This window comes from Rhizobium sp. P2_G2 (assembly GCF_056403555.1).
The window spans coordinates 1-94,226 of the sequence record NZ_JBFUFF010000023.1 but is presented as its reverse complement, the minus strand read 5'-3'; the positions used below and the strand labels follow the sequence as shown (position 1 = coordinate 94,226).

Sequence of the window (94,226 nt, the reverse complement as noted above, 5' to 3'; positions counted from 1 at the left end):
GCTATAACGTCATGACGACGCGCAACATCAACAACACGAACACCGGGCTGAAAGCTTTCCGCTACAATCCGAGCCTTAACGTCATCCGGCCAACGCCGATTTCCCCGGCGCGGCTCGACAACTTCGTAGCGACCCACAAATCCATCTTCTGCCATGCAAATCTCCAGTTAGTCCTGGAAACCTTCTCGCACACGCAGCAAGCCTCAAAATATAGCCAATCCAATGGGGCGGAGACGGCGCTTACTAATAACCTCTGTTTCCAATAGATAATCTCAAAGTCTTCCTATTGTACAGCCGCTAAAGTTGTGAGGCCGCCGTGTTGGCGTGTCCGTTTAATGTTTGCACTCCATTTCAGCGTGAGATTGTCAAGCCATCACGCTTAACGCGCAAGAGTTGTCGTCTAAATGCTTCCCAAATGCGCGGAGGTCCGCAGGTTCGACGTCGCCATCCATTCGCCCGGCGAGTTCCAATAGCCCCGCCGAAAACACGGTCGCGCCTCGCCATCATCGGGCGGATGGCTTTGGGCTGAAAGTCATGGGGCGAAGCCTTAATAGAAGTAGCGTGTCTGCGGGAACGGACCTTGTTCTACCCCCATATAGCCGATTGCTTTTGCGAACCGAATTTCCCTCAGCGATAAGGTTCGGCGATCGCCTGCATCGAGGCGCCCATCAGCGCTGCCTGTTCCTGCATCGAGCCGCCATGCATTTCCAGTTCGCCGATCTTCAGTGAATTGTTGACCACGAGCGAAGCGCGCGGAATGCGTCGGCGGTTGAAATTGGCAAGCGCCTCGTCGACGGATTCTGCCGCACTGAGCTCATCGGCAAGCACGATCGCATCTTCCACAGCAGCACCTGCACCCGAAGCCAGATGTGGTGTCGTCGCATGGGCCGCGTCGCCGAGCAGCACGACCCGGCCGCGGCTCCACGTGTCCGTCAACAAGACGCTTTCGAGCGGCCGGTAGACGATCGGCGTGTCGGCCTTGATCGTTTCCCTCAGCCTTGCAGCCTCGCCGCCGAAATTGGCCATCAAACCCCGCAGTAGTCCAGGCAGCTCGTCCTTCTCCCGCCAGGGATTGTCCGGCACGTGTTCCAGCAGATAGAGATACATCTTGTCCGGCGAGCAGAGCGTGAAGCCGAGCTTGATCTTCTCACTGAGGAACATGCGGCCGCAGGTCCAGCCCTCGGGGATGTCGAACAGCGCCCTCCAGCAGGCCTGCCCGGTGAAATGCGGCTTCGGAGCGTCCGGCAAGATTGCATCGCGCACTTTGGAGAACAGGCCGTCGGCGCCGATAACGAGATCGTAGCGACCGCTCGTACCATCGGTAAAAGCGGCGTCCACACCGTCAGCGTCCTGCGACAGGTTCGAGATCGTCACGCCCGTACGGACATTGGCGCCGGCCGCCAGGACCCGGCGTTTCATGATCGCGTGCAGGGCAGGCCGGAGAATGCCGCCTTCCGCCGGCACGTCGGGGGAATAGAGCCGTGGCGACTCAATCTGCCGCAGGATGTCGCCATCCTGGCCGCAGAGCGTGAAGCCGTCATAGCAATTGCCTTCGGCCATCACCTCGGCGGCGAGCCCGAGGTCGCAAAGCGCCCTGAGCGTCAGCACGGATAGGGTGATGCCCGTGCCGTAGACGCCCCAGTTGGGGTCGATATCGACCAGATCGACCTCGGTTCCCGCCTCGCGCAGCCGGATCGCGGCGGCCATGCCGCCGACGCCGCCACCGACGACCAGGACTTTCCGCACCAGCGGCTGATTGTTCATGCGACACACTCCCCCTCGCTGCCCCGGCCGCTCCCCGGCCCGGACATGTCCGTTCCGATCGTTCGTTGCGCTCTATTCAGACCAGCCGGCGCTGCCCTTGCTGTCGTTCTGCGGCACGAATTTCGGATGCAGGCGGAATTCCCATTTCTGCGCTTCGCCGAGAAAGGCCGGGATCTTGTGCATCCAGGAATAAGTGCCGAATACCCGGTTCCATTCCCGCGGAATCCAATTGTCGTCGAGATAGTCGCTGTCGGCGCCATATTCGGCCTCTCCGCCGGCGGGGCATTCCAGATAGGAGAACAGTGCCGAGGCGATGCGGTGCCGGCCGCTGCCGAGCGGTCCGGTATTCCAGCCCCTGCGCGTCATGTAATTGGTGCCGATCATCAGTTCGTCGATGTCTTCGACACCGAAATTGGTGTGATGATAGATCGGATGTCCTGGCAGAGCCGGGAACTTCATGTCGATCAGAAACAGGTTGTGGTGCTCGTTGGCGCCGTCGCAGCGGAGATAGAAACCCATGCCGATCTGTTCCTCCGACATGCGGAAATTCAGGTTGTCGCGATACCACTCATATTCCTCGCGCGGATTGGGCACGGCAAAGACTGTATGGGTGATGGTCTTGGGCCGGGCGCGCGTCTTCCACTTGCGCTGGGTGTTCAGGCGATTGATATGGCCGGGTGCGTTGATCGGGTCCGGCGCGTAGGTCACCTTCTTGCGGGTAAAGACCTTCAGCGCCGAGGGCAGGCCGGCGCCGGCGATGAAATGCACGGTGCCGTCATTGTCGCGACGGATTTCCTGGTTTTTCGCCAGCTTCTCCGCCAGTTCGTCCAGGCTCTCCTGGCTGTCGACACCCCAGGTCACCTTCTTGACGCCCTTGCCCTGATAGATCGACGTCGGCACGCTCGGATCGTCGATAGAGCGCAGGATGACGTTGGAGCCTTCGTCGAGCCGGTAATGGGTCTGGTGTTCGTCGGCGCCCTTCTGCACGAGGCCGAAATCGTCGAAGAACCGGGTGCTCTTCTCCAAGTCCTCGACGCCGAAAAGCAGCGTTTCAATGCCCGTGATAGCCATGTGGCCTCCCTGTCTGTGCTGGTGCGCCCGCGAAATCGTCGACATCCGCGAACGCTTTGCCGCCGATTTCCTCCATTTCGTTTACTTATACAGCCGACCAAACAATCTGAAAAATGGATTGCCGAGATAGGATTTATCGATGCCGCCGATGCATCTCACCAGCTTGTGGCGCCGCCATCGATGGAAAGATCGGCGCCGGTGACATAGCGGGATTCGTTGGAAGCAAGGTAGACGGCCAGCCAGCCGGTATCCTCGGGCGTGCCGAGCTGGGCCAGCATCATCTTGCTCCAGACCGCCTTCATCATCCCCTCGTTGCCGAGATGGCGCTCCGTTTCCTCCGTCAGGATGAAGCCGGGAGCGATTGAATTGGCGCGAATATTGAGCTTGCCGCCTTCCATCGCCATCTGCCGGGTCATGGCCAGCACGCCGCCCTTGCCGGCGCAATGGGCGAGGGCAGGCGAGGTGTCGAGCGCCACATGGGCATTGGCGGAGGAGAAATTGATGATCGAGCCGCCCTTTGCCTTCATCATCGGCCAGATGGCGCGCGTGACGAGGAAGACGGTGTCGAGTTCGCCCGAAATCGTCTTGCGCCAGTCGGCGAAACTCATGTCCTCGATCCAGGCGAAGACGACGATGGCCGCCGCATTGACGAGCACCTGTACGTCGCCGAGATGTTGGCTTGCGGCGCCGCTCAGCTGAGCGGCGCCGTCTTCGGAGGTCAGGTCCGAGGCCGTGGTGAAAATCTCCGGCAGGCCAGCCGCTTTGGCCTCCGACTTGAGCTGTTCGAGTGCCTGTGCATTGATGTCGCAGGCGAGCACGCGCGCACCCTGGGCGGCAAGCATCAGCGCAATGCCCTTGCCAATGCCGCGGCCCGCACCGGTGACGACGGCATTCTTGCCGACGACACGCGTTCCCGACCAGGCGGCGATGACATTGGGTGTGTAATCCATATTCGTCTCCTCGATCAGCCTTTGACTGCGTCGCTGGTGCGCATGGCATTGAGCGTCTGCTGGCCAAGTCCGTTCACGGCAGTTTCGATGATGTCGCCATCGCCGAGGGCGGGCAGGTCGTTCAGGAGTGGCCCGCTGTCGACGCCGCAGCAGAGGATGTCGCCCGGAAACAGCTGGAAATCCTGGCTCAGCCGCGCGAGGCTCGCTTCGATTGTCTCAGCCCGGTCGCCGAACCGCGCCGGAAAGGACTTCTCGCCGTTGACGGCGATGTTGATGTCCGCCGCCGCGATATCGCCGGCAAAGGCGCGCGGCACGAAATAGGGACCGGTCGGCAGGAAGGAGGGCTGCGACTTGCCCTCCAGCCAGGCCTCCTGCCGTGCGTCAAGCATGGTCACATCGGTCACGGTGACGTAACCGGCGATCGCCGCGGCAGCCTCGTCGGCGTCACAAAGATAGGCAGGCTGGCCGATGACAGCGCCGATCCTGGCTTCGGCGACCACCTTGCCGGGGCGCTTGGGCAGATGGATCTTGGCTTTGGGGCCAACCACGGTGGAGGCGAGTTTTGTCGTGAATCTCGGCTCCTTCGACATGCCGATGCCGGTGAGCTCGCAAAGAATCTGGCGTGGTGCCTCGATCGGCGCGCAAGGCGTCAGGAACTCCACCGCCGTCAGTGCACTACGGAAATATTTGCCGGCTGCGGCATCGTCGAGCGCGATCACGGTTGCCGAAAGGGCGACGAAATTGTGTTCCCAATTCTGCAGCAGGCCATAAATCGACTCGCGACCGGTCAAGGCCATGCCGAGCCGCGCGGCGAGCGGCGCGACCGCCTCGATCGAAATCGCCGCCTCGTCGTCCAACACCAGAGCCGGAAAGGCCGGGCTGCCGCTGACGGTGAACATCCCCAATATGAACGGGATCTGCGCTACCTGGCTCATCGGCTTCCTCCCTGACCGATACCGTCTTAGCCGCAGCCATCCCTTCGGAAAAATGGATTTCCGAGATAGAATCTATCGGTCCCGCGGATGGATCGTTCCGGGCGCGGCCGGCCTGCCCGAATTGGCCGAGAGCAGCTCGATCAACTGGCCGCGCAGCCAGATCAGGCATTCGTCGCTGTCGTTATAGACGTGCCATTGCAGCGTCTCATGAATATGCGGGATTTCCACCGGCGGCCTGAGCAGCTTGAGCGGCATCATCCCGGCAAAGGTTTCAGCCAACCGCCGTTGCATCAGCGCGACACGCTGGGTGCCGACGATCAGGAAGGGCACGGTCGAGAAGGAGGAGGTGGACACTTCCACCAGCCGGTCGGTGCCGAAGCGCTCGATGAACCAATCCTCGAAGGTCGGCATCGCCTGGGTGAAGCTGACGGTGACATGCCTCATCTTGAGGAAATCCGCCAGCGCAATGCTGTCGCCCTGGACCTGCTCGTTGCCCGACCAGACGACGGCGCGGTAGTCATCCGAGAACAGATGCGCGGTCGGATGATCCGGCGAGAGGTAAATATCCGGCATGGCCAGGAATTCGACTTCACCACGCTCTAGCATGCCGCGCGGGTCTTCGCCCGGCGAGATCAGTACGAAGCTCAGGTCGGGCGCTTTGCGCTCTATGGCGCGGAGCGCTTCCGAAAGTGCGGCGATGATCATGAAATCGGAGGCAATGATGCGGATTTCGCGCTTGGTGGTTCGCGGATCGAAGTCCGGCCGCTGGATGATCGTGCCTTCGACCTGCAGCAAGACGTTGCGCACGGCCGGCAGCAGTTCGGCAGCACGCGGTGTCATCACCATGCTGCGGCCAAGCTGCACGAGGAGCTCATCGTTGAAATATTCCCTCAGCCGCGTCAGCGCGCCCGATGTCGCCGATTGGCTTAGACACAATTTATCGGCCGCGCGCGAAACATTGCGCTCGGTGAGCAGGCAATCGAGCGTCACCAGAAGATTGAGATCAAGTCCCTTGAACCGCACGGCATCCTCCCAACGGTTTGACGGATCGCCGGCTCCTCATCCATCGATCGGCATCAGCACATACCCAGTCTTTAAATCCTTGTTTTCTTTAGCGCTACCGAATGCCGAACAATCGTTCCCGCACCTTGATCAGATGCGTGCGCATCTCCTTCTCCGCCCGGTCCGGATCTCCCGACTTGATTGCCGCAACAATAGCCGAATGCTGCTTGTCAGTCTCGGATGGTGCGCTTTGGCTGGCGAATACTTCGTTCAGCCGGGCATCGAGGCTGGCGCGGCCCTGCGTCCTGAGCGTGTCATAGAGCAGGAGCAGCAGGCTGTTGCGCGTCGCCTCGGCAATCAGCCGGTGGAGGCGTTCATCCAACCGTTTCCATTGCGGATAGGATGATGCCTCCGTCATTTCCGCGAGGCAGCGCTCGAGCGCCTGTATGTCAGCTGGGCGCGCGGCGATTGCCGCCTGTGCGGCAAGCTGGGGTTCGAGCGCCTTGCGCGCATCCATGATGTCGCCGAGGCTGATATCGTCGAGCCATTCCGGCGATGCCACGTCCAGGGCGCGCTGGCCGACGAATGTGCCCTTGCCGACATGCCGCCAGATCGCCCCTTCCTCCTCCAGCCGTTTCAGCAGCGTCCGGACGCGGCCCCGCGTGACGGCCAGTTCCTCGGCGAGCTTGGGCTCCGGCGGCAATTGCAGATCGCCGCGCGCAATCCTCTCATCGATATAGGCGCGCAAGCGGGAAAGGTCGTCATTCGGCTCGGGCATTGTCCACTCCGGATCATCCAATGCTTTTGTAATGGGCGCTAGGAGAGAATTCAACATCAATCAACATTAGTATTGACATGCATCAATATAAAAATTAAATAGACAGTAATCGAGAAATTGATTGATATAAGGAGTGTGCCTTGCCGGCCGTTGCAGACCTCACCAGCCCGACATTGTTCCTGGGCAGCGAAGACGTGGAGCGTGTCTTCTCCTGGAAAGACGCGATTGCGGCATTGAAGGCCGCCTATGGAGAGACGATCGGCGACGCCATGTTTCCGCCGCRAACGATGGCCAGGGGCGACGGCCTCTGGCTTCGCACGCTTTCCGGCGTTGCGCCCGACGGCAGCGTCATGGGCGCGAAACTGATTGCCGCGAACCACCGTCAAGGTCGAGCCAGCTACGTGATTCCGCTGTTCGACCAGTCGACGGTCGAGCTCGTGGCGTTGATCGACGGCAATCTGATCACTGGCTATCGGACGGCCGCGACCACCGCACTCGCCGTCGATGCATTGACCCGACCGGGCAGGATCGATGTCGGCGTGCTCGGCACCGGATTTGAGGCGCGCAACCATCTGCAGGCGCTCGCCGCCACCCGTGACATAGGAACGGTAAAGGTTTTCAGCCCCCGCGCCGAGAGCCGTAGCAGCTTCGTGCGCGACATGTCGGCGTCAGGCTTTGATATTGCCGATTTCTATTCCGCCCAGGCGGTTGTGGAAGCGGCGCCCGATGTCCTGCTCTGTGCCGCGCGTTCGCGTGGTGAAGTACCGCTTTTCCAGGGCGAGTGGCTGTCGCACGGAATGACCATCGCCTCGATCGGCTCGACGCTTCCGGAGCAGAGGGAGGTCGATCCTCTGACGATTTCCCGCGCCAGCCTCATCGTCGCCGACATGCCGGCTGAAGTCGGCGAAGATACCGGCGACATGCGGGCGGCCAAGCAGGCCGGCGTCGAATTTCACGGCAAGCTGATCGCGCTTGCCGATCTGATCGGCGGACGCAGACCGGGCCGGCAGGCGGATGACGAGATCCTACTCTATAAATCGGTCGGTGCAGCATTGCAGGATATTTCGGTTGCAGCCATGTGCCTGGCGCGCGCCAAGGCGCTCGGCATCGGAACGCCTCTTTCCCAAACGATCAGGCCGGTGCTGAAATGACGATGTCCGATCTTATTCCTACACCCTCTGTTCTCTCAGATCCCAGCCTGTGGAAGACCGCGGCCTATGTGAACGGGCAATGGCTGAATGCAGGCGACGGCGGAGGCTATGCGCTCTTCAACCCCTCGACCGGTGCCAAGCTGACAGACCTGCCGCGATTGAGCCGGGACCAGGTTTCCGCTGCGATCGACACCGCCCACGTCGCCTATGGCAAATGGCGAAAATTGACAGGCAAACAGCGCGCCATCCTGCTGCGCAAGTGGTACGAGCTGATCACCGCCCATTCCGAGGACCTGGCACGGATCATCGTGCTGGAGGAAGGCAAGCCGCTTCGTGAAGCCATAGGGGAGGTGGCCTATGCGGCCTCCTTCGTCGAATGGTTTTCCGAAGAAGCCAAGCGCGTTCGCGGCGATGTCATGGCGGCACCCGAGCCCGGGCGCCGGATTGTCGTGCTCAAGGAGCCTGTCGGTGTGTGCGCCGCGATCACGCCGTGGAATTTTCCGGCGGCAATGATCACCCGCAAGGCAGCGCCGGCGCTCGCCGCCGGCTGCACCATGGTGGTCAAGCCGGCCGAGCAGACGCCTTTGACGGCTCTGGCACTTGCCGAACTGGCCGAGCGTGCGGGCATTCCGGCCGGCGTCTTCAACGTCGTCCTCGGCAAGGCCCGCGACATCGGCCCGGAACTCACCGGCAATCCGCTCGTGCGCAAGATCACCTTCACCGGCTCGACCGAAGTCGGCCGCTTGCTGCTCGAACAATCGGCCGCGACGATCAAGAAGGCATCGATGGAGCTGGGCGGCAATGCGCCGCTATTGGTCTTCGACGATGCCGACCTGGACCAGGCCGTCGATGGCATGATCGCCACCAAATACCGCAATACCGGCCAGGCCTGCATCAGCGCCAACCGCGCCTATGTCCAGGCCGGCGTTTACGACCGTTTCGTCGAGATGCTGGCCGAGCGCGTAGCGAAGCTGAAAGTCGGTGATGGTTTCGAGCCAGATGTGCAGCAGGGGCCGCTGATCGACGAAAATGCCTTGACCAAGGTCGAGGCGCATATCGCGGATGCCGTGGCCAAGGGTGCGCGTGTCGTGGGCGGCGGCAGGCGGCATGCCCGCGGCGGACTGTTCTTCGAGCCGACCGTGCTTGCCGACGTGACCTCCGGCATGCTGGTCACGATTGAGGAAACCTTCGGGCCGGTGGCGCCGATCGTCCGCTTCGAGACGGAGGAAGAGGCCATAGCCCTTGCCAACGACACCGAGTTCGGTCTCGCCGCCTATCTCTTCTCCCGGGATGCAGCGCGGATCTGGCGCGTTGCTGCGGCGATCGAAGCGGGCATGGTCGGCATCAATACCGGCCTGATCTCCAATGAAGTGGCGCCCTTCGGCGGCGTGAAACAGTCCGGTATCGGCCGCGAAGGCTCGATCTACGGCATCGAGGAATTTCTGGAACTCAAATACCTCGCCTGGGAAGGCGCAGGTGAAGCGGCTTGAAGGGGAAACGATATGGCTGGTTATAAGCGGCATGAGGCGCGCCAATGGGCGCGCGAAAAGCTGGTCGGTGTCATCAACTGCACGATCCCGTCCTTTTCCAACGATCTCACCCGCCTGAACGAAAAGGCGATCCGGCACGACACCCGTCTGGCCATTGAACACGGCTTCATGGGGTCGTTGGGGGTTTCCGAGGTCGCAATCACCTTGCCGGAATATCTCGAATTCCTGCGCATCATGAAGGACGAAGCCGGCGACAGGCTGGTTATCGTGCATCACGCCAGCTGGAACACGCTGGAGCAGAATATCGAGGCGCTCAAGGGCGCGGAGGCCGCCGGCGCCGAATTCGTGCTTCTTTCCTATCCTCCGGCCTTCTATCCCGAGAGTGAAGACGATATCTATCATTATACCAAGGCTCTGTGTGACGCGACCAATCTCGCGGTCATGCTTTTCCCGATGTTCCTCTGGGGATTTGCGACCCGCATCCACCCCTCCGACATCCCCGTATCGGTGATCCGCCGGCTGATCGATGATTGCCCCAATATTGCGGCGATCAAGGCCGAAGGCGGTTTTCCTGGCATCCAGAGCGTGATCGAATGCGACCGCCTGTTCGGCAAGGAAGTGGTGATCTCGATGCCGATCGAGGGCGAGCTCATCCCGCTCGCACAGCTCATGCCGATCCAGCTTTCCGCGACCAGCGACCACGAATATTACGGTCCGATGATCCCCAGGGTCTTCAATCACCTGCGGGCCGGCGAATTCGATGAGGCGACCCGCATCTATTGGCAGCTTCACCCGGCGCGCAAGGTCAAGACGCAAGTGGCGCAGCAGATGCACGGCGGCCACTTCATCAACCGTTATGTCTGGAAATTCCAGGGATGGCTGCAGGGCTATAACGGCGGACCACTCAGGATGCCGACGCAGCGCATTCATGACCAGCAAATGCTGGCCCTGCGCAAGGGGCTGATCGATGCGCAGCTGCAGCCGAGCATGGAGCCGTTCCGGGAGTTCTTTGTCGGGCGCAATCCGATGTAACCCGCCGCGAAACTATCGGTCCTGCGGATCGGTTGCCGCAGTGCCGATCGGGCTGCCGAGATGGGCCGCGATCAGTTCGATGAACTGGCCGCGCAGCCAGATCAGGCACTCGTCGCTGTCGTTATAGACATGCCATTGCAATGTCTCATGGATTTGCGGGATTTCGACCGGCGGCTTGAGCAGCTTGAGCGGCATCATCTGCGAAAACACTTCTGCGAGCCGCCGGTGCATGAGCGCGATGCGCTCGGTGCCGACGATCAGGAAGGGCACGGTTGAATAGGATGAGGTGGAAACCTCCACCAGCCGGTCGTTGCCGAAGCGCTCGATGAACCAGCCTTCGAAGCTCGGCCCGGTCAGCGTGTAGCTCACCGTCACATGCCGCATTCTGAGGAAGTCCGCGAGCGAGATGCCGTCGCCCTGGATATGCGCATTGCTTGACCAGACGACTGCCCGATAGTCATCGGAAAACAGATGCGCGCTCGGATGATCCGGCGAGAGGTAGACATCCGGCATGGCCAGGAATTCGACTTCGCCGCGCTCCAGCATGCCGCGTGGGTCTTCGCCCGGCGAGATCAGCACAAAGCTCAGGTCGGGCGCCCTCTGCTTGATCGTCCGCAGGATATCGGCGAGCGCGGCGATCACCATGTAATCGGAAGCGACGATACGGATCTCGCGCTTGGCGGTCAGCGGATCGAATTCCGGGCGCTTGATGATCGTGCCTTCGACCTGCAGCAGCACATTGCGTACGGCCGGCAGCAGTTCGGCTGCGCGCGGCGTCATCACCATGCTGCGGCCGAGCTGCACGAGGAGCTCATCGTTGAAATATTCTCTCAGCCGCGTCAGCGCGCCCGACGTCGCCGATTGGCTCAGACACAATTTATCGGCCGCGCGCGAAACATTGCGCTCGGTGAGCAGGCAATCGAGCGTCACCAGCAGATTGAGATCGAGTCCCTTGAACCGCATCGCGTCCTCCCAGCGCTTCGCGGATCGATGGCCCCTCGTTCATCGATCCCTTCGATAGGCATATGGCGTACCGAGATGAGGATCGACATTGACCGGCGCGATTTCCGCAATTATTTAATTGGTCAACCAACTAATTTATGTCAAGAGGATCATCATGCAAGCGCCACTTCTGGACACTATCGTTCCGCATCACTTCTGCATCAGCGTCGGCGACCGCGATGCGGCGATCGAATGGTGGCGCGCGATGTTTGGTTTCGAACCGGAATTCAGCTTCGAGATCGCCCATATCAAGGCGCGCGGCGCGTTCGTCCGCAAAGGCGCGATGCGGATCGAGATTTTCGAGATTGCCGGTTCCGAGCCGACACCTGCCGGCCGCCTACGGCCCAATACCGACCTGCAGGTCCAGGGCATGAAGCATTTCTGCTTTGCCGTCGATGACGTGCAGGCGGCGCTGGAAAAGCTCCATGGGGCAGGCGCACGGATCGCCGGCGTGGCGCGCGGTGTGGGCACGCCCATGCGCGAGGAAGCCGACCCGAACTTGCGTGACGGCATGACGCCGGCCACTGCCTTCTTCATCACCGATCCCTGGGGAAGCCTGATAGAGATCCTCGGCCGGCGGGATTTCCCCGAATAGGGCTTTTCGTTACGGATGCGGGTGAACGCGGGCACGCTTTTCTTTCCCGCGGCATGGCTTATTGTTGGCGCGGATCGACCGTCAATCCGGCATCGATCCGCCGCACCGATTGCCAGCCTCGCCCGGAGCCCCATGTCGGCAGACCCGCTGAAAGACCTTGTCGCGCATTTGAAGAAGACGGATCCCGCCTTCGATGCCGCCGCACTCACTGCACTTGCTGATGATATCGCCGCGGCCGCGCATGAGCGCAACGATCCGGTGCGCGAAATCATGGCCCGGCTCGGCGACCGCTGGAGTGCACTGCTCTTGGCCGTGCTCGCCACCGGCAGCTACCGGCACGCAGCTTTGCGCCGGATCATCGCGGTGGTTTCGGCCGAGAAGGCGATATCGCAGCGCATGCTGACGCTCAGGCTCAGGGCGCTGGAAAGAGATGGACTGGTGGGACGCTCGGTCTTCCCCAGCGTGCCGCCAGCGGTCACCTATTCCCTGACGCCGTTGGGCCGGCAGTTGGCCGACAGGCTGGAGGACATGATCCGCTGGATCAAGGAAAACGAGCCGGTGATTGCCAAAGCAAGGGCCGAGTTCGTCGCCTGATGCTTGTCAATCCCGCAACGCATTCAGCCCCGCCAGACAGAATTTCAGCAGCAGCCGATAGGATGTGTCGAGATCGGAACTCGAATACCGTCCGTCTGACAGCGCATCGACGCGGCGGTTCTTGGAAACGGTCTGCAACATCAGCACCAGGATGAAGGAAAAGCCGCGCATCAATTCCTCTTCGCCCATGTCCGGAAGGAGCGCGCGCATGCGGGTGACGAAGAGATTGGCGGTCTCGTCGAAATTCTCCCTGATATGGCCCAGCCAGCGTTCATGGGCGCCGAGCTTGGCGAGCAGCAGCAGATAGGCCTGCCAGCCTTCGTCGTCGCTCTGCATCTGCTCGAAAAGGGGATGCATGAAGGCGTCGAGCAGGCTTTCGAGCGACACATTGCCGCTCGTATCGAGCGCGGTAAGCCGGTCGCGGCGCGTCTGGTTGAGAATTTCCGCCCGCCGCGCCACAATCGCCGAGAACAGATTTTCCTTGGTCTTGAAGTGATAGCTGGCGAGCGCCAGCGTCACGCCCGCGGCATCAGTGATGTCACGCAGCGAGACCGTGTCGAACGATTGATTGCCGAACAGGATTTCGGCGGCATTGATGATCTTTTCGCGGGTCTGGTCCCCGTTGGCGCGTGTGTTCGGGCTTGGGCCGCTCCGTTTCCCGGCGCTTCTCCTCATGTCCTTCATCGGCAGGTCTCCGCTTCGTTCGGCGGCATATCCGGACATGGAGCGCTTCGGCGATCGATCTCCTCGATGTATCGATGAAACCGATGGAGCGATCCGGATTTACCGTCTTTACCGTAATTGGTTGAGTGTATAAACAAGTACCGATCGAACGCAAGACCGAATGCTTAAGGGGGAGGGCCTGAAGCGTTCCGTGAGATCTTGCGGCAGCGGACATCGTCACGATTACCTTGGGAGGTTCTTATGAACGACGATCTTCTTACATCCATGGTGGGCGCCAAACTCAAGCGGCGCGACATGCTGCGCGGCGCCGGCAAGCTCGCAGCGGCCACGACCGCGCTTTCCATGCCGGCTTTGCGCCCGGCGCTCGCTGCCGATGATACGCTGCGCATCGGCTTTGTCGTGCCGCTTTCCGGTATTCGTGCTTCTTTCGGCGCTTCGACCACTCACACGATCGAGGCGGTGAAAACGGCGCTCAAGGATGGGGTGAAAATCAACGGCAAGACCTATGCCGTCGAGATCATCGTCAAGGACAACCAGTCCAGTCCGACGCGCTCGCTGCAGGTGGGCAATGAGCTGATCCTCAACGATCAGCCCGATATCATCCTGGTTTCCGATGCCGAGGGCGGCACGGCGATCGCCAATCTGGCCGATGCGCGCGGCGTGCCGCAGATATCCTCCCAGGGTCCCTGGCAGGGCTGGGCCTTCCAGCGCAAATACAATGCGGAAAAGGGTTTTCCGTTCACCTTCCACTTCTTCTGGGGCGCTGACGAGCTTGGCGTCGCCTATGCCAAGATGTGGGATACGCTGCCGACCAACAAGAAGGTCGGCACGCTCTATGCCGACAATGACGGCGGCCGGGCAATGCATGATCCCACGCACGGCTTCCCGCCCGCTTTCAAGGCGGCTGGCTATGACGTGATCGACAGCGGCCTGTTCCGCATGGATACGGACGATTTCTCCACCCAGATCGCCGCCTTCAAAGAGGCCGGGGTCGAGATTGTCGCCGGTCATGCTTTCGAAAACCATCTTGCCACCTTCTGGAACCAGGCAATCCAGGTCGGCTTCAAGCCGAAGATCTGCACGATTGCCGCCGGTCTGCTCTTCCCGTCTTCGGTCGGCAATCTCGGCGACCGCGGCAATGGCATGTCGACGGAAGTCTGGTGGACGCCATCCTTCCCCTACAAGTCGTCGCTGACCGGTCAGAGTGCCCGTGAAATCGGCGATGCCTATACGGCTGCGACCGGTAACCAGTGGACCCAGCCGCTCGGCTACGACCACGCGCTGCTGGAAGTGGGACTGGCCGCGCTCAAGTCTGCGTCCGACCCGAAGGACAAGAAGGCGGTTCGCGATGCGATTGCGGCGCTGACCGTCGACACCGTCGTCGGCAAGGTGGACTTCAAAGGCTCGCCGCTCAAGAATATCGGCCTGACGCATATTGCCGCCGGTCAGTGGCAGAAGACGAATGGCGGCAAGTTCCCGTTCGATCTCAAAGTGGTCGATAATTCCACCAATCCGGCGCTTGCCGTCGAAAGCAAGCTGCAGCCGCTGGCGTTCTGATCCATGATAGATGGCCGGGCGCGAAAATTCGCCCGGCTTTCCCGGCTGAACCGATGCGTGTCGACATTTGTCGATGCGGCGGGGTCCGATGAAAACGATAAGGTGCGGTTTTGGCGCTTCTGGAAGTCAGGGATCTCAACAAGAGTTTTGGCGCGATCGTGGTTGCCGATCACGTCGATCTCAAGATCGATGTCGGCGAATGCACCGGCGTGATCGGCCCCAATGGTGCCGGCAAGAGTTCGCTGTTTTCGCTGATTTCGGGAAGCCTTGAGCCGGACAGCGGCTCGGTTTTCCTCGATGGGCAGGATATTACCCGCCTCCCGGCGCATAAGCGGGTGCATCGGGGTATCGGCCGCGCCTTCCAGATCCCGCAGCCGTTCAACGGGCTCTCGGTTTATGAGAATGTCTATTCGGCCGCCAGTTTCGGCGCGCGGCTTTCGGCCAAACGGGCGCGCGACGTGGCACGCGATGTGCTCGACCGGACCGGCCTCGCCGAGATGGGCAACAAGCAGGCGGGTTCACTGACATTGCTCAACCGCAAGCGCCTGGAACTCGCCAAAGCGCTCGCCGTCGGCGCCAAATTGCTGATGCTGGATGAAATCGGCGCCGGGCTGACCGAGCGCGAAGTAGACAGGCTGGTGCAGACCATAGCCGAACTGAAGAAGGACCATGCGATCATCTGGATCGAGCACATTGCCCATGCGCTCAAATCCGTGGCGGACCGGATCGCTGTCCTTCATTTCGGCCGCAAGCTGCTCGAGGGCCAGCCTGAGGATGTGATGTCGAGCGCAATCGTCAAGGAAATCTATATGGGGCTCGCGGTCGATGGCTCTCATTGAAGTGGAAGACCTCCAAGCCTTCTATGGCGACATGCAGGCCTTGTTCGGCGTATCGCTGGTTTTGGCCGAAAAGGAATGCCTAGCTTTGGTCGGCGCCAATGGCGCGGGAAAATCGACCATCCTGCGCTGCCTGACGGGGCTCAACCGCAATATCCGCGGCCGGATTCGCTATGAGGGGACCGATATTGCCGGCAATCCCGCCGAGCGCATTGCCCGGGCCGGCATCGCCATGGTGCCGGAAGGGCGCATGCTGTTCGCCTCGCTGACCGTCGAGGAAAACCTGACCATGGGTGCGCTCACCAGGCGTTCCGGCGCCTGGACGTTGCCCCGTGTCTACGAACTCTTTCCGATCCTTGCCGAGCGGCGCGCGCAGATGGCGGTGACGCTGTCCGGCGGCCAGCAGCAGATGGTCGCCATCGGCCGGGCGCTATTGTCCAATCCGCGGGTGATGCTGTGCGACGAGATTTCGCTCGGCCTGGCGCCGGTCGTGGTCGGGCAGATCTACGAATCCTTCAAGACCATCCGCGCCGAAGGCATGTCGCTGATCGTGGTGGAACAGGACATCAACCGCGCCCTTGCCGTTAGCGATCGGCTTCTGTGCCTGCTCAAAGGCCAGGTCACGCTCCAGCAACAGTCGGGCTCGGTGGATATCGAGCGGCTGACGTCGGCCTATTTCGGGGATTGACGGCATGATCTATCTCGAAACGCTCATCAACGGCATCCTGCTTGGCGGCCTCTACGGTATCCTCGGCCTCGGCCTCGCGCTCGTTTTCGGCGTGATGCGGGTGATCAATGTCGCGCATGGCGAATTCATCGTCGGCGCAGCCCTGCTCGCCTCCTCGATCCTCTCCGCCTTTCCTGGTCTCAATGCGCTCGTGGCAATCATTCCGGTGGCGATCATTGCCTTCGTCGTCGGCTATCTGTTCCAGCTTCTTTTGCTCAACAAGGTGGTCAAGAGCGGTGATATGCTCGCGCCGATGCTGGTGACGTTCGGCGTGTCGATCATCATCCGCAACCTGATGCTGGCGGAGTTCGGGTCAAACCCGATGGCGATCAATGCCGGTCCGATCGCCCAGGCTTCCTTCGCCATCGGCAGCGTGCATATCGGTCTTCTGCCGCTGATCACGCTTGCCATCTCGGTCGCCCTGTTCGGCCTGCTGCAATATCTCATCAAACACACCACCTTCGGAAAGACCATCCGGGCGACGGCGGATAATCCGGACATCGTGCGGCTGATGGGGGTCAACCCGACCCGCGTCTATGCACTCGTCATGGGCATCGCCTTCGTCATGGCTGCCGTAGCCGGTGTGCTGCTTGCCCTGCGCACCTCGTTTTCCGCGACGTCGGGCGTCGACCGCATCCTGATCGCCTTCGAAGTCGTGGTGCTCGGCGGGCTCGGCTCGTTCTGGGGCGCGCTGATTGCCGGCGTGCTTCTGGGTGTCGTGCAATTGATGAGCTTCCAGTTCGATGCGAATTCGGGTCTGCTCTATGCCCATCTGCTGTTCTTCTTCTTCCTCATTCTGCGCCCGAACGGGCTTTTCGGAGCTAAAGCATGAATGCGCTGACCTTGCGCGCCATTCCGTTCGCGCTCTTCCTCGTCTTCATGGCTCTCGGTCCGATGCTGATGAGCGATGGTAATCTGCATCTCATGACCGAGATGTTCGTGGTCATCATCATTGCCTCGATGTGGAACCTGCTGGCCGGCTATGCCGGGCTGATGTCGCTGGGCCACCAGATGTATTTCGGCGCCGGCGGTTATGTGCTCTACCTCTTCGCCAATGCCACCGGCCTGCATCCCTATCTGGGGCTGATTGCCGCCTTCCTGTTCGGCGGTGCGGCGGCGGCCTTGATTGCACCGATGTTGTTCCGGCTGCGTGACGCTTATTTCGCCATTGCCAGCTGGGTGCTGGCGGAAATGGTGTCGATCGCCGTGCAGAAGACGGACGCGCTCGGCGGCATTACCGGTGTTTCGCTCACCGATATGTCGGTGATCGATTTTGCTCTGTTCGAGTCGCAGATGTTCGTGATCGGAGCGATCATGGTGCTGGCGGCGGTGCTGGGCAGCCTGTGGCTGCTGCGCTCCAAACCGGGTCTCGCCTTCATGTGCCTGCGCGACAATGAGCGCGCTGCCGCTGCGATCGGCATCGACGTCTGGCCCAACCGGCTGCTTGCCTATGTGCTGTCCGCCGCCGGCTGTGCGGCGGCAGGGGGGCTCAGCCTGCTCAGCGGCCTCGTCGTCCAGCCCGGCAATGCGCTGTCGCCGGAATGGACCGTGATCATGACCTTTGTCGTGGTTGTCGGCGGGATCGGTACATTGGAAGGCCCGATTCTCGGGACATTCATCTATTTCGGCCTGCGGCAATTGCTGACCGTCGTCCTGCCGCTCAGCGGCACCTGGTATCTGGTGGCGATGGGCGTGGTGGCGGTGGCGACCATGCTCTATGCGCCGCGCGGCCTCTGGCCGATCCTGCGTGACCGGCTCGGCATGGACTGGCTGTCGGTGCGGCGCGTGATGTGATTTGCGGAGGGCCTTGCGGCACACTGCGAGGGAGAAACAAATGACGAAGTCTCTTGAAGGGCGCGTGGCGATCGTTACCGGCGGTGCGGGCGGCATCGGTTCGGCGACCTGCGGGGTCATGGCCGAGCGTGGTGCGCGCGTGGTCGTCGCTGACATCGACCGGGAACGGGCAGAAGCCATGGCGGCGGCGCTGCCGGATGCACTGGCCGTCAAAGTCGATTTGGCCAGCGAGGATGAAATCGCAGCGCTCTTCGCCGCGACCGTGGAACGCTATGGCCGGCTTGACATACTCGACAACAATGCCGCGCTGCTTGGCCCCGACATTATCCGGCAGGACCATGACATCGCTTCGATGTCCACCGAGCTCTGGGATCGCACGTTTGCCGTCAATGTGCGCGGCACCATGCTCTGCTGCCGCCATGCTCTCAAGATCATGGAAGGCCAGCAGTCCGGGTCGATCATCAACACCGCCTCCAACCTGGCGCTGCAGGGCAATGTCATCCAGGCGGCCTACAGCGCCTCGAAGGCGGCGATCCTGCAGATGACGCGCTCGATCGCGACCTCGCATGGCAAGCGCGGCATCCGCTGCAACTCGGTCCTGCCGGGCCTCACCGGCTCCAGGGCGGCGCTCGAAGACCTGCCGCCGCGGCTCAGGCAAATCGTCGAGGAGGAGACGCTGACGCCCTATCTCGGCGATCCCATGGACATCGCCCATGCGGTCGCCTTCCTCGCTTCCGACGAGGCGCGCTACATTACCGGGCAGATGATCGTCGTCGATGGCGGCACGTCGATCCACATACCGGGCTTCGCGCGGCTTGGCGAAATGATCGCCGGCAATTGATCCGGACGATGGGAAACGACAAATGCAGAGCGCGCGCTTCGAGGACTATATCCGCCGGTTCAACGCAGAGGACCCGACGGCGTTTGACGAATATCTCGCAGCCGACATGAAAATGCTGAACGGCGCGCTGGAATTCAGCGGTATCGAGGGCATGCGGCATCACTACGAAAAGCTGATCTGGCCGCATTTCTCCGAAAGGCTGAACGTGCAGGGTTTTGTCAGCGACGAGAGGTCGCTGGCGGTGAAGATGTGGACGCGGTTCACCGCGCGGACGGATGCCGATACCCTGTTCGGGCCGGTAAAGCAGGGCGAGCTCTTCGATTATCGCGGCGTGATTTTCTATGAGATCCGGGAGGGTCGGTTCTCGAGCATTACCGTGGCCTATAACAGCTTCACCAACACGAAGGTGGACGGTGCCGTGATCGACATGGGCATGCCGCATTAGGTCTTGTCCGGAACGGGCTTCAAGGAACAGCACGGGCATCGATCTTACCCAGAAGACGATATCACTTTTCGACCGCGCTTCCTCAGAGAGGGCGGTCATGCCGCCTTGCTGAACGTCCGTCCCGTCTCTCCGATATAGGCGTCGAAGGTGGAGGCGACGGCGCGGACGAGGAACCGTTGTTTGGCGTCAAGCCTGACCACGCCATTCTCGATCTCCACGATCCCGTCAGCGACCATGGCGCTGAGGCGTGCATTGCTTTCCAGAAGGAATTCGGGCGGAAAACCATGCACCAGGGAGATCGTGGAGACGTCGGCCGCGAAGTCGCACATCAGGCGCTCGATGACATCGGCGCGCAATCTGTCTTCCGCCGTCAGCCGATAGCCTTTGGCTGTCGCCAACGAGCCCGATGAAATCTGGCTTGAATAGAGGCCAGGCGGCACCTGGTTCTGGACATAACCGCCATTGATGCGGCCGATGGCCGACGCGCCGAATCCCAGGAGATTGTCGCATTGATCCGTGGTGTAGCCTTGGAAATTCCGGCGCAGTTTGCCGCTATCGGCGGCCTGCGTCAGGTCATCGCCGGGGAGCGCGAAATGATCCAGGCCGATCTGCCGGTAGCCGGCTGAAACGAGCGCCTTGGCGATGGCTTCCGCTTGTTCATTCCGGGCTGCCGCGCCAGGCAGTGCCTCCTCGTCGATCAGTCGCTGATGCTTTTTGAACGAGGGGATATGGGCATATCCGAAAACGGAAAAGCGGTCGGGCCGCATCGCCAGCGACATCTGCACGGTTTCGATGCAGCTCTCGACCGTCTGGTGCGGGAGCCCGTAGATGAGATCGAAATTGATCCGATCGATGCCGTTGTGCCGGAGACGATCGACGGCCCGTTCCGTCGTCTCCTCCGACTGGACGCGGTTGATCGCCTTCTGCACGACCGGATCGAAGCTTTGAACGCCGAGGCTGGCGCGCGTCACTCCCGACATTCCCAAAGCGTTGGCCATGTCATCCGCAAGCGTTCTCGGGTCGATTTCCACCGACACATTCGCGTTCTGCCTGACGTCGAACGAAGCCCGAAGCTGCTGCATGAGCGCGACAAATTCCTCCGGCTTGATGATCGTCGGCGTCCCGCCACCGAAATGAATTTCACGCACGTCGAGCGGCGAAGCGGCTGCGCGCGAGACGAGCTCGATCTCGCTGTCGAGGACATTCAGATAGTCGAGGATGGGCCGGTCGCGTTCGGTAATGATCGTGTGGCATCCGCAATACCAGCACATCGACCGACAGAAGGGGATGTGCAGATAGAGCGACGTGGTTTGCCGGCCGATCGAACCGATCCATTCCCGATAGTCCGAGGCGCCCACGTCTGCGGAGAATTTCGGCGCGGTTGGATAGCTCGTATAGCGCGGCAGGCGCGCGTCGCCATAGGTGGCGACCAGTCTCTCGGACATCATGATCTCCTTTGCTTCCCCACGGAAAATAGCGGGCTCTGAAAGGCAGACTTTGCTCTGGGACAATCCGGCGGCGGAAATTCCGGGCTATCTTTGCTCCCCGACAAAGTAGAGGCCGCCTGTCGCAGCTACGTTCAGGAGGCCAGGCGCACTTGCTGGGCAGACCGAACCTATAGGAGCCAACATGCTGCATTCCCAGGACATTCCCGAGATCGACGTTCGACAGATTCCACCGGGCCAGCGTCATCCTGCCATCTTTGGCATCTTGACGGCGCTCGCGCCGGGCGCTGTGATGCGCGTGACCAGCGACCATGATCCCCGGCCACTCCGATATCAGATCGAAGCCAGATATGCCGACGAATTCGGCTGGCTCTATCTGGAGCAGGGGCCTGACACCTGGCAGGTGCAGATCAGCCGTGCCGAGAGCACTGGCTGCGACTGCTGCTGCGGGAACTGACGGAGGCGGCGATGCCGGGAGCGTCGATCTCACGCTGGACGATGGCCTATTTCGCAACGTCCCTCGTCTGCCTTGCGAGCGCGCTCCTGCTGCTGGGCTCCGGCTTCGGCATTCCATTGGCGACGGCTGAGGCGCCGGACACGCTTGTCATCGTTCATCTGGTGACGGTGGGATGGCTCGGACTTCTGTTCAGCGGGGCGCTGCTGCAGTTCGTTCCGGTTCTGGCCGCGACCCGGCTGCGGATGGCGTGCCTTGCGCTGCCGGCGCTGCTTGCCATTTCGTGCGGCCTCGCCATGCTCGAAACCGGCTTTCTCAGCCTCGGGGGACATCTCGACGTCGACATCGTCGTCATGCCGATCGGTGCGCTGCTGCTTACATTCGGTTTCGGATGCGTGATCCTGATGGCGGCGGCGGCGATCGTCTCGGAGAAGGCCTTCGATGTTTCCGGCATTCTCGTCCTCTTTGGGCTGGTCGCCCTGGCGATGACGATCATCCTGGGTGCGGCTTTCTCAGGCCTGCTCTCCGGCATGGTGGAGTGGCCATTTTGGGTCGAACGCCTGTCCACTATAGTGCCCTTTCATGCGACCTCCGGACTGCTCGGCTGGATGACGCTCACCGCCATTGGCGTGAGCTACCGTCTGTTTGCCATGTTCATGCTCTCCCCGGAGGGCAAGGGGTCCGGAAAGACCATCACGCTGCTGGCGGTCGGCGCCTTGATCGCGCTTTGTTCGGCGCTGGCACTGGCTGTCGTCGACCTGAATGTGTCGAACGCCGCCACGGTTTCGGCACTCGGTCTGAGCCTCGTCGTGGCGGCATTCTATTGTCGCGACGTCTGGCAGATGATCAAGGCGCGACGGCGCAAGGTGCTCGAACTGAATTCCATTGCCGGCCTCGTGTCGTTGGTCTTTCTGCCGTCGGGCCTGGTGCTGCTTTCCTATGGTCTCATTGTCGACGGCAACCCGCGGCTGGCCGTGGCGGCCTTCTACGTGCTCGGCCTTGGATGGCTTTCCGGCCTCGGATTGGCGCAGCTCTACAAGATCATCCCTTTCCTGACCTGGCTCGAAACCTATGGCGCAATCATGGGGAAGCACCAGGTTCCCAGGGTCCAGGACCTTGTCGATGAGCACGCCGCGAAGGCCTGGTTCGTGATCTTCTATTCCGCCGTCGTCATCGGCGCCGGCGCAATTCTTCTGAACGCAGAGGCGATTTTCCGGCTGGCGAGTTGGGCTCAATGCGCGGCTGTCGCCGCACTTGTGCTCGAATATGTCCGTGCACGGCGTCTTGCCTACGCACCCGATCCATTGAGGCTGCCACCTGGCGCAAAGCGGCCGCATCTCATCCACGCGCCATCCAATTCCAGGGAGTGAATCATGGAGCCCAAATTCAGGGAACTCGACGTAAGGCCGATCCTCGCCAATGGCGGCGAGCCTTTCCAGGCGATCATGACGGCGGTCGAAAGCCTTTCGCCCGGCCAGGGTCTGACGCTGCTGGCACCGTTCCGGCCGCAGCCCTTGTTCTCGGTCATGGAACGCAAGGGCTTTGCGCATGAAGTGTCGGAACTGGACGGCGGAGACTTCGAGGTGAAGTTCAGCCCGCGGGCGAGCGCGGTGCTGGCCTCGGAAAATGTCGACGACAGCGACAATTGGCCGGAGCCCGCCCGCGCGTTCGATTTCTCCGATCTCGATCCGCCGCAGCCCATGGTCCGCATCCTGTCCGAACTGGAGGCCTTGGCTCCCGGCGAGGTATTGTTTGCGGTTTTGAGCAGGGAGCCGCTCTTCCTGTTCCCCGAACTGACGAAGCGCGGCCACAAATGGGCCGGAAACTACGACCAGACGCGAACCCTGTTCCGGATCATGATCCGGCGGGGCGCGTCCGAGTGATGGGCGCCGCTCTGGACTTGTCGAGCAAGGAGGCGGAAATCCGCTTCGCACTCCGCGGCGTCATTGATCCCGAAATCGGATTGAGTGTCGTCGATGTCGGCTTGATCTACGACATCCGCATCGACGACGGGACGGCCGTCATCACCATGACGACCACGACCCGCGGCTGTCCCGCCACGCAGTTTCTGCTCGACGCCGTCCGCGAACGGGCGATGGATACTGCGGTGGCAGGCGAAGTCGCGGTAAGACTGACCTACGATCCGCCGTGGTCGCCGGATATGATGGCGGCGTGAATTGGATAGAGGCCGGCATCAAGAAATGTTCGATGCCGGTCACCGGATGTCTGTAAGCGAAAGGCAGTTGCCAACTGCTATCGGGCAATTGGCGCGCGCCTCCGTGCCGCGAGCATGGGACCGTATTCGGCCAGGAAGATCGCGAATGCTCCGATCCACAGGGTTCCCGCCACGGCATAGATCATGCCGAGACGGTCCGGCAGTATCGCACTCATCGGGCGGACAAGCGCGCAGGCGAAAAGCATGCCATAGGCGATGCAGGTCCATCTGGACGCCGTCAGCTCCCGTCCGGTATGGCCGCGCGTGGCGCGGGTCATCACGGCAAGCATCATGGAGGCGACGGTCCCCACCGTCAGCACGTGGAGTGCGGCCGTGTAGTCGATTTGCCCCGCCGCCGCCGCCGCGATCGCCAGAAATCCTGCCGAGACGAATGCGTAAGCCAGATGCAGAACCAGGACCAGCGGTTCGCGGACCGTGGTCCAGCCGCGCCATCTCCAGAGACGTGCTGCATGTGCCGCTGCGGCGACAAGAGCCGCTGCCGCTGTGTAAGCGGAAAAGGGCAGGGCGATCCAAAGTGCGAGTGCGGCGGCAGCGACGAGGATCGTTGCGAGGTCGAACTTGTTGTAGGGAACGGGGAAATCCGTCCTGCCCGATTTGTTGAGCCAGTTCCGGGTAAAGCTCGGCAGCATCCTTCCACCGACAATCATGATCATCATCGTCAAGGCAGCGAGCGCCAGTCTCTCGGAATGGTCGGCACCTCCACCATAAATGGTCTCGTAATGGAAGCAGATATTGGCCAAAGCCAGCGTGCCAAGTCCGCCGATTACCTTGAGGTCGGCCCACTTTCGGCCTGCGACGATCTCCCTGACGCAAACGGCGAGCATTGTCGGCAGGAAAGCGCTGTCGATCGCGATCGACGGGACAGTGCCCAGCATGTCCGGAAACAACAGCGCCGCTCGCCCTGCTGCCCAGAGCAGGAACAACAGCACAAGCGGTGGGCCGGAGACGGGAAGCCGACCCGTCCAGTTGGGCACTGCGGTCAGCAGGAAGCCCGCGACGACGGCCGATCCGAAGCCGAAAAGCATCTCGTGGGCATGCCATGCCCGCGCGCCATAGTTGCCGCCGACATCGACGACACCTTCGATCGCCATGATCCAGAGCACCATCGCCAGGCATGCCCACACCGCGCCTCCCAGGAAGAACGGCCGGAAGCCGTAGGAGAAGAGCACCGGGCCGGTGAGGGAAAGCCCGCGGGGAATGCTGCCGGTGCGGCGGCGTGGTTCTGTGACATCTGCCATAGCATGCTCCTTGTCGATGGAGCGAAGCCTAGAGCAATGCCGATCGACACTCTTTGCGTAAAGGCAAGTCCGGCGGAATTCGGAAACATGGTACGGGCTGGTGAAAGACGAGCGTTGGTATGCCGGACTGCTGCGCAGGCTGCGTGAGCGCAGGATAATCTCCTGACGCCTTGTCCCACGTCAAATCGCGAAGCTGCGTGACTGCTATCCTGTCGGTGTTGGCGATCAGGAGGCATCATTGAAAATAGACAAGAGCGTCGTGAAGTCCTTCTCGATGTTCGAGCGCATGCCCGACAGCGACATCGAGGCATTGCTGGCGCAGGCGGTTTCGAAACGCATCGGTCCCGGCGAAGCCTTCTTTGAACAGGGCGCTCCGGCCACGCATTTTTTCCTCTTGATCAACGGACGCCTGAAAGTGACGCAGGTCACCGCCGATGGGCAGCAGATCATCGTGCGGGTCGTCCATCCCGGTGATCTCTTCGGTTTCGCCAGAGCGTTGAGACGGTCGGACTATCCGGGAACCGCGATCGGCGTCATCGAGAGCCTGGCAATATGCTGGCCCACCGACCTGTGGCCGCAATTCATCGACCGCAGCCCCTATGTTGCGGTCAGCGCCTTGACGACGATCGGCCAGCGGCTGGAGGAAGCGCATACCCGCATCCGGGAAATGTCTACCGAAGAAGTCGAACGTCGCGTCGCCCATACCGTCATCCGGCTCAGCAAGCAGGCAGGTCGTGCCGAGAACGGCGGCGTGCGGATCGACTTTCCGATTTCCCGGCAGGATATCGCTGAGATGACGGGAACGACGCTTCACACCGTCTCGCGCATCCTGAGTGCCTGGGAAGCAAACGGCCTGGTCGAGGGCGGACGGCAGAAGCTGCTGGTCAAGGACCTGACAAGGCTGCAGGCCCTGGCCGACAGCGTCGATTCCTGACCGTCGATCTGCTGCTTGCGGGCAGCTTGCACGGCCTATTCGTGGGCCGACTGGCTTATTTTCCTTGTCATTCAGGAGGAATCGCGTCACTGTCACGATAATTTCAGTCGAATTTCAAAATTATCGTGAATTGGGGCAGTTCCGAAAATGAACGTGAAAATGTCGACTTCCGAGAAAGTGTCGAGTTTCGCCGACACGATCCTCGATCAAGGCAACGATATCTCGTCCAAGCTCGACCTGCTGAGACAGGAAAAATTTCCGCCGAATGCGCAGAAGACGCTCCGCCGGTTCTCATTGGCCGAAGTCGCCGATTTCGTCGGCGTATCGCAAAGCTATCTGAAGAAGCTGCATCTGCAGGGCAAGGGTGTCGAACCCAGCACCACATCGACCGGCCGCCGCTATTACACGGCTGAGCAGATGAACGATCTCAGGGCACTTCTCGACCGCGTCCCCCAGAGGCAAGCCGGCGAGCGGATGCAAGTCATCGCCGTCGTGAACTTCAAAGGCGGTTCGGGAAAAACCACGACGGCCGCTCATCTGGCGCAGTATATGGCGCTGAGGGGCTATCGCGTCCTGGCCGTGGATCTCGACCCGCAGGCGTCGCTCACCGCGCTCTATGGCATTCAGCCGGAACTCGACGAGAAGGCTTCGTTCTACGAGGCGCTTCGCTACGACGACAATCGCAAATCGATCCTCGACATCATCCAGCCGACGAACTTCCCGAACCTCGATGTGGTTCCGGCAAATCTCGAGCTGCAGGAATATGAATATGAGACGCCGATCGCCATGCAGCGGAAAGACTCTGCCGCGGGCAAGCTGTTCTACACGCGCATCGGCGAGGCGCTGGGGGAGGTGGATGATCGCTATGATGTCATCGTCATCGATTGCCCGCCGCAGCTTGGCTATCTCACTCTGACCGCTCTGACTGCTGCGACGTCCGTCCTGATCACCGTCCATCCCCAGATGCTCGATATTATGTCGATGTCGCAGTTCCTGCTGATGCTCGGCGACATCCTGAAGAGCGTCGAACGTGTCGGCGTGAATGTGTCGCTCGACTGGTTCCGCTATCTGGTGACGCGCTACGAGCCGACCGACATTCCGCAGCAGCAGATGGTCGGATTCATGCAGTCGATGTTCGCCCAGCAGATGATGAAAAACCATATGGTGAAATCCACGGCGATCTCGGATGCCGGATTGACCAAGCAGAGCCTGTACGAGGTCGAGAGAGCACAATTTACCGCCTCGACCTATGACCGGGCGCGGGAATGCATGGATGCGGTCAATGCCGAGGTGATCGGCCTGCTGCACAAAGCCTGGGGACGCCGCAGTGGGTAGAGCGTGCCGCACCTATTTGGAGCCATTCTGCCGGGACGGATTTTCGTCAGGACCAAGGCGATGGCCGAACGGCGGTACACAGACGTACCGTCGAGGCCATCGCCTTAGGGACTGGCGGAAAGACGCCCGGCCCACCGGGCGCGCCGCTTCGCCTAAGCGAAGCGGGAAAAGCGCCCGGCGATTCAAGAGTCTTGCAGATTTGCCTTGCAAATCTGCGGGGAGGTTGGCTGAAGCGGGCCGYCTGTTGGGCCGGCCGGCTTGGCCGTACGTCTGGTACGACACGCGCCTGCCGGCCCAACATGCGACTCCGCTTGAGCCAACAGAATGGCTCCAAATAGGTGCGGCACGCTCTAGACAATTGTCAGCCGTACAAAGCGAATTTTCTTGCAATGACTTCAACACCTTGATGGAACTTTGACATGGCTCGCAAAGATGTGTTCGCAAACATAACCGCACCGCAAAATGCAGGTTCCGAGCGCCGTGCGACGCCGGGATATGCCACGCGCGGGGCGTCGCGATCCATGGTGAACTCGCTGAACGAGCTCGCCGAAAAGGCCGCTCTGGCGGATCAGGGGCTTTCCGGAGAGTCGATTGTCGAGCTGGACGTCGCCGATCTCGACAATTCCTTCGTCTCCGATCGCATGGGCGATGACGACACTGCCTATTCCGAACTGGTCGAGGCCATCAGGGAGCGGGGCCAGGACACCCCGATCCTGGTGCGTCCACATCCGGAAGCAGCCAGCCGGTATCAGATCGTCTTCGGCCACCGTCGCGCGCGGGCGGCGAGGGATCTTGGCAGGAAGGTCCGCGCCATCGTCAAAAACATCTCCGATGCCGACCATGTGGTTGCCCAGGGACAGGAAAACTCCGCCCGCGAAAATCTGTCCTTTATCGAGCGGGCGATGTTCGCGCAGAAACTGCTCGAGCTCGGGCATGCCAAGCCGACCATCCAGGCGTCGCTGGCTGTCGACGCGCCCATGCTGACGCGGATGCTGTCGGTGTCCAGCCGCGTGCCGGGGGATATCGTCGCCGCAATCGGTGCCTCGAAGTCGATCGGGCGTGATCGCTGGATAGACCTTGCCCAGCAGATCGAAAAGCCATCGACGCTGGCTCTGGCAAAGCAACTGATCTCGCGTGAGGCATTTGCGGCTTTGGCATCAGACGCGCGCTTCGAGTTTGTCGCCGCCGAGATCAAGAAAGCCGGCCGGCCGGCGAAACGGCTGAAGATTGGTGGTGAGTGGCAAGCAGCCGACGCAAGCGTCCGAGCCGAGTTCAAAAGCAGCGGCAAGAATTACTCGATCGCCCTGAAATCCGCCGATGCTACCAAATTTGGTCGCTTCATCTCCGAAAACCTGGAGCGGCTGCACCAGGAATTCGTCCAGTCGACGAAGGCGGACAAGAAGTAACGCAGAAGCAAAGCTCCGCCTGCGCCGATCATCATTCGCGCACGTTGACCGACACGAGCTCGCCGGCAGGAATGCCGTGCTGACGAGCAAGGGCAAGATCGACGGCACCGGAAACAAGATGAAGAACGCCCTGACCGGCAATCAGGGGCACCAACACGCTGGCCGGCAAGGATGGCGCCGACACGCTGTCCGGCGGTGGCCTTGACACCTTCGCCTTCATCAATCTCTCCGATAGCACGGCAAAGGCGTCGGACCGCGACACGATCCTCGACTTCGCCTCCGGCGACCTATCGACCTCTCGGCTATTGATGCCAACAGCATGCAGTCTTTCTCCGTCATCAGCACGCACGATTTCGACGGCAAGGCCGGCGAATTGCGCTACGAGAAGCAGGGTCCGCACATCCTCATTTATGCCGACGTCGATGGGGACAGGCATGCCGATTTCGCCCTGCAGGTCGACGATGTCACGAAGCTCACGCAGCATGACTTCGTGCTTTAGGCCGATCGAGGATATGCTGGCTCGCATAAGAGCAAATCACTCAACACGATTTCCGTGCGTTACGATCGGGCGAGTTTGTCCCTCGACACGCAGCTGCGGCCGCTCCCCCCGACACCGCATCGATGCCGCGACGAGACAGGAAATTCACGTTGTGGTCGTCAGGAGGCGATGTCGCGTTGAAATGGCCGGCGGACGAAAGCCGCATATGTCAGTCATACGCGGCCCGACCGAAAGATTGCGCCTCGTCATCCGGCAGGATTGCAAGCTTCGCCACCAGCGCCACCAGCTCGCTTTGACGTGAGACATCGAGTTTTGAGAATATCCGTTTGATGTGATTGCGGACGGTGCCGATGGATATGCACAGTTTCCGGGCTGCGGTTTCCGGGCTTTCACCGGTGCCGAGCGTGGCCGCCACGCGGGATTCTGTTTCGGTCAGGCCGAGCAGCCGGAACAGGGAAGATACGTTTGGCGCACCGCCGCTGTCCAGGTCGACAATGATGATCATGAGGCTGGCCGACGCCAGGCACGCCGGAAACAGATCCCGCGACTGGGCGCGCACCGGTACCGCATTGACGAGCAGCGGCCTCTTGCCTGTCCGGCGTTTGAGCGCCACCGAACCAACCGGCCGCTGGCCGGCGGACGTTGTGAGCGCCGCACCAAGCAAACGGTCGAGTTCCGCCCGCTGGCCGGGCAAGCTTGCAATCATCTTTCCGTCCACGATCCTGAAGCCGTCGTCGCCCATCCGGTGGGCGACGTCATTGGCTGCAACCACCGTTCCGGACCTATTCAGCAGTACAATGCCGCAATCGCCTCGATCCATCAGCGACCAAGCGCCCTCAAGCGCTTCGCCGACAGCATTCACGCGCAGGGACATGGCCAACGCCTTTTCCGCATGGGCGGTCAGTGTCTCGAAGACACGCCGCTGATGCGGATCAGGCACGCCTTGAGCCACATGCGACGGCGCCATCATCACATAGCGCCCGGAGGCGGCGATCTGACCGGTGCCGCGCATCATGCAATGGGCCATGTCGAACGGCCTTGCATATTCCTGATAGAATTGCAGCCGCTTCATATCCTCCAATGCATAGACGTCGCCATCCCATATGCATCGCCCCATGACGGGCGAGCGCCGTTCATAGACCATGAAGGGGGAGGAGGAATACCAGTCCCTGGAGAAGCTGGCACAGGCCTCCTCCAGCGGATTGCTGGCATAAACGAAGGGCGTGGCCTCATTCTGTCGGATCGGGCCTACCATCAGTCCCATCGCGCCGGACAGGGCCGCGACATCATCCAGCGCCCGCGGCCAGAGGTCAGGGGCAAGCACGGCGTCGTAGAGAAGGCCGATCGCGCTGTTGATGTTGTCGAAACCGGTGCGCGTATCATTAAACATTCAATATCCCTGGTAAATCGGCAAAAGAAAAAATCGTCCAGCAAACACAAGACGTTCGGCAACGGTGAATTCTTCGGAAGGCATTCTACGCCGTCAGTGGAGGCTGCCGTCATTGATAATCGAAAGCTTCCCGGCCAGCGCCACAAGTTCGCCTTGCCGGGAGATGTCGAGTTTGGAGAAGATTCGCTTGAGGTGGTTTCGGACGGTGCCGACCGACATTCCAGCGATTTCGGCAGCATATTCCGGGCTGATTCCGGAACCGATGATCGAGGCGAGGCGAGACTCGGTCGGGGTCAGGCCGCTGAGGGCAAACAGGTTCTGACTTCTTTTCGCGTCGCTGGCATCCGGATCGATCGCCACGACCAGAGCGCCATTGCCGGCATGCAGCAATCCTGAAAAGGCGGTTTCCGGGCGGCGGCGCAGGGGAATGGCATTGATGAGTATCGGCTTTTTGCCATTGGGCCGGCGAAGCGCGACTGGCGCATTGGCGATATTGCGGAAATCCGGGTTGAGCGCCCGAGCCAGCAGCTGGTCCATTGCGGGTTGATCGCCGGGAACGCAGGCACGCAACTGCCTCTGGCCGAGGCGGAAGCCATCGCCGCACATGGCCATCGCCCTGCTGTTCGCCTCTACGACGCCGCCCGTCGTGTCGATGAGGAAAACACCGCAATTCTGGTTGGCCAGCAATTCGGCGAGGCCACAGAACGTATTATCCTGCCCCGCGAGTTGAGCATGCATAACAATCGCCCTCGCCGCATGACCGGACAAGATCTCGAAGACCTTCAGCTTGCTGGCCGATGGCAATTCGTCGGTTCTCGAAAATGCCGAGATCATTGCGAAGCCGGCATGTGTGGCACTCGGCCGGGTGGCGCGCATCACGCCATGCATAAACTGATAATATCGGCCAAATTCGTTGTAGAACGGATCTCGTCTGAATATCGTCTCGTCCAGCACATCGACGTCGAAGACCGGCCTGTCAAAGGTCGGATTTCTTTCGAAATAAATATTGATTGGGCAGCGCTCGATCCATTCTTCGTAGTAGACCTGCCCGGCTTCCTGAACGTCGGCGCTGACATAGAAGGGCGAAACCGGCTGTCTGGCGAGCCCCTTGTCGACGATCGGAAAAACGGTGATGCCGCAAGCACCGCAGAGATTTACCACATTGTCCAGCGCTTCGGGCCAGAGTTCGGGATTGACGGTGGCATCATAGAGACGGGCGATCGCGGCGTTTAGCGCCTCGAGACCGGGTAGCAGTTCATCGCCCATACGTCATCCTTAAGAGAAGCCCCGAAAAATATGTTTGCATAGCAATCGACGCGCGGCCACCGGCATTTGTTCGCGATCGAGAAAATAATGCCCCATGCATCCCATTTGGGACACTCGCAAGCACTTTCAAACGCGTAAAGCACGCTTTCGACACGGCCATGTGCCGGTTACCTCCTTGCTCGGCGAGACCAGCAAAGAAGCTGTGCCGCCTGGTGAGGGGACGGGAAAACACGATCAAAATTGCGCCAATTCTTGAAGGAAATTCGCTTATGGCACTGCAGATCTACAATTCAAATTCCATCGGTTCAGGAATTCAGTCCAATCTCAGCACCACTGATAGCGTCTATATCGGCGCCAGCGGCTTTCTCGGTAGCACCGATACCTTTGGCGTTTACGGAACGGGCGCCTTCCATTCCGTGACCGTCGAAGGCAGCGTTGTCGCACTTGATAATGCGATCTATCTCGGCGACAGCGCAACGTCGGATTCCGGCCAGCAGGTGATCATCGGCGAAAATGCCGCCGTTGTCAGCACCAGCCACTTCGCGATCGTGGTGGACGGTTTTGCCAGCACCGTCGAAAATGATGGCGCCATCGATGGCGATATCGGCGTCTACCTCGCTGGCAATGCTGCAAGCGGCGCATCGGAATTGGTCAACAACAACAAGATCGACGCGACAAACGCGTCTGTGCAGAGGGCCGGCTCCGAAGATTTCCAGTTTACCAACAACGGTGTCACCGATAGCGAAACGAGCTTTGCCTATAATGGCTCTCTCGCAACCGGCGATCAGACGATCGTCAACAATGGCAAGATGACCGGCGCGATATTTTTTGGCACCGGCAACGACGTCTATAGCGGCGCGACCGGGATGATTGTCAGCGGAACGGTTCACGGTTTCAACGGCGACGATACGTTCACTGGCGGAAAATATGCCGAATATTTTCAAGGGGGTGACGGCCGCGATCTGATGAAGGGCGGCGGTGGCGCCGATCATTTCATCTTTGTCGATGCAGCCGAAAGCACCATCGCCAAAGCCGGGCGTGACCTGATCTCCGATTTCAGCCACGCACAGCATGACAGGATCGATCTTTCAGACATTGACGCCGAGGCTTCAAGCTCCGGAACGGACGAGAAATTCTCCTTCATCGGCACGGACGGTTTTTCCGGTGCCGAAGGCGAGCTGCAATACAAATTCGTGGGCAACAGCACCTTTGTCCAGGGCGATACTGACGGCGACAAGCACGCCGATTTCTCGATCGAGTTGAAGGGCCATATCGCGCTCCACGCGAGCGATTTCATTCTTTGAGGCAACAATTCCGGGCGATCGCCGGTCATCCGGCGTCGCATCTCTCGTTTGAAAGAAAAAGCATGGCACTTCAAATCTACAATTCGAATATTATTGGTGCAGGTACGCAGATCAATATCGGCGCGACTGACGACCTCTATATCGGCCCGGACGGGTTTATCAGCTGCACGGACAACAATTATGACATTCGCGGAGCAGGCTCGAACCAATCCGTGACCATTGAAGGCAGGGTTCTCGCGCAGGATTGGGCGATTATGCTCGGCAACGTCCTCTCAACCCAATCCAATCAACGACTTGTCATCGGACAACATGCGTCTGTCCACAGCCTGGAATCTTACGCCATCGGGATAAGCGCCTACAACAGCTACGCGGAGAACAACGGCGTTATCCTGGGAGCCGAAGGCATTACCATGGACGCTTTCGTTCCGGGTTGGACGGGAACCGGCACGTCCGTGCTGGTGAACAACGGCATCGTCCATGCGACAAAGTTCGACGCCGTCGAGAGAAACGGCCCCGAAGATTTCCACTTCATAAACAATGGCACGGTCCGAACCGACGGTGCATCATCAGCATATTACGGCGTCACCTGCACAGGCGCTCAGATATTGACCAATAACGGCAAAATGACCGGAACCATCTACCTTGGCAGTGGCGACGACATTTACAACGGCGCGCACGGCAGGATCACCGGTGGATACACATATTGCCGTGCCGGCGACGACACTTTCACCGGCGGAGTATTCGCCGAATATGTCGAAGGCGATGCCGGCCGCGATATCCTGAAGGGCGGTGCTGGCGCCGATCATTTCATCTTCACAGCCGCCGCCGACAGCACGGTTGCCAAGGCCGGCCGCGATCTGATCCAGGATTTCGGCCACATCCAGCACGACAAGATAGACCTGCTGCTTATCGACGCCGCAGTCTCCAGCAGCGGTACCAACGAGGCATTCTCGTTTATCGGAACCCAGGCTTTTTCCGGCGACGAAGGCGAACTGCGCTACAGTTTCGAGGGCAGAAGCACATTCATCTATGGCGACACGGACGGCGACAAGCACGCCGATTTCGCAATCGAACTCAAAGGCCACATCGCACTGCATGCGGGTGACTTCATCCTGTGACGCCAGCATGTGCGTTTGCCTGTCACCGGCAATCGCATCTCTCCTTTGAAAGTGAATGTCCATGGCACTGCAAATCTATAACACGACGATCTCAAGTTCCGGTATTCCGGTCGCTCTCGGCCAAACGGATGACGTCTATGTCGGGGTAAACGGCTTTATCAGCAGCACCGGCACTCTCGGCGCCGGCGTCTACGGGACAGGCTCAAACCATTCGGTCACCGTGGAGGGCAGCGTTGTTGCTTCGTATCTTGCGATTTCCGTTGGCGATGATTCGGCTCTGGATTCCGGCCAGCAAGTGACCATTGGCGAAAATGCCACCATTGCTAGCACGAGCTACCATGGGGTCATGGTGTTCGGCTTTGCCAGCACGGTCGAAAACGATGGCATTATTGACGCCGAGTACGGCATCTACCTTACCGGCAGTGCCGCAAGCGGCGCGTCGGAGCTGGTCAATAACGGCGAAATCGACTCTACAGAAGCGTCAGTGAAAAGAGCCGGCTCCGAAGACTTCCAGTTTATCAATAACGGTGTCACCGATAGCGAAAACAATTCCGCCTACGATGGCTCTTTCGCAACCGGTGACCAAGCGATTGCCAATAACGGCAAGATGACTGGCACGATCTTTTTCGGCAGTGGCGATGACACGTATAGTGGCGCGAACGGGATGATCGTCAGCGGAACAGTTGAGGGCTACAACGGCAACGACACGTTGACCGGGGGTAAATACGCCGAATATTTTCAAGGCGATGCCGGGCGCGATATCCTGAAGGGCGATGGTGGTGCCGATCATTTCCTCTTCGCCACCATCACCGACAGCACCATCGCTAAAGCCGGGCGAGACCTGATCCAGGATTTCAGCCACGCCCAGCATGACAGACTTGACCTGTCGGGTATGAACGAGAAATTCTCCTTCATCGGCACATTGGGTTTTTCCGGCGCCGCAGGCGAGCTGCGCTACAGTTTCAAGGGTGGCAGCACCTTCGTCCAGGGTGATGCCGATGGCGACACGCACGCCGATTTCTCCATCGAGCTGAAGGGCCATATCGCACTGCATGCGGGTGACTTCATCCTGTGACGCCAGCATGTGTTTCGATGGGGCGTTGACCGAGCATTTTGAATGGCTAGCCTGGCGGCACGCCAAATCGCGCAAATAAGCCAATGAGAAACCGTGCCTCGACCTGGATCGGTGTGCGGCACAAAACGGTCAGATTTTAAAGCCTGTTTACAATCGCTTTGCCGACAGTACCATCCCTCATGTTTCGTCCAGAGGTTCTCGTCATGAAACAATGCCTTGCCGTCATGATATCCAGTCTGCTGTCCCTGGCGGCAGGACAGGCGCTCATGGCAAGCGAACGCGATTGTAACACGGACAGCTTCCAGGCCGACGAAGTTTTGGCCCTCGGCGCCGTCCGATCGAACATCACCCGACTGCATTTCCTGAAAAATACGGACGATGGCCTTTGTCCGGCGGCCGTCAAGCGTTGCCGGGAACCCGACTATCTCGTCGGCGGCAATACCGTTGTCATCGCTGCGCGGGCCGGTGGCTTTCGCTGCGCAATCTATTTCGACAGCAACGACCGCGGTCACGTCGGTTGGCTGCCGGAAACAGGGCTTGACATCAAGCCTCCATCCGACGCCGTCGACTGGACGGGAGAATGGAGTTTCGGAGAGGAGCACAACATCTCTGTGAAGCGCGATGCAGCAAGCGGAGGGTTGGAGATTGAAGGCGATGCGACCTTTGGCGGCAGCGATCCGGGGCGGGTCAAGCGCGGCGCAGTCAATACCGGATCGTTCTCGGCCAGGATCAAACCTGACGCCACCGTCGGTCGCGCATTTTTCGCGTTCACCGCTACTGGTGGGGAAACTTTACCGTTCGATCAAGGCCCGGAGACCGCATGCCGATTGCGCATGCGGCTTGCCGGGCCTTATTTGCGTACCGACGACAATGGTGAGTGTGGGGGCATGGGCGTCACGTTCTCCGGTTTTTATCACCGGGTGCAATGACCGGAAGCAGCGAACAGCGTTTGCAACAATGTCCGTTTGCCTTCATATCCCGGCGATCCGAGTCTTTTGTTGAACGACACCTGCATGAGCGAATCTTGATGCGCCTGGCCCTACAACCCTTCCCTCAACGGAATAATCAGTCGTGACAGTTACATCGCCTCCGCCGACCTCCGACGGCAAAGCTCTCAACATTTCCTTGAGAACCGCTGCAATCATATGGGGGTTGACAGGCCTGTTGTTGGCTTTGTTCTGCGCGGTAGAACTCAGCATGATGGGGTTCCCCGATGGGCATTTTACGCCATACGAGCTGGAAACCAGCGGATTACGCCAGATTCTCGTCGGTGTTTGCCTGGCGCAAAGTCTCTATTTCATCGGTGTGGGGGTGATCTGTAAAAAGGTGAGGGCTGTTCGGTTGTGCCTGCAAATGCTCATTGCCGCGACCTTCGTCGTGGCGCCGATGCTGATCGTACCGAACTGCGCCGAACTACAATCATGCACCAGGGCCTATGAGTGGATCACGGATGCACCCATGGACGACGGTGCCGGCGGCTGAGCCGGCAGATGGTCAGGGACGGCACCCCGTCAGGGTAAACACGTCATAGGTTGCCAGAGCGGGATTGGCCTGGACGAAAGTCTCTTTCATGGCGAGCGATCGGCCGAAATCCGCGAGCAATATGGCCTTCGGCGCAATCATATCCTCGTCCGTCAGCAGGTTCGCGCTGCTTTCGCCCAGACCGTAGATATTTCCGGTCCAGAGCCAGCATCCGCCGCCATCGGCGCTTTCATCTGGTGTGCATGCCTGGCTGATTTCACCGTCAGGTCGCGCGTTGCTGCCCGCGTTCCAGGTGATGTCGCCTTCGAACACTTCGGAGACGTTGGGTAGACGCAGTTGAAACAAGCCGGTCGTCAGCGCGGCGTCCTTCGCCTTGTCCTTGGGCCTGAACTGGATCGCTGCACCGGAACGACTTTCCCGGTAAGCAGCATGGTCCAGCCTGCAGGCCGCTGCCGTGGCCTGGTCGACCGGCAACAAGATAAGCAAAGGCAGAAAACAGATCTTAAGAGGTATCATGGTGCGCGATCCTGCATTGGAGATGGCGTCGAAACAGCAAAGGTCACAGGTCCCTCATTCGTGAAGATGTTGTCGCCGGCGTTTCATTTCACCCGACAACGGCATCAACGATCAAACATCTCAAAATAGCCGGCACCGGCATCGGTCAGCAGCGGGCGCGCCTGCTTGAGCGGAACCGTCAGAAGAACTTCAGTACAGGCAAAAATCGCGTGCGGCAGCGTTTTCAGGGTGAAAACCAGACTGTCCTCGGTAAAATAGACGCCGAGATTGCTGCGCACGAGGTCGTCGAAGCCGCAATCGGTCTCTGTTGCTGCATCGAATCTCTCACGCTTGCTGACAACGAATTTGATGAGGTCCTCACTCGGTTCATATCGCAGGCCTGATTGATCGTCGACCGTGGCGGGGTCGACAACGGTGTCATCTTCATTCTTGACCAGCCAGCCCTTGAGCAGGGCTTCGGGGGCGAGAGCCTCGCCGGTCCTCACATCCGCGAGCAGATAATGCGAGAAGTTTTCCGGATACGCGCCGCCGCAAAAGTAGCTGCCATCCTCCCAAAGACCGAGCAAACGCGGTGTGAGATATGCGATGCTGACACTGTCATTGCCATCATAACCGTTCGTCTGGCCGTCAAGGTCTTCGCTCCAGCCGTAGCCGAGATATGCCTTCTGGAGACAATCAAAACCGAAGTATTCCCATTTCAGCCGTTGTTGCAACAAATAGGCGTTGACGGGTGCGACGTCCGCGCCGCCCAGGCTGACAATCGTTGGATAGGAGAGCCCGACCCGCGGATCCTTATCCATCCTAAATCGGCCCCGGTCTGCTACGGTCTCTTCGCCCTTCTCGAACGGATAGTGCATTTTCAGAAAATCATCGGGCAGGTCGCCGGCCGTCAAGACGCCGGGAAGGCCGATATCAAAAACCTTGAGCGGATCGAGTGCATCCAGATCGGTGCTACTGGCATCACCGAGATCGCGGCTGGCCACACGAGCAAGTGTGATATGCAGCGACCTGCCGCTTTCCCGGTCATGCCAGATGCCGGATAGCCGGGCCGCGTGAGCCTCCGCCGTCAACGTCCAGTCCGCACCGATCGGTGCGTGCTCGACGGTTTTCCCGTCACTTTTCCTGCACAGCGCCGGTGTGCATGGCCGCTCTTCTTCAAGCGTCATTCCGGTCTTGCTCCGGACGCCATGCAAGGGAATGTCGACGCCTTTGGCAATATAGGCATAGCGCCCCACAAACGCGCCATCCGGACCCGCCTCCGTCAATTCGACGATAACAGGCAAATCGCCAAGACGACCTTGGTAAGTCGAAGCTTCCAAGGCGTAACAGCTTTGCGCTGTTGCGAGGATAAGGAAAAATGCATGAAGAATACGCATGTGGTTCATCGGCGCTCGCAAGGATGCAGGTTGGTGGATGGGAAAGACTGGTTGGCGCGGAAAAAGATCTACATCAGCCGTCCTTTGCCGGACAGGCGCTGCCGCCATCCGAATTGTATCGCTGCTGACAGGCACCGTCGCGACAACAGTCCGAGGGGATCACACTTTCAGGCTGAACCAACGCCACGCTTTCTCCAGCCGAGGGTTCCCCAAAACGCCTCGCCCGACATTGCCAAACCCACTGAGGAAGACATAAACGGCTGCGGCGAGCAATGCCAGAATGACGACCAAGTCCGACGCGAAGCTGAAGTTGTTCGATGCCAGTGCCCGGAGGATGTTGTCGGCATTTGTGATGGCAGAGCGGAAGAAAATGACCGAGAAGATGATTTCCAGCATCCCAAAAATGAGCCGGGCGTTTTCCCTCAAAATGTGGAACAGCATGCCGATACTTACAAACAGAACCGCGGCGGCAAAAACGAGATAATAGTGTCCACGTCCGGGATGGTCATACTGCCATTGTTCATCCTGTATTCGGAAGGACAGGGCAAAGCAGGCAAACGGCAAGAGGACCAGCAGCGCCAGAAATGCAATTTGCCCGTAGCTGCGCCCAAACATTCCTGATCCCATCCACCTTTTGCAGGACGCGCCTTCGGTTCAACACGGCTTCGGCTGCCAGTCCCATGTCGCCGATGAAAGCCGGCATGGGGAGACTTGTCCTCACCGTACAAAGCGCTCCTGCAAGCTTTACGTCTGGCGTGGAACGGAAATTCTTCATTCACACCACCATCTCCACCTGTGCCGCAACCGATGGCCATGGCATCGACCGCCGCTTCGATCTTCAGAATGTGAAATCGGCGGCGCTCAGATGATTGATCTTCACGCCCTCCAGCGTGATCGAGTCATGTGCGGAAAAATCGATCACCACCGCTGATCCGGCCTGCTCGATGTGATGCGCTTTGAGATCGGCGAAATCCGCGAGCCCTTTGACATGGCCGAGATCGATGACGTCGTGATCCGAGCCGTTGGCATCGAAGTCCTTGATGGTGTCGGCGCCGTCGCCGGTCATGAAAATGAAATGGTCGGCGTCCACCCCGCCATAGAGTTTGTCGGCGCCCTTGCCGCCGGTGATGATATCCGCACCCGCGAGCCCCTTGAGGACGTTGTTGCCTGAATTGCCGGTGATATGATTGGCAAGCGCATTGCCGGTGGCATCGATATTGGCCTTGCCGGTCAGCATCAGATTTTCTACGGCTCCGCCAAGCGTATAGCGGATTGAGGCAAGCACTGTGTCCGTGCCCTGCACAGCGAACTCCTGAACATCATCGCCCTTGGAATTGACAATGTAGGTGTCGTCGCCGAAGCCGCCGATCAGCACATCATCACCGCCTTTGCCGTCGAGCCGGTCATTGCCGCCATAGCCGATCAGATATTCGTCCCAGCCGGTGCCGGCGAGCTTGTCGGCATGGTTCGAGCTATCGATATCAGCTGCAAAATGCCGCTGGTAGATGCCAGTGGCGTCTCCAGTCTCTTCGCCATACCATGCGACCACCCAACCGCCATCGGCAAGCGCAGTGGTTACGGGAATGAGTTGATTGCCCGTGGTATAGGCGTTGACCAGTGTCTCGGATCCTACCGTCGCGCCATCCTCAGCATAACGCTGCTGGTAGATGCCAAGCAGGTCTCCGGCTCCTTCGCCACACCATGTAACCAACCAGCCGCCATCGGCGAGGGCCGTCACCGTGGGATAGACTTGGAAATTGGTGGTATAGGTATTGATCAGCGTCTCAGATCCAACCATGTTGCCATCGGCGCTGTAGCGCTGCTGGTAGAGGCCGCCGCTATCTTCCGTACCCTCGCCATGCCAAGTGACCAGCCAGCCGCCGTCGGCAAGCGCGACGGTTGAAGGATAAACCTGGCCACCGGTGGTGTAGGCGTTGATCAGTGTCTCAGATCCCACCGTATTGCCATTGGCGCTGTAGCGCCGCTGATAAACCCCTTGGCTATCGCCTGTTCCTTCGCCATACCAAGTGACGACCCAGCCGCCATCGGCAAGCGCGGTGGTCGAGGAATAGTCTTGATTGCCGGTGACATAGGTGTTGACCAGCGTCTCCGTCCCGATTGCCTTGCCATCCGCACCATAGCGCTGCTGGTAGACGCCAAAGGCGTCTGCCGCGCCCTCGCCGGTCCATGTGACCAGCCAACCGCCATCGGCAAGCGCGGTGGTCGAGGGAGAGGCTTGATTGCCGGTGACGTAGCCGTTGACCAGCGTCTCCGTTCCGACTGTCGCGCCGTTCGCGCCATAGCGCTGCTGATAGACGCCAGCCGCGTCTTCCACGCCTTCGCCGTACCAGGTCACCAGCCAGCCGCCATCGGCGAGCGCAGTGGTCGAGGGACCGTGTTGATTGCCGGTGACATAGGTGTTGACCAGCGTCTCAGCCCCCACTGTCGCACCGCCCGCGCCATAGCGCTGCTGGTAGACGCCATCATTGTCTTCCGTGCCTTCGCCATACCATGTGACCAGCCAGCCACCATCGGCAAGCGCGGTGGTCGAGGGACCGTATTGATTGCCGGTGGTGTAGATATTGACCAGCGTTTCGTCGCTTCCGGTCGCATTCGATGACATGGCTTCGGTTCCTTGGGTGGCGAGTTATTCTAAGCGCTGGTGGTATTCGATGTCCGTCCGGCAACAGATCGACTTCCAGGGGAAGTGAAAGGCGCAAATCAAGCGCATCCGCATAGACGAACTCTCCGTTGGCCTTGCGGATTGCCTCGATCAGAAAATGAAATCCGAGGCGTGCAGATCCGCCTTGGAGACGTGCTCAAGGGTGAGATGATCGGTTCCCGCATGGATGACGAGACCGAGGCCAAAGGCCCCGTCACCCCGAAGGTCCAGTCCCGTGCCTCCCGATATTGTGCCGGTTCTGCCGATGTTGACTTCGACATCGTCGCCATAAGACTGGATCCCTATGCCGGACAGCAAGGTGGTTTCGATGCCTCCGTCGATGCGATAGGCATTGCGCGCAAATACGACATCTTCGAAAAAGCCGTACTGGGTCGCGGTGATCGTCGCCCCCTTGACCAGATGCCAGGCCGTATCGGAAGCGTCAGCCGTCATTTGACCGGCATTGTCGCCGGTGATGTCTTTCGTGGTCATGCGTGAGCCGTCGTTGTTTTCGGGTTGGCCGAGGAGACTTGCTGTTGCCCGGCCGGTTCAGGACCCCTCGCCAAGCGAGGAGCGGTTTCGGATGGGCGATAAGACAGGGCTGTCCGGCATGAATCTGGATCAGAAAACAAAATCTGACGCGTGCAGGTCCGCCTTGGAGACGTGCTCCAGGGTGAGTGTATCGCTGTCGATTTCCGGCCCATCGGCCAAAGTCCATGCTTCGTCGGAATTGTCGATGGCGAAGACAGCCGATCGCGTGGTGATCGCATTGGTAAAAGTCATTGAAACCTCGCTATTTTCCTGAGCGCGAGCAAGAGTTGGTTGCGGCTCAGGACTGCCAACAGCCGGAACAATCCCGGTTCGGGAAAAGGCCTACAGGTTTCGGCTCCTCGGGGAGTGTCCCATTTGGGATAGAGGCCGGATTTATTTCTGAGGCTCCGGGACAAGGCGCGGAATTGGAGCGCAACGATTGCATTCGGTGCCGCCGGTCATCGCCTCGAGTGGTGCCTGACAGCCCCTGTCGTTTCCAATGCCGGCAGTTGAAGGGATTCGTAGGCGCCCTGTTACCGGCCGCGCATTTGCGTGCGACGGCTTCGGAGACACGCCCGGAGCGCTCCGCGGTTTACTCTATGCCTGTTTCTTCAACGATGTGCTGGCCCGCCCTCACGACCGCTCGAAGGGTTCGCCGAGGGAGGCGACGCCATTCAGCTTCAGCAGGCGGCGGTCGGCTGAAATGATGCCGAGCACGATGATCGTGACGAGGTAAGGCAGGCTCGACAGCAATTGTGACGGAAGATCCAGTCCGGTCGCCTGGGCGGCGAGGCCCATCAGCGATACGGCCCCGAAGAGACAGGCGCCGAGAAAGATGCGGCCGGTGAGCCAGGTGCCGAAGACGACCAAGGCGATAGCGATCCAGCCGCGGCCGGCAATCATGCCGTCCGCCCAGAGCGGCGTATAGACCACGGAGGCATAGGCGCCGGCAAAACCTGCCATCAAGCCGCCAAAGGCGACGGCGGCGACGCGGACGGCGATGACCGGGTAGCCGATGGCATGTGCGGCCTTTGGGTTCTCGCCGATGGCGCGGATGACGAGGCCCAGCTTGGAATAGGCAAACGTTGCCCAGATCGCCAGCGTCGCGGCCAGCGAAAGCCAGACGACTGCGTCCTGGACGAACAGCTTGCCGATCACCGGGATTCCTGAGAGGCCGGGAATGGCGAGCTTGGCAATCCCCTTGACCGTCAGCGCCTCGTAGCTCTTGCCGAACAGCGCCGACAGCCCCTGGCCGAGAATGCTGATCGCAAGGCCCGTCGCCACCTGGTTGGCCCGGAAGCCGAGTGCCACCAGGGCAAAGACCAAAGCGAGCAGGGCGCCTCCGATGCCGGCGGCGATGAAAGCCAGGATGTGTCCGCCGCCGTGATAGACTATGATGAAGGCAAGCGACGCACCGAAAGCCATCAGGCCTTCGACGCCGAGATTGAGGACCCCGGCGCGCTCGACCACCAGTTCCCCGAGGGCGGCGAGCAGAAAAGGCGTCGCCGCCGCGAGCATGCCGGCAAGGATGAACTCGATGGCGTTCATGATCTGCTCCGGTGGGCGGCGTGGCGCCATTCGAGGCGATAGCGCACGAAGGCGATGGCGACGAGATAGGCGAGCAGCAAGCTGCCTTGGAACACGCGTACGGCCGCGATCGGCAGGTTTGCCGACACCATGGCATTGTCGCCGCCGATGGAAAGGGCCGCCATGATCAGCGCCGAGAAGATGATGCCGATCGGATGCAGGCCGCCGAGATAGGCAACGATGATCGCCGAATAGCCGTAGCCGGTGGAGATCGAGCGCTGCAGCTGCCCGAGCGGTCCGGCGACCTCGGCAGCACCAGCGAGGCCGGCCGCGAAACCGCCAATCAACAGCGACAGCCAGATCGCGCGGCCTTGGCTGAAGCCGGTATAGCCGGCCGCGCGTGGCGCTAGGCCGCCAACCTGCAGCTTATAGCCGGTAAAGCTTTTCTGCATGAAGAGCCAGGCGGCAAAGGAGAGCGCGAATGTGATCAGCAGAGAAACGTTGACGCGCGTGCCGGGGATCAGGATGGGCACCATCGCATCATACTGGAACATCACCGATTGCGGGAAATTGAAGCCGGCCGGATCCTTCCAGGGGCCGAGCAGCAGGTAGTTGAGCAGCTGTGCCGCCACCAGGCTCAGCATCAGCGAGACGAGGATTTCGTTGGCATTGAGCCTGACCCGCCAGAAGGCGGTGATCGACGCCCAGAGCACGCCGCCGACAGCGCCGAGAATGAGCATCAGCGGCCAGATCCACTGCCCCGTCGCCTGCGGAAACCATATCGGAATGGCCGAGGCGAAGATGGCGCCGAGGATGAACTGGCCCTCCGCGCCGATATTGAACACCTTGGCGCGAAATCCGATCGCCAATCCCTGCGCGATCAGCAGCATTGGCCCCATCTTCAGCAGGACCTCGGAAAACGACGCCCAGGAGAAGAACGGCTCGATGAGCATGGCATATGTGACAGCCACGGGATCGCGGCCCATCAGTGTGTAAAGCACGAGATTGAGGATGAGGGCTATCACGAGCGCCGCTGGCGGCGCCACGAGCGCCGCGGTCAGCGAGGCATGCTCCCGGCGAACAAGTGCGGGAAGGAAGGTCGCGGCGGAAACGCTCATGCGGGGACTTTCTCCGGTGAGATATGCGCCCCGATCATGTACCGGCCGATTTCTTCGGGGCGGGTGTCGCGGGTGACCAGCGGCGGGCTGAGCCTGCCGTGATAGAGCACTTGAATGGCGTCGCAGAGCTCGAAAAGCTCCTCGAGTTCTTCGGAAATCACCAGGATCGCCATGCCCTCGTTGCGCAGCGCCACAAGCCGACGGCGAATGGCAGATGCCGCGCCGATGTCGACGCCCCAGGTCGGCTGCGCCACGAACAGCAGTTTTGGCGAGAGCATGATCTCACGGCCGACGATGAATTTTTGCAGATTGCCGCCGGACAGCGCGCCGGCCTCGGCGTTCGGGCCGGGGGTGCGGACGTCGTATTGCCGGATACAATCCGTGGCAAATGCCGTTGCCTTTGTCTTGTTGACCAGCCCGTGCCTGAGGAGACCGAGCGGGTGGGCGGTCAAAAGACTGTTGAGGACGAGCGACATTTCCGGCACGGCGCCGCGTCCCAGCCGATCCTCGGGAACGAAGGCAAATCCGAGTTTTCGGCGGGCCGCCGCATCCAGCGTCCCCACATCCTTGCCCATCATCAGGATCCGGTCGCGCTGGTCCCGCGGCAGCATGGTTTCGCCGGAGATCAACGCTGCGAGCTCGCTCTGGCCGTTGCCCGAAATGCCGGCAATACCGAGGATTTCGCCGGCACGCACCGTCAAGCTGACATCGGAGAGCGATACGGCAAACGGGTCGTCGCGCCGATGGTCGAGGCCGATGATCTCCAGCCGCTTTTCGCCGCCGGAATGCGGCAGCGCCGGCATCGGCTCCGGCATGTCGCGGCCGATCATCAGCTTCGCAAGATCATGTGCATCATGGTCGCGCGGGTCGACATTGCCGGTGACGCGGCCGCCACGCAAAATGGTGGCATGGTCGCAGATCGCGCGGATTTCCTCGAGCTTGTGCGAGATGAACAGAATGGAGACGCCGCGGTCACGCAGTCGCCTGAGCGTCTCGAACAGCTTCTCCACCGCCTGCGGCGGCAGAACCGATGTCGGCTCGTCGAGGATGAGCAGCTTCGGATCGGTCATCAGGCAGCGGATGATCTCCACCCTCTGCCGCTCGCCGACGGAAAGCACATGCACATGCGCAAGCGGGTCGACCTCAAGACCGAAATCCTGGCCGAGCTTGCGGATGCGTTGCATGAGATCGGCCTTGCGGCCCGGCACGACCAGCTGGATATTCTCGACGACGGTCAAGGTCTCGAACAGCGAGAAGTGCTGGAAAACCATGCCGATGCCATTGCGCCGCGCCTCCGCGGGGGAGGCGAGGCTCAAAGGCTCGCCCTGCCAGACGACGGTTCCGTCGTCCGGCTGCTCGACGCCATAAATCAGCTTCATCAGCGTCGATTTGCCCGCCCCGTTCTCTCCGAGGACCGCATGGATCGACTGCGGCGCCACATCCAGGTCGATCTCGCGATTGGCCTGGATCTGTCCGTAGCTTTTCGAAATGCCGCGGAGCGACAGAAGGGGCGGGGCCATGGCTTACTTCGGCAGCGGCGTGGTGACACCCTTGACATGCCAATCCATTGCGACGATTTCCGGATCGGTCATGGTCTTGCCGGTGGCGACAGCTTCGCTGCCGTCTGCCTTGGTGATCGGTCCGGTGAAGGGCGAGAAGCTGCCGGCGGCGATCTTGGCTTCCACATCCTTGATCTTGGTCATCGTGTCGGCCGGGATATCCTTGCTCCAGTCGACGACCTTGACCACCTTGTCGGCGACGCCGAGGAAGGTGTTGGCGCCCTTGAACGTGCCGGCGATGTGGGCATCGACCGATGCCTTGAAGAAAGGCGACCAATCCGTTTCGACGCAGCCGAGATAGGTCTTGGGCGCATATTTCGTCATCGATGAATTGAGGTTGAAGACGTAGATGCCGGCCTCTTCGCAGGCCGAAATGACCGAGGGCGTATCCTGGGCATTGGAGAAGATCACGTCGCAGTTCTGCGCGATCAGCGCCTTGGCGGCTTCCTGCTCCTTGGCCGGATCGAACCAGGAATTCACCCAGACGACCGACACTTCGATATCGGGCTTCACCGCCTGGGCGCCGAGTGTGAAGGCGTTGATCGAGGTGATGAGTTCGGGAATGGCGAAAGCCGAGACCGAGCCGAGCTTGCCGGTCTTGGAAAGCTTCGCCGCCGCCATGCCGAGCAGATAGGTGCCCTGGAAATATTTTGCCGCAAACGGCGAGAAATTCGGCGCCACCTGGAAGCCCGAAGCATGCAGCACGGTGACGCTCGGATCGCGGCGGGCGAGCTGCAAGGCGCCGTTCTGGTAGCCGAAAGAGCCGGCGATCAGGAACTTGTTGCCGTCGGCAACGGTCTTGTTCATAATCCGGTCGGCATCCGGGCCTTCGGCGATATTTTCGAGAATGGTGACCTTCACCTTGTCGCCATAGGCCGCCTTGACCGGGTCGAGGCCGGCAGCGAGCGCATGGCCCCAGCCGACATCGCCGATCGGCGACGGCACGACGAGCGTGATGCCGAGCGGCTCGTCGGCAGCAAAGGCCACGCGGCCGCCGAAAGCGCCGGCGAGGCCGGTGGCGGCAAGGCCCTTCATCAGTGTTCTGCGGGTCATATTGTAGAGCATGTCAGTTCCCCTCGTTTTGAGTTGCTAGAATTCCAGTTTGGCAAGCGCTGTTTCTGCGTCGGCGGCAAGCTTGGCTTCGTCCAATGCGGGAAAGGCGCCCTTTTCCCAGACCACGCGGCCATTGATCATGGTCAGGTCGGTCGGCGCTCCCACGCCCACCTTGGCAATCAGGCTGAGCGGATCATGCCGCGTGCCGACATAATCCATGCGCCGCGTGTCGATGGCGAAGAGATCGGCGGCCATGCCGGGCGCCAGCCGGCCGATGTCGTTGCGGCCGAGCAATGCGGCACCGCCCGTCGTCGCATAGCCGAGAAAGTCGGCCGGCTCGGGCACAGGATGGGCACGCGTCGAGGCGACCAGGCATTGTAGCATATAGGCGGAATGGATGCAGTGCATCAGATTGGAATTGTCGTTGGAGGCCGCACCGTCGCAGCCCAGCCCGATGCGCAGGCCGAGCGCCGACATGGCGGGAATATCCGTCACCTCGGCGCCCACCAGATAGACCGGTTCGGGGCAATGGGAGACACCGCTGCCGCGTGCCGCCATGGTGCGCAGCTCGTCATGGGACAATTCCCAGCAATGGGCATAGAAGGCGTCCGGCCCGGCAAAGCCGATTTCCTCAAGATAATCTACTGTCCGCATGCCGTGACGGGCTGCGATGACCGGGCTCTCGCCCTCGCCGACATGGGTATGCATCTGCACGCCGCGGTCCCGCGCCAGCGAAACCGATTGCACGAAGGTCTCACGGTAGCAGTTGACCGGCTGGCAGGGCGCGACCACGACCTGCCGCATGCTGAAGCGGCTGGCGTCGTGATAGCCGTCGATCAGCCGCGCGCAGTCGGCGATGAACTCGTCCGTCGTCTCCAGCATTTCGTCCGGAATGGTCGAGCCTTCGGATTTCGGCAGCGTATTGCCGCCGCGGCCGGCATGGAAGCGCATGCCCAACAGTTCGGCGGCCTCGAATTGGCGGTCGATCAGCCGTTTACCGGCATGGCGGGGAAAATTGTACTGATGGTCGAAGGCGGTGGTGCAGCCATGCTTGATCAGCTCGGCCATGGCGGTCAACGAGGAATGATAGAAACAGTCCTCATTGAGCCGCGAGAAGATCGGATAGATGCGGTCGAGCCACTCGATCACCGACAACTTGGTCCAGTCGAGATCGGCGCGATTGCGCACGAAGCACTGGAAGAAATGGTGATGCGTGTTGATAAGGCCGGGATAGACGAACCAGCCATCGGCATCCTGCACGGTGGTGCCGGCCGGCAATTCGCCCTTGTGCAGTCCTTCGCCAATGGCCTGGATTGCCGGACCATTCGTCAGGATGTCGACATTGCGGCGGACGCTTGGGCCAGTTCCATCGTCGACGATGACCGCAGCGCAGTTCCTGAGCAAGTGGCCGGCCATGTCACGACCCTTCCAGATCGAGCTGCGGCTCGGGCTTCAGCTCGTGCAGCCGGTGGATGCCGGGCATTTCAATGAAATGATCGAGGCTGCGGATCGCGCGCGACCAGAGCCGGATCGTCGGATAGGGATCGAGCGACACGCCGCCATCGGGCGCGAGCGCCACATAAGGAAAGCAGGCGATATCGGCGACCGTCGGCCGATCGGAGGCGAGGAAGCGCATGCCGCGCTGGCTTTGCTCGAAAAGCCCGGCTTCCAGTTCGCGCAACGCCGCTATGCCCTGGCTCTGCAGTGTGTCGATATTGCCTGGGCGGAGCAGCATTTCATGCAGGCGCGCGCCGCCGAGATTGGCGGTCAGCCGGTGCGAAAACGACAGCCATTGCTGGATGCGCGCCGCTTCTTCCGCCGCGCCGCTGCCCAGCCATTCCGGCGCGGCCTTGGCGGCGACATAGACGAGCATGGCGCAGGATTCGGTGAGGATCAGGTCGCCGTCCTCAAGGATCGGGATCGAGCCGCCGGGATTGAGCGCCATCAGTTCCGGGCCGCGATGTTCCAGGCCGGGATGGAAATCCACCGGCCGGAGATCGAGCTTAACACCGCTCAGGGCTGCCATCAGGCGCACCTTGTAGCAGCTCGGCGAGAGAATGTAGTCGTAGAGCCTCATTGTGCCACCAGCTGTGCGCCATAGAGATAATTGTGGCGTTTGAGCCAGCGGCGATAGGCGATCGAGGTTTGGTCGGCGCGGGTCGGTGTTTCCATACCGGGATCGAGCGGCAGCAGCGCCGGAATCTGGTTCTCCAGGATCGAGCGATCCTGCAGGAAGATCGTCTGCTGGAAATGAATGAGGTCGGTCATCGGTGTGTCGTCATCATAGAGCGCCATCCACGGCCAGACGTCGCACAAATCCTCGGCCAGCGGCTGGACAAACAGGGTGATGACGTCCCATTCGCCGGGGCGGGGCGGGCAGGTCTTGTAGAGGACCGAACAGGTCGGCGCCGGCACGCGATACATATATTCCGTGGTGATACCGCCGCTGGCCGATTTGGCCGCCTGCGGTTGATAGAATTTCACCTGCGTCGCCCAGACCTCGTCGACATCGTCCCGGATCTCCACCTTGTAGTTCTGCACTTCGGTATGCGGTTCGGCGCCGAGGATATCGGTGTGCACAAAGGGGAAATGGGCGATGTCGAGAAAATTCTCCACGGCGCGCAAGGGCGAGCAGCGCACGCGCACCACGCCGACATCGACCAGCCGGCGGCCGGGCTGGTCCGCCTCGGGAATAGGGAATAGCTCCTTGTTCGGCTTGCCGATCGAGGACCAGACATGGCCGTAGCGGACGCAGATAGGCAGCGCCTGGCCGCTTGCATCCGTTACTCTTGGCTGACCGTCGGTGCCGAGCGCAACGTCGATCGGCTCGCCCATCAGCGCCGTCCGGCGTCCTTGTGCGTCGAGTTGGCTATAGAGGCCGACCGGATACCACTCATCGATCATCGCGTCATGCGGCATGTCGCGATTCCTTTCGTTGAAATTCCTCGGCAGCGCGGCGCAGGCTTTCGATGGCCCGCGATGCGGTAATGCGTTCGGGCGAATTGGAACCCTCCGCCAGCAGGACGTGGATCAGTGTTTCGTCATCGCGCTGCGGCACGAGCAGCAGGCGCATGGCCGGCGCGTCAGATGACTGCCAGACGAGACCCTCCGGTCCTGCCGTGGCGCCAGCCGCTGCTTCGATCGCCCCCAATCCGGCCTTAGCTGTCAGAGAGCGTAGAGGAGCGAGGCCAGCAAGCTGTGGTAGTCCGGCACTCGGTTCGCCGACGGCGACCCATATGATCCCGCTGGCCTCTTCGACCCTATGCGTGACGACGCGAATCGTCTCCGGCGGGGTGAGGCCGGGATGGGCGGGAATACGGACACAGGTTCCGGCCTGCGAATAGCTCCAGCCGTGATAGATGCAGGACAACACTTCGCCGCGCACGAAGCCGTGGGAAAGACGCATGCCACGATGGGGACAGCGATCCGCCGAGGCGGACACCTGCCCGGATCGGCTTCGCCAGAGGGCAGCAGGACCAGCGGGTGTGAGCGCAGGCATGACGGTTGCTGTCGGCAAATCCTGGGAAAGGGCGACGGGTATCCAGGAGTCTCTCAGGTCGGACAGCATGACCTTACTTTCTGTACTTCATATCGATGTTTATCGAGCGAAAACGTAAACTTGAAGAGATCGTCCGGACGCTCGACAGGGCACGTTTGCATAATTATTTCGCAATTGCAATCTTGATGAAATTAACGGCAATTCGGGTAGAAAGGCGTAGGCGAGAGCAATGCTAGGTGGTTCCCGGATCGATCGACAGGCGGTCAATCGTCTCGACCCAGACGTCGATCGGCCCGAGCGAGCATCCCATTTCCATCATGTCGATCAGTTCAGCGGCTCCGGCCAATTCGATCTCGATTCGGTTGGCGCTCGTGTGGGCGATTTTCTGTACGAGGCCGAGCTTTGCGGCGTGGCGCTGGATCCAGGGCACGAAGGACCGGGCATCCAGGTGGTCACCGCGGATGATCATCCGTTCCTGCAGTTGGGTAGGGCATTCGCCCGTCATCGTGGACCTCGTGGTTGGCGTCATGGCTTTTGCAGCATAGCGGCGGCATGAGCCGATGGTACAAAATAATTCTGTCGTCGAGAGCCCTCATCGTTTTGTTCTCGTATGTTGGACAAACGATACGACAAGCATCTGGTCGACTTGGAGGAGAAACATGGGTGATCTCGATAGGCTGATACAGTCGCTCCCCGGCGATGAACGGTATGCAGTTGTCAAGCGCGTTGAGGAGCTTGTGATTGCTAACAATTTGCGTGAACTGCGGGTGCTCGCCGGGCGAACGCAGGAAGACGTTTCCGCCGGAACCGGTTTTAAGCAGACCAACGTCTCAAGACTCGAGAAGCGCGCTGATATGAAACTTTCAACGCTTCGCGATTATGTCGAATCCCTCGGCGGCACTTTGAAAATCGTCGCGGATGTTGCCGGTAAGAAAGTCGATCTCTCCAGCATTGCAGAGCGCTCCCGACACGGTTCAAAGATGTGAGAGGGTGACTGGTAGGGGACGGGCCTTAAAGCCCGGACCCCTTGGCGAGATCAACGAGGAAGATTGATATCTGGAGGTCATTTCGGCGCTTCTGGTATCGCTGCGTTGCCGCCGGGAGATGCCCCTAAGATGGGCAGATTATCAGACAAGATAGTCCGCACCGCTCGTTAAAGCCAGTGCGTCTGTGAGCCGTTCCGCATGCACATGGTCTTCCGCGGCATTGCTTTCGAATTTTCCGGTCGCAAGGTCGAGCGTGCCGTCGGAAAACACGGCGAACTCGACATTGGTGAGGTGATCCGTGCCCTCGGCCTTGCTGGAGATTGTGCCGGCGGATTTGTCGAAATGGTATGAAGCGAAGTCGGATTGATAGTAGGCATCGTCCACGCCCTTGCCGCCATCGAGATCGTCGTTGCCGCCAAACCCTTCCAGTCGATCGCTTCCGCCGCGCCCCTCGATCATGTTGTGCCGGTTGTCGCCGAGCAGCCTGTCTGCGAAGTTGGAACCGATCAATCCTTCGATCGACTTGAAGATGTCACCCGCAGCGTCGTGGGTATTTTGCGAGCTATCGGAAATATCGGCGGTCACGCCCTTGGTGGCGAGTTTGTAACTTGCATAATCGAGACCTGCGCCGCCGATCAGCGCGTCGTGTCCGGCCCCGCCGTTCAATCGATCGCCCCCTGTTCCGCCGACCAGCTTGTCATCGCCCGCCAGGCCGTAGAGAAAATCACCGCCGCCGCCGGTCTTGAGCACGTTCTGGTCGGCACTTCCGATAACGAGGTCTCGATATGGCTTGGTGAATGTGCCGCCATGGGTGGTGTCGTAATCGTTGGGCAAATCCGGATATTTCTTCACCCAGGCGCTGTCTATCTTGGCGCCGTCAGTATAGTGCACGCCCCGCTCGATGATTTGTCCATGGGCGTCGTAAGCCATATAGGCAAGCTGTTGGACGTATCCGGCCTGCTTGTAGATTGTGTTGGCGAAAAGCTGGTTATCGCCGGCCGGCTCTGCGGGCGTCCAGTTGTCGGTGCGGCCGGTGAGAGCGTGGCCCAATTCATGGATGATCGCCGTGAACGGGAAGTCCTGGACCGCATTGCCGTGCTTGTCGATGTAGCTCGCATCATCGAGCTCCCGCAAATCAAGCCTGACGATGCCTTTATTGAGCAAAGCTTCGAAATCGCCTTCAACATATTTGAATGTGATCACGTGCTTTTCGTCGTTAACCCAATGGTCGAACATCTGTCGTGCGATGGACGATTCCTGGTAGGCCTGTTTGATGACGCCGAGGATTGAATCGCGGTCGCTTTTCGAAAATGCTTCGTCAATTTTCGTGGCTTTCAAGATGTCTTTGACACTCACGGCCGGATCCTTTCATGCGCCAAATTGCAGGCTTCACAAAGCATATAAGGGCGCGTCGGAATCACAGGTCAAGTCAGTCACCGCTTGTTTCTAACCCGACACGTGGGGGAGGGTGCCTTAAAGCCCGGACGCCTTGGTCAGATTGACCCTGAAGCGGTCGCGCCGGCGCTGGTATTTGCGGGTCATTTCGGCACTGGCATGGCCGAGCTGCTTCTGCACATAGCGCTCGTCGACCTCGGCCGAAGAAGCCAGACCGGCGCGCAACGAGTGGCCGGAGAATTTTTCGGCCCGCTCACCCTCGCTGAGATCGCCGCGTACACCGGCGGCAAGCGCTGCCTTTTTGACCAAGCGTGCAACCTCCTGGTCGTTGAGGCGATCCGGACCGACATCCTTGCCTTGGCCGCGGACGCGACGGAACAATGGGCCCCTGGCGATCCTGGCAAATCTGATCCAGGTTTCGACGGCGATGATGGGGCAGGTCGCATTGGATGAGCCGCGACCGATTTCGACCTCGCGCCAGCCGGTCTTGCCGCGCAGGGTGGCAACCATGCCCTTGTCGAGGATCTCGATCCAGCCGCGTCCATCCTCGGTCTGATCGCGGCCAAGGTCCAGCCCGACGATTTCAGAACGCCTGAGGCCGCCGGCAAAGCCGAGCAGCAGCATGGCGCGGTCACGCAGGCCGCGCAGGGTCCCCCGATCCAGTGTCTCCAGCATGGCGATCAGGTCTTCGGGCAGGATGGCTTCTTTCTGGTGCGGCGGGGCGGTGTGGATGTTGCGGATGCCGGCGAGCACGGTGGCAATGGCGCGATCTTTCCGGTCGAGCGCCATGCCACGCTGCGAACAATTCCAGCTGATCGCCGACAGCCGCCGCTCGATCGTCGACACCGTCATGCCTCGCGTTCCATGTCCGGYGGTTCCGAAGGCGCTGCCGGAGGCGAGGGCCGTGATGTAGAGACCGACGACCTGCGGATCCGGGGGGAGGGAGGACAGATTCTGGCGGCGGCACCAGCCGGCAAAATGCTTCCAGTCGGAGGCATAGGCTTTCCTTGTATTGGTGGAACTGGCGGCCTCGACATAGCTGCGCGCCCGATCCGCGAGGCGCTCAAGCTGCGCCGAAAGCGCGGTCGCGTCCATGACAGCGGAGGGGAGGGTTGCGCCATCAGGCTCCGTGCCGATTGCACCATGACCCCGATCGGAGAAACCGGCTTCTGATAATTTCGCGCTGGACATCGGGTTGCTCACGCCGGTGTCTCCCAAGGATTGATCACAAATACATCGGTGTCTTCGAAATCCCCGACATTGCGGGTGACGAGGATCAGGTCGTGCACAATGGCAGTTGCAGCAAGGAGCCCGCTCATATCGCCACAGGCCCGGATCGCACTGAGGCGGCCCCATTCGACGGCAATCTCGTCCGTCACCGGCAGGATACGGTCTGCATGGTCGTGACGCAGCTTGCGCAGCCATTCGGTGAGGTGAGCCACCGCTTTCGGATCCGACGTCTGTTGCGAGGCGATGCCGCGCATGATTTCGCCGAAGGTCAGTGCGCTCAAATAGATGCTGAGCGGGTCGACCGAGCGCAGCCAAGCCGCAGCCTGCGGCGTGCCGCGTCGCGCTTCCGAGATGATGTTGGTGTCGACGAGGTACATCAGACGCTCACGTCGTGGCGAGGGGTCTTGGCGCGCGCCTCGACCGCATCGGCGAACGGCTCGTCCCAAGCGGGACCGCCGAGCAGATCGTCGACCAGTGTCGGCCGGCCGGCCAGCAGCGCATCGTAGTCATCGGCGGATAGAACCACGGCCGTGCGCTCACCGCGCACGGTAACCACCTGAGGTCCCTCGTGGCGCGCCTTCTGCACCACTTTTGAGAATTGGTTCTTGGCGTCCTGTAGCTGCCATTCCATCCACTTGCTCCAATCTAGCTAGCCTGTCTAGCTATACGCTTCTGTTCGGCAACGGCTCAAAACCCGATGACTTCCGGTGCCCTTGGGCGCGCGGATTTTCCCTGATCACTTCTTTTCCGTATGTATTGACAAAAACGAACGATAATGCAAGATTATCATTCATTCTTTGTTAGCTTCATGATGTGCGGTTTGTGCGTTGAAGTTGGTAAGAAAGCGCTCGCATCTTCGTCATGATGCTGCCTCTGAGGGCTTTGGCTGTGAGCGCACGACAGGACCGCGCCGACCGATGCGTGAATACCTGGTTGATTAGTTTGGCATGGAGAATTGAAGATATCGTTGCGGCGCGGTGTTCGGTCGGCGCCGGCGCGTGGAAAGCCATGCCTCTCTAAGTTGGAACATGTACGGAACAAACTGGGCTGGAATGCGTTTCATCAAGTAGCGGTTGGCATGACCAGAACCTTAGCAGAGGCAACCGCAGGAGAATTCCATGTGGCCGGGCGATAGCGACGTTTTTGACCTCTTCTCCAAAACATATACGAGTGGCGCGCAAGAGACGCTGAGTTTACAGGAATATCTGCTTGCGTGCCGCGAGTCGAAAAGAATGTATGCCACGGCGCAGGAGCGAATGGTCGAGGCCATAGGCGAGCCTCAACTGATCGATACCAGTGCCGACGAACGCCTTGGGCGGATTTTCGGCAACCGCACCATAAAGATTTATCCGAGTTTCGCAGACTTCTATGGAATGGAAGACACGATCGAGCGGATGGTGGGCTATTTCCGCTATGCGGCACAGGGACTCGAAGAGCGCAAGCAGATCCTCTATTTGCTCGGGCCGGTCGGTGGCGGCAAGTCATCGCTGGCCGAACGCCTGAAGAAGCTGATGGAGCAGCAGCCGATCTACGTGCTGGCCATCAACGGCAAGGTGAGCCCCGTCTTCGAATCACCGCTAGGCCTCTTCCACCCCGACCGAATGGCCGACCTGCTGGAAGACAAGTATGGCATTGCCAGGCGAAGGCTCACCGGTCTGATTTCGCCCTGGGCCGCGAAACGTCTCGACGAGATCGGCGGTGATATTTCCAAGTTCAGCGTCGTAAAGCTCATGCCGTCGCGTCTGCGCCAGATTGCCATCGCCAAGACCGAGCCTGGCGACGAGAACAATCAGGACGTGTCCGCTCTGGTCGGCAAGGTTGACATCAGGCAGTTGGAGAATTTCAGCCAGGCCGATCCCGACGCTTACTCGTTTAGCGGTGGCCTCAACCGGACGACGCAGGGACTTCTCGAATTTGTCGAAATGTTCAAGGCGCCGATCAAGGTTCTGCACCCGTTGCTGACGGCCACCCAGGAAGGCAGCTATAACGGCACGGAGAATTTCGGTTCATTCCCTTACCAGGGCATAGTGCTCGCCCATTCCAACGAGTCGGAATGGCTGCAGTTCAAGCACAACAAGAACAACGAGGCTTTCCTCGATCGTATCCTGGTCGTCAAAGTCCCGTATTGCTTGCGCGTAACAGAGGAACGTCTGATCTACGAAAAACTGCTGCGGGAGAGCGAGCTTTCCAAGAGCCCTTGCGCGCCTGAAGTGCTGGAAAACCTCAGCCGCTTCACGGTTGCCACGCGTCTCACCCTGCATGAGAATTCCCCGACCTTCACCAAGATGCGGGTCTATGATGGCGAGAACCTCAAGGACACCGATCCCAAGGCGAAGTCGCTGCAGGAATATCGCGATGCGGCTGGTGTCGATGAGGGCATGACGGGCGTCAGTACGCGTTTCGCCTTCAAGGTTCTATCGGAAACGTTCAACTACGACACCAAAGAGGTCGCGGCCGACCCGGTGCATCTCATGTATGTTCTCGAACGGGCAATTCGGCGCGAACAGTTTCCGAAGGAGATAGAAGCCGGCTATCTTGATTTCATCAGGTCCGAACTTGCGTCCCGCTATGCCGAGTTCATCGGCCACGAGATCCAGAAGGCCTATCTCGAGTCCTATAGCGAATACGGCCAGAATCTGTTCGATCGCTATATCGCCTATGCCGATGCATGGCTCGAAGATCAGGATTTCAAGGATCCCGATACAGGTCAGATCCTCAATCGCGAGGTCCTCGACAGCGAGCTCTCGCAGATCGAAAAGCCCGCCGGCATTGCCAACCCGAAAGACTTCCGCAACGAGGTGGTAAAATTCACGTTGCGCGCCCGCGCCAAGAACAACGGCCGAAACCCCGGCTGGACCAGCTACGAAAAGCTCAGGGAGGTGATCGAGAAGCGGATGTTCGGCCAGGTCGAGGATCTTCTGCCGGTCATCAGCTTCGGCTCGAAGAAAGATAGCGCCACTGAAAAGCAGCACGCCCAATTTGTCGAGCGCATGGCGGAGCGCGGCTATACTGTGCGCCAGGTCCGGCGGCTCGTGGATTGGTATATGCGCGTCAACAAGGCCGGCTAAAATTCATCCGCTTAGACCTCTGTTTTGTCGCAGATTCTTGTCGGAAAACCATGGAAAGCTTTTCCGGAGCCTGCTGAGCACTGTCCAAGGGGAGGCAGGCCAATGCCGAATTTCATCGACCGCCGGCTGAACCCGAAGGACAAGAGTCTCGGGAACAGGCAGCGCTTCCTGAGAAGGGTCCATGAGCAGGTCAAGCGGGCGATCAGGGACCGGGTGAAGTCGGACAAAATCACAGACGTGGATGCCGCCCATGGCGTGCCCATGCCGAGACGCGGTGCCGATGAGCCAAGCTTCCGGCCTTCCATCAGGAGCGGAGACCGGGACTATGTGCTCCCCGGCAACGAAGAATTTTCGCCCGGGGACAAGCTGCCTAAGCCGGAAACAGATAGCGGCGGCGGTCAGGGCAATGCCGACAGCGGGAAGGCCGGCGGCGACGACGATTTTATCTTTGTCCTGTCCCGCGACGAGGTGCTCGATCTTTTCTTCGAGGATCTCGAACTCCCCGATATGGTCAAGCTCAGTCTCAAGGAAACGGTCATCTTCAAGTCGCGTCGTGTCGGTTTCACGACATCGGGAACGCCGACCAATATCAATGTCGGTCGCACCATGCGCAACAGCTTCGGGCGTCGCGTCGCGCTCCGGCGTCCCAGCGAACGCGAATTCCAGGAAATCCTCGACCAGATCGCGGAACTCGAAAGCAAAGGAAAGCTGTCGCAGGCGCAACGTCAAAAACTGCAGGTCCTGCGTGACGAACTCGACCTCTTGAAACGGAAGCGCCAGCGCATCGCCTATGTCGATCCGCTTGATGTGCGGTTCAATCGCTTCGAAAAGCAGCCGCTGCCGAACGCGAATGCCGTGATGTTCTGCCTGATGGATGTGTCGGCTTCGATGGGCGAACGCGAAAAGGACCTGGCCAAACGCTTCTTCGTTTTGCTGCACCTCTTCCTCAAGCGTCGCTACGAACGGATCGAAATCGTCTTCATCCGCCATACCGAAGAAGCGCGAGAGGTCGATGAGCAGACGTTTTTCTTCGACAAGCAGAGCGGCGGCACGGTGGTCTCGTCCGCACTTGAGGAGATGCAGCGTATCGTGCAGGACCGCTATCCACCGAACATCTGGAACATCTATGCGGCCCAGGCCTCCGACGGCGACAATGCGACAGGCGACTCGGAACGCTGTGCGCATCTCCTGCGTGAATCGCTGATGAAACTCTGTCAGTACTACGCCTATGTCGAGATCATCGACGAGCGCGAGAGCGACATATTCGGGACGACCGACAACGGCACGTCTCTGTGGCGCGCCTACCGCACGGTCCACGGCAGCATACCGAATTTTCAAATGACGCGGATATCGAAGCCAGCCGATATCTATCCGGTGTTCCGAGCGCTCTTTGCCCGTCATCAGCCCGTTGCAATGAGGCAGAGGTAGGCGAATGGTGAAGCGCGCCGCATCAAACTTGCTGTTCGACGGCTCGGATTGGAATTTCGAAACACTTTCGCGCTCCTATGATGCGATCGAGACGATCGCAATTGAGGAGATGGGGCTCGACGTCTACCCGAACCAGATCGAGATCATTTCGTCCGAGCAAATGCTCGATGCCTATTCCTCTATCGGCATGCCGCTGATGTACCAGCACTGGTCCTTCGGCAAGAGGTTCGCCTTCGAAAATCAGCTTTATCGCAAGGGCCAGCGTGGGCTGGCCTATGAGCTGGTCATCAATTCAAACCCCTGCATCACCTATCTCATGGAAGAAAACACCATGCCGATGCAGACACTGGTGACGGCACACGCGGCCTTCGGCCACAATCACTTCTTCAAGAACAACTATCTGTTCCGGCAATGGACCGATGCTGGGGCGATCCTCGGCTATATGGACTTTGCCAAGAAATATATTGCCAGCTGCGAGGAGCGGCACGGTCTCAATGCTGTCGAGGAAATTCTCGATTCCGCGCACGCCCTCATGGATCACGGCGTCTTTCATTACCGCCGGCCGCCCCGTCTTTCGTCGGAGAAGGTCAGGGAACGGGCGCGGGAACGGCTGGAATATGAGGAGCAGACGTACAATGATCTATGGCGGACGCTGCCTGAAACGGGCGGTGCCCGCGACATGGAAGCCGTCGAGCGCGAAGCATCGGAGCGGAAAGGCAAGCTCAATCTCCCCGAAGAGAACCTGCTCTATTTCATCGAGAAGAACAGCCTCATTCTCGGGTCCTGGCAGCGGGAGATTTTGCGGATCGTTCGTGTGATCGCGCAATATTTCTACCCGCAGGCCCAGACCAAGGTGATGAATGAGGGCTGCGCGACGTTCGTGCATTACACGATCCTCAACAGGCTGTTCGACCAGGGCAAGATCAGCGAGGGGGCGATGCTGGAACTGTTGGCGAGCCACGCCAATGTGGTGTTCCAGCCGGGTTTCGACGACCCGCGCTACTCCGGCATCAACCCCTATGCTTTGGGCTTTGCGATGATGCAGGATATCGAGCGGATCTGCACGCTACCGACTTCGGAGGACCGGGAGTGGTTTCCCGACATTGCAGGCAATGGCGACTGGCGAGGCACACTCATCGATGCCTGGGCGAACCACCGCGACGAGTCCTTCATCCTGCAATATCTCAGTCCCGCCTTGATGCGCAAGTTCCGCCTGTTCCAACTGTCCGACCGCAGCCGCGACAGGTTTTGCGAAGTCAAGTTCATCCATAACGAGCAGGGCTACTCCGCCGTCCGTTCGGCGCTGGCGCGAAACTATGATCCCGGCACGAGCCGGCCGGACATTCAAGTGGTCGACGTCGATCTGCTGGGAGATCGCCAGCTGCGTTTGCGGCAAACGGTAAAAAACGGCGTGCTTCTGGACGAAAAAACCCGCGACGCGACCCTTGCGCATATACGCCGCCTATGGGGCTACGATGTCAGCCTTGCCGGGTACGATATATCCGGGGACAAAGTTCTCTATGAATGCTCAACGGCCACTGCTCGTTGATATGCGCTGAGAGTTCGCGGAAGCGGAGCCCGTGTTACATTCCATGGCAGCGGCAAACTGTGGAATGTGCAATTTACGATCGAATACGCTTTCGTGGACGGCCGTTGGCTGGCTATGAAATCCGAAGGTGGTATCTGGGAATAGCATAAGCCGTTCTTCCGCACGACTGTCACGTCGAGACCACGCAAATCTATGCAGTCGGGTGACCTACTCGACTTTGCTGAGCCAGCCCCAAACCTCAATCATCGTCCGCCGTTCCTGGTCTGCTTCCATGACAAACGGAGGCTCGATGCACGCGCCCGGCGCATGCTCGGCAAGTACGCTGAGGCTCGAGCCGACGCCATAGCCGCCATGAGTGACAAAGGGCCGCACCGTCTTGCCGGTCAGGTCGTGCCTGCTCAGGAATGAGCGGATGACCGATGGGGCGGTTTCGCCCCATATCGGAAAGCCCAGAAAGATCGTGTCATAGGCCTGAAGGTTCGGAACCGTCGCTTTGAGCGGCGGCTCGAAGTCTTCCTGCCGCTCGCGCTCCGCCTGTGCGACCATTTGCATATAGTCGGCCGGGTAAGGCTTGGCGGTTTCGATCTCAAACAGGTCGGCCTCCAGCGCCCGGCTGATCTGGCCCGCGATAACGCGGGTGTTGCCGGAGCGCGTGAGATAGGCGACAAGCACCTTGCTTTGGCAGGAGGCCTGGGCGTTAGCCGGATCTCCGGCCGAGGCCAGACCGGCGGTCATGCCGAAGAGGAGGGCTCCTTTGAGCCCGTCCCGCCGCGTGATGGTAGGTTTGCTGTCCGAAGTAACCCTCTTCGGCATCTTAAAGGCCTGTCATCTTAAGCACGGCTTTCGGCAGACGTTCACCCTGCACCTCCACCTTGGCCAGGCCGGCGGCAATCTCCGCGAGGTCGGCCGCGGTGAGCTCAAGCTCGACCGCACCGAGGTTTTCCTCGAGGCGATGCAGCTTGGTCGTGCCCGGAATCGGCACGATCCACGGTTTCTGCGCAAGCAGCCAGGCGAGGGCGACTTGCGCCGGCGTCGCACCCTTGCGTTCGGCCACGGCCTTGGCAATATCGACCAGTGCCATGTTGGCCTTGCGGGCTTCCGGCGAGAACCGCGGCACGTGATTGCGGAAGTCGGTCGGGTCGAACCTGGTGTTCTCGTCGATCTTCCCGGTCAGGAAGCCGGCGCCAAGCGGGCTGAACGGCACGAAGCCGATGCCGAGCGCCTCGAGCGTGGGCAGCAACTCCGCTTCCGGGCCGCGCCAGAACAGCGAATATTCGCTCTGCACGGCGGCAAGCGGATGAACGGCGTGGGCGCGACCGATCGTGCCGACACCGGCTTCCGACAGGCCGTAATGCCTGACCTTGCCTGCAGCGACCAGATCCTTGATGGCGCCGGCGACGTCCTCGATAGGCACATTCGGATCGACACGGTGCTGATAGAAAAGATCGATATGGTCAGTCTTGAGCCGCTTGAGGCAGGCCTCAGCCACCGCCTTGATATGCTCAGGGCGGCTGTTGGTGCCGCCGGTCCGTGCGCCGGTTTCGAGATCGATATCGAACCCGAATTTGGTGGCGATCACCACCTTGTCACGGATCGGAGCGAGGGCATCGCCGACCAGAACCTCGTTGATGAACGGACCATAAGCTTCGGCGGTATCGAAGAAGGTGACCCCGCGGTCATGGGCGGCACGAATGAGCTTGATCATTTCGGTTGTGTCCGCCGCAGGCCCGTAGGCTGAGCTCATGCTCATACAGCCGAGCCCCAGGGCGGACACTTCCAAAGTTCCGAGTTTACGTGTTTTCATGGTGTTTCTCCTAATTTTTGATCTCAGATCATCACGTAGCGCATCAGAATAAWGGCGAGGATTGCGCCCTTATGGGACGCTGCGGGGAGTGGGATGTCTGCAGCATAGTGCTTTCCGGTTGGTTCGACGGGCGGCTCGGCCGTTCCTGATCTGGTGCTCTGAATGTAGCGTTTGCGGCCGCTTTCGATTAGCTGCTATAATCTGCATGAACCTATTAGACGGACTAATGAATGGCGCAGGAAAACCTCAACGATCTCGTGGCCTTCCTGACGGTGGCGCGCGAACAGAGCTTCACCAAGGCGGCGGCCAAGCTCGGCGTGTCCCAGTCGGCACTGAGCCAGACCGTGCGCGGCCTTGAGGAGCGGCTGGGCATCCGGCTGCTGATGCGCACCACGCGCAGCGTCTCGCCGACCGAGGCGGGCGAGCGGCTAAGGCTCTCACTCGGGCCGCATTTCGAGGAAATCGATGCCGAACTGAGCGCGATCAGCGCATTGCGGGACAAGCCGTCCGGCACCGTCCGCATCACCGCCGGCGAGCATGCCGCGATTTCCATCCTGGCCCCGGCGATCCGGCGTCTGGTGCCGCAATATCCGGATATCCGTGTCGAGGTTATCGTCGACTATGGGCTGACCGACATTGTCGCCGAACGCTACGATGCCGGCATCCGCCTCGGCGAGCAGGTCGCCAAGGATATGATCGCGGTCAAGGTCAGCGGCGACATGCGCATGGCCGTGGTAGGATCCCCGGACTATCTCGCGCGCTACGGCAGGCCGGAAACACCGCAGGATCTCACGCGCCACAACTGCATCAACATGCGCCTTCCCACCCATGGCGGGATTTTCCCGTGGGAATTCGAGCATTGCGGCCGGGAGCTCAAAGTCCGGGTTGACGGCCAGCTCACCTTCAACAATATCGCCATGCGGCTCGACGCAGCCCTTGCAGGCCTAGGCCTTGCCTACCTGCCGGAAGACCAGGCGTCGCCATATTTCGACGGCAGGGGCCTTGAGCGGGTGCTCGGAGACTGGTGTGAACCGTTCTCAGGCTACCACCTTTATTATCCGAACCGCAGGCATGCCTCGCCGGCCTTCGCCGTGGTCATCGAGGCGCTGCGCTGCCGTGAATGATTGCCGCATCACGGCTAATCAAAAATCTGTGATTAATAAGCACAACTAATAGCTTCATACGGTTTCCGGCGGCTAATGCCCAGCTGCGTTGTCGCCTACCTTGTCATCATCTCTACTTTGACAGGGTTTGACCTCATGAGCTTTGGCCGCTTCGTTCTCGCACTTCTCCTTTCGCTCGCCGGCTGGGCGGCCCATGCCGAATCCAACCGGGTCCAGTTCCCGGCCGACCTGGACAAACTCGTGCACTACACCACCATCCGGCGCGGTGAAGTCACCGAGCGCATCCTCACCACGCAAGAGGCGCTTGCGGCCGTCAAGAGCGGCCAGCCCATCCCCGACGGCACGCATTTCGTGCTCGTCGATTATCGCGACGGCAAGGTCTACCGCTATTTCGTCATGCAGAAAGGCTCCGGCTGGGGCAATGACTATGACGAGGTCCGCCGGACCGCCGACTGGCAGTTTCAATGGTTTTGGGCGGACAAGTCGGCCAACATGGACGAGAATACCGCCCGCTGCCAGTCCTGCCACACGGGCGCCCGGGCGGAACGGAATTACCTCTATACTTTCGACGCGCTGGGCGCGTTCGACGGCACAGCGGTGGAATAAGGCAAGCCCATGAGCCCGATTTTCCTGCTGCGCCTGGTCCTTGATTTCTTCGCGGTCGATCTGCTGATGGTCGCGATGGCCTACTGGTGGCTGGACAACGGAACCCATGAACTCGTCGGCACGGCCATGTTCGCCTTGCTGGTCCTGCACAATATCTTCAATCGCCGCTGGTGGGGGAGCCTTTCCCGGACCCGGCGACAGCCGAGGCCGGTGGCGACATTGGTGCTCAACCTCACGCTTGCTGCCACCATGATCACCCTGCTGATCACCAGCCTGCTGATCTCGCGGTCCCTCTTCGGTTTCCTGGCAGTCGGCAGCCCGACGGCGCGCGATCTCCATATCCTCGCCGCCTATTGGGTCGTCATTATCGCCGCGGTTCATCTCGGCATGCACTGGCCGGTCATCTTGGGCGTTGCCGCACGGCTCGCCCGGATCACGCGGCCGAGCCAGGCCCGGCGCGTCATACTGAGGATCCTTGCCGCCGGCGTCGCCGTGCTCGGGGCCTTGAGCTTCCTCGAGCTGGATATTGCCTCACGGCTGCTGCTCGTCCCGACCATCGTGTTCTGGGACTTCAATGAAGATGCCACGGGCTTCTTCCTCCGCCTCGGCGCAATTGCCGGCCTGGCCGCCGTGGTCGGCCACTATGGGCTCGTGGTTCTCCAGGCCCTGCAATGTCGCCGGCGGGCTGCGGCGTAAGCGCCGAACCCGACCACCACCTAGCAACAAAAGGATGATGATATGACCCAAGGACTCGAACTGAACCGCCGCAACCTGCTGCTGGCAGCGGGGGCACTGGCCGCCGCCGCCAATGTCGGCGGCGCCCCGGCCAAGGCTGCAACGGAAAGCTCCACCGTGAGCGTTGGCGGGGACATCGGCCGGCGCAAGCTCGGCTCGCTCGAGGTCTCAAGCATCGGCATCGGCGTGCAGAATATGAGCCGGACCTACCAGACCACGATCCCGACACGAACCGAGATGCACCGCATCATTCATGCCGCCTTTGACCGTGGTATCACGTTCTTCGACGCGGCCGAGGCCTACGGCCCGCACGAGGTCGAGCGGATTCTCGGCGAAGGCATCGCCTCTTTCCGCGATAAGGTCGTGATCACCTCGAAATTTGGCTGGAACATCGACCTGAAGACCGGCGAACGCTATCCCGGCCTCAACAGCCGCCCTGATCATATCAAGCTGGCGGTCGAAGGCATGCTCCAGCGCCTTAAAACCGACCGCGTCGATCTGCTCTACCAGCACCGCGTCGATCCTGAGGTGCCGATCGAGGACGTCGCCGGCGCCGTCAAGGACCTGATGGCCGGAGGCAAGGTGCTGCACTGGGGCCTGTCGGAAATGGGCCTGCAGACGCTGCGCCGCGCCCACAAGGCCTTGCCGCTGACGGCGGTACAAAGCGAGTATTCGATGCTGTGGCGCGGGCCTGAGACCGGTGCCATCCCGGTCTGCGAGGAACTCGGCATCGGCTTCGTGCCCTGGAGCCCACTCGGCGTCGGCTTCCTGACCGGTGCGATCGATGGCCGCACGCAATTCGCTCCCGGGGATATTCGTAGTGTCGAAGGTCGTTTCACCCCTGAGAATATTTCCCTGAATCTTGCCCTGGTGCAGCTGGCCAGGACATGGGCGGCGCGGAAACAAGCCCAACCCGGCCAGATCGCTCTGGCCTGGCTGATGGCCCAGAAGCCCTGGATCGTGCCCATTCCCGGCACGACGCAAATGCCGCACATGCTCGAAAATGCCGGCGCGCCTTCCGTCCGGTTCTCGGCGGACGAGATTGCGGAGCTCAATGCTTCGGTGGCAGCAATCAAGGTTGCGGGGGCAAGACTGCCCGATGCCGTCCAGACCTATTCCGACGTGGAAGCGCCGCTACGATCATGAATCGGCGCACCTCATCTGAATGAAGAGAAGCAGGCTGTCGTGCTGGCAGCCTGCTCGTTGCATGTGCTGTCTTCTTTCCGCAGTCGTCAGGCGGGTGGGATGCTTTCGTTGCGCAAATGCACCTGTCTCTCCATCCTGATCGTTGCTGCGTGCCGGATCTTCACCACGCGCCTGATCCGTTGCGTCGCCGAGGCCGCGAGGGTGCTGCGTATGCTGCTGAATTCCTCCGGCCGTGCACTGAGTCCGAAGAAATGCTCGATGGCCTGGACAGAACGCCGCGCCGCATGCCCGTCGCCATAAGGATTGACGGCACGCGCCATGGCCTCGTAGGCCTGCGGGTTGACGAGAAGCTCGGCGACCGCTTTGAAGACGGCATCCTCGTCCGTGCCGATCAGGCGCGCGGTGCCGGACGCCACCGCCTCCGGGCGCTCTGTCGTGTCGCGCATGACCAGCACCGGCTTTCCGAAGGTCGGAGCCTCCTCCTGGACGCCGCCGCTGTCGGTCAGGACGATGAAGCAATCCCGCATCGCCTGAATGAAATCATGATAGTCGAGTGGCTTCGTGACGATCACATTTCTCAGACCCTCGAGCGGCGGCAGAAGCACGGACCGGACAGCCGGGTTGAGATGTGCCGGCAGGAGAAAGTTGACACTTGGGAATTGCCTGGCCAGCCGGGCGATGGCGCGCGCAGTCTGGGCCATCGGCTCACCCCAGGACTCACGCCGATGCGCGGTGATCAGCACGGTCCTGCCCTTGGAAAGTTTGATCAGGTCCGGATGCTCGACAGGAGCATTTCGGCGCGAAACGTGCAGCAGGGCATCTATGACCGTATTGCCGGTGACGACGATGTCCTTTTCCGCGACGCCATCCTTCAACAGGTTCGCCTTGGACGTCTGGGTCGGAGCCAGGTGCAAGGCTGCCAACTGCGTGGTCATGCGCCGGTTCACCTCTTCAGGGAATGGGTTGAGGCGGTCGCCGGTTCTCAACCCCGCTTCGAGATGGATGAGCGGAATTTTGCAGTAAAAAGACGCCAGCGCCGCAGCGAAGCAGGTGGTGGTGTCCCCCTGGACCAGCAATGCGTCGGGGCTCTGCTCCCTGATAATGTCCGACACCCCTGCAAGGACGCGGGACGTGATCGTTTCGAGCGTCTGCGACTGGGTGATGATGTTGAGGTCGTGGCTGGGTTCGATGCCGAACAGCCGGTTGACCTGGTCGAGCATTTCGCGGTGCTGACCGGTGACGGCAACGATCGGCCGGCAGAATGACGAGCGATGCAGCTCATCGATCAAAGGCGCTATCTTCACGGCTTCGGGGCGCGTTCCATAAACCAACAATATCTTTCGCATAACCACTCTCTTTCAGTTGCCCGGGTGGCGGCATTTGTTGAGCACGACGCCGAGGACGTTGGTGCGGTCGGAAAGATATCGTTCGCAGGTATCGACCTCCTCAAACGTGGTTCGTCCCGCTTCCACGACAAGGATCGCGCAGTCGACATTCGGCAGAAATGCCGTAACGTCGTCGTTCGGGAGCATCGATGTCAGGTCATAGAGGACGACATCGGGGGCCAATACCTGCCGCATCTCCTTGAGGACTCTGGCAGCCTCCCGGCTCTGCAGCACTTCTGCGGAATATTTCACCGGCCATCGATTGGCGCCGATCGCGAGATTCCTCTCATGTCGGCGCAGGACGGCGGTCATGTCGCAGTCGCCACGTAGAAAGGCTTCCATGGATGACGGCGTCTCGAGGTCGAGTAAATCTCCTATCCGGTGATGCTTGAGATCGAGGTCCAGGAGCAAAGTCCGGCAATCCATCTGATTGGAAAAGCTGAGCGCCAGATTGAGGGCGACAAGCGATTTGCCGCATCCCGGCGTCGGCGAGGTTATTGCCACCGATGTCCAGCCATTCTGCCTCAGCGTCTGCAGGACTTTGGTGCGGATCATGTCGATGGCGGCATGCGCTGCCGTCGAACGATCTCCCGTTATGATGCGGCTTCGGGCAAGGGTCTTGGGGTTGAGACGCATTTCCTGCAGGCCGGCCCATGTGTTTTCCCGCACCGTGGATGCACGTGCTTCGGCCAGTTGCTCCGAGGAGCGATCAGCGATGCGCAGTTGAGGGCTGTCCTGTATCAAGGCGGGAGCTCGCTCCATGTCTTTACCTCGCGGCCTGAATTTCTCTTTTGACGAATTGTTTGCACCGTGCTCTTCGAACGTGTCCAATCTGGCCTCCGTTCACACCAGCCTCGAAAGCAGTTGCCGAAACACCAGGTCTAGTGGCGCGTAATAGTAATGAACCAGCATGAGTGAGGCCGGGATCGCGCCGGCGGACAGCAAGACCGCAGCACCAGCCATGTAGCGCGAGACACGCCGCTCATGCGGGGTCCTGATCATCGGGACGGTGCCGAGCGGTTCTATCTGCAGCTTCCTGAGGTCTTTGGGGCGGCGCACCGTTTTGTTGAGGATCTCGAGAAGCAGCACCAGGGCAACCCCCAAACCCAGTCCGCCAATGCCGCCAAGGGCGATCATTATCTTGGGCTTCAGGCCGGTGGGTCTTGACGGTGGCATGGCGCCCTCAAGCAGGGAGAAGCGCTGTCCGTCGGTACGACTCTCTATCTGCTCCCCCGTCAATGCTTCCGCGCGTTGCGCAATCGCTGCATTATATTGCAGCTGGATGTTTTCACGATTTCGCTGCAGCGTGTTCAGCTCGGTTTCGGTCGCGGGCGTTGCAGCGATGGATTTGGTCAGTTCCTCGACGCGATTGGCCGCATCGAGCTTGTCCCGCGCGATCGCCTGCAATCGCTCCTCGATAACAGGCAATTGCAGTTCAAGGCCAAAGGCTGGCTTCTGCGGGTTGGCGGGATCTTTCGCCACAGCACCCGGCTTCAACGGGATCATGCCTTCTCGAACCTTTGCAATCCGGTCGCGAAGGGCGATGATGTTCGGGCTGTTCTCCGTGAACAGCGCGAGTTGCTCGGCGAGTGCCCGGTTCAGGTCCACCAGCGTCTGTTGCTCCGGTGTCAGTGGCGCTGTCCCAGTGATCTGGCCCGTGTTCGTGTAGGTCATGATCAACTGGTTCTTGCTTATTCTGAGCTCGGATTCCTCGCGGTCCAGTGTCGAAAGCTTGTCCTGCAGACTGCCTTGCTCGCTGCGACGAAAAGCAAGGCTCTCGGGCAGGGTTTCATTGTGTGACTTCATGAACTGCAGATTCTCGATGTCCAGCCGCTTGAGCTCATCGCTAAGCCTCGCGACTTTCTGGTCGAAGAACCGCAACGTGTCGCCGGCGCGGCCGGCCCGCTCGCGCTTGTTCCTGTTGAGTATGATCGCAACAAGCGCATTGGCGACATCCGCCGACAGCGCCGCGTTGTTCGCACGGAAGGAGACTTCATAGACGGCGATCCCCTGCTCCGGGCTCTGCGAATCGAGCTGCAGTTGGTCGAACTTGATGCGGGACCGCATATCCTGGACGATATCCTCGTCACCAGGTTGGGCGGGACTGTCGCGATAAACACCGAGTTTTCGCGCAAGGGTGAGCAGCGCGTCTCGCGTGGTGATCTGCTGTTGCAGGACCTGCAATTGAACCAGACCGCCCATCGGCACGGTGGATCGGGCAAGATCGGTGGGGATCTGCGGTGCTTCCACCAGAATCTTGGCGCTGGCGCTGTAGACCGGCTGCATATGGCGAACCACAAGTGTCGCCACCACAAGGAGCGCCAGCGTGATCGCCAGAATGACATGCAGGCGGCGCAGAAGCGCCCGGACGTAAAAGCCAATTTCCAGTTTATTCATGGGTGAGACACTCAATTACGCGAATACATCTTTGCCTGTCGACACGCGACATCTTCGAGCGATCCGGCTGTCAATCATAGCCCGCCATTGTGCGTTTCGGGCTGGCGCCACACGGACCCCACGTAAGCCTTTTGAGCGAGAGTGCAGCACTTTCGGGCAGATTATCCTGCCCGATTCATCCATCGAGCGAGCACGGATACCTCGCAAGGCGCATATCCGTCGTCTCGGCACGCAGCCTTCCTGCTTAGTCGTGGCAAGATCCCGGAGAACCGGACTTCCGCCTTGCGACCGGGGAGGTAGGAATTGCCGCAGGGAATGAAACTATCCCCAATCGCGTGGAGGGGTGCCTGACCTCCCCCGAAAGCCTTAACTCTGCTCATATTCACAGTACGAACCGGAAAAGTCATTCTCAGAGGCGTGTCCGGAGCTGCCGGACCATGTCTAGGCATTCATTGCTGGGAAAAACATGAACAATCCGGTGAAACTCAGCGTGGTCATACCACATCTCAACGAACCGGACGGCAATCTGCTTCGCTGTCTCAACGCGCTCGATGCGCAGCGTACCGAAGAAACCACCTTCGAAATCATCGTCGTCGACAACGGCTCGGTGGAAATGCCGGAAGCCGCATGCGCCGGCATTGCCGACCTTCGGCTGGAGCGGGAGATCGTTCCGGGACCAGGTCCGGCGCGCAATCGTGGAGCGGCACTGGCGCGCGCCGATCTTCTGGCCTTCATCGACGCGGACTGCATCGCAGAGCCCGGCTGGGCCAAATCGATCATCGAATTCATGGCCGGCCGTCCCGACATCGCACTGATGGGCGGGGACATCGGTATCCTGATGACCGATGCGGGAAAGCCGAGTGCAATAGAATCCTACGAAAGCATCTATGGTTATCGCGCCCGCCTTTATGTCGAGCGCTACGGATTTGCCGCGACTGGCAACATGGCGGTGAGGAAAGACGTCTTCCACGCCGTTGGGCCTTTTGGCGGCATCGCGACCATGGAGGACACCGAATGGGGCCAGCGAGCGACAAGGTCTGGCTACCGAATTGCATTTCTTCAGGAAGCGAAGGTCCTTACTCCCTCCTGCAAGTCCTTTGGGGAGCTGGCCCGCCGCTGGGACCGCCATGTTGCGCACGAATTCGGAAACGTCGGAAGTGGTTTGACAGCAAGGCTGAGCTGGCTGTTTGCATGCGCACTGGTTGCCGCTTCCCCTCTCGGTGAAGTGATCGCTATCGCTCGATCCAGCCGTGTTTCGGGCTTCAAGAGCCGGTCGCTGGCACTTGCCTGCCTGGTGCGTATCCGGCTCTACAGGGCGCGGCTGATGCTGGATCTGGCGCGCCGGCGACGATTTCCCACCATGGTAGAGAGTTGGAACAAGGAAAAGATTTGACGGCGGCGCCGTGCCGGTGTGCAGGCGGGCTGAACGTCAGCGGGCAGAATCAGTATTCATCATGCCGCTGCCAAAGCAAAGATAGTGACAGGCTTCAGACGCTTTCATCTCGATTTGCTTAAAATGGCGGAAATAAAATAAAACAAGGCGGGAGGAATAAATGCTGAGGGCGATAATAAATTACTCTTCCGGTCTCAATATTTCAGGATTCCGATCACGATTCATATATTCGCGGCTCAATTATGCAACTGTCAAACGATGCCTTGATGTCGTGCTGACGGTTTTGGCTGCGCCGTTCTTGTTGATACTCGTCGGTGCACTGGCCGTCCTGGTCAGGCTGGACGGTGGAGGGGCATTTTTTTGGCAGTCACGCGTCGGGCGTGACGGCAAGCTGTTCAAGCTCTGGAAGCTGCGGACCATGGTGCCGGATGCGGACTCGCGACTGAGCGAGCATCTGGCAAAAAGTCCCGAAGCGCTGGACGAGTGGACGCGTTGTCAAAAACTCGCGAATGATCCTCGCATCACACGAATAGGATTCTACCTGCGGAAATATTCTCTCGACGAACTTCCGCAGTTGTTCAATGTGTTGCGTGGCGACATGAGCCTTGTCGGACCCCGGCCAATGCTGCCGGAGCAGCGCAATCTCTACCCGGATACAGCCTACTTCAGTCTGCGCCCCGGCATGACCGGCCTGTGGCAGGTGAGCAAGCGCAATGCCTGCACATTTGCGGAAAGGGCGCAGATCGATACCCGATACGCACGCACGTTCTCGTTTCGCACGGATCTATGGATTCTTGCCCAGACACCGTTTGTCGTGCTGAAAGGAACCGGAATTTAGAGCATGTTGTATCGATTTGGAGCCATTCTGTTGGCCTGATATACGACAGGTCCAGATGTCGGTCCCTTTTCGGGGCGCAGCAAACATTCCCGCGGCGTGCGATCGGTCGGGCCATGCCCCGATTTTAACCATGTTTGAAGTTCGAAGAGGCTTGCGATCCGATCGTCGAGCCGGCCTTTGAGATGGTTTGACAGCACTATCCTTCTCGCTTTCGGATGAAATCCAGGAGAGGATTTCCACATTTTCCATGCCGGCATGTCACCTGATAGCGAGCGTACAACCTCTCGGCCGATGAATCCTGTCCCGTCTGTGACAAGTATGCGCATGAAAAAAATCTGCTCGGCGCCAGAAAAATTCAAGATAAAACGGCCGATTCTCTCTGCTACTCGAGCCAATTTCCGCCCGACAGCTGCTTCGCGGTGAGAAGATCCGAAAAAAGTACGGTCCGCTGGCCATTCTCCAACCTACACTTCGATAAATAAGCTTAATTGTCGATCTCTCGCCTATGATGTGTCAACTTCGTCGACACAGAAACCGGCTTCGGCTCGCAGGTTAAGTAAAAATTCATTATTATTAACGAGCTCAGCGGGAATTTACTCCTTTTTTACACGAAATCTTCAGACATTACGCGATTTCGATCATGCTAATATTCTCCGCGATGCCCGGAAAGCGGCACGGAGAGTGCTTCTTTGTGAAATGGTATTTAAGTCTGTCAATGTATCGACGGGCCTATTCAAGAGAAAGGATCGGTCGGGTTTTAGTATCATCAAGTCCGTTCAAACATTGTCACGATCGTCGGGTAAACAACTCCACGACGAATACCGCGATCTCGGAACATGGGTGAAATAAGCGTAGACATACACACGTAATCTAAGTACTCAAACAACCTATACAGCTTCGATAAAATAGTGTATGTGTAAATCTACTAACGATCAATTGACTTAAATTTTATCCAAAAATGTTAACGCCGCGATACGCTCGCGGATAAAAAAATTAATAGATTCAATCATTAGAAGCGTGTGCAGTGATGTGTTTTTGGTGATGGGAGTAGACGCCATGAACTTGATGACAAGAAACAGTAAGGATGGCATAAAAGGAACTACTATTCTACCGATCGAACCGGAACTCGCCACTCCGTTTCGAGGGTCTGTTACAGCAGCTGTGTCCGGAACGCGTGAAACTTCGCTGGTTATCATCGACAATCGGGCTCTGGATCGGCAGTGCCTTGCACGATGCATAACCTCGACGCGGCCCGATGTTTCCATCCTGGCCTTTGATTCCGTGGAGGAGTGGCGTCGTAACCATGATCACGGGACAGTGCCGGGGGCGATATTGCTCAATATCGGCAGCGCCAGGATTTCTGACCGGATTATCGCCGATGAGATCAAAACGCTCGCATCGGAGTTCCCGACGCCGATCATCGTGCTCGCCGATTCAGACGATCCCACGGAAATCATAGGCGTACTCGAATGTGGTGCAGGGGGGTACATACCCTCATCGGTTAGTATAGATGTGTGCATAGAGGCCATCGCTTTGGCTATGGCAGGAGGCATATTCGTGCCGGCGAGTTGTCTTTTGGCTATGCGTCAATTCATCAATACTGCGGCCTCGACGGCCGGCCCTCTCAACGGCATATTCACGGCCAGACAAGCGGAAGTGGTTGAAGCTCTCCGTCGAGGCAAGGCAAATAAAATCATAGCCTACGAGCTCAACATGCGGGAAAGCACGGTAAAGGTTCATATCCGGAACATCATGAAAAAGGTCAAGGCTACAAATCGAACGGAAGTAGCCTACAAGATCAATGATCTCCTCCCAATGGATATTCAGCCGGCTACCAGGCCCGACGCAAACGGATAGGAGAAGTCGAGACAATCTGTTTCGCTCGGAACGAAGCCCTTTCCTCGTTCCTTCGGCTCGCGAATAAACATGCTGGACCTTCCGGCCAGCATCGCATTTTCGACCGATGGCGCAACTTCGTCAGGTGCTGAAAAGCTGATAATACATCATCATTTTGAAACAAGAACAGACGCCCGCAGCCTGAAAGACGTCGGCTACCCGCCCCGGCGCACGGCTCGTGAGAGACACGCTTGTTCCGCGATCGGGCGTGTCAATCTGCTTTTTCGCGCCGGGCATGCGGCTGAAGCACGCAGGCCGCCACTGAATTTGGCGTTGGAATTTTTTTGAAACGCTCTAGAACAATCTCCATCCATCAGTGTTCGGAGGGGGGACAAGTCGTGCCGAAACGTTTGAGGACCGGCGATGCGATCGTGTCGCCTGACACGGATGCGGATGTTGAGTGCCGATTCGACGAGAGAACCGGCATACTTCACCTTATGATCGACGGTCCTCTCGCGGGAGGTCCGCCATCCGAAGGCTATCTTTTGGAACTCATTGCCCATCATCGCAGAAATCGGCCGCTCAATGGCATCGTGATTTTTAATCGACAAGACCCGAATTTCAACCAGGTTACCGCGATGCTGCAACATCGGTATTGATGGCGGGCGCAGCTCGGTTATTCGCCTGGCGAACCCATTGAGCGCAGGCGATTGAACCAGAAATCCCGCGCCGCGAGCAGTACTGGCGATCAGGGCCATCTTCGAAGCCGATTTAGACGATCGACGAAGTGACGATCAAATAGCCCCATTCATTGCGGCCGGAATGAACCGGGATCAGGGGCGGCTTCTGTTTCTCGTCTGTTTCTCGTCGCTAAAATTCATCACCCGCCTGCGCGAGGTCGGACTTGTTCCGCGCGCCCAGTTCCGCGCCGCCTCCGACTGCCACATTCAACGAAATGTAGTCTGCAGCGAGCTGTCTGATGGCCGCAACAAGCGACACTCTTGCATCCGCAACATTGCGCTCCGCTTCAAGAACATCCAGTACGGTCGCGGTCCCGGCCTTGTAGCTGACACGCGCCAGGCCAAGTGCTTCCTGGTAGGAAGAGACGAGCCGCCGCAGAGCGACAACCGTCTGACGGTCGCGATGCAGCGCGATCTGCGCATTCTCGACCTCTTCGACCGCGTTCAGCACAGTTGCTTTCCAGGCGATGTACTGCGTCTGCATGTTCGATCGGGCGATCTTGACCTCTGCCCGACGTGTCTGACCGTCAAACAACGGAAGATCGATGCTCGGCCCAAACGACCAGGACAACAGGCCATGGGACGCGCTGCGGGTAAAGGTCTTCGATCCATTGATCGACCCAATGAGCGCGATGCTCGGATAAAGCTGGGCTTCCGCAACGCCGACATCGGCCGTGGCGGCGGCAAGCAGCCGTTCCGCCTGCCTGATGTCGGGACGATTGCGGATGAGATCCGCCGGAATGCCGACGTCCGTGGGCGTGCGGGGGACCGGTTGGCCATAGCCATGGCTCAAGCTGGCCGTCATCGTTGCGGCTGGCACGGCCAGGAGCGTGGCAATATGGTTCGCCGCCTGGTGAAAACGCGCGTCGAGTCCGGGAATTTCCGACAAGGTCTGGTTGACCAGACCTTCGGCCTGGATCACGTCAAGCCGGGAAGCGGCCCCCGAATTCCTGAGGTCGGTGACCAGCTTCAGGGTCTCCCGCCGTGACGCGAGGTTCCGGCGGGCGATCGCGATCGATTCCTGACTGTATCTGAGGTCGACATAGGATTGGCTCAGATCGGAGAAGAAAGCCAGGCGCGCAACACCGATATTGTCATAAGCTGCATCGAGCGACGCGCTGGCGGATTCCCTGGCTCGCCTGTATTGCCCAAAGAAATCCAGCAGCCAGGACGCACCCAGGCCAGCTGTCAGCGTGGTCGTGGTCCGTGCTTTCGTCGCGCCGGCGACGGTGGCTGCCGCGGCTGCATCGACCTGGGGCAGGGCGCCGGCGCCGGCAATCACGACGTTGGCCTGGGCTTGGGCAATGCGCTCCAGCGCAGCACGCACGCCGAGATTCTCGTTCATCCCCTGGTCGACAAGTGCATTGAGGCCTTTGTCCCTGAAAGCCTCCCACCACGGGTTAAGCGGCGCCTGGTCCGTCGGCTTCCGGCCTGCTTCCGAGTAATGAGCCGGCAGCGCTGCGTGCGGAGGCTTGTAGTTGGGACCAACCACGCAACTGGAAAGAACCATCGCAGTCAACGCCAGCAATGTCGTGTTTCTCATCAGTTCCCCTGGTTGGAAGACGGCAAGCCGCCAATCACGGATGAAAGCCCTCGGCAATGCATCTTCCCGGACGGGCATATCGTTCACCCCGGGGCCTATGGATCGCGGCATCGTTCGGAAAGGCGATGCCTTCAAGGGCAAGGCATCGCCGCTGCGGGCGCTTTGGCCGTGCGATACCTTCACGATGACACGCTCTTCAATACGTGAGATGAATGGAGGCGAATAGAAGCGACGATCGCCGCTGGCGCTCGCCCCGAAATCGCTGATGGTAAATCAGACTTAGAATTCATCATTGCCCCCAAGCACCTAAATTCCGGACCTTGCGCCGGCTATTCCTCCCCGAAACTATCGGATATCTCGATAGCGAATCGCACAGCATGCAGTCAATTCCAGCAACCCAGCCGATTGATGTATTCGTCCCGAGGCAGACATAGTCCAAAAGCGGTAGGCGAGATCCGGTCCCCTTTCCACTGTCGTAGGCGGAGTCGCCACTCGCTACCCGCTGACCGGCTCCGCTTGATCAAAAGTCCGATCAAATCATCCTTGCCTGCTTCCTTACCCCTTATTGATGACACTGCACCAGCGCATTCTGCCCTTCTCAACGCCGGTTTAGTCGGCAGAATGTAAGGTGTATCTTTGCCGTCACTATCTGGCGCTGGGCTTGGAGACATTATGCCTGAGGACTTATTTTGCCGCGGTCGATTGAGACGCGCGTGGTTTGCGGTTTTTACAATGGTTGCATTTGGCGGCCTGTCAGGCCAGTCGCCTGCATGGTCGGAGACGATGCTGCCGCCGCAAACAAACATTCGATTGACGGTCGTGCAGTGGATCCCGAACAAAGGCGAATATGAAAAATGGGATGCGCTCGGCGGTGACTTTCAGGTCTCGGATCGCAGGACCATCACGCTTCCGGTCATAGGCACGGTGTCCGTTGAAAATCTCGATACGAACGGGCTGTCAGCGGTGATCGCCCGGGAACTGAAAGCGCGGATCGGCCTCATTCAGGCACCCGAAATCAGCGTGGCCATCATCGATTATCCACCCGTTTATGTCGTGGGTGATGTCAAGGCACCGGGCGAATACCGGTTTCACGACGGGCTCATCGTCTTGCAGTCCCTGGCCATGAGCGGTGGCGTGTTGCGTCCCGACCATGAGACAAACGTCTCCCAGAAAGCCGAGCTGGTCGGTGATCTGCGCGGTCTCGACGACTCCATTCTGCGCAGCGAAATTCGGATTGCGCGTCTGCAGGCGGAAATGTCGGGCGCCGAGACTTTCAACTATAAACCGCGCGAAAGCGACGACAAGCAAGCTGCAGACGCAATCTACAGGCAGGAGCAGGCCATATTCACTGCCCGGGCCAATCTTCTTTCCCGCCAATCCAAATCATTCGCGGAATTGCGGGACCTGCTATCCGCCGAGATTTCAAATCTCGACGAGAAGACGACGAGCGCCGACGCCGACGTCGAATCGGTCGAGAAGGAGCTTCGCAACGTCAAATCCATGGTCGAAAAGGGTATTGCGCTGCCGTCACGTCAAGCCGATCTCGAGCGCATGCTGCGAAGCTACTATTCCGGTCGCCTGGATCTGACAACCGCCACCATGCGCGCGCGGCAGGGCATTTCCGAGGCCTCGCGCAATCTCGAAGGTCTCTACGACAGGCAGCATAGCGATGTCGTGTCCGAGCTACAGAATGAACAGGCAAACCTCGACCAGTTAAAGATCAAGCGCGACACGGGCCAAAGACAGTTGCTTGAGGATCTCTCACGGGGGCCGGACGCGGGACCGGTCGACAACGACGTCCTCACCTTTACGATTACGCGTCCGAACAATGGCAAGGCTGAGGAACTGGCTGCCGGCGAAAACACCCCGCTCGAGCCCGGTGATGTCGTGCGCGTTACCCGCAAATCATCAAATCGATCCGCAGACGTCGAGAACACCGCCCAGATACCTGCCGCCGACAATCATCGTTCAGGTCCCAGTCAATGAGAGGGCCGAAGCGCCCGGCGGTCCATGACCATTTGGCTCGGAATGGCATATGTCGCAAGAAGCTTCCCCGATGACGGCCGAACAGGATGCCGGTGCGCCGCCGCACACCTACGCCCAGATCCTCAAATCGACGCTCATGGTCGGCGGATCCTCGGCAATCAACATCGTATTCTCCATCATCCGCAATAAGGCCGTGGCCGTGATGCTGGGACCGGAAGGCGTCGGGCTGCTGGGCGTCTACAGCTCGATCAGCGACATTGCCCAGACCGTTGCAAGCCTCGGCGTCCCCTCCAGCGGCGTACGCCAGATCGCCGAAGCGGCAGGGAGCGGTGACGACAGGAGCATCGCCCGAACCGCTGAGGTGCTGAGCCGCGTATCCATCCTGCTCGCGGCCGTCGGAGCCATCGGGCTCGCCGCACTGGCGCTGCCGATCGCTGATCTCACTTTTGGCCACAGCCAGCATGCCCTCGGCATCGCCCTTCTGTCGCTCGCGCTGTTCCTCCGGGTCGTTTCCGGAGGGCAGATGGCTTTGATCCAAGGCCTCAGGGACATTTCCAGCCTGGCATTGGTCAACGTCGTCGCCGCGTTTGCCAGCACGGTGCTGACTATTCCATTGATCTACTTTTTCGGCATCGAGGGCATCGTGCCGTCGCTTATCGGGGTCGCGGGAGCCACGCTGCTGGCGTCATGGTGGTATAGCAGAAAAATCCGGCCGCTCGCCCACCCGCTCGCTTTTCGGGCTTTCCGACAGGAAGCGCAGGCGCTTCTGAAGCTTGGCTTCGTGTTCATGGCCAGCGGCTTTCTCACATTCGGCAGCGCCTATGTCATCCGCGTTATCGTGGTCAATGCGAACGGCATGGCTGCCGCCGGGCTATATCAAGCGGCATGGGCGCTCGGGGGCCTCTATGCCGGCTTCATCCTGCAGGCCATGGGCACGGATTTCTATCCGCGCCTGACTGCCGTTGCCCACGATCATGCCACCTGCAACCGCCTGGTCAACGAGCAGACGCAGATCAGCCTGCTGCTTGCCGGTCCGGGCGTGATCGCGACGCTGACTTTTGCGCCGATCGCATTGCAATTGTTCTACGCCCCGGCCTTTTATGCGGCCGCGGACCTGCTGCGCTGGATCTGCCTGGGCATGATGCTCAGGATCGTCGCCTGGCCCGTGGGTTTCGTCGCCGTTGCCAAAGGCCGGCAGGCGATCTTCTTTTGGACAGAGGCTGCGGCGACCGCGGTTCACCTTGGGCTTGCCTGGGCGCTTGCTGCCAGGTTTGGCGCAGTTGGCGTCGGCGCTGCCTTTTTCGGGCTTTATCTGTGGCACGGCACGCTGGTCTACCTGATTGCCCGTCGCCTGAGCGATTTTCGTTGGTCGACATCCAGCCTCAAATTCGGGTTGATCTTTCTCACGGCGTCGGGGCTCGTCTTCTGCTGCAGCCAGTTCCTGCCTTTGTGGCAGTCGACGGCGATCGGATCTGTCGCAATGCTGGCGAGCGGGTTCTATTCCCTGAAAACGCTGGTCGGGCTCGTGCCGGCAAACTCCCTGCCGCCCGTTGTCCGAAACCTGGCCGCGCTATTGGCCTGACCCGGTTTTCTAAAGCGTGCCGCGGAATCTCCGGGATTCGCTCCGGTGCTTCAGTCCTTTGTTTTTGCGCATGTCTTTGTCCCGAAACCGGTGACCGCTTTCGGGACACATGCTGTGGGGCCTTCAGACAAAATAGCCGACGGGGGTGATACCGACCCCGTCGGAGAGAAATGTTCAGTTCTGATGATGGTGTCAGGCCGCCGGGCGGGCCACTGCGGCGGTGACATGCCAAAAAGCGTCGACCACCTGCGACAGCTCGGCCTCCGTCATTTGAGCAAACAGCGGCAGCATGATCGCACGATGCTGTGCTGTGACGCTATGGCTGAGATGTCCGACGACACGATGCTGGCCGCTTTTCAGATACGCGTCTTCGCAATGAATATTGATCACGCCGCGTCGCGTCGATATACCAAGATCGAGCAGCATCTGCATCGTATCTCGCTGGTAGACGTGATCCGGCAGTACGACGCAGAAGCTCTGCCAGTTGCTGCGAGCCCACGATGGCTCCTCGGGCAGCAGAAGGCCGGATTTGTATTGAAGCTGCTGCCGGTAGAGCTCAGCGAGCTGCCGCCGGCGCTCCACGAGACCGGGAAGACGGCGCAACTGAACCCGGCCGATCGCGGCCTGGACATCGGTGAGGCGATAATTGTAGCCAAGTTCCGGATAGGACTCGTAGATCACCTGCTTCGAGCCATGGCGGACCGCATCCGTCACGCTCATGCTATGCTGGCGCCAGAGACGGAACTTGCGGTCGTATTCGGCATTGGCGGTGGTCAGCATTCCGCCGTCACCTGTCGAGATCACCTTGCGGGGGTGAAAGGAAAAACAAGCGATATCGCCGTGTGGCCTGCCGATCTTCTGCCACTCGCCCTGCCAGAGGATCTCGCTGCCGCTGGCACAGGCTGCGTCCTCGATGACCGGAATGCCCAGGCGCCGGCCGATCTCCACGATACGGGCGAGGTCACACGGCATGCCGAGCTGGTGGACGCACAGGATCGCCTTTGTCGACGGCGTGACCGCCGCCTCGATCAGCGCCGGATCCATGTTGAAGCCATGTGCCTCGACATCGATGAAGACCGGGATGGCGCCACAATACCGGATGGCGTTGGCGGTCGCGATGAAGGAATGGCTGACCGTGATCACCTCGTCATTCGCGCCGACACCGACGGCGAGCAATGCGAGATGCAGCGCCGTCGTGCAATTGGATACGGCACAGGCATGGGGGGCGCCGACATAGGCAGCAAATTCGGTCTCGAATGCGGCGACTTCAGGACCCTGCGTCACCCATCCCGACAGGATCACGCGCCTCGCGGCATCGGCCTCCTCTTCATCGAGCATCGGCTTGGCAATCGGAATCTGAGGACGTGTCGCACTCACGCTGCCTGCCCTCCGATTGCCAGCGCTTTTTCCCGCCGCCACCAGGCGACGAGGTCGCGCAGACCGTCTTCGAGGGATATGCCGGCCTTGAAGCCCAGCAGCTGCTCTGCCTTGCTGATATCGGCAAGCCGCCGCGTCACATTGTTGACCTTGCGCGCCGGCTGATATTCGGCCTCAAGCCCACAGCCCATGACCCGCGACAACATGGCCGCAAGTTCGCGCAAGCTCGTCTCTTCGCCGCTCGCCACATTGAAGACCTGGTCCGTGACGTCAGACTGCGCGGCAAGCACGTTGGCGCGCGCGATGTCATGCACATGCGCGAAGTCCATTGTCTGGCGGCCATCGCCGAGAATGATCGGCCGCTGCCCGGCGGCGAGCCTCTCCATCCAGCGGATCAGCACTTCGGTGTAGACGCCGAACACATCCATGCGCGGGCCGTAGACGTTGAAGTAGCGCAGGGCGATATAGTTCAAGCCGTACATTTCGGCGAAGCTGCGCAGCAAGCCTTCGTTGAAGAGCTTGGCCGCTCCATAGATCGTCCGGTTGTTGTAAGGGTGATGGTCCTCGGTCGTGGGGAAGTTCTCGGCCAGCCCCAGAACGGACGCCGACGAGGCCGCGACGACTTTCGAGACCCCGGCTTTAACTGCCGCCTCGAGCACATCGAACGTGCCTCCGGCAAGGACGTCGAATGCCAGCCTCGGCTCCTCGGCACACTGGGTTATCCGGATGGCGGCTTGGTGAAAGACGATGTCGACGCCCTCAAAGGTTTCCGCCAGCAGTTTCCGATCCCTGATATCGCCCTCGACGACGGTCACTTTCGCCATGCGCGCCGCATTGGCGAGATTCTCCCGCCGGCCACGGACGAAATTGTCCAGGACGATGATTTCGGACGGCTTCTCAAGGGCGAGCTGGTCGGCAATATGCGAGCCGATAAGACCTGCACCACCGGTGATCAAGATACGTTTGTTCTTCATGTTGACACCGTCCTTGATGTTGTGCGGTCGGCGGGCTCATCCCGCCAGCGGACGAATTTTGCCGGCACGCCGGCGACGATGGAGAACGGCTCGACATCCGAGACCACGACGGCTCCGGCAGCGACAATGGCCCTTTCACCGACAGTGACGCCGGGAAGTATCGTGGCGCTTGTGCCGATATCGGCCCAAGCGCCGATTTGAATGGGATTGATTTCGAGATCGGTGCGGATGATGGGCACGTCGAACGGGAAGGCAGTATGCGCAGAGCCGAGGATTCGGGCACCAGGTCCCCAGCCGACGTGATCCCCGATGATCACTTCGCGGGCATCGAGATAGGCTTGCGGGCCGATCCAGACATTGTCGCCGATCTTGCAGGTGCCGTCGAACCGGCCCTGGATATAGGCCTGCGCGCCGATAAACACGCCCTTGCCGATCTCGAAGGTCTCCGGATGCTTGAAACCTGCGCCACTGCCGACCTGCAGGCCGGGACCGCAATGGAGCGTGATGGCTTGCCAGATCGCCTTGCGCATCAGCGTATCGACAAAACCGTCGCCCGCCGCGAAGCGACCGTAGAGTTCCATGAGACCGGGTGTGCCGTATCTCTGCTTCAGCTCCGCGACGAGGCCGATGTGAAATTCGGGATCGACGGGATTTTCGCGCAGACCGTGGAAAGCGGGGACGATTCTCGATCTGGCGGTCGCATCAGCTGACATAGGCGTCTTGCTCCACCGCAGCGACCACGCCATCGACCTGTCGATCGGTCATTTCCGGATAGATGGGCAATGAGAGCATTTCGCGCGCCGCCGCTTCCGAGACAGGGAAATCGCCCTGGCTGTAGCCGAGATCGGCATGCGCCTTTTGCAGATGCACCGGGATCGGATAGTGCAAGCCAGTCTGTATCCCTCCGTCGTTGAGCGTCCATTGGAGCCGGTCGCGGTCTCGACATCTCACGGCATAGATATGGTAGACATGGCGCCGGTCCGGGGCTTCGGCCAAGGTCTCGACGACGGTATTGCCCTTGAGCTTGCTCGAATAGCTTGCAGCATGCCGCCGCCGCGCCATGATCCAATCCTCCAGGTGCCTGAGCTTGACGCGCAGGATCGCTCCCYGCAGGCCGTCCATGCGATAGTTGAAGCCTTTGATCACATGATGATAGCGCTGCTCCTGGCCCCAGTCCCGCAGCATGCGAAGCATTTTGGCATGTTCGTCGCTGTCGGTGACCGCCATTCCACCTTCACCGCAGGCGCCCAGATTCTTGCCCGGATAAAAGCTGAAACAACCGATCGATCCGATACTGCCGGCGCGCTTGCCGTGATATTCCGCGCCATGGGCCTGGCAGGCATCCTCGATGACCGGGATGCCATGGCGATCGGCTATGGCCTGGATCGCATCCATATCGGCCATCTGACCGTAGAGATGCACGGGGATGATCGCCTTGGTGCGGGATGTAATTGCCGCCTCCAGCCTGGAGGCGTCCATCGTCAGCGTCCGCGGCTCCACGTCGACGAAAACCGGCCGGGCGCCGACATAGCAGATGGCCGATGCGGTGGCGACGAAGGTGAACGGCACGGTGATGACTTCGTCGCCCGGCCCGACCCCCAGAGCCAGCAGGGCCAGATGCAGTGCACTGGTTCCCGTGTTGACTGCAACGGCATGCCTGGTCCCGCAATAGGCGGCGAATTCGCGCTCGAAGCTCGCCACCTCTTCTCCGAGTACATAATGTGCGGACGCCAGGACATTCAGCACTGCGGCGTCGATTTCGCCCTTGAGCGATTGATATTGCGCTTTCAAGTCAAGGAACGGGATCATGCGGTCTGCCTCGCCTCTGCGAGTTCGACAATCTTGCCGCGCTGCGCCAATGACTGGGTGGCGGCTTCGAGAATGCGCACGACCCGCAACCCGGCATGGCCATCCGAGGTGGGCCGCCCCTGGGTTTCGATGCAGTCGACAAACTGCCTCAGCTCTCTCCCGAGCGCTTCCGTGATATCGATCTGGGGCGCATACATATCCCCGGAACGGTATCCGACGAGCATCTGGTAGACCTTCTCGCCATTCTTCTGCGGATTGCCGTTCAACGTGATGCCCTTGTCGTAGACCTTGATCTTCTCGCTCGGCTCGAGGTCGTCATAGACAATCATCTTGTTGCTGCCGCCGATCAGCGTGCGACGCACCTTCACCGGTGCGAGCCAGTTGACATGGATATGGGCGATCAGCTTGCTCTCGAAGAACAAGGTCAGATAGGCGATGTTTTCGGGCTCGCCGGCCACATGGCTCATGCCTGTGGCGGAAACCGCAAYGGGTTTCTCGTCCACCACATAGTCGAGGATCGAGAGATCGTGGACCGCCAAGTCCCAGACGACGCTGACATCATGCTGGAACAGCCCGAGATTGACCCGCACGGAGTCGTAATAATACATGTCGCCGAGCCCGTTTTCGACGATTTCCCGCATCTTTCGGACCGCACCGGTATGGATGAAGGTATGGTCGACCGCCAGCACGAGGCGGCGGCGTGCCGCCTCCTCGATCATACGCCTGCATTCCGTCGAGGTTGCCGCCATCGGCTTTTCGACAAAGACATGCTTGCCGGCCATCAACGCCTTCATGGCCAGCCGGAAATGGGTTGAAACGGGCGTCGCGATAGCAACCGCATGAACCTGCGGATCAGCAAGCACCGCATCGAAATCGTCGGTGATTTCGATCGTCGGATAGCGAACCTTGACATTCGTCAGCCGCTCTTTCACCAAATCGCATACCGAGACAACACGGACGCCGGGAATTTCCGAGAAATTCCGGACCAGATTAGGCCCCCAATATCCGTAGCCAACAACAGCAACACCGATCATCTGGCTCTCCCGGCCGCCCGCTCCATCGCGGGTTTGTCTTGTGTGTAGCCAACGATCCGGGCTGGCACCCCGACGACGATGGCATGGTTGGGAACATCCTCGATCACCACGGCGCCGGCGCCGATCTGCGCGTTTTCACCGATCGTCACACCCGGCAGGATGGTGGCATTGCTGCCGATCGAGGCACCGCGCTTGACCAAGGTCGGAAGCACAGTCCAATCGCTGTCGGTTTGCAGGCTGCCGTCGGGATTGGTGGCGCGGGGATGCAGGTCGTTGGTGAACATGACGCCGTGTCCAATGAACACGTTGTCTTCGATCGTCACGCCTTCGCAGACGAAGGAGTGGCTGGATATCTTGCAATTTCTGCCGATGACGGCATTCTTCTGGATCTCAACGAATGTGCCGATCCTCGTTCCGGCGGCAATCCTGCAGCCGTAAAGATTGACGAGGTCGGGATGATGGATGACGACGCCCTCATCTAGAATAACGCTTGTCGCGATCATGCCGTGACGTCTCCTCATCATTCGGGCGCAGCAGCGGGATGATTCGAATTCGCCTCTTACCGTCGGCTGCAACGAACAACTACTATGCCGTTCAAGTAGGAAAGCGATTTTCTCTTGGCTGGTAAACGATGCAAAAAGTCGTATCGTAGCTCACAAAGACGTATACGCCCAAATCGGCTCTTCTTTAGCCGGCTTGCAACCACGTAGATCCTATATAGTCCTGTTTTTGCTCGATTGGCATTTCTCCCTTTGTCACTAGTACGCCAAAAGGCGTATGAAATTGTTGGAATCTGACATCACTACCTATTTCACCCCATAGCCTCATCCGAAGTCTGAAATTCAAAGTGCCGGCAAAACCGATATCCTCCTGTAAACAATGCGTGCAGGCACTGCTGGCAGGCAATCATCGAGCGAATGGGATCATATGCAGCAGCAGCCCAGACTTATGATAGCGACGCGCGTCTTCGGCGCCAGCGGTCAGCCCTGGATGTGGCGACAGGTGACGGGCCTCAGCGGCTTCGCGAAGGAAGTCGTCTGCTGGGAACGCCAGAATGCTGCGTCGCAGGCGACTGCAGATATCGAGGAGCATGTTCTGGGCGGCCTTGTGGCGCCCTACGATACGCGCGAGCGTTGGCTTCATCGGCTGCGAAACCTGCATCACGGCAATTTCTATGCTGCGACCGGCAAGGAACGGTCATCGCTCCAGGCGTTGCTGGCATCGAGCAAGCCCGACCTCATCCTGTGCAATTTCGGCGATATAGCGATGCGAATGCTGCCTTCTGCGTCCACGGCAGGCATTCCTCTGGTCGCTTATTTCCACGGCGATTTCTCCTTCGTCCGAAATCGATGGTACCGCTGGAGCCTCACCCGGTGCCTCAGGGGTTTCAGCGCCATTGTCGTGGTCACGGACGCCGAAAAGCAATGGCTGGTGCGTCACGGCGTGCCGGCGGAGACCGTTCATTTGATCCCCTGCGGCGCACCGACAAGGCTGTTTCAACCACGGCAGGATCGATCGGACGATCAGGTCCGCTTCGTCATGGCTTCGCGTCTTTCCGAGGACAAGGGCTGCGATATTTCGATCGAGGCTTTTGCACGCGTCGCCGCTCTCAATCCGAACGCTCGGCTCGACATCTATGGCGACGGTCCGACGCGTGCAAAACTCGAAGCATTGGTCGGCAAACTCGGCCTTGAGGCGCGTGTAAGATTTCACGGCTATGTCGATGAGGCGTGTCTCGCCAGAGCGCTGCCGCAGCATGACGTCTTCATCCAGCATTCGCGCATAAAGGAGGGCTCCCCGGTCGCGATCGTGGAAGCGATGGCCTGTGCGCTGCCAGTGGTCGCCACTGCGGTGGGCGGCATTCCCGACCAGGTCGAGCCAGGACGCACGGGCTTTCTCGTTGCCGATGGCGATGGTGAGGGCATGTCTGCAGCCATGCTGAAGCTGGCCGGCGATACTGCACTGCGTAAGAGATTGGGTGGCGAAGCGCGCAGGCAAGCCATGCTTCGCCACGATGCCGACACACAGACCCGGCGTCTCGGCGCCGTGCTGAGGCAAGTACTTTACGGGCAGCATGCCCCTGTCGAACAGGACCTGAAAGCGTCATGACATCCGTCGAAGTCATCGTACCCTGCTATAATTATGCGCGTTACCTGTCCGCATGCGTCGAAAGCGTGCTGTCGCAGGAGAATGTCGACGTCAGCGTGTTGATCATCGATGACCAGTCCACCGACGACACGCCGGAGGTCTGCCGGCAACTGACCCAGATGGATCGTCGCGTGCGCGTCATTCGTCACACGGTCAATCAAGGTCCCATCGCGACCTTCAATGAAGGCCTGGCGCAAGCAAGCGCAAAATATGTGCTTCTGCTGTCTGCCGACGACGCGATCACCCCCGGCAGCCTTTACCGCGCAACCTCGCTGATGGAAGACGAGCCCGAAATCGGCTTTACCTTCGGCAATGTCATCGACATCCAACGTGACGGCACCACCGAGCGTGGCTATCCGCTCGGCAATCGCCAGGACATGCCCGCCCGCCAGGTCCTGTCCGGACCTGAATTCATCAGGCGATCGGGGGCAACGAATATCGTTCCAACCCCCACGGCGGTGGTGCGCACGACCCTGCATCACAAGGTTGGCCTCCATCATCCCGAGCTCAAGCATACCGGCGACATGGAGATGTGGTTGAGACTGGCGTCGCATGCGGCCGTCGGATTCATCAACGACGATCAGGGCATCTATCGGCGTCATGCATCAAACATGTCGCTCGGCTATAACAATGAGCACAGGCTTGCGGATCTCCTGCAGCGCAAGCGTGCGCTCGATATACTCTTTACCCATGCAGGGCCGCATCTCGCTGAAAGCCCGGACTTGCGGCAGTTCCTGATCGAGGATCTGGGGAAAGAGGCATTGCGACAGGCGGGAATGGCTTTCAACGATTCTCAATTACAGTCCGCCGCAGCCATCAAGCACTTTGCCCTGGACATATATCCGGGTGCGCGCACGACCTTGCCTTGGGCGAAGCTGATCGTCAAGGAAACCTTGGGGCTGCGGAACTGGCGCGCCCTGAATGCGCTATTGCGGGCTTCCTGAACCTTGTCGCGAAGGGCGAGTGGACGGTTGCCGTGTTCGCGGTAGTGCCTGCCTGTTCGCCGGCCGCTGGGACATGGCATTTGGGTCGGCCGGGCGCGGTGGATCGACCGGGCCAGAATCCCGCTCTGGGCGAGAATCGACGAGCCAGGCCCCGCTTCCCATCAGGAACAGAAAGAGCACATAAGTCGCATTCCAGAAATGTACCGTCCACCCGGCGAGGAAGTAGCTGGTCATGACGATCAGGAATGCGACCCGGTAGCGCTCCAGACCGGGGTCCACAATCTTCCTGAACCCCACCGAAAACACTGTCAGCAGAAAACTCGACATCATGAATATGCCCGCGGGCAGGCCGAAGAGAATGGCATGGTAGAGCCAGAACATGTCGATGCTTGCGGGCATCCAGTCCGGCCGGTCCCAACTGCCGAATCCGACGCCATATAGAGGATGATTCATCACGGACATGGAACCGAAATGCCATATCAGAACGCGATAATAAGCCGACGCCTGGTCAAATGAAAAATGTGTCAGCAGGAATTCCGGCACCGTCTGATTGGAAACCAGGCTTATGGCCACCCACATCGCGGCGACAAGCGCCCACATCAGCCTCCAGCGCATCTCATTGTCGCGTAGCGCCCAATTCCATGAGAGAAGGCCGACCTGCACCACCAGCGCCGACAACGGGCCGGAGGACAGGCTGAGGAAGGCAGTCAGCAGCACCGCACCCGACAATGCCCAGCGCTGAGCGAAAGGCCGCCGATCGCCCAGCACCAGATGCACGAGCGCCAGGATGGCGCCGGTCGACACGCCGAACAGGATGGGATGTTCAAAGACGGACTGCACGCGCCGCAATCCCCAGCGCGGCTCCGCCTCGGAGATGACGTGGGTTCGCGAGAACTTCGCGAAGAAAATCATCAAGTCGTTCGAATTGCGGACGGCTTCCATAATTGCGAACGGCAGGAGAGCGGCGATGATCCAGAACAGCAGGCGCGTCATTGCATGAAATTGACGCGGGCTTCTGACGAAGCAGCGGCCGAGAAGATAGGATCCCGCCGTCTCGACAAACATCACGCCGCCGGTTTGTATCCCGCTTCCCACACCCTGGATGACGGCCAGGCTGACGATGCACCATAGGCAATAGAGCATGATCGCGATGTCGGCCGCACGGATGCCACCCGCTTTCCCGGACAGCCAGATCCAGAGGCAGGGCACGGTGGTGATGAGCAGGACGACCCGGAAAGGCGAGACGATAAGCGAGCCGACCGTCCAGAGCCAGGGGAGGAACAGGGTGATGATAAAGGCGATTGCCGGCCATGCCAGCGCTTTTCCCGGCAATGTCGTCTTTTCAGGCTTCTGTTCCGGCATCAGCCTGGAACGAGATGGGGCTCGCCCGGGCAGATCCAGATCCGGAGCAACGCCCATCGCGGGAGAAGCTCTCAGCAAATGCCGCATTTCCTGCCTCCGCTGGTACTACACAACTTGCCAACCTCACGGTGCGTGCGGATTGGTCGCCACCCCATGAGGTCAGCGCCCTGCCATAGCTTGATCGGAAGACGATCGGCTTGCGAGTCACCAACGACTGCCAAAAAGAGGTAGGAAGCCTTTGACCAAAAGGTTTATTCGCACGTCATCGGATACGCCAAACAGGTTTCCGCGCGGCATTCCGCGGCCGGTTCGCGGCGCCCCTACGCCTTGCTTCCAGGTTTTATGACACGCGGATTGCCAATAACCTTCTCGCAAGGCTCAACGGCGGTTGAGGTGAAAATGTCTTCGGGAAAAGGTTCGATGCAGACACTTCTTCGCAAGGCCCATTACTGGACCGACAAGATGTTCTGGGGGGTGCGGATTGTCGGTGCCGGTGCCGCGCTCAGAGGCGTGGCAAGGATGGGCTATCTTTATGTGCGTCGGCCAAAGCGAAGCAGGCTCAGGCTGCGATCGGGCGAGGTTCTCGAATTCGCCTTTCCAAATCAGCTGCCGCGCGCGCTGTTGATGTTCGGCGATTTCGTCGACCCGGAATTTGCCTTCCTGCGCAAAATCGCCCGGCCCGACTGGATTGTGGCCGATGTCGGTGCGGCAATAGGCCAGTTCACGATATTTGCGGCGGCCTTGCCGGTCGCCTGTGTCCATGCTTTCGAGCCGAGCGGTGCAAACTACCAGACGCTGTCGGAGAATGTCGTGCTGAACGCGCGCAGCGATCGGGTGCAAGGCCACAAAATAGCATTTTCGAATGCCGACTCGGAATCGATGTTCGAAACCACGGCCAGCACCTGGGTGAGCGGCCTCAGCGACAAAGGCAGCGAGCCCGTGTCCGTGCGCACACTGTCGGGGGAATTCGAAAGATTGGGGCTCTCGCATGTCTCGGTGCTGAAGATCAACGTTGCCGGTTTCGAGCCGCCCGTTCTCGAAGCAGCCCAGGCCTTTCTGGCGAAAGGAGGCGCCGATATCCTCGTCCTGCTGCTCGGGCTTGCCTCGCTACCATGGTATGCGAAGATCGCCGAACTCGGTTATCGCTTCTTCTATTTTCATCCCGAGGAGAATGCGCTCTACGAGGTCACGGCCTTCGATGCGAGCTCGGTGCTGGATTTTCGCCCATGGCCGGCGCGCCACATTCTGGCAATTCGTCATGCCGCGCTTGCCGATTTGATCGGCAAGGAGATTTCGCTCCGCAAGAACCGGGACAGCGGTGCAGCGCCATGAAATCCCGCTGTGGGGCGGTCCCCGGCCGGCAAACGGTTCTCAGGGTTTGACGAGCATGTCCGCCTGGACATTGCGGCCAAGATCAATATTGCCTGAGAGGAGCGGCGTGTTGCCGTAGAGCGCAAAATTTCCCCAGACCGACCCGCCGAGCTTGTTGTTGACGATCTTGATCGAGGCGCTGTCAACCGCCCCGCCCTTGAAGCGACCATCGATATAGAGGGCGTAGCCGCCGCCGATCAGCCGATTGCCTTCCACCACGATCTCCGACAGACCGGTGAAGTAATTGTCCAGCATGATCGCCGATGTCTGTTCGTGCGAATTGACGATCGTGTTGTTAACGATGGTGACATGGTCGGCGCCATTGATCTCGATGCCGTCGTAATGCGCATCCTTTCCGCCGCGGAGATCATGGATGAAATTGTCGCGGATATCTGTGGGGCCGGTGACATTGATGCCATTCTCGACGTCGTGAATGTCGTTGTGCAGGTAGCGGCCGAAACCGAGCACGCCGTTGACGGTGGTGCCGCGGCCATCGATTTCGCTGTCGCGCAAGGTAAAGCCGGTCGCTTTCGGCATGAGCTGCAGCGCATGCCACGGCGTTGCGGACACGAGCTTGATATTTTTCAGCGTGACATTCTTGGCCTCGATAATGATGTTGCCGTGCACCTCGAGATGCTCCACGACCGCATCATCTTCCGTGACGTGGTAGGTACCGGTATATTGGGTCAGTACCGCAGGGGCCGGCGCGTTGGCGGTCGTGTTGGTGACCTCTTGCGTCGACACCAACAGCAAGGCGAGCGCCAGTGCGGCAATCAGGACGCTCCAGCGAACGACCATGTCTCACATCCTTCTCTGACGGAACGAGGGTTCACGCCGTGCCGGAACCGGGTTGCCGGGCCGTGGCCGGAACCATGCGGCGGCGGGGCTCGGGCCTGCTGACGATCATGCGAAAGAGTTTTCTGCACGCCGAACCGGCCAGCATCAGGACGTGGCCAGGGTGGTCCTTGAGCCCTGCGAGGACAAAGGCCACCCCCCATCTTTTCTTGCCGAATTTGTAGAGCGCGATGCCCAGGTCGATCCGCATTCTCGACCGGTGACGCCGCCTGATGTCGAGCGCCGCCCTGTTCTTTCGCAGGATACGCAGGAGACCGATCGTCTGTTTCCTGCCGCTTGACGATATGCTGTCTGGCGAGATGAAGCCAAGCACGACCGGTTCGATATCTTCGTAGACGACAGTCTTCTGCACCAGGCGGATGGCGAATTCCCAATCCTCGTTGGCGCGTGCGCAGCTGTCGAACCAGGTTCGGTCCGGCATGCAGTCACATCGAAAGAGCGCATTCTGCAGACTGATGCGATTTTCCGTCAAAAGACGGTCGACCTGGTCCTCGTCGAGTCTAAGCTGGCCCGCGGGTCCCGGCGCATAGGCGATCCTGGCGGGGCCGTAATTGAAGGCGGCATCGCGCCCATAAAGTATCTTCGCGCCGGTCACGACACCGATATGATCAGGGAGCGTCGACAGAAGCGCGACCTGCTTCATCAGTTTTGCAGGCAACCAGATATCGTCGCTGTCCTGGAAGGCGATAAATTTGCCTTGCGCGAGCGCAAGACCGGTATTCCGCGCCGCCGCGGCGCCGCCGTTCCGGCTTCGCCGGACATATTTCACCCGCGTGTCGCCGATGCCGAGAACAACATTCTCCACATCTTCGGTCGACCCGTCATCGACAACGATCAGCTCCAAATCTTCGTAGGATTGGGTCAGCACGCTCATCATCGCCGCGCGCAAGGTCTTCGTTCGATTGAAGGTCGGCAATATGACTGACACATTGACGGTCAAAGCTATCTCCCATTGCCCGGCATAAGCGGGTCCGCGACGGGTGATCGCCAATCAGAGTGCTACACCGGCGGCGAAGATACGTCACGGCAAGCCGGATCGCATGCAAACTCCGCCCAAATCTCGCATGACGGGCGGAGTATGGAAAGGGCTGCAAATGGGGGCAGTGCTTATCCTTTGGGATGGGCTTCCGGCATGCGGGATCGGCCACCGGCAAGGGATTTGCCGGCGGCCGTCTTGTCACATGAGCAGGATGTCGCTCGCCGTCATTGCATGACCGTGATCAAGAACGACGACTTCGACCTGCGCCGCAGACCCGTTGCCATCGCTGTCGTAGTAAAGGGTATGGTTGGTGGGGTCGAATATGAAGTGATCATCGGAGTCGACTGCCGCTGTACCGACCCTGAATTCACTCGCATTCAACGTGCCGGTCTCACCGGAGTTGGCGTAAAATATCAGTTTGTCATCCGAGCGAAAGTTATTGATATGATCGACGGCTGAAGTGGCCAGGGAATCCTCTCGGAAGATGAACCGGTCGGCACCCGGACCACCGGTCAGCTGGTCGCTGCCGCTGCCGCCTTCGATATCGTCACCGCCTGAACCTCCCTTGACAACGTCGTCGCCGGCGCCGCCGTAGAGAGTATCGGCGCCCGCACCGCCTTTCAGGAGGTCGTCGCCTTCAAGCCCCTTATAGGTTTCGTCTCCGGTGTTGACACTGGCGGTTGCGGGCAACGAGTCATTTCCCGACGTGCCGACATAAACCGTATCCCCACCACCGCCGCCACCGGGCGTTTGGTCCAGSCCGACATTRCCGCTGAGGATCGGCTTATCGTCGTAGAAGGCATARTTGCCCCATAGACCGTCGCCGATCTGGTTGTTGGTGATCTTGATCGAGTTGTCGTCCACGGTGCCGCCACCGAAACGGCYGTCGAGATAGACSGTATAGCCGCCRCCCACCAGCCGGTTGTTGGCTATGGTGATGTTGGACAGGCCGCCGAAATAGTTGTCCAGCATGACCGCCGACGTCTGGCTGTTGTCGTTGACGATCGTGTTGTGGATGAGTTGCATGTCCGGCGCGCCATTGTTCTCAATGCCGTCGAAATGCGCRTCGGGTCCACCAGCCAGGTCATGGATATAGTTGTCCTGGATGAGGGCGGGTCCGGTGACATTGATGCCGTTCTCGACACCATGCAGGTTGTTTCGCAGGAATGTGCCATAGCCGAAAATGGCATTGACGGTGTGGCCGCCGCCATCGATGTCGCTGTCTTTGAGGGTAAAGCCGGTCGCGTCATCCATGACTCTCAACGCATGCCACGGGGTGTTCGACACCAGCTTGATATTCGACAGCGTCACGTTCTTGGCGTCGATGACGATATCGCCATGGACTTCCAGGTTGCTGATGACGGCATTGTCCTGGGTGACGACATAGGTTCCGGTATAGACCTGGAGCTTGCTTCCCGAGGCGACGCCGGTATTGGTGTCGTCGGGATAGGTTGCTGCAGCCGCCGCCGCCGCGGCAGCCGGGGCGCTCAAGGCAGCGCTCGCGCTCGTTTCCAAGGATGCGGCCGCATTCGCTGCATGGGCGGTCGTGTTATGAGTGCTGACATCGGCACGAACATGGGCGGCCTTGATCTGCAGATCAGATGCGTTCGTTGCGCTGCTGGTGTCGAGCGTCGAACTTGCCGTCCCGGTTACGACAGCGTCGCCATGACGCCGATGGATGTGATTTGCGGAGAGATCCGCGGCATCCCGGAAAACCTCGTCCGAGCTGTTCGTGCCGCCGATCATGTCGTTCGTCGAAGCCCTCGCTTCGGTCCAATCGTCCCGTTTCAGGACTGCATCGCTGAAGAGCCGTGGCTCTGCGCTAAGGGTTGATGCCTCCGATATATCGGTACTGACACCGTGAAATTGGCTTCTCATGGTTTCATCCGCCTTTCTCCCAGCCGATATCCGCCGCTCTCGACACAGGTTCGAGAGCCACAGAATAGCGATCCGGGGTTACTGCTTTCGTGGTAGGTCACCGCCGCCTTGTGGGGTCCGTAAGTCAGTTTTATCTGGATGGCAACGCAGGCTCTCCGCCGAAAAGCCCTTGCCAAAACAGCCCCATTGTCACCACCAATCGCATAAAAACCTTGTGCGGAACTTGAAAATATTGAATTAATTCCGAGTTGCCTTATTTTTGTATTTATACTACTTAGGCATGGAATGTTTTGATATACGTTTACTGAGGCTGCTAATTTAGCGATTGAAATCGTTAGCAAAAAAAGAATGTGGCGGCAGCCTGTTTTGCTTGATGTTCGCTAACCGTTCGGATTTCGTATTTTTTTGTAAATTTATTGCATTTTTCCACTAAAAAAGGCCTTGGTTTACGAG

The 94,226-nt window shown here is 59.9% G+C and carries 91 protein-coding genes; 41 read left to right on the top strand and 50 right to left on the bottom strand.

What is annotated here, in order from left to right; genetic code table 11:
- From AC1D06_RS18320 to AC1D06_RS18290, 7 genes are all read right to left on the bottom strand, one after another.
- A partial coding sequence (locus AC1D06_RS18320) for a transposase (RefSeq protein WP_477969758.1) occupies window positions 1–155 on the bottom strand: 155 nt, incomplete at its 3' end.
- A gap of 472 nt (window positions 156–627) precedes the next feature.
- Entirely contained in the window at window positions 628–1,764 is a 1,137-nt protein-coding gene (locus tag AC1D06_RS18315; protein WP_477987352.1) for an FAD-dependent oxidoreductase, read from the bottom strand.
- 72 nt (window positions 1,765–1,836) lie between these two features.
- Window positions 1,837–2,835, bottom strand: coding sequence for a hypothetical protein (locus tag AC1D06_RS18310; protein ID WP_477987350.1), 999 nt, complete (start codon window positions 2,833–2,835; stop codon window positions 1,837–1,839).
- A 155-nt stretch (window positions 2,836–2,990) separates the two neighbouring features.
- The gene (locus tag AC1D06_RS18305) at window positions 2,991–3,785 is read right to left on the bottom strand and encodes an SDR family NAD(P)-dependent oxidoreductase (protein WP_477987349.1); all 795 of its coding nucleotides are present in this window, start codon (window positions 3,783–3,785) and stop codon (window positions 2,991–2,993) included.
- 14 nt (window positions 3,786–3,799) lie between these two features.
- Window positions 3,800–4,720, bottom strand: coding sequence for a fumarylacetoacetate hydrolase family protein (locus AC1D06_RS18300; RefSeq protein WP_477987348.1), 921 nt, complete (start codon window positions 4,718–4,720; stop codon window positions 3,800–3,802).
- Window positions 4,721–4,792: 72 nt separating this feature from the next.
- A complete protein-coding gene (locus AC1D06_RS18295) occupies window positions 4,793–5,743 on the bottom strand; it encodes a LysR family transcriptional regulator (protein ID WP_477987347.1) in 951 nt (316 codons plus the stop codon).
- Window positions 5,744–5,837: 94 nt separating this feature from the next.
- Window positions 5,838–6,500: a FadR/GntR family transcriptional regulator gene (locus AC1D06_RS18290; RefSeq protein ID WP_477987346.1), complete on the bottom strand. Its 663-nt coding sequence runs from the start codon at window positions 6,498–6,500 to the stop codon at window positions 5,838–5,840.
- 140 nt (window positions 6,501–6,640) lie between these two features.
- Between AC1D06_RS18290 and AC1D06_RS18285 the strand changes: the two genes are divergently transcribed.
- The 3 genes from AC1D06_RS18285 to AC1D06_RS18275 are packed head-to-tail and all read left to right on the top strand — an operon-like array spanning window position 6,641 to window position 10,173.
- Window positions 6,641–7,651, top strand: a complete 1,011-nt coding sequence (locus tag AC1D06_RS18285; protein WP_477987345.1) for an ornithine cyclodeaminase family protein — start codon at window positions 6,641–6,643, stop codon at window positions 7,649–7,651.
- A 2-nt stretch (window positions 7,652–7,653) separates the two neighbouring features.
- Complete coding sequence (locus tag AC1D06_RS18280; RefSeq protein ID WP_477881080.1) at window positions 7,654–9,141, top strand: NAD-dependent succinate-semialdehyde dehydrogenase; 1,488 nt, start codon at window positions 7,654–7,656, stop codon at window positions 9,139–9,141.
- 12 nt (window positions 9,142–9,153) lie between these two features.
- Entirely contained in the window at window positions 9,154–10,173 is a 1,020-nt protein-coding gene (locus AC1D06_RS18275; RefSeq protein WP_477881082.1) for a dihydrodipicolinate synthase family protein, read from the top strand.
- A gap of 12 nt (window positions 10,174–10,185) precedes the next feature.
- Here the strand turns inward: AC1D06_RS18275 and AC1D06_RS18270 are convergent, their stop codons facing one another.
- Window positions 10,186–11,136: a LysR family transcriptional regulator gene (locus AC1D06_RS18270; protein WP_477881084.1), complete on the bottom strand. Its 951-nt coding sequence runs from the start codon at window positions 11,134–11,136 to the stop codon at window positions 10,186–10,188.
- A 154-nt stretch (window positions 11,137–11,290) separates the two neighbouring features.
- Here AC1D06_RS18270 and AC1D06_RS18265 point away from each other — a divergent pair, with 154 nt between their 5' ends.
- Both AC1D06_RS18265 and AC1D06_RS18260 read left to right on the top strand, forming a co-directional pair.
- Complete coding sequence (locus AC1D06_RS18265; RefSeq protein WP_477881086.1) at window positions 11,291–11,770, top strand: VOC family protein; 480 nt, start codon at window positions 11,291–11,293, stop codon at window positions 11,768–11,770.
- A gap of 132 nt (window positions 11,771–11,902) precedes the next feature.
- Window positions 11,903–12,364, top strand: coding sequence for a winged helix-turn-helix transcriptional regulator (locus AC1D06_RS18260; RefSeq protein ID WP_477881088.1), 462 nt, complete (start codon window positions 11,903–11,905; stop codon window positions 12,362–12,364).
- 6 nt (window positions 12,365–12,370) lie between these two features.
- On the opposite strand, the gene AC1D06_RS18255 is transcribed toward AC1D06_RS18260, so the two are convergent.
- Window positions 12,371–13,087 carry a TetR/AcrR family transcriptional regulator gene (locus tag AC1D06_RS18255; protein ID WP_477987344.1) on the bottom strand — a complete coding sequence of 239 codons (717 nt, stop codon included), beginning with the start codon at window positions 13,085–13,087 and terminating at the stop codon, window positions 12,371–12,373.
- 201 nt (window positions 13,088–13,288) lie between these two features.
- Here AC1D06_RS18255 and AC1D06_RS18250 point away from each other — a divergent pair, with 201 nt between their 5' ends.
- The 7 genes from AC1D06_RS18250 (at window position 13,289) to AC1D06_RS18220 (ending at window position 19,248) form a co-directional block, all read left to right on the top strand.
- Window positions 13,289–14,605, top strand: coding sequence for an ABC transporter substrate-binding protein (locus AC1D06_RS18250; protein WP_477987343.1), 1,317 nt, complete (start codon window positions 13,289–13,291; stop codon window positions 14,603–14,605).
- Between the two features lie 110 nt (window positions 14,606–14,715).
- Window positions 14,716–15,444 carry an ABC transporter ATP-binding protein gene (locus AC1D06_RS18245; RefSeq protein WP_477987342.1) on the top strand — a complete coding sequence of 243 codons (729 nt, stop codon included), beginning with the start codon at window positions 14,716–14,718 and terminating at the stop codon, window positions 15,442–15,444.
- Window positions 15,431–16,129, top strand: coding sequence for an ABC transporter ATP-binding protein (locus AC1D06_RS18240; protein WP_477987341.1), 699 nt, complete (start codon window positions 15,431–15,433; stop codon window positions 16,127–16,129). Before AC1D06_RS18245 ends, AC1D06_RS18240 begins: the two co-directional genes overlap by 14 nt.
- Window positions 16,130–16,133: 4 nt before the next feature.
- Window positions 16,134–17,000 (top strand): branched-chain amino acid ABC transporter permease, encoded by an 867-nt coding sequence (locus AC1D06_RS18235; RefSeq protein ID WP_477987340.1) that lies wholly within the window; start codon window positions 16,134–16,136, stop codon window positions 16,998–17,000.
- Entirely contained in the window at window positions 16,997–17,962 is a 966-nt protein-coding gene (locus AC1D06_RS18230) for a branched-chain amino acid ABC transporter permease (RefSeq protein ID WP_477881098.1), read from the top strand. Before AC1D06_RS18235 ends, AC1D06_RS18230 begins: the two co-directional genes overlap by 4 nt.
- A 40-nt stretch (window positions 17,963–18,002) precedes the next feature.
- Entirely contained in the window at window positions 18,003–18,803 is an 801-nt protein-coding gene (locus AC1D06_RS18225; RefSeq protein ID WP_477987339.1) for an SDR family NAD(P)-dependent oxidoreductase, read from the top strand.
- Between the two features lie 22 nt (window positions 18,804–18,825).
- Window positions 18,826–19,248: a nuclear transport factor 2 family protein gene (locus AC1D06_RS18220; protein WP_477987338.1), complete on the top strand. Its 423-nt coding sequence runs from the start codon at window positions 18,826–18,828 to the stop codon at window positions 19,246–19,248.
- A gap of 95 nt (window positions 19,249–19,343) precedes the next feature.
- Here the strand turns inward: AC1D06_RS18220 and hemN are convergent, their stop codons facing one another.
- A complete protein-coding gene (hemN, locus tag AC1D06_RS18215) occupies window positions 19,344–20,693 on the bottom strand; it encodes an oxygen-independent coproporphyrinogen III oxidase (RefSeq protein ID WP_477987337.1) in 1,350 nt (449 codons plus the stop codon).
- A 184-nt stretch (window positions 20,694–20,877) separates the two neighbouring features.
- Here hemN and AC1D06_RS18210 point away from each other — a divergent pair, with 184 nt between their 5' ends.
- From AC1D06_RS18210 to AC1D06_RS18195, 4 genes are read left to right on the top strand one after another with little or no spacing between them, the layout of a single operon-like run.
- Window positions 20,878–21,150, top strand: coding sequence for a DUF2249 domain-containing protein (locus AC1D06_RS18210; RefSeq protein WP_477987336.1), 273 nt, complete (start codon window positions 20,878–20,880; stop codon window positions 21,148–21,150).
- An 11-nt stretch (window positions 21,151–21,161) separates the two neighbouring features.
- Entirely contained in the window at window positions 21,162–22,517 is a 1,356-nt protein-coding gene (locus AC1D06_RS18205; protein WP_477987335.1) for a hypothetical protein, read from the top strand.
- 3 nt (window positions 22,518–22,520) lie between these two features.
- Entirely contained in the window at window positions 22,521–23,030 is a 510-nt protein-coding gene (locus AC1D06_RS18200; protein ID WP_477987334.1) for a DUF2249 domain-containing protein, read from the top strand.
- Entirely contained in the window at window positions 23,030–23,323 is a 294-nt protein-coding gene (locus AC1D06_RS18195; protein WP_477987333.1) for a metal-sulfur cluster assembly factor, read from the top strand. The genes AC1D06_RS18200 and AC1D06_RS18195 overlap by 1 nt, the downstream gene beginning before the upstream one ends.
- 77 nt (window positions 23,324–23,400) lie before the next feature.
- Here AC1D06_RS18195 and AC1D06_RS18190 read toward each other — a convergent pair whose 3' ends face one another.
- Window positions 23,401–24,621 (bottom strand): NnrS family protein, encoded by a 1,221-nt coding sequence (locus tag AC1D06_RS18190; RefSeq protein WP_477987332.1) that lies wholly within the window; start codon window positions 24,619–24,621, stop codon window positions 23,401–23,403.
- Between the two features lie 238 nt (window positions 24,622–24,859).
- Between AC1D06_RS18190 and AC1D06_RS18185 the strand changes: the two genes are divergently transcribed.
- The 3 genes from AC1D06_RS18185 (at window position 24,860) to repB (ending at window position 28,296) form a co-directional block, all read left to right on the top strand.
- On the top strand, window positions 24,860–25,555 hold the full coding sequence (locus tag AC1D06_RS18185) for a Crp/Fnr family transcriptional regulator (RefSeq protein WP_477987331.1): 696 nt from the start codon (window positions 24,860–24,862) through the stop codon (window positions 25,553–25,555).
- Window positions 25,556–25,702: 147 nt separating this feature from the next.
- Window positions 25,703–26,890 (top strand): plasmid partitioning protein RepA, encoded by a 1,188-nt coding sequence (repA, locus tag AC1D06_RS18180; RefSeq protein WP_477987330.1) that lies wholly within the window; start codon window positions 25,703–25,705, stop codon window positions 26,888–26,890.
- Window positions 26,891–27,309: 419 nt separating this feature from the next.
- Window positions 27,310–28,296 (top strand): plasmid partitioning protein RepB, encoded by a 987-nt coding sequence (gene repB, locus AC1D06_RS18175; protein ID WP_477987329.1) that lies wholly within the window; start codon window positions 27,310–27,312, stop codon window positions 28,294–28,296.
- A gap of 31 nt (window positions 28,297–28,327) precedes the next feature.
- Here repB and AC1D06_RS18170 read toward each other — a convergent pair whose 3' ends face one another.
- A complete protein-coding gene (locus tag AC1D06_RS18170) occupies window positions 28,328–28,516 on the bottom strand; it encodes a hypothetical protein (protein WP_477987328.1) in 189 nt (62 codons plus the stop codon).
- Window positions 28,517–28,615: 99 nt separating this feature from the next.
- Between AC1D06_RS18170 and AC1D06_RS18165 the strand changes: the two genes are divergently transcribed.
- The gene (locus AC1D06_RS18165; RefSeq protein WP_477987327.1) at window positions 28,616–28,795 is read left to right on the top strand and encodes a hypothetical protein; all 180 of its coding nucleotides are present in this window, start codon (window positions 28,616–28,618) and stop codon (window positions 28,793–28,795) included.
- A gap of 208 nt (window positions 28,796–29,003) precedes the next feature.
- Here AC1D06_RS18165 and AC1D06_RS18160 read toward each other — a convergent pair whose 3' ends face one another.
- Together AC1D06_RS18160 and AC1D06_RS18155 are read right to left on the bottom strand one after the other, a co-directional pair.
- A complete protein-coding gene (locus tag AC1D06_RS18160; protein WP_477881669.1) occupies window positions 29,004–30,185 on the bottom strand; it encodes a helix-turn-helix transcriptional regulator in 1,182 nt (393 codons plus the stop codon).
- Window positions 30,186–30,278: 93 nt separating this feature from the next.
- Window positions 30,279–31,451 (bottom strand): helix-turn-helix transcriptional regulator, encoded by a 1,173-nt coding sequence (locus AC1D06_RS18155; protein ID WP_477881667.1) that lies wholly within the window; start codon window positions 31,449–31,451, stop codon window positions 30,279–30,281.
- A 269-nt stretch (window positions 31,452–31,720) separates the two neighbouring features.
- On the opposite strand from AC1D06_RS18155, the gene AC1D06_RS18150 reads away from it, so the two are divergent.
- From AC1D06_RS18150 to AC1D06_RS18130, 5 genes are all read left to right on the top strand, one after another.
- Entirely contained in the window at window positions 31,721–32,755 is a 1,035-nt protein-coding gene (locus AC1D06_RS18150; protein WP_477987326.1) for a calcium-binding protein, read from the top strand.
- A gap of 62 nt (window positions 32,756–32,817) precedes the next feature.
- On the top strand, window positions 32,818–33,873 hold the full coding sequence (locus tag AC1D06_RS18145) for a M10 family metallopeptidase C-terminal domain-containing protein (protein ID WP_477987325.1): 1,056 nt from the start codon (window positions 32,818–32,820) through the stop codon (window positions 33,871–33,873).
- 55 nt (window positions 33,874–33,928) lie between these two features.
- A complete protein-coding gene (locus AC1D06_RS18140) occupies window positions 33,929–34,948 on the top strand; it encodes a calcium-binding protein (protein WP_477987324.1) in 1,020 nt (339 codons plus the stop codon).
- Between the two features lie 266 nt (window positions 34,949–35,214).
- Entirely contained in the window at window positions 35,215–35,877 is a 663-nt protein-coding gene (locus AC1D06_RS18135; protein WP_477987323.1) for a hypothetical protein, read from the top strand.
- Window positions 35,878–36,019: 142 nt separating this feature from the next.
- Window positions 36,020–36,430 carry a hypothetical protein gene (locus AC1D06_RS18130; protein WP_477881657.1) on the top strand — a complete coding sequence of 137 codons (411 nt, stop codon included), beginning with the start codon at window positions 36,020–36,022 and terminating at the stop codon, window positions 36,428–36,430.
- Window positions 36,431–36,442: 12 nt separating this feature from the next.
- Here AC1D06_RS18130 and AC1D06_RS18125 read toward each other — a convergent pair whose 3' ends face one another.
- The 15 genes from AC1D06_RS18125 to AC1D06_RS18055 form a co-directional block, all read right to left on the bottom strand.
- Entirely contained in the window at window positions 36,443–36,946 is a 504-nt protein-coding gene (locus AC1D06_RS18125; RefSeq protein ID WP_477881655.1) for a hypothetical protein, read from the bottom strand.
- A gap of 104 nt (window positions 36,947–37,050) precedes the next feature.
- Complete coding sequence (locus AC1D06_RS18120) at window positions 37,051–38,322, bottom strand: hypothetical protein (protein ID WP_477987322.1); 1,272 nt, start codon at window positions 38,320–38,322, stop codon at window positions 37,051–37,053.
- Between the two features lie 159 nt (window positions 38,323–38,481).
- The gene (locus AC1D06_RS18115; RefSeq protein WP_477987321.1) at window positions 38,482–38,937 is read right to left on the bottom strand and encodes a hypothetical protein; all 456 of its coding nucleotides are present in this window, start codon (window positions 38,935–38,937) and stop codon (window positions 38,482–38,484) included.
- 223 nt (window positions 38,938–39,160) lie between these two features.
- Window positions 39,161–40,945, bottom strand: a complete 1,785-nt coding sequence (locus AC1D06_RS18110; RefSeq protein WP_477987320.1) for a calcium-binding protein — start codon at window positions 40,943–40,945, stop codon at window positions 39,161–39,163.
- A 150-nt stretch (window positions 40,946–41,095) separates the two neighbouring features.
- On the bottom strand, window positions 41,096–41,476 hold the full coding sequence (locus tag AC1D06_RS18105) for a hypothetical protein (protein ID WP_477987318.1): 381 nt from the start codon (window positions 41,474–41,476) through the stop codon (window positions 41,096–41,098).
- Between the two features lie 129 nt (window positions 41,477–41,605).
- Complete coding sequence (locus AC1D06_RS18100) at window positions 41,606–41,767, bottom strand: hypothetical protein (RefSeq protein WP_477987316.1); 162 nt, start codon at window positions 41,765–41,767, stop codon at window positions 41,606–41,608.
- Window positions 41,768–42,148: 381 nt separating this feature from the next.
- Window positions 42,149–43,063, bottom strand: coding sequence for an ABC transporter permease (locus AC1D06_RS18095; protein ID WP_477881643.1), 915 nt, complete (start codon window positions 43,061–43,063; stop codon window positions 42,149–42,151).
- Window positions 43,060–44,160, bottom strand: a complete 1,101-nt coding sequence (locus AC1D06_RS18090) for an ABC transporter permease (RefSeq protein ID WP_477987315.1) — start codon at window positions 44,158–44,160, stop codon at window positions 43,060–43,062. The genes AC1D06_RS18095 and AC1D06_RS18090 overlap by 4 nt, the downstream gene beginning before the upstream one ends.
- The gene (locus tag AC1D06_RS18085) at window positions 44,157–45,680 is read right to left on the bottom strand and encodes an ABC transporter ATP-binding protein (protein WP_477881639.1); all 1,524 of its coding nucleotides are present in this window, start codon (window positions 45,678–45,680) and stop codon (window positions 44,157–44,159) included. Before AC1D06_RS18085 ends, AC1D06_RS18090 begins: the two co-directional genes overlap by 4 nt.
- A gap of 3 nt (window positions 45,681–45,683) precedes the next feature.
- The gene (locus AC1D06_RS18080) at window positions 45,684–46,784 is read right to left on the bottom strand and encodes a BMP family ABC transporter substrate-binding protein (RefSeq protein WP_477881637.1); all 1,101 of its coding nucleotides are present in this window, start codon (window positions 46,782–46,784) and stop codon (window positions 45,684–45,686) included.
- Between the two features lie 24 nt (window positions 46,785–46,808).
- Window positions 46,809–48,188, bottom strand: a complete 1,380-nt coding sequence (locus AC1D06_RS18075) for an amidohydrolase (protein WP_477987314.1) — start codon at window positions 48,186–48,188, stop codon at window positions 46,809–46,811.
- Window position 48,189: 1 nt separating this feature from the next.
- Window positions 48,190–48,849: a glutathione S-transferase family protein gene (locus AC1D06_RS18070; RefSeq protein ID WP_477987311.1), complete on the bottom strand. Its 660-nt coding sequence runs from the start codon at window positions 48,847–48,849 to the stop codon at window positions 48,190–48,192.
- Window positions 48,846–49,691 carry an aromatic ring-hydroxylating dioxygenase subunit alpha gene (locus tag AC1D06_RS18065; protein WP_477881631.1) on the bottom strand — a complete coding sequence of 282 codons (846 nt, stop codon included), beginning with the start codon at window positions 49,689–49,691 and terminating at the stop codon, window positions 48,846–48,848. The genes AC1D06_RS18070 and AC1D06_RS18065 overlap by 4 nt, the downstream gene beginning before the upstream one ends.
- Complete coding sequence (locus AC1D06_RS18060) at window positions 49,681–50,340, bottom strand: Rieske 2Fe-2S domain-containing protein (protein WP_477881630.1); 660 nt, start codon at window positions 50,338–50,340, stop codon at window positions 49,681–49,683. Before AC1D06_RS18060 ends, AC1D06_RS18065 begins: the two co-directional genes overlap by 11 nt.
- Before the next feature lie 163 nt (window positions 50,341–50,503).
- On the bottom strand, window positions 50,504–50,776 hold the full coding sequence (locus tag AC1D06_RS18055; RefSeq protein WP_477881628.1) for an acylphosphatase: 273 nt from the start codon (window positions 50,774–50,776) through the stop codon (window positions 50,504–50,506).
- A gap of 154 nt (window positions 50,777–50,930) precedes the next feature.
- On the opposite strand from AC1D06_RS18055, the gene AC1D06_RS18050 reads away from it, so the two are divergent.
- Window positions 50,931–51,257, top strand: a complete 327-nt coding sequence (locus tag AC1D06_RS18050; RefSeq protein ID WP_477881626.1) for a helix-turn-helix domain-containing protein — start codon at window positions 50,931–50,933, stop codon at window positions 51,255–51,257.
- 141 nt (window positions 51,258–51,398) lie between these two features.
- Here AC1D06_RS18050 and AC1D06_RS18045 read toward each other — a convergent pair whose 3' ends face one another.
- The 4 genes from AC1D06_RS18045 to AC1D06_RS18030 form a co-directional block, all read right to left on the bottom strand.
- Window positions 51,399–52,613 (bottom strand): calcium-binding protein, encoded by a 1,215-nt coding sequence (locus tag AC1D06_RS18045; protein ID WP_477987310.1) that lies wholly within the window; start codon window positions 52,611–52,613, stop codon window positions 51,399–51,401.
- Between the two features lie 117 nt (window positions 52,614–52,730).
- Window positions 52,731–53,855, bottom strand: a complete 1,125-nt coding sequence (locus tag AC1D06_RS18040) for a site-specific integrase (RefSeq protein WP_477987309.1) — start codon at window positions 53,853–53,855, stop codon at window positions 52,731–52,733.
- A complete protein-coding gene (locus AC1D06_RS18035) occupies window positions 53,852–54,259 on the bottom strand; it encodes a PIN domain-containing protein (protein ID WP_477881620.1) in 408 nt (135 codons plus the stop codon). The genes AC1D06_RS18040 and AC1D06_RS18035 overlap by 4 nt, the downstream gene beginning before the upstream one ends.
- Window positions 54,259–54,513, bottom strand: coding sequence for a type II toxin-antitoxin system Phd/YefM family antitoxin (locus AC1D06_RS18030; RefSeq protein ID WP_477881618.1), 255 nt, complete (start codon window positions 54,511–54,513; stop codon window positions 54,259–54,261). The genes AC1D06_RS18035 and AC1D06_RS18030 overlap by 1 nt, the downstream gene beginning before the upstream one ends.
- A gap of 487 nt (window positions 54,514–55,000) precedes the next feature.
- Here AC1D06_RS18030 and AC1D06_RS18025 point away from each other — a divergent pair, with 487 nt between their 5' ends.
- The 3 genes from AC1D06_RS18025 (at window position 55,001) to AC1D06_RS18015 (ending at window position 59,927) form a co-directional block, all read left to right on the top strand.
- Complete coding sequence (locus tag AC1D06_RS18025; RefSeq protein WP_477881616.1) at window positions 55,001–56,950, top strand: PrkA family serine protein kinase; 1,950 nt, start codon at window positions 55,001–55,003, stop codon at window positions 56,948–56,950.
- Window positions 56,951–57,052: 102 nt separating this feature from the next.
- On the top strand, window positions 57,053–58,378 hold the full coding sequence (locus AC1D06_RS18020; RefSeq protein ID WP_477987307.1) for a YeaH/YhbH family protein: 1,326 nt from the start codon (window positions 57,053–57,055) through the stop codon (window positions 58,376–58,378).
- 4 nt (window positions 58,379–58,382) lie between these two features.
- Complete coding sequence (locus AC1D06_RS18015; protein ID WP_477987306.1) at window positions 58,383–59,927, top strand: SpoVR family protein; 1,545 nt, start codon at window positions 58,383–58,385, stop codon at window positions 59,925–59,927.
- A 207-nt stretch (window positions 59,928–60,134) separates the two neighbouring features.
- Here AC1D06_RS18015 and AC1D06_RS18010 read toward each other — a convergent pair whose 3' ends face one another.
- Together AC1D06_RS18010 and AC1D06_RS18005 are read right to left on the bottom strand one after the other, a co-directional pair.
- On the bottom strand, window positions 60,135–60,662 hold the full coding sequence (locus AC1D06_RS18010) for a flavodoxin (RefSeq protein ID WP_477881611.1): 528 nt from the start codon (window positions 60,660–60,662) through the stop codon (window positions 60,135–60,137).
- Window positions 60,663–60,741: 79 nt separating this feature from the next.
- A complete protein-coding gene (locus tag AC1D06_RS18005) occupies window positions 60,742–61,731 on the bottom strand; it encodes an aldo/keto reductase (protein ID WP_477987305.1) in 990 nt (329 codons plus the stop codon).
- Window positions 61,732–61,961: 230 nt separating this feature from the next.
- Between AC1D06_RS18005 and AC1D06_RS18000 the strand changes: the two genes are divergently transcribed.
- The 4 genes from AC1D06_RS18000 to AC1D06_RS17985 all read left to right on the top strand — a co-directional run bounded on the left by AC1D06_RS18000 (window position 61,962) and on the right by AC1D06_RS17985 (window position 65,342).
- On the top strand, window positions 61,962–62,855 hold the full coding sequence (locus tag AC1D06_RS18000) for a LysR family transcriptional regulator (protein WP_477987303.1): 894 nt from the start codon (window positions 61,962–61,964) through the stop codon (window positions 62,853–62,855).
- A gap of 135 nt (window positions 62,856–62,990) precedes the next feature.
- Window positions 62,991–63,461 carry a cytochrome P460 family protein gene (locus AC1D06_RS17995; RefSeq protein ID WP_477881606.1) on the top strand — a complete coding sequence of 157 codons (471 nt, stop codon included), beginning with the start codon at window positions 62,991–62,993 and terminating at the stop codon, window positions 63,459–63,461.
- 9 nt (window positions 63,462–63,470) lie between these two features.
- Window positions 63,471–64,157, top strand: a complete 687-nt coding sequence (locus AC1D06_RS17990; RefSeq protein WP_477987301.1) for a DUF4405 domain-containing protein — start codon at window positions 63,471–63,473, stop codon at window positions 64,155–64,157.
- Between the two features lie 42 nt (window positions 64,158–64,199).
- Entirely contained in the window at window positions 64,200–65,342 is a 1,143-nt protein-coding gene (locus tag AC1D06_RS17985) for an aldo/keto reductase (RefSeq protein WP_477987300.1), read from the top strand.
- A gap of 86 nt (window positions 65,343–65,428) precedes the next feature.
- On the opposite strand, the gene wecB is transcribed toward AC1D06_RS17985, so the two are convergent.
- The 3 genes from wecB to AC1D06_RS17970 all read right to left on the bottom strand — a co-directional run bounded on the left by wecB (window position 65,429) and on the right by AC1D06_RS17970 (window position 69,124).
- Entirely contained in the window at window positions 65,429–66,688 is a 1,260-nt protein-coding gene (gene wecB / locus AC1D06_RS17980) for a non-hydrolyzing UDP-N-acetylglucosamine 2-epimerase (protein WP_477881600.1), read from the bottom strand.
- A gap of 12 nt (window positions 66,689–66,700) precedes the next feature.
- Window positions 66,701–67,489 carry a CpsD/CapB family tyrosine-protein kinase gene (locus AC1D06_RS17975; protein ID WP_477987299.1) on the bottom strand — a complete coding sequence of 263 codons (789 nt, stop codon included), beginning with the start codon at window positions 67,487–67,489 and terminating at the stop codon, window positions 66,701–66,703.
- 81 nt (window positions 67,490–67,570) lie between these two features.
- A complete protein-coding gene (locus AC1D06_RS17970) occupies window positions 67,571–69,124 on the bottom strand; it encodes a GumC family protein (RefSeq protein ID WP_477987298.1) in 1,554 nt (517 codons plus the stop codon).
- A gap of 466 nt (window positions 69,125–69,590) precedes the next feature.
- On the opposite strand from AC1D06_RS17970, the gene AC1D06_RS17965 reads away from it, so the two are divergent.
- The 3 genes from AC1D06_RS17965 to AC1D06_RS17955 all read left to right on the top strand — a co-directional run bounded on the left by AC1D06_RS17965 (window position 69,591) and on the right by AC1D06_RS17955 (window position 73,212).
- Complete coding sequence (locus AC1D06_RS17965; protein ID WP_477987297.1) at window positions 69,591–70,517, top strand: glycosyltransferase family 2 protein; 927 nt, start codon at window positions 69,591–69,593, stop codon at window positions 70,515–70,517.
- A 160-nt stretch (window positions 70,518–70,677) separates the two neighbouring features.
- Window positions 70,678–71,355, top strand: a complete 678-nt coding sequence (locus AC1D06_RS17960; protein WP_477881591.1) for a sugar transferase — start codon at window positions 70,678–70,680, stop codon at window positions 71,353–71,355.
- Window positions 71,356–72,411: 1,056 nt separating this feature from the next.
- Window positions 72,412–73,212 (top strand): LuxR C-terminal-related transcriptional regulator, encoded by an 801-nt coding sequence (locus AC1D06_RS17955; protein ID WP_477987296.1) that lies wholly within the window; start codon window positions 72,412–72,414, stop codon window positions 73,210–73,212.
- Window positions 73,213–73,406: 194 nt separating this feature from the next.
- Here the strand turns inward: AC1D06_RS17955 and AC1D06_RS17950 are convergent, their stop codons facing one another.
- Window positions 73,407–73,949 (bottom strand): hypothetical protein, encoded by a 543-nt coding sequence (locus AC1D06_RS17950; RefSeq protein WP_477987294.1) that lies wholly within the window; start codon window positions 73,947–73,949, stop codon window positions 73,407–73,409.
- 112 nt (window positions 73,950–74,061) lie between these two features.
- On the bottom strand, window positions 74,062–75,474 hold the full coding sequence (locus AC1D06_RS17945; RefSeq protein WP_477987293.1) for an efflux transporter outer membrane subunit: 1,413 nt from the start codon (window positions 75,472–75,474) through the stop codon (window positions 74,062–74,064).
- A gap of 732 nt (window positions 75,475–76,206) precedes the next feature.
- On the opposite strand from AC1D06_RS17945, the gene AC1D06_RS17940 reads away from it, so the two are divergent.
- Both AC1D06_RS17940 and AC1D06_RS17935 read left to right on the top strand, forming a co-directional pair.
- Window positions 76,207–77,460: a polysaccharide biosynthesis/export family protein gene (locus AC1D06_RS17940; protein ID WP_477987292.1), complete on the top strand. Its 1,254-nt coding sequence runs from the start codon at window positions 76,207–76,209 to the stop codon at window positions 77,458–77,460.
- Window positions 77,461–77,530: 70 nt separating this feature from the next.
- Entirely contained in the window at window positions 77,531–79,042 is a 1,512-nt protein-coding gene (locus tag AC1D06_RS17935) for an O-antigen translocase (RefSeq protein WP_477987291.1), read from the top strand.
- Between the two features lie 192 nt (window positions 79,043–79,234).
- Here AC1D06_RS17935 and AC1D06_RS17930 read toward each other — a convergent pair whose 3' ends face one another.
- Genes AC1D06_RS17930 through AC1D06_RS17905 form a run of 6 tightly spaced genes read right to left on the bottom strand, consistent with a single transcriptional unit; the run spans window position 79,235 to window position 84,739 of the window.
- Window positions 79,235–80,380, bottom strand: a complete 1,146-nt coding sequence (locus tag AC1D06_RS17930) for a DegT/DnrJ/EryC1/StrS family aminotransferase (RefSeq protein ID WP_477987353.1) — start codon at window positions 80,378–80,380, stop codon at window positions 79,235–79,237.
- A gap of 35 nt (window positions 80,381–80,415) precedes the next feature.
- Window positions 80,416–81,393, bottom strand: a complete 978-nt coding sequence (locus AC1D06_RS17925) for an NAD-dependent epimerase/dehydratase family protein (RefSeq protein ID WP_477881580.1) — start codon at window positions 81,391–81,393, stop codon at window positions 80,416–80,418.
- The gene (locus tag AC1D06_RS17920) at window positions 81,390–82,106 is read right to left on the bottom strand and encodes an acyltransferase (RefSeq protein WP_477881578.1); all 717 of its coding nucleotides are present in this window, start codon (window positions 82,104–82,106) and stop codon (window positions 81,390–81,392) included. The genes AC1D06_RS17925 and AC1D06_RS17920 overlap by 4 nt, the downstream gene beginning before the upstream one ends.
- Window positions 82,096–83,202, bottom strand: coding sequence for a DegT/DnrJ/EryC1/StrS family aminotransferase (locus AC1D06_RS17915; protein WP_477987289.1), 1,107 nt, complete (start codon window positions 83,200–83,202; stop codon window positions 82,096–82,098). The genes AC1D06_RS17920 and AC1D06_RS17915 overlap by 11 nt, the downstream gene beginning before the upstream one ends.
- Window positions 83,199–84,236 carry a Gfo/Idh/MocA family protein gene (locus tag AC1D06_RS17910; protein WP_477987288.1) on the bottom strand — a complete coding sequence of 346 codons (1,038 nt, stop codon included), beginning with the start codon at window positions 84,234–84,236 and terminating at the stop codon, window positions 83,199–83,201. Before AC1D06_RS17910 ends, AC1D06_RS17915 begins: the two co-directional genes overlap by 4 nt.
- The gene (locus AC1D06_RS17905; protein WP_477881575.1) at window positions 84,233–84,739 is read right to left on the bottom strand and encodes an acyltransferase; all 507 of its coding nucleotides are present in this window, start codon (window positions 84,737–84,739) and stop codon (window positions 84,233–84,235) included. The genes AC1D06_RS17910 and AC1D06_RS17905 overlap by 4 nt, the downstream gene beginning before the upstream one ends.
- Window positions 84,740–85,184: 445 nt before the next feature.
- Here AC1D06_RS17905 and AC1D06_RS17900 point away from each other — a divergent pair, with 445 nt between their 5' ends.
- Together AC1D06_RS17900 and AC1D06_RS17895 are read left to right on the top strand one after the other, a co-directional pair.
- Entirely contained in the window at window positions 85,185–86,345 is a 1,161-nt protein-coding gene (locus tag AC1D06_RS17900; protein ID WP_477987286.1) for a glycosyltransferase family 4 protein, read from the top strand.
- A gap of 44 nt (window positions 86,346–86,389) precedes the next feature.
- Window positions 86,390–87,328: a glycosyltransferase family 2 protein gene (locus AC1D06_RS17895; protein ID WP_477881679.1), complete on the top strand. Its 939-nt coding sequence runs from the start codon at window positions 86,390–86,392 to the stop codon at window positions 87,326–87,328.
- Here the strand turns inward: AC1D06_RS17895 and AC1D06_RS17890 are convergent.
- Entirely contained in the window at window positions 87,311–88,393 is a 1,083-nt protein-coding gene (locus tag AC1D06_RS17890; protein WP_477987285.1) for an O-antigen ligase family protein, read from the bottom strand. The two genes, AC1D06_RS17895 and AC1D06_RS17890, sit on opposite strands and share 18 nt — an antisense overlap.
- Window positions 88,394–89,110: 717 nt before the next feature.
- On the opposite strand from AC1D06_RS17890, the gene AC1D06_RS17885 reads away from it, so the two are divergent.
- Entirely contained in the window at window positions 89,111–90,022 is a 912-nt protein-coding gene (locus AC1D06_RS17885; RefSeq protein WP_477987284.1) for an FkbM family methyltransferase, read from the top strand.
- 39 nt (window positions 90,023–90,061) lie between these two features.
- Here AC1D06_RS17885 and AC1D06_RS17880 read toward each other — a convergent pair whose 3' ends face one another.
- The 3 genes from AC1D06_RS17880 to AC1D06_RS17870 form a co-directional block, all read right to left on the bottom strand.
- Window positions 90,062–90,859 carry a right-handed parallel beta-helix repeat-containing protein gene (locus AC1D06_RS17880; protein WP_477987283.1) on the bottom strand — a complete coding sequence of 266 codons (798 nt, stop codon included), beginning with the start codon at window positions 90,857–90,859 and terminating at the stop codon, window positions 90,062–90,064.
- A 31-nt stretch (window positions 90,860–90,890) separates the two neighbouring features.
- Window positions 90,891–91,856 carry a glycosyltransferase family 2 protein gene (locus AC1D06_RS17875; RefSeq protein ID WP_477987282.1) on the bottom strand — a complete coding sequence of 322 codons (966 nt, stop codon included), beginning with the start codon at window positions 91,854–91,856 and terminating at the stop codon, window positions 90,891–90,893.
- A 237-nt stretch (window positions 91,857–92,093) separates the two neighbouring features.
- Entirely contained in the window at window positions 92,094–93,773 is a 1,680-nt protein-coding gene (locus tag AC1D06_RS17870) for a hypothetical protein (protein ID WP_477987280.1), read from the bottom strand.
- Between the last annotated feature and the right edge of the window lie 453 nt (window positions 93,774–94,226).

Bases quoted from the DNA above. Each gene is read 5' to 3' on its own strand.
- AC1D06_RS18315 (WP_477987352.1), bottom strand. From the start codon at position 1,764: ATGAACAATCAGCCGCTGGTGCGGAAAGTCCTGGTCGTCGGTGGCGGC.
- AC1D06_RS18310 (WP_477987350.1), bottom strand. From the start codon at position 2,835: ATGGCTATCACGGGCATTGAAACGCTGCTTTTCGGCGTCGAGGACTTG.
- AC1D06_RS18305 (WP_477987349.1), bottom strand. From the start codon at position 3,785: ATGGATTACACACCCAATGTCATCGCCGCCTGGTCGGGAACGCGTGTC.
- AC1D06_RS18300 (WP_477987348.1), bottom strand. From the start codon at position 4,720: ATGAGCCAGGTAGCGCAGATCCCGTTCATATTGGGGATGTTCACCGTC.
- AC1D06_RS18290 (WP_477987346.1), bottom strand. From the start codon at position 6,500: ATGCCCGAGCCGAATGACGACCTTTCCCGCTTGCGCGCCTATATCGAT.
- AC1D06_RS18280 (WP_477881080.1), top strand. From the start codon at position 7,654: ATGTCCGATCTTATTCCTACACCCTCTGTTCTCTCAGATCCCAGCCTG.
- AC1D06_RS18275 (WP_477881082.1), top strand. From the start codon at position 9,154: ATGGCTGGTTATAAGCGGCATGAGGCGCGCCAATGGGCGCGCGAAAAG.
- AC1D06_RS18270 (WP_477881084.1), bottom strand. From the start codon at position 11,136: ATGCGGTTCAAGGGACTCGATCTCAATCTGCTGGTGACGCTCGATTGC.
- AC1D06_RS18265 (WP_477881086.1), top strand. From the start codon at position 11,291: ATGCAAGCGCCACTTCTGGACACTATCGTTCCGCATCACTTCTGCATC.
- AC1D06_RS18260 (WP_477881088.1), top strand. From the start codon at position 11,903: ATGTCGGCAGACCCGCTGAAAGACCTTGTCGCGCATTTGAAGAAGACG.
- AC1D06_RS18255 (WP_477987344.1), bottom strand. From the start codon at position 13,087: ATGTCCGGATATGCCGCCGAACGAAGCGGAGACCTGCCGATGAAGGAC.
- AC1D06_RS18250 (WP_477987343.1), top strand. From the start codon at position 13,289: ATGAACGACGATCTTCTTACATCCATGGTGGGCGCCAAACTCAAGCGG.
- AC1D06_RS18240 (WP_477987341.1), top strand. From the start codon at position 15,431: ATGGCTCTCATTGAAGTGGAAGACCTCCAAGCCTTCTATGGCGACATG.
- AC1D06_RS18235 (WP_477987340.1), top strand. From the start codon at position 16,134: ATGATCTATCTCGAAACGCTCATCAACGGCATCCTGCTTGGCGGCCTC.
- AC1D06_RS18230 (WP_477881098.1), top strand. From the start codon at position 16,997: ATGAATGCGCTGACCTTGCGCGCCATTCCGTTCGCGCTCTTCCTCGTC.
- AC1D06_RS18225 (WP_477987339.1), top strand. From the start codon at position 18,003: ATGACGAAGTCTCTTGAAGGGCGCGTGGCGATCGTTACCGGCGGTGCG.
- AC1D06_RS18220 (WP_477987338.1), top strand. From the start codon at position 18,826: ATGCAGAGCGCGCGCTTCGAGGACTATATCCGCCGGTTCAACGCAGAG.
- hemN (WP_477987337.1), bottom strand. From the start codon at position 20,693: ATGTCCGAGAGACTGGTCGCCACCTATGGCGACGCGCGCCTGCCGCGC.
- AC1D06_RS18210 (WP_477987336.1), top strand. From the start codon at position 20,878: ATGCTGCATTCCCAGGACATTCCCGAGATCGACGTTCGACAGATTCCA.
- AC1D06_RS18205 (WP_477987335.1), top strand. From the start codon at position 21,162: ATGCCGGGAGCGTCGATCTCACGCTGGACGATGGCCTATTTCGCAACG.
- AC1D06_RS18200 (WP_477987334.1), top strand. From the start codon at position 22,521: ATGGAGCCCAAATTCAGGGAACTCGACGTAAGGCCGATCCTCGCCAAT.
- AC1D06_RS18195 (WP_477987333.1), top strand. From the start codon at position 23,030: ATGGGCGCCGCTCTGGACTTGTCGAGCAAGGAGGCGGAAATCCGCTTC.
- AC1D06_RS18190 (WP_477987332.1), bottom strand. From the start codon at position 24,621: ATGGCAGATGTCACAGAACCACGCCGCCGCACCGGCAGCATTCCCCGC.
- repA (WP_477987330.1), top strand. From the start codon at position 25,703: ATGAACGTGAAAATGTCGACTTCCGAGAAAGTGTCGAGTTTCGCCGAC.
- repB (WP_477987329.1), top strand. From the start codon at position 27,310: ATGGCTCGCAAAGATGTGTTCGCAAACATAACCGCACCGCAAAATGCA.
- AC1D06_RS18170 (WP_477987328.1), bottom strand. From the start codon at position 28,516: ATGAAGGCGAAGGTGTCAAGGCCACCGCCGGACAGCGTGTCGGCGCCA.
- AC1D06_RS18165 (WP_477987327.1), top strand. From the start codon at position 28,616: ATGCAGTCTTTCTCCGTCATCAGCACGCACGATTTCGACGGCAAGGCC.
- AC1D06_RS18160 (WP_477881669.1), bottom strand. From the start codon at position 30,185: ATGTTTAATGATACGCGCACCGGTTTCGACAACATCAACAGCGCGATC.
- AC1D06_RS18155 (WP_477881667.1), bottom strand. From the start codon at position 31,451: ATGGGCGATGAACTGCTACCCGGTCTCGAGGCGCTAAACGCCGCGATC.
- AC1D06_RS18150 (WP_477987326.1), top strand. From the start codon at position 31,721: ATGGCACTGCAGATCTACAATTCAAATTCCATCGGTTCAGGAATTCAG.
- AC1D06_RS18145 (WP_477987325.1), top strand. From the start codon at position 32,818: ATGGCACTTCAAATCTACAATTCGAATATTATTGGTGCAGGTACGCAG.
- AC1D06_RS18140 (WP_477987324.1), top strand. From the start codon at position 33,929: ATGTCCATGGCACTGCAAATCTATAACACGACGATCTCAAGTTCCGGT.
- AC1D06_RS18135 (WP_477987323.1), top strand. From the start codon at position 35,215: ATGGCAAGCGAACGCGATTGTAACACGGACAGCTTCCAGGCCGACGAA.
- AC1D06_RS18125 (WP_477881655.1), bottom strand. From the start codon at position 36,946: ATGATACCTCTTAAGATCTGTTTTCTGCCTTTGCTTATCTTGTTGCCG.
- AC1D06_RS18120 (WP_477987322.1), bottom strand. From the start codon at position 38,322: ATGCGTATTCTTCATGCATTTTTCCTTATCCTCGCAACAGCGCAAAGC.
- AC1D06_RS18115 (WP_477987321.1), bottom strand. From the start codon at position 38,937: ATGTTTGGGCGCAGCTACGGGCAAATTGCATTTCTGGCGCTGCTGGTC.
- AC1D06_RS18110 (WP_477987320.1), bottom strand. From the start codon at position 40,945: ATGTCATCGAATGCGACCGGAAGCGACGAAACGCTGGTCAATATCTAC.
- AC1D06_RS18105 (WP_477987318.1), bottom strand. From the start codon at position 41,476: ATGACCACGAAAGACATCACCGGCGACAATGCCGGTCAAATGACGGCT.
- AC1D06_RS18100 (WP_477987316.1), bottom strand. From the start codon at position 41,767: ATGACTTTTACCAATGCGATCACCACGCGATCGGCTGTCTTCGCCATC.
- AC1D06_RS18095 (WP_477881643.1), bottom strand. From the start codon at position 43,063: ATGAACGCCATCGAGTTCATCCTTGCCGGCATGCTCGCGGCGGCGACG.
- AC1D06_RS18090 (WP_477987315.1), bottom strand. From the start codon at position 44,160: ATGAGCGTTTCCGCCGCGACCTTCCTTCCCGCACTTGTTCGCCGGGAG.
- AC1D06_RS18085 (WP_477881639.1), bottom strand. From the start codon at position 45,680: ATGGCCCCGCCCCTTCTGTCGCTCCGCGGCATTTCGAAAAGCTACGGA.
- AC1D06_RS18080 (WP_477881637.1), bottom strand. From the start codon at position 46,784: ATGCTCTACAATATGACCCGCAGAACACTGATGAAGGGCCTTGCCGCC.
- AC1D06_RS18075 (WP_477987314.1), bottom strand. From the start codon at position 48,188: ATGGCCGGCCACTTGCTCAGGAACTGCGCTGCGGTCATCGTCGACGAT.
- AC1D06_RS18070 (WP_477987311.1), bottom strand. From the start codon at position 48,849: ATGAGGCTCTACGACTACATTCTCTCGCCGAGCTGCTACAAGGTGCGC.
- AC1D06_RS18065 (WP_477881631.1), bottom strand. From the start codon at position 49,691: ATGCCGCATGACGCGATGATCGATGAGTGGTATCCGGTCGGCCTCTAT.
- AC1D06_RS18060 (WP_477881630.1), bottom strand. From the start codon at position 50,340: ATGCTGTCCGACCTGAGAGACTCCTGGATACCCGTCGCCCTTTCCCAG.
- AC1D06_RS18055 (WP_477881628.1), bottom strand. From the start codon at position 50,776: ATGACGGGCGAATGCCCTACCCAACTGCAGGAACGGATGATCATCCGC.
- AC1D06_RS18050 (WP_477881626.1), top strand. From the start codon at position 50,931: ATGGGTGATCTCGATAGGCTGATACAGTCGCTCCCCGGCGATGAACGG.
- AC1D06_RS18035 (WP_477881620.1), bottom strand. From the start codon at position 54,259: ATGTACCTCGTCGACACCAACATCATCTCGGAAGCGCGACGCGGCACG.
- AC1D06_RS18030 (WP_477881618.1), bottom strand. From the start codon at position 54,513: ATGGAATGGCAGCTACAGGACGCCAAGAACCAATTCTCAAAAGTGGTG.
- AC1D06_RS18025 (WP_477881616.1), top strand. From the start codon at position 55,001: ATGTGGCCGGGCGATAGCGACGTTTTTGACCTCTTCTCCAAAACATAT.
- AC1D06_RS18020 (WP_477987307.1), top strand. From the start codon at position 57,053: ATGCCGAATTTCATCGACCGCCGGCTGAACCCGAAGGACAAGAGTCTC.
- AC1D06_RS18015 (WP_477987306.1), top strand. From the start codon at position 58,383: ATGGTGAAGCGCGCCGCATCAAACTTGCTGTTCGACGGCTCGGATTGG.
- AC1D06_RS18010 (WP_477881611.1), bottom strand. From the start codon at position 60,662: ATGACCGCCGGTCTGGCCTCGGCCGGAGATCCGGCTAACGCCCAGGCC.
- AC1D06_RS18005 (WP_477987305.1), bottom strand. From the start codon at position 61,731: ATGAAAACACGTAAACTCGGAACTTTGGAAGTGTCCGCCCTGGGGCTC.
- AC1D06_RS18000 (WP_477987303.1), top strand. From the start codon at position 61,962: ATGGCGCAGGAAAACCTCAACGATCTCGTGGCCTTCCTGACGGTGGCG.
- AC1D06_RS17995 (WP_477881606.1), top strand. From the start codon at position 62,991: ATGAGCTTTGGCCGCTTCGTTCTCGCACTTCTCCTTTCGCTCGCCGGC.
- AC1D06_RS17990 (WP_477987301.1), top strand. From the start codon at position 63,471: ATGAGCCCGATTTTCCTGCTGCGCCTGGTCCTTGATTTCTTCGCGGTC.
- AC1D06_RS17985 (WP_477987300.1), top strand. From the start codon at position 64,200: ATGACCCAAGGACTCGAACTGAACCGCCGCAACCTGCTGCTGGCAGCG.
- wecB (WP_477881600.1), bottom strand. From the start codon at position 66,688: ATGCGAAAGATATTGTTGGTTTATGGAACGCGCCCCGAAGCCGTGAAG.
- AC1D06_RS17975 (WP_477987299.1), bottom strand. From the start codon at position 67,489: ATGGAGCGAGCTCCCGCCTTGATACAGGACAGCCCTCAACTGCGCATC.
- AC1D06_RS17970 (WP_477987298.1), bottom strand. From the start codon at position 69,124: ATGAATAAACTGGAAATTGGCTTTTACGTCCGGGCGCTTCTGCGCCGC.
- AC1D06_RS17965 (WP_477987297.1), top strand. From the start codon at position 69,591: ATGAACAATCCGGTGAAACTCAGCGTGGTCATACCACATCTCAACGAA.
- AC1D06_RS17960 (WP_477881591.1), top strand. From the start codon at position 70,678: ATGCTGAGGGCGATAATAAATTACTCTTCCGGTCTCAATATTTCAGGA.
- AC1D06_RS17955 (WP_477987296.1), top strand. From the start codon at position 72,412: ATGAACTTGATGACAAGAAACAGTAAGGATGGCATAAAAGGAACTACT.
- AC1D06_RS17950 (WP_477987294.1), bottom strand. From the start codon at position 73,949: ATGGCCCTGATCGCCAGTACTGCTCGCGGCGCGGGATTTCTGGTTCAA.
- AC1D06_RS17945 (WP_477987293.1), bottom strand. From the start codon at position 75,474: ATGAGAAACACGACATTGCTGGCGTTGACTGCGATGGTTCTTTCCAGT.
- AC1D06_RS17940 (WP_477987292.1), top strand. From the start codon at position 76,207: ATGGTTGCATTTGGCGGCCTGTCAGGCCAGTCGCCTGCATGGTCGGAG.
- AC1D06_RS17935 (WP_477987291.1), top strand. From the start codon at position 77,531: ATGACGGCCGAACAGGATGCCGGTGCGCCGCCGCACACCTACGCCCAG.
- AC1D06_RS17930 (WP_477987353.1), bottom strand. From the start codon at position 80,380: ATGCTCGATGAAGAGGAGGCCGATGCCGCGAGGCGCGTGATCCTGTCG.
- AC1D06_RS17925 (WP_477881580.1), bottom strand. From the start codon at position 81,393: ATGAAGAACAAACGTATCTTGATCACCGGTGGTGCAGGTCTTATCGGC.
- AC1D06_RS17920 (WP_477881578.1), bottom strand. From the start codon at position 82,106: ATGTCAGCTGATGCGACCGCCAGATCGAGAATCGTCCCCGCTTTCCAC.
- AC1D06_RS17905 (WP_477881575.1), bottom strand. From the start codon at position 84,739: ATGATCGCGACAAGCGTTATTCTAGATGAGGGCGTCGTCATCCATCAT.
- AC1D06_RS17900 (WP_477987286.1), top strand. From the start codon at position 85,185: ATGATAGCGACGCGCGTCTTCGGCGCCAGCGGTCAGCCCTGGATGTGG.
- AC1D06_RS17890 (WP_477987285.1), bottom strand. From the start codon at position 88,393: ATGTTTGTCGAGACGGCGGGATCCTATCTTCTCGGCCGCTGCTTCGTC.
- AC1D06_RS17885 (WP_477987284.1), top strand. From the start codon at position 89,111: ATGCAGACACTTCTTCGCAAGGCCCATTACTGGACCGACAAGATGTTC.
- AC1D06_RS17880 (WP_477987283.1), bottom strand. From the start codon at position 90,859: ATGGTCGTTCGCTGGAGCGTCCTGATTGCCGCACTGGCGCTCGCCTTG.